This is a genomic window from Thalassobacillus devorans, from assembly GCF_011761345.1.
Classification (GTDB): Bacteria; Bacillota; Bacilli; order Bacillales; family Halobacillaceae; genus Thalassobacillus; species Thalassobacillus devorans.
Genome location: NZ_JAASRY010000001.1, coordinates 1,320,448 through 1,435,790 on the forward strand (window position 1 = coordinate 1,320,448; position 115,343 = coordinate 1,435,790).

124 protein-coding genes and 1 other RNA gene (1 of these 125 running past the window's edge) are annotated in these 115,343 nt (G+C 41.0%); 18 read left to right on the forward strand and 107 right to left on the reverse strand.

All coding sequences use genetic code 11. The features are described from left to right. Positions 1-1,511: 1,511 nt before the first annotated feature. The 4 genes from FHS45_RS06515 to FHS45_RS06530 all read right to left on the reverse strand — a co-directional run bounded on the left by FHS45_RS06515 (position 1,512) and on the right by FHS45_RS06530 (position 5,398). Positions 1,512-3,050, reverse strand: coding sequence for a hypothetical protein (locus tag FHS45_RS06515; protein WP_062446228.1), 1,539 nt, complete (start codon positions 3,048-3,050; stop codon positions 1,512-1,514). A gap of 506 nt (positions 3,051-3,556) precedes the next feature. Beyond that, entirely contained in the window at positions 3,557-4,165 is a 609-nt protein-coding gene (locus FHS45_RS06520) for a hypothetical protein (RefSeq protein WP_062446230.1), read from the reverse strand. Positions 4,166-4,211: 46 nt separating this feature from the next. Next, positions 4,212-4,796, reverse strand: coding sequence for a hypothetical protein (locus FHS45_RS06525; RefSeq protein WP_062446232.1), 585 nt, complete (start codon positions 4,794-4,796; stop codon positions 4,212-4,214). Positions 4,797-4,828: 32 nt separating this feature from the next. Next, positions 4,829-5,398: a hypothetical protein gene (locus FHS45_RS06530; RefSeq protein ID WP_062446234.1), complete on the reverse strand. Its 570-nt coding sequence runs from the start codon at positions 5,396-5,398 to the stop codon at positions 4,829-4,831. A gap of 1,435 nt (positions 5,399-6,833) precedes the next feature. Between FHS45_RS06530 and FHS45_RS06535 the strand changes: the two genes are divergently transcribed. Both FHS45_RS06535 and FHS45_RS06540 read left to right on the forward strand, forming a co-directional pair. Next, positions 6,834-7,001 carry a hypothetical protein gene (locus FHS45_RS06535; RefSeq protein WP_166761375.1) on the forward strand — a complete coding sequence of 56 codons (168 nt, stop codon included), beginning with the start codon at positions 6,834-6,836 and terminating at the stop codon, positions 6,999-7,001. A 4-nt stretch (positions 7,002-7,005) separates the two neighbouring features. Further along, on the forward strand, positions 7,006-8,562 hold the full coding sequence (locus tag FHS45_RS06540) for a recombinase family protein (RefSeq protein WP_166761376.1): 1,557 nt from the start codon (positions 7,006-7,008) through the stop codon (positions 8,560-8,562). Positions 8,563-8,666: 104 nt separating this feature from the next. Here FHS45_RS06540 and msrB read toward each other — a convergent pair whose 3' ends face one another. The 18 genes from msrB to FHS45_RS06630 form a co-directional block, all read right to left on the reverse strand. Continuing rightward, positions 8,667-9,629, reverse strand: a complete 963-nt coding sequence (gene msrB / locus FHS45_RS06545; protein ID WP_062446239.1) for a peptide-methionine (R)-S-oxide reductase MsrB — start codon at positions 9,627-9,629, stop codon at positions 8,667-8,669. 91 nt (positions 9,630-9,720) lie between these two features. Beyond that, on the reverse strand, positions 9,721-10,251 hold the full coding sequence (gene vrrA / locus FHS45_RS06550) for a VrrA/YqfQ family protein (protein ID WP_062446241.1): 531 nt from the start codon (positions 10,249-10,251) through the stop codon (positions 9,721-9,723). Positions 10,252-10,319: 68 nt separating this feature from the next. Beyond that, on the reverse strand, positions 10,320-11,006 hold the full coding sequence (locus tag FHS45_RS06555; protein WP_062446243.1) for a uracil-DNA glycosylase: 687 nt from the start codon (positions 11,004-11,006) through the stop codon (positions 10,320-10,322). Positions 11,007-11,389: 383 nt separating this feature from the next. After that, entirely contained in the window at positions 11,390-11,638 is a 249-nt protein-coding gene (locus FHS45_RS06560) for a DUF2584 family protein (RefSeq protein WP_062446245.1), read from the reverse strand. 61 nt (positions 11,639-11,699) lie between these two features. Then, on the reverse strand, positions 11,700-12,056 hold the full coding sequence (locus FHS45_RS06565) for a DUF5365 family protein (RefSeq protein ID WP_062446247.1): 357 nt from the start codon (positions 12,054-12,056) through the stop codon (positions 11,700-11,702). A gap of 74 nt (positions 12,057-12,130) precedes the next feature. Further along, the gene (locus FHS45_RS06570; RefSeq protein ID WP_062446249.1) at positions 12,131-15,247 is read right to left on the reverse strand and encodes an AAA family ATPase; all 3,117 of its coding nucleotides are present in this window, start codon (positions 15,245-15,247) and stop codon (positions 12,131-12,133) included. A 1-nt stretch (position 15,248) separates the two neighbouring features. Beyond that, positions 15,249-16,400, reverse strand: coding sequence for an exonuclease SbcCD subunit D (locus FHS45_RS06575; protein WP_062446251.1), 1,152 nt, complete (start codon positions 16,398-16,400; stop codon positions 15,249-15,251). 156 nt (positions 16,401-16,556) lie between these two features. Continuing rightward, on the reverse strand, positions 16,557-16,778 hold the full coding sequence (locus FHS45_RS06580) for a YozE family protein (protein ID WP_062446253.1): 222 nt from the start codon (positions 16,776-16,778) through the stop codon (positions 16,557-16,559). Positions 16,779-16,823: 45 nt separating this feature from the next. Beyond that, positions 16,824-17,072, reverse strand: a complete 249-nt coding sequence (locus FHS45_RS06585; RefSeq protein ID WP_148350133.1) for a hypothetical protein — start codon at positions 17,070-17,072, stop codon at positions 16,824-16,826. Further along, positions 17,056-17,799: a twin-arginine translocase subunit TatC gene (gene tatC, locus FHS45_RS06590; RefSeq protein WP_062447969.1), complete on the reverse strand. Its 744-nt coding sequence runs from the start codon at positions 17,797-17,799 to the stop codon at positions 17,056-17,058. The genes FHS45_RS06585 and tatC overlap by 17 nt, the downstream gene beginning before the upstream one ends. A 233-nt stretch (positions 17,800-18,032) precedes the next feature. Then, entirely contained in the window at positions 18,033-18,221 is a 189-nt protein-coding gene (locus FHS45_RS06595) for a twin-arginine translocase TatA/TatE family subunit (protein ID WP_028782974.1), read from the reverse strand. 25 nt (positions 18,222-18,246) lie between these two features. Further along, complete coding sequence (locus FHS45_RS06600) at positions 18,247-18,462, reverse strand: twin-arginine translocase TatA/TatE family subunit (RefSeq protein ID WP_062446257.1); 216 nt, start codon at positions 18,460-18,462, stop codon at positions 18,247-18,249. Positions 18,463-18,638: 176 nt separating this feature from the next. After that, entirely contained in the window at positions 18,639-19,238 is a 600-nt protein-coding gene (gene mobA / locus FHS45_RS06605) for a molybdenum cofactor guanylyltransferase (protein ID WP_062446259.1), read from the reverse strand. Then, positions 19,238-19,732 (reverse strand): dihydrofolate reductase, encoded by a 495-nt coding sequence (locus FHS45_RS06610; RefSeq protein WP_062446261.1) that lies wholly within the window; start codon positions 19,730-19,732, stop codon positions 19,238-19,240. Before FHS45_RS06610 ends, mobA begins: the two co-directional genes overlap by 1 nt. A gap of 14 nt (positions 19,733-19,746) precedes the next feature. Then, positions 19,747-20,706, reverse strand: coding sequence for a thymidylate synthase (locus tag FHS45_RS06615; RefSeq protein ID WP_082412077.1), 960 nt, complete (start codon positions 20,704-20,706; stop codon positions 19,747-19,749). Between the two features lie 35 nt (positions 20,707-20,741). Next, a complete protein-coding gene (locus FHS45_RS06620; RefSeq protein WP_062446263.1) occupies positions 20,742-21,338 on the reverse strand; it encodes an HD domain-containing protein in 597 nt (198 codons plus the stop codon). Between the two features lie 12 nt (positions 21,339-21,350). Then, the gene (locus FHS45_RS06625) at positions 21,351-22,211 is read right to left on the reverse strand and encodes a DUF72 domain-containing protein (protein ID WP_062446265.1); all 861 of its coding nucleotides are present in this window, start codon (positions 22,209-22,211) and stop codon (positions 21,351-21,353) included. Between the two features lie 363 nt (positions 22,212-22,574). Further along, positions 22,575-24,245 (reverse strand): formate--tetrahydrofolate ligase, encoded by a 1,671-nt coding sequence (locus FHS45_RS06630; RefSeq protein ID WP_062446267.1) that lies wholly within the window; start codon positions 24,243-24,245, stop codon positions 22,575-22,577. Positions 24,246-24,520: 275 nt separating this feature from the next. Between FHS45_RS06630 and FHS45_RS06635 the strand changes: the two genes are divergently transcribed. Both FHS45_RS06635 and FHS45_RS06640 read left to right on the forward strand, forming a co-directional pair. Further along, positions 24,521-24,721 (forward strand): cold-shock protein, encoded by a 201-nt coding sequence (locus tag FHS45_RS06635; protein ID WP_062446268.1) that lies wholly within the window; start codon positions 24,521-24,523, stop codon positions 24,719-24,721. Positions 24,722-24,929: 208 nt separating this feature from the next. Next, positions 24,930-25,316, forward strand: coding sequence for a ribonuclease HI family protein (locus FHS45_RS06640; RefSeq protein WP_062446277.1), 387 nt, complete (start codon positions 24,930-24,932; stop codon positions 25,314-25,316). Positions 25,317-25,325: 9 nt separating this feature from the next. Here the strand turns inward: FHS45_RS06640 and FHS45_RS06645 are convergent, their stop codons facing one another. From FHS45_RS06645 to FHS45_RS06665, 5 genes are all read right to left on the reverse strand, one after another. After that, positions 25,326-25,643 (reverse strand): DUF6123 family protein, encoded by a 318-nt coding sequence (locus FHS45_RS06645; RefSeq protein ID WP_062446279.1) that lies wholly within the window; start codon positions 25,641-25,643, stop codon positions 25,326-25,328. A 40-nt stretch (positions 25,644-25,683) separates the two neighbouring features. Continuing rightward, positions 25,684-26,523, reverse strand: coding sequence for a sulfurtransferase (locus FHS45_RS06650; RefSeq protein WP_062446281.1), 840 nt, complete (start codon positions 26,521-26,523; stop codon positions 25,684-25,686). Positions 26,524-26,853: 330 nt separating this feature from the next. Further along, positions 26,854-27,381 (reverse strand): isoprenylcysteine carboxyl methyltransferase family protein, encoded by a 528-nt coding sequence (locus FHS45_RS06655; protein ID WP_062446283.1) that lies wholly within the window; start codon positions 27,379-27,381, stop codon positions 26,854-26,856. Further along, on the reverse strand, positions 27,381-28,466 hold the full coding sequence (locus FHS45_RS06660; RefSeq protein WP_062446284.1) for a type III polyketide synthase: 1,086 nt from the start codon (positions 28,464-28,466) through the stop codon (positions 27,381-27,383). Before FHS45_RS06660 ends, FHS45_RS06655 begins: the two co-directional genes overlap by 1 nt. Positions 28,467-28,611: 145 nt before the next feature. Then, the gene (locus FHS45_RS06665) at positions 28,612-29,379 is read right to left on the reverse strand and encodes an SDR family NAD(P)-dependent oxidoreductase (RefSeq protein ID WP_062446287.1); all 768 of its coding nucleotides are present in this window, start codon (positions 29,377-29,379) and stop codon (positions 28,612-28,614) included. A gap of 388 nt (positions 29,380-29,767) precedes the next feature. On the opposite strand from FHS45_RS06665, the gene FHS45_RS06670 reads away from it, so the two are divergent. The 3 genes from FHS45_RS06670 to FHS45_RS06680 are packed head-to-tail and all read left to right on the forward strand — an operon-like array spanning position 29,768 to position 32,107. After that, positions 29,768-29,917: a cytochrome c oxidase subunit 2A gene (locus FHS45_RS06670; RefSeq protein WP_139823837.1), complete on the forward strand. Its 150-nt coding sequence runs from the start codon at positions 29,768-29,770 to the stop codon at positions 29,915-29,917. A 28-nt stretch (positions 29,918-29,945) separates the two neighbouring features. Beyond that, positions 29,946-30,452: a cytochrome c oxidase subunit II gene (locus FHS45_RS06675; protein ID WP_062446288.1), complete on the forward strand. Its 507-nt coding sequence runs from the start codon at positions 29,946-29,948 to the stop codon at positions 30,450-30,452. Further along, positions 30,449-32,107 (forward strand): b(o/a)3-type cytochrome-c oxidase subunit 1, encoded by a 1,659-nt coding sequence (locus FHS45_RS06680; RefSeq protein WP_062446290.1) that lies wholly within the window; start codon positions 30,449-30,451, stop codon positions 32,105-32,107. The genes FHS45_RS06675 and FHS45_RS06680 overlap by 4 nt, the downstream gene beginning before the upstream one ends. Positions 32,108-32,192: 85 nt before the next feature. Here FHS45_RS06680 and FHS45_RS06685 read toward each other — a convergent pair whose 3' ends face one another. From FHS45_RS06685 to cdd, 7 genes are all read right to left on the reverse strand, one after another. Further along, positions 32,193-33,686, reverse strand: a complete 1,494-nt coding sequence (locus tag FHS45_RS06685; RefSeq protein WP_062446293.1) for a carboxypeptidase M32 — start codon at positions 33,684-33,686, stop codon at positions 32,193-32,195. A 12-nt stretch (positions 33,687-33,698) separates the two neighbouring features. Further along, entirely contained in the window at positions 33,699-34,835 is a 1,137-nt protein-coding gene (locus FHS45_RS06690) for a THUMP domain-containing class I SAM-dependent RNA methyltransferase (RefSeq protein ID WP_062446295.1), read from the reverse strand. A gap of 143 nt (positions 34,836-34,978) precedes the next feature. After that, an RNA gene (gene rnpB / locus FHS45_RS06695) (RNase P RNA component class B) lies at positions 34,979-35,359 on the reverse strand. A gap of 101 nt (positions 35,360-35,460) precedes the next feature. Beyond that, positions 35,461-35,781, reverse strand: a complete 321-nt coding sequence (gpsB, locus tag FHS45_RS06700; protein ID WP_062446297.1) for a cell division regulator GpsB — start codon at positions 35,779-35,781, stop codon at positions 35,461-35,463. A gap of 74 nt (positions 35,782-35,855) precedes the next feature. Then, positions 35,856-36,416, reverse strand: a complete 561-nt coding sequence (locus tag FHS45_RS06705; protein WP_062446299.1) for an SLOG family protein — start codon at positions 36,414-36,416, stop codon at positions 35,856-35,858. Positions 36,417-36,608: 192 nt separating this feature from the next. Beyond that, complete coding sequence (locus FHS45_RS06710) at positions 36,609-37,064, reverse strand: CotD family spore coat protein (protein ID WP_062446301.1); 456 nt, start codon at positions 37,062-37,064, stop codon at positions 36,609-36,611. A gap of 136 nt (positions 37,065-37,200) precedes the next feature. Further along, positions 37,201-37,602, reverse strand: coding sequence for a cytidine deaminase (gene cdd / locus FHS45_RS06715; RefSeq protein ID WP_062446302.1), 402 nt, complete (start codon positions 37,600-37,602; stop codon positions 37,201-37,203). A 177-nt stretch (positions 37,603-37,779) separates the two neighbouring features. Between cdd and FHS45_RS06720 the strand changes: the two genes are divergently transcribed. Together FHS45_RS06720 and FHS45_RS20320 are read left to right on the forward strand one after the other, a co-directional pair. Beyond that, entirely contained in the window at positions 37,780-40,854 is a 3,075-nt protein-coding gene (locus FHS45_RS06720; protein ID WP_062446304.1) for an efflux RND transporter permease subunit, read from the forward strand. A gap of 100 nt (positions 40,855-40,954) precedes the next feature. Next, positions 40,955-41,086, forward strand: a complete 132-nt coding sequence (locus tag FHS45_RS20320; protein ID WP_258953980.1) for a hypothetical protein — start codon at positions 40,955-40,957, stop codon at positions 41,084-41,086. 13 nt (positions 41,087-41,099) lie between these two features. Here the strand turns inward: FHS45_RS20320 and FHS45_RS06725 are convergent, their stop codons facing one another. The 3 genes from FHS45_RS06725 to FHS45_RS06735 form a co-directional block, all read right to left on the reverse strand. Further along, positions 41,100-41,471, reverse strand: coding sequence for a DUF1798 family protein (locus tag FHS45_RS06725; RefSeq protein WP_062446307.1), 372 nt, complete (start codon positions 41,469-41,471; stop codon positions 41,100-41,102). A 60-nt stretch (positions 41,472-41,531) separates the two neighbouring features. Further along, a complete protein-coding gene (locus FHS45_RS06730) occupies positions 41,532-41,816 on the reverse strand; it encodes a hypothetical protein (RefSeq protein ID WP_062446309.1) in 285 nt (94 codons plus the stop codon). Between the two features lie 298 nt (positions 41,817-42,114). Then, complete coding sequence (locus FHS45_RS06735; protein ID WP_243847091.1) at positions 42,115-43,056, reverse strand: DUF2515 family protein; 942 nt, start codon at positions 43,054-43,056, stop codon at positions 42,115-42,117. Positions 43,057-43,191: 135 nt separating this feature from the next. Here FHS45_RS06735 and recU point away from each other — a divergent pair, with 135 nt between their 5' ends. Both recU and FHS45_RS06745 read left to right on the forward strand, forming a co-directional pair. After that, positions 43,192-43,782, forward strand: a complete 591-nt coding sequence (recU, locus tag FHS45_RS06740) for a Holliday junction resolvase RecU (protein ID WP_062446312.1) — start codon at positions 43,192-43,194, stop codon at positions 43,780-43,782. Between the two features lie 18 nt (positions 43,783-43,800). Further along, positions 43,801-46,482, forward strand: a complete 2,682-nt coding sequence (locus tag FHS45_RS06745; protein WP_062446314.1) for a PBP1A family penicillin-binding protein — start codon at positions 43,801-43,803, stop codon at positions 46,480-46,482. Positions 46,483-46,573: 91 nt separating this feature from the next. Here the strand turns inward: FHS45_RS06745 and nth are convergent, their stop codons facing one another. From nth to FHS45_RS06830, 17 genes are all read right to left on the reverse strand, one after another. Then, positions 46,574-47,221 (reverse strand): endonuclease III, encoded by a 648-nt coding sequence (gene nth / locus FHS45_RS06750; protein WP_062446316.1) that lies wholly within the window; start codon positions 47,219-47,221, stop codon positions 46,574-46,576. A 16-nt stretch (positions 47,222-47,237) separates the two neighbouring features. Beyond that, entirely contained in the window at positions 47,238-47,930 is a 693-nt protein-coding gene (locus FHS45_RS06755; protein WP_062446318.1) for a DnaD domain-containing protein, read from the reverse strand. A gap of 151 nt (positions 47,931-48,081) precedes the next feature. Beyond that, on the reverse strand, positions 48,082-49,374 hold the full coding sequence (gene asnS, locus FHS45_RS06760) for an asparagine--tRNA ligase (protein ID WP_062446320.1): 1,293 nt from the start codon (positions 49,372-49,374) through the stop codon (positions 48,082-48,084). A 23-nt stretch (positions 49,375-49,397) separates the two neighbouring features. Beyond that, positions 49,398-50,576: a pyridoxal phosphate-dependent aminotransferase gene (locus FHS45_RS06765; protein WP_062446322.1), complete on the reverse strand. Its 1,179-nt coding sequence runs from the start codon at positions 50,574-50,576 to the stop codon at positions 49,398-49,400. A 14-nt stretch (positions 50,577-50,590) separates the two neighbouring features. Beyond that, the gene (locus tag FHS45_RS06770; RefSeq protein WP_148350135.1) at positions 50,591-51,124 is read right to left on the reverse strand and encodes a cell wall elongation regulator TseB-like domain-containing protein; all 534 of its coding nucleotides are present in this window, start codon (positions 51,122-51,124) and stop codon (positions 50,591-50,593) included. Then, a complete protein-coding gene (locus FHS45_RS06775) occupies positions 51,078-51,248 on the reverse strand; it encodes a YpmA family protein (RefSeq protein ID WP_082412078.1) in 171 nt (56 codons plus the stop codon). Before FHS45_RS06775 ends, FHS45_RS06770 begins: the two co-directional genes overlap by 47 nt. A gap of 286 nt (positions 51,249-51,534) precedes the next feature. Next, positions 51,535-52,323 (reverse strand): ComEC/Rec2 family competence protein, encoded by a 789-nt coding sequence (locus FHS45_RS06780; protein WP_148350137.1) that lies wholly within the window; start codon positions 52,321-52,323, stop codon positions 51,535-51,537. A gap of 57 nt (positions 52,324-52,380) precedes the next feature. Beyond that, entirely contained in the window at positions 52,381-55,167 is a 2,787-nt protein-coding gene (gene dinG, locus FHS45_RS06785; RefSeq protein WP_062446327.1) for an ATP-dependent DNA helicase DinG, read from the reverse strand. A 102-nt stretch (positions 55,168-55,269) separates the two neighbouring features. Next, on the reverse strand, positions 55,270-55,659 hold the full coding sequence (gene panD, locus FHS45_RS06790; RefSeq protein WP_062446329.1) for an aspartate 1-decarboxylase: 390 nt from the start codon (positions 55,657-55,659) through the stop codon (positions 55,270-55,272). A 20-nt stretch (positions 55,660-55,679) separates the two neighbouring features. After that, a complete protein-coding gene (gene panC / locus FHS45_RS06795; RefSeq protein ID WP_062446331.1) occupies positions 55,680-56,546 on the reverse strand; it encodes a pantoate--beta-alanine ligase in 867 nt (288 codons plus the stop codon). Continuing rightward, complete coding sequence (panB, locus tag FHS45_RS06800) at positions 56,543-57,379, reverse strand: 3-methyl-2-oxobutanoate hydroxymethyltransferase (RefSeq protein WP_062446333.1); 837 nt, start codon at positions 57,377-57,379, stop codon at positions 56,543-56,545. The genes panC and panB overlap by 4 nt, the downstream gene beginning before the upstream one ends. Beyond that, positions 57,366-58,367: a biotin--[acetyl-CoA-carboxylase] ligase gene (locus FHS45_RS06805; RefSeq protein WP_062446335.1), complete on the reverse strand. Its 1,002-nt coding sequence runs from the start codon at positions 58,365-58,367 to the stop codon at positions 57,366-57,368. The genes panB and FHS45_RS06805 overlap by 14 nt, the downstream gene beginning before the upstream one ends. Then, the gene (locus tag FHS45_RS06810) at positions 58,343-59,566 is read right to left on the reverse strand and encodes a CCA tRNA nucleotidyltransferase (RefSeq protein ID WP_062446337.1); all 1,224 of its coding nucleotides are present in this window, start codon (positions 59,564-59,566) and stop codon (positions 58,343-58,345) included. The genes FHS45_RS06805 and FHS45_RS06810 overlap by 25 nt, the downstream gene beginning before the upstream one ends. Next, the gene (gene bshA / locus FHS45_RS06815) at positions 59,556-60,686 is read right to left on the reverse strand and encodes an N-acetyl-alpha-D-glucosaminyl L-malate synthase BshA (RefSeq protein WP_062446339.1); all 1,131 of its coding nucleotides are present in this window, start codon (positions 60,684-60,686) and stop codon (positions 59,556-59,558) included. The genes FHS45_RS06810 and bshA overlap by 11 nt, the downstream gene beginning before the upstream one ends. A 4-nt stretch (positions 60,687-60,690) precedes the next feature. Then, positions 60,691-61,104: a methylglyoxal synthase gene (mgsA, locus tag FHS45_RS06820; protein ID WP_062446341.1), complete on the reverse strand. Its 414-nt coding sequence runs from the start codon at positions 61,102-61,104 to the stop codon at positions 60,691-60,693. Positions 61,105-61,115: 11 nt separating this feature from the next. After that, positions 61,116-61,916, reverse strand: coding sequence for a 4-hydroxy-tetrahydrodipicolinate reductase (dapB, locus tag FHS45_RS06825; RefSeq protein ID WP_062446342.1), 801 nt, complete (start codon positions 61,914-61,916; stop codon positions 61,116-61,118). After that, entirely contained in the window at positions 61,909-62,259 is a 351-nt protein-coding gene (locus FHS45_RS06830) for a nucleotide pyrophosphohydrolase (RefSeq protein WP_062446344.1), read from the reverse strand. The genes dapB and FHS45_RS06830 overlap by 8 nt, the downstream gene beginning before the upstream one ends. Before the next feature lie 160 nt (positions 62,260-62,419). Here FHS45_RS06830 and FHS45_RS06835 point away from each other — a divergent pair, with 160 nt between their 5' ends. After that, positions 62,420-63,289, forward strand: a complete 870-nt coding sequence (locus tag FHS45_RS06835) for a YitT family protein (protein ID WP_062447975.1) — start codon at positions 62,420-62,422, stop codon at positions 63,287-63,289. Positions 63,290-63,905: 616 nt separating this feature from the next. On the opposite strand, the gene FHS45_RS06840 is transcribed toward FHS45_RS06835, so the two are convergent. From FHS45_RS06840 to FHS45_RS06990, 31 genes are all read right to left on the reverse strand, one after another. Continuing rightward, positions 63,906-64,589 carry a zinc metallopeptidase gene (locus FHS45_RS06840; protein WP_062446346.1) on the reverse strand — a complete coding sequence of 228 codons (684 nt, stop codon included), beginning with the start codon at positions 64,587-64,589 and terminating at the stop codon, positions 63,906-63,908. A gap of 64 nt (positions 64,590-64,653) precedes the next feature. Further along, positions 64,654-65,397 carry a sporulation protein YpjB gene (locus FHS45_RS06845; RefSeq protein ID WP_062446348.1) on the reverse strand — a complete coding sequence of 248 codons (744 nt, stop codon included), beginning with the start codon at positions 65,395-65,397 and terminating at the stop codon, positions 64,654-64,656. A gap of 67 nt (positions 65,398-65,464) precedes the next feature. Next, positions 65,465-66,049 (reverse strand): lipoprotein heptaprenylglyceryl N-acetyltransferase LhaT, encoded by a 585-nt coding sequence (gene lhaT, locus FHS45_RS06850; protein ID WP_082412079.1) that lies wholly within the window; start codon positions 66,047-66,049, stop codon positions 65,465-65,467. 88 nt (positions 66,050-66,137) lie between these two features. Beyond that, positions 66,138-66,944 carry a menaquinol-cytochrome c reductase cytochrome b/c subunit gene (locus tag FHS45_RS06855; protein WP_062446351.1) on the reverse strand — a complete coding sequence of 269 codons (807 nt, stop codon included), beginning with the start codon at positions 66,942-66,944 and terminating at the stop codon, positions 66,138-66,140. Positions 66,945-66,976: 32 nt separating this feature from the next. Next, positions 66,977-67,651, reverse strand: a complete 675-nt coding sequence (qcrB, locus tag FHS45_RS06860; RefSeq protein ID WP_062446353.1) for a menaquinol-cytochrome c reductase cytochrome b subunit — start codon at positions 67,649-67,651, stop codon at positions 66,977-66,979. A 2-nt stretch (positions 67,652-67,653) separates the two neighbouring features. Continuing rightward, entirely contained in the window at positions 67,654-68,163 is a 510-nt protein-coding gene (locus FHS45_RS06865) for a QcrA and Rieske domain-containing protein (protein ID WP_062446355.1), read from the reverse strand. 130 nt (positions 68,164-68,293) lie between these two features. After that, entirely contained in the window at positions 68,294-68,749 is a 456-nt protein-coding gene (locus FHS45_RS06870) for a YpiF family protein (protein ID WP_062446357.1), read from the reverse strand. A gap of 85 nt (positions 68,750-68,834) precedes the next feature. Further along, entirely contained in the window at positions 68,835-69,401 is a 567-nt protein-coding gene (locus tag FHS45_RS06875) for a ReoY family proteolytic degradation factor (RefSeq protein WP_062446359.1), read from the reverse strand. 21 nt (positions 69,402-69,422) lie between these two features. After that, positions 69,423-70,709 carry a tetratricopeptide repeat protein gene (locus tag FHS45_RS06880; RefSeq protein WP_341829883.1) on the reverse strand — a complete coding sequence of 429 codons (1,287 nt, stop codon included), beginning with the start codon at positions 70,707-70,709 and terminating at the stop codon, positions 69,423-69,425. Further along, positions 70,710-71,585 (reverse strand): hypothetical protein, encoded by an 876-nt coding sequence (locus FHS45_RS06885; RefSeq protein WP_062446362.1) that lies wholly within the window; start codon positions 71,583-71,585, stop codon positions 70,710-70,712. Positions 71,586-71,651: 66 nt separating this feature from the next. Beyond that, positions 71,652-72,941 (reverse strand): 3-phosphoshikimate 1-carboxyvinyltransferase, encoded by a 1,290-nt coding sequence (aroA, locus tag FHS45_RS06890; protein ID WP_062446364.1) that lies wholly within the window; start codon positions 72,939-72,941, stop codon positions 71,652-71,654. An 11-nt stretch (positions 72,942-72,952) separates the two neighbouring features. After that, positions 72,953-74,053: a prephenate dehydrogenase gene (locus tag FHS45_RS06895; protein WP_181949539.1), complete on the reverse strand. Its 1,101-nt coding sequence runs from the start codon at positions 74,051-74,053 to the stop codon at positions 72,953-72,955. Then, on the reverse strand, positions 74,050-75,156 hold the full coding sequence (hisC, locus tag FHS45_RS06900) for a histidinol-phosphate transaminase (protein ID WP_062446366.1): 1,107 nt from the start codon (positions 75,154-75,156) through the stop codon (positions 74,050-74,052). The genes FHS45_RS06895 and hisC overlap by 4 nt, the downstream gene beginning before the upstream one ends. Beyond that, the gene (aroH, locus tag FHS45_RS06905) at positions 75,153-75,533 is read right to left on the reverse strand and encodes a chorismate mutase (protein WP_062446367.1); all 381 of its coding nucleotides are present in this window, start codon (positions 75,531-75,533) and stop codon (positions 75,153-75,155) included. Before aroH ends, hisC begins: the two co-directional genes overlap by 4 nt. Continuing rightward, on the reverse strand, positions 75,530-76,609 hold the full coding sequence (gene aroB / locus FHS45_RS06910) for a 3-dehydroquinate synthase (protein ID WP_062446369.1): 1,080 nt from the start codon (positions 76,607-76,609) through the stop codon (positions 75,530-75,532). Before aroB ends, aroH begins: the two co-directional genes overlap by 4 nt. 1 nt (position 76,610) lies before the next feature. Next, positions 76,611-77,777 carry a chorismate synthase gene (gene aroC, locus FHS45_RS06915; RefSeq protein ID WP_062446371.1) on the reverse strand — a complete coding sequence of 389 codons (1,167 nt, stop codon included), beginning with the start codon at positions 77,775-77,777 and terminating at the stop codon, positions 76,611-76,613. 275 nt (positions 77,778-78,052) lie between these two features. Next, positions 78,053-78,499, reverse strand: coding sequence for a nucleoside-diphosphate kinase (gene ndk / locus FHS45_RS06920; RefSeq protein ID WP_062446374.1), 447 nt, complete (start codon positions 78,497-78,499; stop codon positions 78,053-78,055). Between the two features lie 90 nt (positions 78,500-78,589). Beyond that, the gene (gene hepT / locus FHS45_RS06925; RefSeq protein WP_062446376.1) at positions 78,590-79,564 is read right to left on the reverse strand and encodes a heptaprenyl diphosphate synthase component II; all 975 of its coding nucleotides are present in this window, start codon (positions 79,562-79,564) and stop codon (positions 78,590-78,592) included. Between the two features lie 16 nt (positions 79,565-79,580). Continuing rightward, positions 79,581-80,288, reverse strand: a complete 708-nt coding sequence (locus FHS45_RS06930) for a demethylmenaquinone methyltransferase (protein ID WP_062446378.1) — start codon at positions 80,286-80,288, stop codon at positions 79,581-79,583. A gap of 3 nt (positions 80,289-80,291) precedes the next feature. Continuing rightward, a complete protein-coding gene (locus FHS45_RS06935; RefSeq protein WP_229717860.1) occupies positions 80,292-81,086 on the reverse strand; it encodes a heptaprenyl diphosphate synthase component 1 in 795 nt (264 codons plus the stop codon). Between the two features lie 108 nt (positions 81,087-81,194). Beyond that, complete coding sequence (gene mtrB, locus FHS45_RS06940) at positions 81,195-81,419, reverse strand: trp RNA-binding attenuation protein MtrB (protein ID WP_371872035.1); 225 nt, start codon at positions 81,417-81,419, stop codon at positions 81,195-81,197. Positions 81,420-81,585: 166 nt separating this feature from the next. Continuing rightward, positions 81,586-81,858 carry an HU family DNA-binding protein gene (locus tag FHS45_RS06945; RefSeq protein ID WP_037985717.1) on the reverse strand — a complete coding sequence of 91 codons (273 nt, stop codon included), beginning with the start codon at positions 81,856-81,858 and terminating at the stop codon, positions 81,586-81,588. A 1,159-nt stretch (positions 81,859-83,017) separates the two neighbouring features. Then, positions 83,018-84,496, reverse strand: coding sequence for a stage IV sporulation protein A (spoIVA, locus tag FHS45_RS06950; protein WP_062446385.1), 1,479 nt, complete (start codon positions 84,494-84,496; stop codon positions 83,018-83,020). Between the two features lie 180 nt (positions 84,497-84,676). Further along, positions 84,677-85,396, reverse strand: a complete 720-nt coding sequence (locus tag FHS45_RS06955; RefSeq protein WP_062446387.1) for a hypothetical protein — start codon at positions 85,394-85,396, stop codon at positions 84,677-84,679. Between the two features lie 23 nt (positions 85,397-85,419). After that, positions 85,420-85,617, reverse strand: a complete 198-nt coding sequence (locus FHS45_RS06960; protein ID WP_062446389.1) for a DUF2768 domain-containing protein — start codon at positions 85,615-85,617, stop codon at positions 85,420-85,422. A gap of 284 nt (positions 85,618-85,901) precedes the next feature. Then, complete coding sequence (locus FHS45_RS06965) at positions 85,902-86,162, reverse strand: stage VI sporulation protein F (protein ID WP_062446391.1); 261 nt, start codon at positions 86,160-86,162, stop codon at positions 85,902-85,904. A gap of 77 nt (positions 86,163-86,239) precedes the next feature. Beyond that, positions 86,240-87,274 (reverse strand): NAD(P)H-dependent glycerol-3-phosphate dehydrogenase, encoded by a 1,035-nt coding sequence (locus FHS45_RS06970; protein ID WP_062446393.1) that lies wholly within the window; start codon positions 87,272-87,274, stop codon positions 86,240-86,242. Between the two features lie 19 nt (positions 87,275-87,293). Beyond that, positions 87,294-88,604, reverse strand: a complete 1,311-nt coding sequence (gene der / locus FHS45_RS06975) for a ribosome biogenesis GTPase Der (RefSeq protein ID WP_062446395.1) — start codon at positions 88,602-88,604, stop codon at positions 87,294-87,296. Positions 88,605-88,875: 271 nt separating this feature from the next. After that, entirely contained in the window at positions 88,876-89,067 is a 192-nt protein-coding gene (locus FHS45_RS06980) for a capping complex subunit for YIEGIA (protein WP_062446397.1), read from the reverse strand. Then, positions 89,064-89,957, reverse strand: coding sequence for a YIEGIA family protein (locus tag FHS45_RS06985; protein WP_062446399.1), 894 nt, complete (start codon positions 89,955-89,957; stop codon positions 89,064-89,066). The genes FHS45_RS06980 and FHS45_RS06985 overlap by 4 nt, the downstream gene beginning before the upstream one ends. Then, positions 89,954-90,556 carry a YphA family membrane protein gene (locus FHS45_RS06990; RefSeq protein ID WP_148350145.1) on the reverse strand — a complete coding sequence of 201 codons (603 nt, stop codon included), beginning with the start codon at positions 90,554-90,556 and terminating at the stop codon, positions 89,954-89,956. The genes FHS45_RS06985 and FHS45_RS06990 overlap by 4 nt, the downstream gene beginning before the upstream one ends. 104 nt (positions 90,557-90,660) lie before the next feature. On the opposite strand from FHS45_RS06990, the gene FHS45_RS06995 reads away from it, so the two are divergent. Then, entirely contained in the window at positions 90,661-90,768 is a 108-nt protein-coding gene (locus FHS45_RS06995; protein WP_085508707.1) for a YpzI family protein, read from the forward strand. Between the two features lie 41 nt (positions 90,769-90,809). Here the strand turns inward: FHS45_RS06995 and fni are convergent, their stop codons facing one another. The 8 genes from fni to prsW all read right to left on the reverse strand — a co-directional run bounded on the left by fni (position 90,810) and on the right by prsW (position 99,108). After that, the gene (gene fni, locus FHS45_RS07000) at positions 90,810-91,835 is read right to left on the reverse strand and encodes a type 2 isopentenyl-diphosphate Delta-isomerase (RefSeq protein ID WP_062446403.1); all 1,026 of its coding nucleotides are present in this window, start codon (positions 91,833-91,835) and stop codon (positions 90,810-90,812) included. A 13-nt stretch (positions 91,836-91,848) separates the two neighbouring features. Further along, positions 91,849-92,991: a 30S ribosomal protein S1 gene (gene rpsA, locus FHS45_RS07005; protein ID WP_062446406.1), complete on the reverse strand. Its 1,143-nt coding sequence runs from the start codon at positions 92,989-92,991 to the stop codon at positions 91,849-91,851. A 90-nt stretch (positions 92,992-93,081) separates the two neighbouring features. After that, positions 93,082-93,672 (reverse strand): lysophospholipid acyltransferase family protein, encoded by a 591-nt coding sequence (locus FHS45_RS07010; RefSeq protein WP_062446408.1) that lies wholly within the window; start codon positions 93,670-93,672, stop codon positions 93,082-93,084. Between the two features lie 12 nt (positions 93,673-93,684). Further along, positions 93,685-94,356, reverse strand: a complete 672-nt coding sequence (cmk, locus tag FHS45_RS07015; protein WP_062446409.1) for a (d)CMP kinase — start codon at positions 94,354-94,356, stop codon at positions 93,685-93,687. A gap of 313 nt (positions 94,357-94,669) precedes the next feature. Continuing rightward, positions 94,670-95,326 (reverse strand): flagellar brake protein, encoded by a 657-nt coding sequence (locus tag FHS45_RS20450; RefSeq protein WP_062446411.1) that lies wholly within the window; start codon positions 95,324-95,326, stop codon positions 94,670-94,672. Positions 95,327-95,420: 94 nt separating this feature from the next. Next, positions 95,421-96,764, reverse strand: a complete 1,344-nt coding sequence (gene ypeB, locus FHS45_RS07025) for a germination protein YpeB (RefSeq protein WP_062446412.1) — start codon at positions 96,762-96,764, stop codon at positions 95,421-95,423. Between the two features lie 12 nt (positions 96,765-96,776). Next, positions 96,777-97,568 carry a spore cortex-lytic enzyme gene (gene sleB, locus FHS45_RS07030; RefSeq protein ID WP_229717870.1) on the reverse strand — a complete coding sequence of 264 codons (792 nt, stop codon included), beginning with the start codon at positions 97,566-97,568 and terminating at the stop codon, positions 96,777-96,779. Between the two features lie 871 nt (positions 97,569-98,439). Beyond that, positions 98,440-99,108, reverse strand: a complete 669-nt coding sequence (prsW, locus tag FHS45_RS07035; protein ID WP_062446418.1) for a glutamic-type intramembrane protease PrsW — start codon at positions 99,106-99,108, stop codon at positions 98,440-98,442. An 87-nt stretch (positions 99,109-99,195) separates the two neighbouring features. Here prsW and FHS45_RS07040 point away from each other — a divergent pair, with 87 nt between their 5' ends. Further along, positions 99,196-100,167, forward strand: a complete 972-nt coding sequence (locus FHS45_RS07040; RefSeq protein WP_062446420.1) for an asparaginase — start codon at positions 99,196-99,198, stop codon at positions 100,165-100,167. A gap of 75 nt (positions 100,168-100,242) precedes the next feature. Here the strand turns inward: FHS45_RS07040 and FHS45_RS07045 are convergent, their stop codons facing one another. The 7 genes from FHS45_RS07045 to FHS45_RS07075 all read right to left on the reverse strand — a co-directional run bounded on the left by FHS45_RS07045 (position 100,243) and on the right by FHS45_RS07075 (position 107,577). Further along, a complete protein-coding gene (locus FHS45_RS07045) occupies positions 100,243-101,220 on the reverse strand; it encodes a YpdA family putative bacillithiol disulfide reductase (RefSeq protein WP_062446422.1) in 978 nt (325 codons plus the stop codon). Between the two features lie 166 nt (positions 101,221-101,386). After that, positions 101,387-102,658 carry a Glu/Leu/Phe/Val family dehydrogenase gene (locus FHS45_RS07050; RefSeq protein ID WP_062446424.1) on the reverse strand — a complete coding sequence of 424 codons (1,272 nt, stop codon included), beginning with the start codon at positions 102,656-102,658 and terminating at the stop codon, positions 101,387-101,389. A gap of 144 nt (positions 102,659-102,802) precedes the next feature. Then, a complete protein-coding gene (locus FHS45_RS07055) occupies positions 102,803-103,732 on the reverse strand; it encodes a D-alanine--D-alanine ligase (protein WP_062446426.1) in 930 nt (309 codons plus the stop codon). Between the two features lie 589 nt (positions 103,733-104,321). Next, entirely contained in the window at positions 104,322-104,924 is a 603-nt protein-coding gene (locus FHS45_RS07060) for a genetic competence negative regulator (protein ID WP_062446428.1), read from the reverse strand. A gap of 83 nt (positions 104,925-105,007) precedes the next feature. Continuing rightward, positions 105,008-105,910 (reverse strand): MerR family transcriptional regulator, encoded by a 903-nt coding sequence (locus FHS45_RS07065; RefSeq protein ID WP_062446430.1) that lies wholly within the window; start codon positions 105,908-105,910, stop codon positions 105,008-105,010. A 94-nt stretch (positions 105,911-106,004) separates the two neighbouring features. Beyond that, positions 106,005-106,781 (reverse strand): metallophosphoesterase, encoded by a 777-nt coding sequence (locus FHS45_RS07070; protein WP_062446432.1) that lies wholly within the window; start codon positions 106,779-106,781, stop codon positions 106,005-106,007. Between the two features lie 163 nt (positions 106,782-106,944). After that, entirely contained in the window at positions 106,945-107,577 is a 633-nt protein-coding gene (locus tag FHS45_RS07075) for a CBS domain-containing protein (protein WP_062446433.1), read from the reverse strand. 140 nt (positions 107,578-107,717) lie between these two features. Here FHS45_RS07075 and FHS45_RS07080 point away from each other — a divergent pair, with 140 nt between their 5' ends. Genes FHS45_RS07080 through FHS45_RS07090 form a run of 3 tightly spaced genes read left to right on the forward strand, consistent with a single transcriptional unit; the run spans position 107,718 to position 108,804 of the window. Beyond that, positions 107,718-107,942, forward strand: a complete 225-nt coding sequence (locus FHS45_RS07080) for a spore coat associated protein CotJA (RefSeq protein WP_082412080.1) — start codon at positions 107,718-107,720, stop codon at positions 107,940-107,942. Continuing rightward, positions 107,942-108,202 (forward strand): spore coat protein CotJB, encoded by a 261-nt coding sequence (locus FHS45_RS07085; protein ID WP_062446436.1) that lies wholly within the window; start codon positions 107,942-107,944, stop codon positions 108,200-108,202. Before FHS45_RS07080 ends, FHS45_RS07085 begins: the two co-directional genes overlap by 1 nt. Positions 108,203-108,234: 32 nt before the next feature. Next, entirely contained in the window at positions 108,235-108,804 is a 570-nt protein-coding gene (locus FHS45_RS07090; RefSeq protein WP_062446438.1) for a manganese catalase family protein, read from the forward strand. A gap of 44 nt (positions 108,805-108,848) precedes the next feature. On the opposite strand, the gene FHS45_RS07095 is transcribed toward FHS45_RS07090, so the two are convergent. The 3 genes from FHS45_RS07095 to FHS45_RS20455 are packed head-to-tail and all read right to left on the reverse strand — an operon-like array spanning position 108,849 to position 112,023. Beyond that, positions 108,849-109,439 (reverse strand): CPBP family intramembrane glutamic endopeptidase, encoded by a 591-nt coding sequence (locus FHS45_RS07095; RefSeq protein ID WP_062446440.1) that lies wholly within the window; start codon positions 109,437-109,439, stop codon positions 108,849-108,851. Continuing rightward, entirely contained in the window at positions 109,436-110,965 is a 1,530-nt protein-coding gene (locus FHS45_RS07100; RefSeq protein ID WP_229717858.1) for a RecQ family ATP-dependent DNA helicase, read from the reverse strand. Before FHS45_RS07100 ends, FHS45_RS07095 begins: the two co-directional genes overlap by 4 nt. After that, a complete protein-coding gene (locus tag FHS45_RS20455; RefSeq protein WP_062446444.1) occupies positions 110,965-112,023 on the reverse strand; it encodes a YpbB family protein in 1,059 nt (352 codons plus the stop codon). The genes FHS45_RS07100 and FHS45_RS20455 overlap by 1 nt, the downstream gene beginning before the upstream one ends. A 234-nt stretch (positions 112,024-112,257) precedes the next feature. On the opposite strand from FHS45_RS20455, the gene FHS45_RS07110 reads away from it, so the two are divergent. After that, complete coding sequence (locus FHS45_RS07110; protein ID WP_028783072.1) at positions 112,258-112,506, forward strand: ferredoxin; 249 nt, start codon at positions 112,258-112,260, stop codon at positions 112,504-112,506. 178 nt (positions 112,507-112,684) lie between these two features. Here FHS45_RS07110 and FHS45_RS07115 read toward each other — a convergent pair whose 3' ends face one another. The 4 genes from FHS45_RS07115 to FHS45_RS07130 form a co-directional block, all read right to left on the reverse strand. Next, positions 112,685-113,869: a GerMN domain-containing protein gene (locus FHS45_RS07115; RefSeq protein ID WP_062446446.1), complete on the reverse strand. Its 1,185-nt coding sequence runs from the start codon at positions 113,867-113,869 to the stop codon at positions 112,685-112,687. Beyond that, on the reverse strand, positions 113,856-114,398 hold the full coding sequence (gene sigX / locus FHS45_RS07120; RefSeq protein ID WP_062446448.1) for an RNA polymerase sigma factor SigX: 543 nt from the start codon (positions 114,396-114,398) through the stop codon (positions 113,856-113,858). The genes FHS45_RS07115 and sigX overlap by 14 nt, the downstream gene beginning before the upstream one ends. Before the next feature lie 112 nt (positions 114,399-114,510). Continuing rightward, positions 114,511-115,014 (reverse strand): ECF transporter S component, encoded by a 504-nt coding sequence (locus FHS45_RS07125; RefSeq protein WP_062446450.1) that lies wholly within the window; start codon positions 115,012-115,014, stop codon positions 114,511-114,513. A 5-nt stretch (positions 115,015-115,019) separates the two neighbouring features. Next, positions 115,020-115,343: the 3' portion of a DUF4430 domain-containing protein gene (locus tag FHS45_RS07130; protein WP_062446452.1), read on the reverse strand. 78 nt of this gene lie beyond the right edge of the window; only the last 324 of its 402 coding nucleotides appear in the window; its start codon lies beyond the right edge, outside the window — the gene reads right to left on this strand; it ends in the stop codon at positions 115,020-115,022.

The following is a 115,343-nucleotide window of genomic DNA, read 5'->3' on the forward strand; positions in this document are numbered from 1 at the left end:
ATAAGTAATATTTTGTTCTAGTAACACCTTACTTCTTTTCGTTAGCTTAATAATATTTCCTCCATGTTGTGATGCTTTACTATCGGCAATTTGTTTGTTTAATGAAGGAAATAACGTGTATACAATAATAAAAGTGATGTTATCTTCCACTACGCGTGCATTTGTAACTGCCAAGAATAACGTTAATTTCTTACACAATATTCGATAGTTATTGGATTCCCTAAGTGCTATAAGTCCTATTGTTTTTTTATGACGAAAGAGCACTCATCTTCTTATAAGTACACTCTGAAGCGTCCATACAACTGTCATTTAGTCAATTTTATTGGAGTAATATCACCTTCCATAAAACCATTTATTCACAAATAGAAAAGTGCTGCACGAATAGCTAATTTATGTTCTGTTTAAAGTGTTACAGGGTACTAATTAGCAACAAAAACGACTTCTCATAGGTCAAAAAAGTTTCACCCTCTTAAACCCCTTGCGAGAGTACGATCCTTTATTATAGTAAAGTGGATAATCACTTGGATAATAGTTGGATAATAATTATCCAACTCACTATCCATATTTTTATTTACAAATTATCCATTTTCTCAGCTCTTACAACTACTTAAAACAGTTTCTAACTCAGAGAAAGGGTCGGTGGGTTCAGTCACGTACAAATGAAATAATTAGCGATCTATACAACTTTTTCTTTCGATCAAGAGTTCGATAATTTCTGAATTAAATACTTTGTTTAACCCGTTAAGTTATAAACACTAAAACAAGTACTAAATTTCCCATACCTTTATGTATTGATTATAGTCTATTTTAGACTAGTCTAGATTAAATCATCTATTTTAGACTATAATTTAAAATTTATATTGCACGTCTCTTTTTCATCATATATTTTATTTAAAACATAAAGTTTTTCTTCCTTAATATAACCGTCTTTTCTTACTCTCTATTACTTTTATAAAAATGTTTACATCTTCAATTTAAAGAAATTGTACCGTTTCAGATGATTCCCATACAGACCTTGTTTAGAAAGTTTTCATACTTTTTCAAGTACAGAATGACAAAATTTATAACATAAACAATAACAGATAAAATAACAAACCTAGTAACAAATAATATTGTGAAAACAGAAATGTTTATACTCCCCTCCCCAAAAGCCAAGGTGAGCAAAGACTTTAGCCTATTTTAAAAAATTCAGAAAACCAATGATATTGTTGAGATATTTGTACATTCTACATATAAATTTTATTTTGATATCGGTTAATAGCTAAAGTGGCAGAGCTAATTGCCTCTTGTAAAAGTAAATTGATGTCCACATTTATATAATTGATTTAATCAGTAAAAAAATGGAATTTACAGGTATAAAAATAACCCTGGAGCAAACAAATTACTGTTTATCCAGGGTTTTAGGTTAAAATATTCTTATTTTAAACACGGGAGTATGTGAAAACTTTGGGCGGAAAGTTATTTGTTCAACACGAAAAAGCCGTTTCCCTTTTTCAAAAAAGAGTAACAGCTTACTGTTCTAACCATTTTTTAAAGAGATTTGAGGTGTCAGCTGCCTTCCGGTCTTCACGTTGTGTTAATGGTGCGGGTTCAATCTTTGGAGAAACTGGCACTTGTTTCTTCTTGAAGAACAGCACTATTTGTTTTAGCTTTTCAGCTTCTTCATCGTTTTTCTTCTCTTTTGAAAGAAGTGATTTCTTAGCTAGAGATACTACCAATTCTTTGTGATTTATTTTAGACAATAGACTTGCGGGGTCTTTTACACCATTCTCTCTGCAATTTCCAATGAACATACCCTGGATCTTAGGGATATGTTTTGTGTATACAACGTCAATTGATTCTTGCAAGTCTGACCAAGGTTCTTCTGCGCCTAAACCGGTCATTAATTCGTGGGCCTTTTCAATTTTTTGTATATCTTGATCAATAATCACTTTGTGTTCGTCGCTAGAGTTGGCAATAAAAAATTGCACTAACATAGGGATATCCGTTTTAGACATCGGATATCCTGTAGCTGCCATCGCTCCCCTACTTCCTATGTCTGATTTTAGGGCACCCAAAATAACCTTCTTAACCTCTTCCAATAAATAGAAATCAGTGAAGTGGTTAGCGGCTTTATTTTTAAGATTATAGTAAATGATGTTTTCATGTTTTTCAGCAAAATACTTCTCTAGTGAAGCACGATAAATGTGTAGTCCTGATAGGCTAAACAGTTCCATCATTGTGTTTTTCTGGCCAATAATAAAATTGAACGTTTCTTCTTTTAGATCTTCGTGGAACATATGGTAACGGTTAGAAAGTAAACGAATTTCTTCTGTACCTGCTTGGTTGCTGACTGCTGGTTGGTTGTAAATATCTTCGTTGACTTTTAAGCCAATCGCATGTTTTGACTTGTAGTATTTGCTAGTGCGACGTTTTTTGTTGTTTCTAAAACCGCACATCTCATGGAAAAGCTTTTTGTAATTAGGATCACGACTATCTATTTTCCCCTTTTCTTCGGGAAGGCGTAAGGAAATAAGGCCTTCATCAGAGAGGTGAAAAAGGTCCTTATACATAGTCTTATAGTCATCATAAACAGGCATGCCGTATTTACGGTCATGCAGCTTATTCTTATATAGGTTTTCTACTGCAACCCTCTTCCAGTCATTGTGCACGTTTAGTGTAGCGATATACAAAAACAAACGAGTTTGATTTGTGGATAAGTTTAAAAACTTATAAGTGTTTAAGAAAGGAAAGTTTCTCAAATATGATTCTCTGCCGTTTGTAGACAGGTGAAAATTAGAGATGAAATGACCATCTTTGCAAATTAATAGTTTTTTACCTTTGTAATCTGTCTCACATAATTCTTTTAACGCCTTTTCGAAAGAACGGTTTTCACAAAACATTTGCTTTCTAATAGCTTCTCTATCCAAATGAATGTGACCGTCACGATCAATGTAAGGAGTCAGGCGAATAATTAGATTAATAGCGGTTTTGGATAATTCCAGTTCTCCCAAAGAGAAATCTCTAAGTAGTTCTCTATTTAATTTAGGTGTATGTATGTTAAATTTCATTTTACCCCTACCTTTACAACAGTTGAAAATATCACACAAAAAAGCACCACTAAATAACTCGATGCAGGTACGTAACCCATCAAGATCTTTAGTGGTGCTTCCACGTAATAACTATATTGAATTATACATTCTAAGTATAGAATATGTTTGTTTTTTATGCAATAAAAAGTTTTACCAAAGTTATTAATGGTTACTCCTTTTTTCCAGGAGCTTTTTTGTCTAGTTTTAATGGCGTATTATTGACATAACACGCCACGTTCCCTTTAACCATTTAGTAATCAATCACCTATTTAGTAGCGGGACATCCTCTAGGTGAACCATATTCCCACACCGCTCTGTTATCTTATTCCCATCCCTAAGATATTTTCTGTTATAAGGGGTCTCTTGCTGGTAATGATCTATTAACAATTCGTTACCTCCTTCTCTTATTCATGGAGATAACGTAAGGACTTGAATGATAGAAGTCAATACCTTAAAAAAAGAAAAACCCTCCGCAATGGGAGGGCTTATTCTGCAGGCATGATGACTTCAATACTTTTTACTTTACTTACAATATCAGAAGACAGTTGACCTATTTTCTCGTTGTATGTAACTAAAGACCCGCTTGGTGATATGGCAAGTTCATAGAATTCTTCTGATAAAGTGTACAATTGGACTACCTCGTCATAGACTTTCTCATATTCCTCGGAAGGTGTATTCAGTTCTTTGAGTTTTTCACCTATCCGGTCTGATTCTGCCTCAATCTCTTCAATGCTTCCGTTGGTAGAATAATATGCTTTCAAACTTGCAAGGACAGAATTGAAATCCCCATCAATAGAAAAGCCTCCATAGTTATCACTACTTACTTCAAAATGGTCACGTACTGTCAATACACTGACTCCTAAAACTTCTGCTGCGTCATCCTCCGATAAATCTTGACTGATAGCCCCATCCCACATAATAGCGTAGGCATTTATCATATCCTCCGCTTTTGCACCGTTACTCACAATATCTGTAACAACATTTTCTAACTCTTCTCCGTAATTGATTTCCTCCTTCTCTGTTCCGCTTGCACTTGCACAGCCGACAAGAAAAAGAAAAAATAATGGAATCAATGAGATAAAGACTTTTTTCATGATAAACCCTCCAAATTTTTATTAAAAATTATTTTTAAAATTAATATTAGAAACCTCTATTTGTTCTATAGCTTTTTGCATATTCCAAAGCCATTCCATACAGGACTGCACCCTCATAAAGGTAGGATTCATAAAGAGATAAATCTTCTCTTTTTATATCCCATGCTAAATCAAAAGCATCGTCAAATTTATTCATAGATTTAATATATGTATCATGTATTTCCGCTAACTCATAATCACTTTGGTCGATTTTTGACAACCTTACCTCAGCAGCAAGTTTACCCAGGTGAGTTAATTTATCGGCTAGACCTCTTTTGTCTTCCACGCCAGGCTCGTCAGGGTAATACTGCATAAAAGAATTGAGATCTTCAAAAGCAGAATAGAATTCTTCTGTATGAACATCAAACCAATCGAAGTATTCTTTACCATTCATTTCCGTAAACTTTGATTCAACCGGTTCAGTAAAATCTTCTGAGTTCTCCGTCTTAGCTTTACTGTTATCCTGATTAAAAACATGCCCGACTCCAAGTACCAGTGAGGGGCTAAATAAAATTCCCACCACTACTAACCAAGCTTTGATACGCTGTTTGTTTGTGTATGCTTTCTGCTCTTCTTTACGAATTAGCCTCATATGCACCCCTCACTTTCTTTTTTAATCTTCATCTAGTCTAAGGGAGAGACAATTTCTTTTCCTGTTACTAACTTGTATTCATCAAAAGATTTTTCCATTGTATGCATATATATGACTATTCCAAATTGGTTATAGCTATCAATCGAATCTTCCAGACTTTTACCTCCAAAATAGGAGTCGAGTTCTTCAGCGCCTTCTAAAAGCAGTTCGTGTATTTTTAAAAGGTCTTTATCTTCCGGGGCTTCCTTCAAATAAAGACTCCTACATTTATTTACAAGAGAATATGCGTAATCATTATATGCGTCATAATATTGAGCAGGATCACCCTCTACAGCAGAACCAACGAGAATATTCAATTCTCCTATATCTCCAAGTAGACTAGCTGCGGTATTTTCATACCAACTCAAATAACTTTCTCTTTGAGAAATTTTATCAGCGGCTTCATCAGCAATATTGCTTATTCTCTTATCTTTTACGCTGCTATCATCTACAACCTGGCTAATGGCTTTATCCTCTGGGCCAATATCGATATTCATCCATGAAGTTACTCCAATGGTTAATAAAACACCTAATAAAAATGCTAAAACGAGTTTTATCTTCATAACCTACTCCCCTCTCCCTGTTCTCAATATCGATTCCACAGGCATCACAATACTTAAATATTTTCTTTTTATTGGCAGGAATGCTTCTTACTTGCCGTTCTAACTTTCTTGATCATGTAATCTCCTCTCTTCTTGACTCATGTAATTCAGAAACGTGCATCCTTTTTAATATGTAAAGTTATACCAATTAAACCAAACCCAATAAACAGTAATAGGACATCTATGATTCTACCATTGGAGTTACAGGGGGAAATATATCCTTAAACAAACAGTCGTAGAAGTTACAATAGCCCACCAGCGTAAATTTAATACGAACAATACCAGTTCATATAGACCATATAATTTAGCTTTCATAGCACTGCCCACTTTATTGTTTGAATTAAGATTTAATTAAATGGAAAACTTTACTATAATAATAACACAAAAATACTATGTAATATCTAATAAATTCCATAAAAAAAGAGCCCGCCTAAAATTAGGCGAACCACAAAAGGGGGGGGGAGAATTACTCATCCTCTTTTTCATCTACAATAAAACAGTAAATCCCGGAATTTATATTGATAGCCTCTTCATAGTCTTCAAAGTCTTTATTGCAGTCGCAACAAGTCATGAGCTATCACTGCTATCGCTTACTTCTACTAATTCAACGTCCTCGTGGAATCTCACCCTTGTTTTCATACCTCTTGTCACCATGCATTAAACACAGTCACTACAAAATGGTTGGTTTTTACCCAGTTGCTCACACTTATAATATATTCCTATTGAATAGTCTAGACTAAATATTGTCTTTCAAAAACACTTTCTAATATGTACTCCAACCGTATTAACATAATCGATAATATCACTAATTCAAGTCTTGCAGATAACTGCCCTTAAACGAAATAAAGCTATTAGATAAAAATAAATATACGACTTCATTCAATAGAAAACTCGTTTGTTTATAATGCTCTAATAAACATTTTCCATAACTCACCAAGACTAAATGACCTATGCACTTATTTTTCTGATGCAAAGCTATTGTAGGAAAATAACTAAATAATTTTTTGTACTTATAATATCCATCGTTTATTAATTCATGTAATCTATGTTTAGTGATACATTTGGAAATCTAATAAAAACTGATAGGAGGCATTATAATTTATTAAATGTACTTATTGTAGCCAGATTAATTTGTTTAGTTTAACAGGTATTTGAACACTTTTTCTAATTCATAATTTGGTATTACCCAATTAAATATTATTTGTTGTCGGAAGCACCGAAACATTCTCGATCCTTAAAATAGGGTCGTTTGTTTCGGTGCTTTTTTTAGGGGGATTTTCTTCATAAATAGTTAAAATGATTAACCTATTTCAGATAAAGATAGGCATTAAAACTAAATAGGGATACATCTCATAGAAACGAAAAAGAACTTACTATAACACTAGGGGGAGAACTTATGTCAATAAAAAGATTCTTTAATAATAAAGGCCATCAAACCATAAACGATATTTTTCAGGATTTGGTCCGTTCAAATTTTGACGTTCTTGAAAAGAAAATTTATGATACAAACAAGGCGAATACTGTTGCATCTTTCCACAGAGAAAGGGTTAATAAAGATGAATAGTATTTTGAATGATATTGCACTAGGTGTAAGGTTTGCTCCTTATGTAAGAGTTAGTACCACATTAGAAAGTCAGAAAGATAGCCTAGAGAACCAAACTTCGTTTTTTATCAATTATATAAAAGATAAAAAAGGCGAATTATTTAATATCTATTCGGATGATGGAAAAACTGGTACTAGCCTTACTAAAAGAGATGAAATGAAGAACCTTTTAAAAGACGCTAAAAAAGGCTTGTTTGATGTTGTACTAATAAAGTCCATTACACGATGGGCCCGAGACACGGTAGATTCCATTACTTTAGTACGAGACTTGAAGGGCTCAGGTGTTCGTGTTGTATCCATTGAGGATGGTTATGATTCCTTTGATGATCATGGCGAAATGAAATTAACACTTCTCTCAATGATGGCTCAGCAAGAGAGTGATAACATTTCTAAAAATGTAAGTTTTGGAATCCGTGAAAAGGCTCGCCATGGAATCTTTCATGGCACACCACCTTATGGATATAGTAATGAAAAAGGAAAATTAATACCAAGATATCCCGAGGCTCAAATTGTCCAGGAAATCTTCAAGCTGTACCTTAAGAATGGATGGGGAATGCAGAGAATCGCAAACCATTTAACAGAAAACAAAGTTCCGACTCCTCGAACTGTATTAGGGGCTAAAAACGCAGGGAGTATATGGCATCAATCATCAATAAAAATTATTCTTGCAAATGTCCATTATGTCGGGGACCTACTTCAAGGTAAATCTAAGACAGATCCTTCAGATAAGGCATTTAGTCAGCGACATGGCTATAAAAAGCGAATAATAATGGATGAAGAAGAAGTGATTTTTGTTCCTGAAACACATTCTGGTTTGATAAGTCGCGAAGAATTCCATGAAGTGCAAACAAGGATGAAAAGTAGGGCTAAAATGCGTTTTTGCGGTAGAGGAAAAAAGAGTTTGTTTGCAAGAATAGCTTATTGTGCAGATTGTGGGGCAGGGATGGTTTTCAAAAATAATAGAAATACTTATATCTGCGGTTCCTATCAAAAAAGAGGTGGTAAGGTTTGCACTTCACATAGAATCAAATCTAACATCTTGAAAGAAAAGGTTTTATCAGACATTAGAATATTAGCAGAAGAATCAATTGACACAAATGCTCTACAAAAAGTAGTTCAAAAACAGTCTGGTAATAAAAGTGAGGATCTTAAAGACCAACTTACCGAATTAAACAAAACCTTTAAACAACTTGATAATGAAAAGATACAGTTAGTACGTGCTTTAACAAGAGAAACTGTTGATGATACTACTTTTAAAAAGCAACAACAAGTAATCGATAGTGAAATTAAGGTTGTTAAAGAAAAAAAAGCCGAAATTGAAAAGTCATTGTTTCAACAAAAAGATGATGAAAAAAGGCTAATCTCTTTCCACCATGAAGTTAAAAGGTTTGTTCAACTAAAAATAGATGAGGATGAAGTGCTTCGACAAGCACTTCACTCATTAATTGAAAAAATTGATGTAGCTGAAAATGGAAAAATCGAAGCTATCCATTACAATTTTAAAAAACCAATGGGGACTTAATTGTCCCCATCTTTTAAGGTCATCAATATTACACATTCCACATGTGTCGTCTGAGTGTTACAAAGGTCCACTTTATGATCACCCGTTATCTATGAGGGATTCCATCAATCAAACAAGTAACGGAGATAGCCATACCCTTCTTCTTCCATCTTCTCTTTAGGTACGAATTTGAGTGCTGCGGAGTTGATACAGTAGCGCAGGCCGCCTTTATCTCTCGGACCGTCTTCGAAAACATGTCCCAGATGGGAATCTCCTTCATGACTCCGAACCTCGGTTCGGATCATGCCGTGGGAAGTATCGGTGTTTTCTGCCACTTGCTGTTTTTCGATTGGTTTGGTAAAGCTTGGCCATCCGCAGCCTGCATCGTATTTATCCGTAGAACTAAATAAAGGTTCACCCGATACTATATCTACATAAATGCCCTCTTCCTCGTGATTGTTGTATTCATTCCGGAAAGGTGGTTCTGTACCATTTTCCTGGGTGACAAAATACTGCATATCTGTCAGCTGATGCTTCAGTTCATCCTTGTCCTTTTTATAACCCCAGTTTTCTTTGATGAAATCAGCTCGGCCGGAGCCTTTTTTATACAGGTTATAGTGAAAAGACTGTTTTTTATAGTAGTCCTGATGGGCTTCTTCAGCAGGATAGAAAGGTTTAGCCGGCAATATTTTGGTCACAATCGGATCTTGGAATTTGCCACTTTCCTCAAGATTTCGCTTACTGTTTTCAGCTATTTGCTTCTGTTCTTCATCATGGTAAAATATGGCGGTTGTGTAATGTTCCCCGCGATCATTGAACTGACCGCCTGGATCTGTAGGGTTGATCTGCTGCCAAAATATTTCCACCAACCGCTCGTAAGAAAAAACTTCAGGGTTGTAAGTGATCTCTACCGCTTCCACGTGACCCGTATCTTTGGTAAAAACATCTTCATAGGAAGGGTTCTCTGTATGGCCGCCGGTATACCCGGAAACCACCTTCTCTATACCTGGTCGTTCATCAAATGGCTCGACCATGCACCAGAAACAGCCACCAGCAAAGGTCGCTTTTTTCAAATTCTGTTCAGACATATTTAAAACCTCCAAGAAGAAAGTGTGAATATAACATGTATTTCCCCTATTCTTGCGGTTTTAGGAAAAAAAATCAAGTCACATGCACAGCTCAAATATATAATTTGGGCTGTGATGTGCCTTGATTAGATCGAGAAGCTTTATTAGAGTGTAACTCACTGGAAGATTCCTCGCGTCTCCTATTGCTTTCCCGATTGCTGCTCACTCTTGACTCCATTCTATCCGGAGATCTAAGAGAGCTTTCTGCCTGTGTTTCTGTTTCTTCATCAGGCTCACGCATGATTTTCCATAGATTAATCAACGTTGGTATGTTTTTTACCATCGGTCCATATTGTTGGATCATCGGTGCAGCACTCTGGGCCACTTTCAGTACTTGCTGTGCGTTACCAAGCATGGAAGCAAAATCAGTACCGCCACCCTGTACGGCTCCAAAGCCTCCACGAGCTGCAGCACCTGCTCCTCTATTAGCTAAAAGCCTGGATAGGAATCCTTGCTTTTGCGGCATTCCCCTGAACTGATTGCCAATTCCGAACTGATTCCCATACGATCCGATTTGGAAAGGCGATTGCCCCCCAAACCCTGGTGGTCTTCCTCCCATCGGAGGTCTTGCAGGTGGAAACATATCTATCCCTCCGTACTTATTCTCTCGTCTTAGGATAGTATATGTGAGCCGGCTAAGTTTGCATGGGCTTAAGCCCTTGTTACTTGATGCGGCAGCTGCCAATCAATCGGCGAGTCGCCTATTTCCTCCAGGAATCGATTAGCCTTGGAAAATGGACGACTGCCAAAAAATCCACGATAGGCCGATAATGGACTGGGATGTGGAGATTGAATCACAAAGTGACGGCTGCGATCGACAAACGAAGCCTTTTTCTGGGCATGTTTTCCCCACAGCATGAATACTACTGGCTTTTCTCTATCATTTAACGCATCAATGACTTCATCGGTGAACGTTTCCCAGCCTGCTCCCTGATGGGAATGTGCCTGATGAGCCCTGACAGTCAGTACATTATTCAATAATAATACCCCTTGGTCGGCCCACGGCTTCAAATAGCCGTGATTGGGAATATCGAACCCTACATCGGCTTCCAGTTCTTTATAGATGTTTTTTAAAGACGGAGGTATATCAATCCCCGGATTTACTGAAAAACTGAATCCATGCGCTTGATTTGGACCATGATATGGATCTTGTCCTAAAATGACTACTTTTGTATCTTGATAAGGGGTTGTGTGCAAGGCTTGATAGATCTCATGCATATCAGGATAAATGGTATGATGGTGATATTCTTTTTTCAGAAATTCCCGAAGCTCACGGTAGTATGGTTTTTCAAACTCCTGCTCCAGCAGGGGAGCCCAATCGTTATGTAATATTTTCATATCCTCACCCTTCCTTTCACAGCTCTATAAAAATGATAACAAAACCTATCAAGTTAATAAAAAAAATTCTCCAGGTAAATGTAACCTGGAGAATGGATAGGATTTTCCGCTTAAAAAACTATTATTCTGAAACTAAATCTGCTGTAATGATCAAGCCAATAAAACCACTTAGAATTAAACCAAACAAAACACTGCTGAGCATGTTATCTTCCCCCCATTGAAAATATTCATGTAGCTACTTTAAGTATAAGGGGAATATCTTCCCAAAAAGCGTGGGGAATGTGGCAATTCTTTGAAACTTGCTGGGACATAGGGGAAATAATTCAGCACAGTATTTCCCGGGCAAGCGCAAAAACAGACGCTTTTCGCTAACTAATGATTCGTTAATTGACGCTATATAGCGAAATTAGTTGATATTTGCAAGTAGTCTGCTGATTTTTGAAGATCAATTCGACAACTTTCCCGCTTCCGATCAAATCGGCATCCAGATGACGCTTGATTTCGATCATTTCCTCCATGGGAAATATTTTATAACCATCGAAAGTGATTTCAAAAATATTATCTTCTGCATTGATTCGTTTTTCCCGGCCTTCCGTAATCATTTTCCATTCCATTGAAAAAGGTGTAGACATGGCAATACCTCCGCTCTCTTTACTTTTATCCTATTTAATTAGAAAGAGAATTACAAGCAACTTAGTGGTAGCGGCGATAATTTTTTTCAGGAAGGTCGAATAACCGTGCTTCAAAAGGAAAGGAAACCCCGTGTTTGGTGAGGATTTTTTTATTCGATTCAAACAGATAGCCAGATTTTTCATGCTTGTTTGAGTTAACATCCACCAGATGGATAATCGTCTGGAGCGCAATGGTCATTTCAATGATGTCTGCCTGATCCTTGACATCCAAATCTGGCAAATGAAAAACATCGGTGTTTCCTAACTGTTTTAAATAAGAAGTAGATAGATAACTTGGTAATACTTCTTCTTGAAACTGTCCCCATAGCCCATGTAACTCTTCTACTTGAGCTGTCGTTGGTGCATTAATAACTTTCATGTGGAACGCCCTCTCTGCTTCTAACATGTGCAATTAATAATATAACATGACAGAAACATAGTTTTAAAAAGTAATTAATGGAATACAAACTGTACTGTGGAGCCCTCTGGACTTGGTGAAATATGGAGCTTCGCTTTTATTTCCTCTTTTAATTGGGGAACATGGGATATGATTCCCAGCATTCGGTTGCCGTCCTGCAAATCTTTTAAGCAGCCGATCGCTTGCTCTAATGATAAATCATCAAGCGTGCCGAAGCCTTCATCGATAAACAATGTATCCAGTTGAACGCCTCCTGCGTGAGCCTGCACGACATCAGCCATCCCTAAGGCGAGGCTCAGTGCTGCTTTGAATCCCTCACCGCCTGAAAGTGTACGGACAGAACGCTGCAGCCCTGTGTGATGATCCATAACTTCGAGATCAAGCCCACTCTGAGCTCCACGTTTTGCTACCTGGTCACTTCTTATCAGCTGGTAACGATGATCAGTCATTTGATCGAAGCGGATGTTTGCCTGCATAAGGATCTCATCTAAGAATGCAGACAGAACGTACCGCTCAAAGGATAGACGCAAATGATTCTCCCCTCTGGCTAAATCGGCAAGTTCACCAATATCATAATAATCGTTCAACAATTGTTCTTGCTCCTTATATAAGGACTCCACCGCTGTCTGAACGTCCTGGATCAATTTAAGATGCAGCTCGGCTTCGTTTTTACGGGAAGTAAGTGCTTCTTTCACTTTCTCTTCCTGCTCCAGCTTGGCTTGTAATGATTCTATTTCAGGTTCTTCCTTGCCTTTCAAGTGTGCTTCCAGTTCCGCTGTCTGCTCTTCAATCGTGACCAGCTTCTGCTTGTACTGTTCCAGTTTATGTTTTAATTCTTCCCATTCTGACTTAGGAAGCTTAACCGCCTGGTAGGCTTCTAAACTGGCAAACTGGTGCTTGCTTAGCTGTTCCTCTAACTTCATTTGCCATTTCGAGACCGTCTGCCTGCTTTCTTCGGTAAAATTGGTAAGCTCAGAAACTTCTATTTCAAGCTTTTGTAATTTTTCTTTCATCTTTTCAAATTGTTCTTTGACCTTTTCCCAGTCTGCTACAGCTTGTTGATAATCCCGCTCCAAACGGGCAATCGTTTCTTTCATTTGAGATAAACTGTCCAGTGTGGTGTTCATTCCTTCACTCAATTGTTCGATCCATGTTTCTGTTTTCACCATACTGTTCCCAAGCTGATTGTATTGTTCCCGCTCAGTCTCGAGTTCGCTTTGATAGGCTTCCAGCTGATCATCCAACCGCTTCGCTTTATCGTGTGCAGCAGCTATTTCTTTCAGCCTGGCCTCTATTTCCTTTATTTTTTGTTGATACATATCAATCGTTTCTGCCTGTTTTTGCTGTACTCTCTTAATCGTTTCCTCCTGAAGGTCAGGAACATGCTCAGCGACTTCTTCATGAACCGCTACGAGCAGCTGTTTTTGTGATTGTCCTTCCGCCTTCAGTTGTATATTTTGCTCTTGCTCTTTCTTGACAGCTTCTTCAGCTTGCCGGTACTTTTCTTGTAACTGTTCGACAACCTCCAGGGATGAAGTTCCCTGGCTGGATGCTACAGCCGGAGCAGGATGGTGTTCAGAACCGCACACTGGGCAGGGTTCTCCTGCTTCCAGGGAATGAGCTAACAGGAAAGCGTGCTGCTGATTCAATTCTTTTTGCTTTTCATCCAGCTGGTTCTTAATATGCTCGGCTTCCGTAACCTTTTTATCGTATTGCCGTCTGAAATCCCGGTACGTGTTTCGCATGTTCAAGATGTCTTCATTAACTTTGACTAATTTTTCGATTCTATTTTGAATGGTTTTTTGTTCTTGAAAATCCTGCTTCCACTGATAATACGATTTATTCCATTCGCTTTCCTGCTTAAGCAGCCCCTGAAGATCGGTTCTTTCCCGTTTGTTCGTTTCAATTGCCTGCTTCAGCTTTTGAATGGCTTGAGATTTAACTTCCATCTGCTTTCTGGTCTTTTCTTTGTCTTCGTGAAGGACTTTCAGTTTGTTAAGCTTCTCCAGTTCCTCTTTTTTTCGTGTGATATCTTCCTTTAACCGCTCCCGCTCTGGCTCTTTTTCTAATTCTTGTTCATATGTTTTTTGAAGCTTTGCGAACTGTTCGCGGCTTTCAGCAAGAAAAGTCTGTTTCTGTTCTAACTGAGCTTCCAAGCGTTCATAGTCCTGCTGGCGGCTCTTCCAATGCTCCTCGACCGGTATCACTTCCATCGCATTTTCTGCTTGCAAGAGTCTGTCTTTCACTTTTTCCATTTCAGGCTGTTGCTTCAATAAAGTTTGTTTTTCTTCCTGGTATTTTTTCAACCTCGAAAAATCTTCCTGCAGCTGCTTAGCCTGGTAAAATGATTCCTGCGTCTTCTTTAACTTGACGTTTTGTTTTGTCAATTGCTCTTCCACATGCTGGTGGGAGTTCTGTGCCTGTTTTTCTTTTTGTTCCAGCAAAGTCAAAATCTCTTTCGGATCTTCTAACGTATCAACAACTTCTTCTTCGTCCCAGGCTACTTTAGTTGTCTCCTGTTTGATCTTCCATTGATACTGGCTGATTTCTTCTTTTAATTGCCTGGAGTGCTGTTTAAGTTCCTCGGTGACTCTTTCATAAAAATGGGTACGGAAAATGCGTTGGAGGATCTCCTCCCGTTCCTTACTGTTTTCTGAAATAAGCTTTCGAAATTCTCCCTGTGGAATCATGATCATCTTACGAAATTGCTCATAATCGAGGCTGATCATCTCTTCCAGCGTATCATTCACTTCTTTTATACGAGAAGCTGCCAATATTTCTTTTTCTCCATCAAGAAGGTATAATTCTGCTTTCGCAGGATCTTCGGTAAACCCCTCACCTCTGGCTTTTTTCTTCGGCTGTTTCGGTGTTCGGATAACACGATAGGTTTTCCCTCTCAATTCAAACACAAATTCAACACTTGTCTGTTCATCCGGTTCTGCAAAGTGACTTCTTAATGTATCCTGATCGCGATCGCTGCCACTTGCCTTTCCGTACAAAGCAAAGCACATAGCATCAAATATCGTCGTTTTTCCCGCCCCTGTCGGACCAGTCACTAAGAATATCGATTCTTCCCCGAGCCTGCTGAAATCAATATGCTGTCGTCCCCGATAAGGTCCGAACGCGGTAACAGTTAACGTAATAGCTTTCATATCATTTCACCCGCTCTTCAGTCATTAATTTATTGATGACTTGTTCAATGTGCTGGCTCCGCTTTTCAGGAATAGCATCCCCTTTCATTTCTTCATAAAAGGAAGCAAATAAGTCCGTATGGGACATTTCCTGACGTTCTTTGATTTTTGTGAGATCCTGAAGTTTTTTTTGCGACGAGAGCATATTTCGTTCAAGTCGCAATATATTTGGGTATTTCCTGCGTAACTTCCCCATCGGATCCACTAACTGACCGTCATCCAACAATTTTATATGAAGATAATTTTCTGGGTGAGCTGGCAAATCCTGATTCAAAAAATCATCCAGGTAGCCTTCTACGACCTCAAGGTCCCGTCGCGGCTTTAGAGGGACTTGTCTAATGGTGGCGTCTTCATCGGTAAGCTCTACAATCGTTACACTCTTTCGGTGATTCGCTTCAGAAAAAGAATACTTTAAGATGGACCCGCTGTAACGAATATGTTCAGACCTTACCCGTTGTGGCTGATGCAAGTGCCCTAATGCCACGTAGGAGAAATCCTCGAATAGTTCCGCATCGATATACGGACTCCCGCCTATCATCGATAACCTTTCTTCCGATTCTGTTTCCATTCCACCGGCTAAAAACGAATGACCCACCCACACATGGCGTTCTGACATATCATGATTCGATTTTATATAGTCAATCATCCGTTCCGCAGCCTGATGGTGAGATTGTACGCGATCATCGTCAAAAAACTGTCTTACTTCCGCCGGCTCCAAATAAGGGACCAGATGGAAATGGACAGGACCATGTTCATCCTTTAGCGTGACAGGATGAAATTCACCTTTTAACTTCGTATCTAAATATAATTGCTGGGATCGGAATAACTGACTGCCGAACTCCAGTCTGTCCGGACTATCATGATTTCCCGAAATTGCAAGTACCGGGATTTTTTTATGGATGACCAATTCCGTCAAGACATCATTCAACAATTCAACTGCTTCTCTTGGGGGTATCGAACGGTCATATAAATCACCCGCGATTATAATCGCATCCGGCTGCTCGTCATCTACTACCTTCATAAATTCTTGCAAAATGTAGCGTTGATCCTCCGTCATATGTACACTATTGACGATTTTACCAAGATGCCAGTCTGCGGTATGTAATAGTTTCATAGAATATCCTCACTTTCATGCTTGAATACCAATTTCTCGTTCTGATTATAAGCCTATTATACACGAACGTGGGTTCCGTTACGAACAACAGGGAAATGTTACCTGTGGGTAAAATGAAAAACCGCACAACCAGCCGGCTGCACGATTCCATTTCAACTATTCTTGTTCATCCATTTGATAGGAATCCCATAACCGATCAAAAACGCGAAGTGCTTCAGGGAATGGAGCATTCCATTCCAGATAGTCACTAACCTCATGATAAGATGTAGATTGCTTAGGAAAACTATGATCCTCAAACATCCAGTCTGCCAATTCTTTTTCGTGATCTTGCTGCTTGTTCCCTCTGAATCGCATCATATAATGATAAAATGAACGCACCCAAAGCTCCCCCTTACTTCTTACAAACTATTGTATTAAGTTTTATCATGGTTTTTCGTTAAAATCAATGAAATAGTGATAAATCTCACTTTCAGAGCTGCAGTATCCTGTTATTATATAGGTGTGCAAGTGATGATCCTTTGTTTGTGTCTTGGCCTTGACTGTAAAAACAGTCAAGGTCTTTTTTTTGAATACTTCACCCCACCATTCTAACGTTCTCCATTTGCTATAAACTTCATATAAAAACCCGCTGTCACAAAGGACAGCGGGTTTATGGTCAGCTTCCATACTCATCATCTTCGAAATCCTGCTCCATAAATTCGCGGTGGTGCTTTAATTTTTTACGATACACGACACGAGAGAGAATGATACTCACTTCATATAAAATAATCAAAGGAACGGCTGTCACCAGCTGTAAAATAAAATCAGGCGGTGAAATCATGGTTCCTATGATGATCAAAACAAAATACGCATACTTTCTGATTTTTACTAACATAACAGGGTTGATTACGCCCAGGCTTGTCAAGAACATCGTGATGATAGGTATTTCAAATAAGATAGCAAACGGGATGGTCACCCGGAACAAAAACTTGAAATAACGATCGACCGTGAAAATTTCATTGAACATTCCATCATTCAAGGATAACAAGAATGGAAGTATCAGTTGGACAAAAATTACATAGCCGAAAGTCAATCCAGCTAAAAACAACAAAAATATAGCCGGAATATAAGAGAGAGAAACCTTCGTCTCTTTCGGTGTCAAAGCTGGTTTTACAAATAACCAGATTTGCAGGCTAAGAATTGGCAGTGTACCGATCAAAGCGACGATACTTGCCATAGAGAAATAAATCCATATAATCTCACCTGGACTGGTTACATGTAAGTCGAACGCCAGATCCCTGACAAAGAACTGATAAATATCTTTAATAAAAATGAATCCAGTAATAAAAAAGGCCACAAAGGAGACAAGTGTCCAAATGATCCGCTTTCTAAGCTCCGTTAAATGGTCTGTCAAATTCATTTCGACGTCTTCTATTTGTTTCTTTTTTTTCACCCTCAACACCTCCCGCTGCACCGTCCCAGTTTAAAGCTCAAGCGTTATGTACATATGCCCGTTTGACTAAACCAGCACGTGCCGGTATAACCTGCATCTTGCAGGGCCATTAAGCATATACAACAATCCTATTATAATTTTCCTATCCAACAAGTAAAGAAGATGCAAGGTCGCCCCTTACACCTTCCTGGTATTCATTATTATTTGTTTTCATTTTTATCGTCCGACTTTTTATCATCATCCGACATCATGTCATTGGTAGCTTTCTTGAACTCTTTTAAGGAACTGCCTACAGCCTTACCTATTTCAGGCAGCTTGGACGGTCCGAAAATGACTAATGCAATGACTAGAATCAAAATCAGACCAGGAACACCGATGTTACTGAACATAACTATCACCTCTAAGAGAGATTATTTATTTACCCGATGATTGCTGATCATCCGTGAACGCTTGTTTTACTTCTTTGACATCACCGGCAACATCGCCTGTCATATCTTTCGCTGACTTTTTAAACTCACTTAAAGTCTGGCCAGCAGCTTTACCTATTTCAGGAAGTTTTGATGGGCCGAAAATAACCAATGCAATGACTAAAATCAAAATCAGCCCTGGTACACCGATACTTGTTAACATTCCTTTCACCATCCTTCCCAAAATAGATTACAAAATAGAAATTTATCATAGTCCCATTATAACGGTTCCGTACTTGAAATACTGTAGTTTTTCACTGTTGTCATAAAATGTTCGATTGTTTAGGTAAAGCTTGTCTCAAGCAACTACATTTTATCACGGATTAAGGTCCATGTCTTTTAACTCTTGAGTATTTTTACAATTTCTTGAGCTTTCGCATAGTCATTCGGGTCATTCATATTAAAAAAGTGTCTATGCAGTTCAACCGTATCGATAGATGGAAAATTATTGACGAACACCGTATCCGTTTCGTTGAATAACGCCTTCATGCTTCTCTTGCCTTGTTTTAAAAGCTCCCCGGCTTTCTTATAAACTGCTGCTGAATAAACGCCTGACATCGGGTGGAACTTCCCATTGAAAACGGGAATGGCAATATCATGCCCCGCCACCTGTTGTTTTAAAACTTCATAAACAGCCGGAGAAAGGAAAGGAGTGTCGCAGGCGGATAGCAGATAATAATCAGCGGGAAGATAGTGAATAGCAGCATGCAGTCCCGCCATCGGCCCTTCTCCCTTAAATACATCAGGATAAGAAGGAATATCCACAAAAGCAAAGCGTTCCTTCTGATTGGTGATAATTGCCCTCTGATCTGTTACCATACGAAGTCTCTCGTCCACCCACTGGATTGTCTTAAGCCCTCCGAGCTCAAGCAGCGCTTTATCGGTGCCCATCCTGCTTGACTGCCCGCCGGCTAATAAGACGCCACAATAGGCTGTCATTACCTGGTCACCCGGTCATAGGTGCGAAAATAATAATCATACGGATTTTTCTCATCCTTGACGCCTTTTTCTACATGCGTTAATTCCCACTCATCTTCTTGATATTCCGGGAAATAGGTATCTCCTGGAAAAGTTTCATCGATGTAGGTCATATACATACGATCCGCTTGGTCGAGAATCTGTTCAAACAATACACTACCGCCTATAACGAACCACTCCGTTTCAGGGTTTTCTTCATTCCACCTCAGTATCTCGCTGATATCATGAATGATTTTACACCCTGGCTGCTGATAGGACTCATCTTTTGTGAGGATGACATTCTCTCTTTTCGGTAATGGCCTATTGAAGGATTCATAGGTTTTTCTTCCCATTATAATGGTATGGCCGATTGTTTTTTCTTTAAAGAATTTCAAATCATTCGGTAAATGCCAAGGGAGGTCATTGTCCTTCCCCATAACGCGATTCCGGTCCATTGCAAATAGTAGTGATATCATTTCAGTGCTCCCTTCTAAACAGCAACAGGTGCTTTAATGCCTGGATGTGGGTCATAACCCTCGATTTTCATATCCTCCATTTCAAAATCAAATATGGAGGTCTTTTCTTGATTCAGTTTGAGTGCCGGGAAAGCCCTCGGCTCACGAGCCAATTGGGTTTTTACTTGTTCGATATGGTTGGTGTAAATATGAGCGTCTCCCAAAGTATGGATGAATTCTCCCGGTTCAAGGCCGCACGCATGAGCAATAAGGTGGGTAAGCAGTGCATAGCTGGCAATATTGAACGGAACACCGAGGAAGATATCACCGCTGCGCTGGTATAGCTGACAGGAAAGTCTTCCCTCTGCTACATAAAATTGAAACATGGTATGACACGGCGGCAGAGCCATATTTGAAGGAACATCTTCCGGGTTCCATGCGGTTACGATATGCCTTCTTGAATCAGGATTAGTTTTAATGTTTTCTATTACTTCTTTGAGCTGGTCAATCGTATCTCCCTGGGAAGTTTTCCACGCCCGCCATTGCTTCCCGTATACAGAGCCTAAGTCTCCATAGGCTTTTGCAAAACGATCGTCTTCCAGGATTAACTGTTTGAAGCGGTCCATCTGCTGTTTATAGATAGTATGAAAGTCTTCATCCTGCTGACTGCGGATGCCAAAATCAGTCATATCCGGTCCATCATACTCGTCGCTTTCCACCCATTTTTTGAACGCCCATTCGTTCCAAATATTATTATTGTGCTGTAAAAGGTAACGAATGTTAGTGTCCCCTTTGATGAACCAGAGCAATTCACTCGCAATCAAGCGGAAAGGCACACGCTTAGTCGTCAGTAACGGAAATCCCTCTGACAGATCAAACCGAAGTTGTTTTCCAAAAGTGGAATATGTACCTGTGCCAGTCCGATCTCCTTTTTTCGTCCCATTCTCTAATACTTCCTGACACATTTCTAAGTAAGCTCTTTCTCCAGTCGTCACATTCCGTCACTCCTTGTCGATTTCTACTTTCCATTCTAGCACGTGTGCCACTCCTGATAAAAATGTTTCAGATACGCTTCCATAAATTCATGCCTTTCTAACGCCTCTTGCTTTGCAGACTCGGTATTCATTTTGTCTTTAAGCGTTAATAATTTATCATAAAAATGCTGAATGGATGTATTTCCTTGTTCTTCATCGTGAATCAACTGACCTTTTGCACCACCGAATGCGAAAGTCCTCGCAATTCCTACGGCACCAATCGCATCAAGACGATCCGCATCCTGCACAATTCTGCCTTCCAGTGTATCGGGCACTTTTCCCTTAGAAAACGATACATCCTCTATAGCGGTTTCGATGTCTGTAATCATTTCAGCAGGCACCTTTAATTCCATAAGGAAATCGTTCATCATCTTTCTTGCCTGATTCGAGTCAGCGAATAACTTGGCATCTCCAATATCATGCAGCCAGCCTGCAGCTTCAGTAACAAATAGGTGTGCCCCTTCCTTCTCAGCTATTTGCCTCGCTTTTTTAGCCACACGTTTCATATGAAAATAATCATGGCCAGTTACATCATTTTCAAACAGTCCTTTTACATAGCTTTCGATTCTCTTTAAAAATAAATCTTTATCCATAATTGCTGCTCCTCAAAAGTTGAATAAATCCATTTGTCTTGGATTAAGGTTTTCATAGGTGATCCCAAGCATATCAATCAGCTGCTTAGCATTAGCAGCTGCATCGCCGTCGGAATTATTATTAAAAAAGATTGTAATGTCCTTTGTTTGCTGCTCCAGTTTCATAAGGTTTTCTACCCATTCTTCTAATTCTTTCTCGTTATACCGATAAAGAAAGCGAACAGCACGCCAGTCTTTCCCTTCCCGGCCATTTCGGTTCCAGCCATGCACATTCCTTCCGTGAAAACGGATCAATGTCTTGTCAGGATGTGTCGGCTCCAGGATGGTAGGTACGGAATTCTCACCAGCCTGAGGCTCATCGACGATCGTATGAATCCACTTTTCTTCTTTCATGAAATCAAGCGTCTGCCTTTTATATTGGGGGTCGAACCAGGACTGGTTTCGAAACTCTAAAGCCAAGGGCAAGTCCGGAAGCCATTCTCTTATCGTTTTGAGTTTTTGGATATGTGCTTTTCGAACATCAAACCACGGAGGAAACTGAAACAAAATAGCATTCAACTTTCCTGCATCTATGACAGGCTGAATCGATTCCCTGTATTCCTCCATCAACGCTTTCGCTTCCGGTACCGTCAACTTTGAGCGATCATGACCCGTAAGCTTTTGATAGGCTTTTATGACAAACGAAAAATTTTCAGGAGTCTGACTTAGCCATTTTCGATAGTTTTTTTCTGGTTGAATGGCATAGAAAGCTGTATCTACTTCGACTACCGGGAAATGGGAAGCGTAAGCGGAAAGCTTGTCTCCTGCGGCTATACGATCATCATATAACAGATCGTGGTCCCCCCAGCCAGTTACTCCAATTTTTATAGCCATTATCTTTCACCTCGTACTATCCATGATTCCTTTGATTGTAGCAAAAATCTCCCCGCTTATCAGCTGGGGAGATTCTTTTGTTACATATATTAAACGTTGTTGTTAATTTACCAAAAGAGGCTTATTCAACAAAAGAGCCGAAAAGTCGAAGACTTGATTTCGAGACATTGTTTAAGGAATAGGGGCGTTGGGGAAGGATTCGCTTTCCTGCGGGGGACCTGGCAAGCTTCCTCGGGCGAAGCCTGAGGAAGCTCACCACATGCCCACGGAAAGCGATCCGTTTTCCCAGCCACCATAATTGCTACCTAACGTCTCGAAACTGAGTCTTCAGCAATTGGGAGCTTTACAGGAAATATTACATTTTTAGAACAAACCTGTAATGGTCCCGTCTTCTTTAACGTCCATATGAAGAGCAGCCGGCTTCTTTGGAAGTCCTGGCATTGTCATAATATCGCCGGTAAGAACAACGATAAAGCCAGCACCTGCTGAGGCACGCAACTCTCTGATGTTGACTGTAAAATCTTTTGGCCTGCCAAGCAGACTTGGGTCATCGGATAACGAGTATTGAGTTTTCGCCATACAAACAGGCAAGTTACCGAATCCAAGCTTTTCGTATTGAATTAGCTGTTTTTTGGCCTTTGGAGATAATTCTATATCTGCTGCTCCATATACCTTTTGAGCGATCTTGCGAATTTTAAGCTCTAAGTTGTCGTCAAGTTCATAAGCATACTGGAGGTTCGTTTGTTCTGTTTCACATATGTGGACGACTTTATCAGCCAGATCCAGACCGCCTTCCCCCCCTTGAGCAAACACATCAGCAATGGAGACAAGCGCGTTCCTGGACTCACACCAATGATGGACAAAATTCACTTCTTCCTCTGTATCTGTCGGGAACTTATTGATGGCGATGACATATGGAAGTCCGAAGCCTTCGACCGTTTCCATATGTTTTTTCAGATTTTCCATTCCTTTTTTCAAAGCATTCAAATCTTCTTCCGCCAAATCATTTTTACCTTTGCCTCCATGCATTTTCAGCGCTCTGATTGTAGCTACAATGACAACTGCATCCGGTTCGAATTCGCCTGCGCGTGTTTTGATATCAATGAATTTCTCCGCTCCTAAATCAGCTCCGAAACCAGCTTCCGTCACCACATAATCACCAAGCTTGGCAGCGATTTTCGTCGCTACAACACTATTGCAGCCATGAGCTATATTAGCAAAAGGACCTCCGTGGATAATCGCAGGTGTATTTTCCAGTGTTTGCACCAGGTTAGGTTTAATAGCATTTTTTAAAAGTAATGCCAAAGCACCTTCATACCCTAATTGTCCTACCGTTACAGGTTCTTTATCATACGTATAGCCGATCAGTATTTTTGCAAGGCGCTGCTTCAGGTCAGCCATATTTTTGGCCAGGCACAGAACGGCCATGATTTCAGAGGCGACGGTAATATTAAAACCATCTTCACGCGGCATCCCCTGGGCAGGACCACCAAGACCGACGACCACATTTCTTAACGCCCTGTCATTCAAATCCATAACACGTTTCCATTCAATTCTTCTCGGGTCAATATTAAGCTCATTTCCGCGATGAATGTGATTATCGATAAATGCAGAAAGAGCATTATTGGCAGTTGTTATCGCATGAATATCCCCAGTGAAATGAAGGTTGATGTCCTGCATGGGTACTACCTGAGAATACCCTCCACCCGCAGCTCCACCTTTCAATCCCATTGTCGGACCTAAAGAAGGCTCCCTTAGGGCAATGATAGCCTTTTTATTGATTTTATTCAGTGCCTGGCCCAGTCCTACAGTTATAGTCGACTTCCCTTCTCCCGCCGGTGTAGGATTAATGGAAGTGGTCAGAATGACTTTTCCATCAGGCCGATCGGCGAGCTTATCAAGGAGTTTGTCTGAAAGCTTGGCCTTATAGTGTCCATATGGCTCCCAATCATCTTTCGTAAGCGCTAACATTTTTGTTATTTCTTCAATCGGTTTCATCTCGGCTTGTTGCGCAATCTCTATATCCGTCTTCATTTAATGACCCCCTTTTATTATGTACAGAATCTATTTTACCCCAGACATGAGGTTCTGTTGATACTCCAGTGAGAAGATTAAATTTTCTGATAAGAGCAATCAACCCGCTGGTATGAATATTTATCAATCGATTTCTATTCTCCCTTGACAATAAAGACACTCATAAGCTATATTAGAAACAAGCAAAACGATGAATAGGTATTAAATTTAATATCAGGTTTATTTGTTTTGTAATTAACACGTGTTACGTGCAAGATTTTAGGAGGATTTTTATCATGCAAAACGGTACAGTAAAATGGTTTAACGCAGAAAAAGGTTACGGCTTTATCTCTGTAGAAGGTGGCGACGATGTATTCGTACACTTCTCTGCAATCAACGAAGAAGGCTTTAAATCACTAGAAGAAGGTCAATCTGTTACTTTCGAAATCGTCGAAGGCGACCGTGGCCCTCAAGCTGCCAACGTAGAAAAAAACTAATTTAAACCAATATACCAAGCGGCAATCCTTAGGATTGCCGCTTTTTCATTTGTGTAATGATATGCCCAGCCGTATAATTAAAACATCTTCCCCCACCCATACCCTTTATACAAGTGGGAATGCATTGCACGAGCCTTTCACAGAGACATCATAACGCACTTATGAGCAGAAATTAATTGGAGAGAACTTAAATAAAAGGATGAGATTTATGATTGAAGTTTATACAGATGGAGCAGCAGCAGGAGATCCTGGCCCAAGTGCAGCCGGGGTTTTTATTAAAAATGGCAAAGACCACCGGGAATTTTCCTTTACTTTAGGGGAAATGTCTAATCACGAAGCAGAATTCTGGGCAGTGATCAGAGCTTTGGAAGTCTGCCAGAAGTATTTTCCTGATGAAATTTTATCGTTTCGCAGCGACTCCAAAATTGTGGTAGAAACCATCGAAAAAAATTATACAAAAAACTCTAACTTCATTTCTTTACTAGAAAAAATTAATCAACTGCAATCAGGATTCCCCTATGTCTTTTTCAAATGGATTCCTGAAAAACAAAATGGGAAAGCTGATGCACTTGCCCGGACAGCCTTAAAAAAATGACCCGCAGACTTACGACGATAGGTCTGCGGGTTTATTATTGCTGATTGCTTTCCGTTTGGATAAACCTTTTGCTTCTAAAACTTCCCATGCTTTTCTTTTAGAGTTAATGCCCTCCCCGGAAATGTGTTCCAGTACTCCCATATAAAAACTTCCGTCAAATGTTTGCTGGAATTGTAACGTAGCTTTGAGGGCAATAATCACTTTCCATACAGCGGCATTGGTTGAATTCATTCCAAAATAAATGAATCGAACGTCTTCATCGGATAATTTAAATCCTTTTGCCCATAAATCCTCTAGAAAATAAGCTAAAGTATATTGCTGTTTCATGCACCGCCACCCTCTGGTCTGAATTTATTCCGTTCCCAACTTACTTACTGATGGTTGCCACTTCATTTCCTTGATAAGAGATCCAATCACTAAAACTACCAACATACAATTTCACATTTACAAACCCTGCTTCCCATAACCCTATTACATTGGAAGCAGCGGTGACACCTGAACCACAATAAACGATAATTTCCTTTTTATTTTCCAGATTCCTGAAATGCTCTTTCAATTCTTCCTTTGTTTTCCATAACCCATCTTCTTTATAAACGCCGCTCCAATCGTACTGCAAAGCCCCAGGGATGTGGCCTTTCTTTTTGTCGATAGGTTCTTCCCAGCCTGCATAGCGTGCATAACTGCGGGAATCGATAACGATTGTGTCCCCCTCATCGGTTTTCGTTCGGACATACGACTCTCCGCAAGCCATATCATGTCGCGGGTGGATTGTACCCTCAATAACCGGCTCAGCCGTGGCTGAATTAGCATCAACTGGATAACCTGCTATTTTCCATGCATCCAGCCCACCGTTCAATATATATACCCGTTCATATCCACAAAATTTCATTAACCATAACATCCTGGCAGCCATGACACTTCTATTTTGGTCATAAGCTATAACGATTGTATCTTTATCAATTCCTCTTTCCGCAAGTTTCTTTTGGAGTGAATTTATGTCGGGAAGTGGATGTCTGCCACCGTGTGTTTTAGTTTCTCCACTCAAATCTTTTTCTAAATCAAAATAAACAGCTTCAGGAATGTGTTCCTGCTTATATTTATGCCACCCCTGCTCCGGATTGTTTAAATCAAACCGGCAATCCGCAAACACTACTTTATTCGTCTCTGACCATTCCTTTGCTTTTTCCACAGCAATGATATTCGACATAAGTCCACACCTTTCGACTTTTTTCCATTATAACAAAAATTAAACCAGGTGTCGGTCACCTGGCTGAAAGAAAGTGTTCATATTGTTTTTTTCTCTGTTTCATGCTTGACGTTACCTTGTTTCTCCCTTTTATCTTATGGTCAGGAGATGAGTCAATCTTTCTAAGAATATATACAGCTATTCCACAATAAACAGAAATAGTCAAAACGATCATAACCATCATATGCAGAACCTTCTTTCTACAATTGATAATGATTTTCATTTCTAATTAGAATTATAGCAAATGACCTACCCATTGGCAATCGAGAATCAGAATTGTATGAATTATTGTCAAAATTGATCAGCGGCACTAAATTGATTCAGGGCTTTTTCTTCTATTGGGATTCTGACTCTTAACAGCAGTAAATGCAGAACAGGAAAAATGATCGCTGTCGCATAAGCCTGGAATAGAAGAGAGATAATGATGAATTCCATAAAGACCACCCAGTAATTCGGATGCTTGAAAAATCTGTAAGGACCTTTTGCTACAATTTCATGGCCTGGGATGACAATTACCCTTGTGTTCCAATATTTCCCTAAGGATAAAATGCACCATACCCGAAATAATTGCAAAGCAGTAAAGATAGAAAATAATAAGAGGAAATGACTTGGTTTCCACTCATTAAAATAAATGGAAGATTCTATAGCCAAGCTTATGAAAAAAAGTGTATGGACGATAATAAACCACTTATAGTGAGATTCGCCGTATTCTCTCCCACCCCGTTCGTACGCCCATTTTCGATTCGCATTCGCAACTATCAATTCTACCAACCGTTGTAAAATTATCGCTCCTAACAAGAACATAAAAACAACTGGCATCATACCCACTCCAAACTCATCAACTCGGAACTGAACCCCGGCCCAAGTGCTGCCATCACTGACTTCGTTCCTGTGGAAGGAAAATCTTTCATGTATTCATACAACACATAACAGACAGTAACCGAGGACATATTCCCATGGTCTCTCAACACTTGATAAGATGCTTGAAAAGCCTCTGTATTCTTCTGCAAGACTTCTTGATAGGATTCCAACACTTTTTTTCCTCCAGGGTGGGCAACTATGAAGGGAAGGTCATCGGCCTCCAGGTTGTATGACTGCATGAAATGATCAAGATGGTTTTTCCAGAAGGCTTTTATTAGATGAGGAATACTCTTATTAAAAATCACTTCAAATCCTGTGTCAGTGATGTCCCACCCCATTACATCAATGGAATCTTTTTTTGTTCTAGAGCTTGTACCCTTGATTACCGGAACAGTACCCTTCTGTTTTTCCCTAAGAACAGAATCAGAACCAGTCACCAACGTGGCACTAACGCCATCACCAAACAGTGCTGTTCCCACAAAATTACTTTTCCTGGAGTCGGTCTTTTGAAAAGTCAAACTGCAAAATTCCACGTTAATAACCAGGACATTCTTAGCGGGATACGCTTTCAGAAACTCATATGCCCTTGCAAGACCACTTACTCCACCAGCACACCCCAGACCGAATAAGGGCACGCGCTTAACATCTTCCCGAAAATTCCTGGCATTCATCAATCTTGCTTCGATTGAAGGGGTTGCCAGCCCTGTAGTAGAGACAAATATAATCATATCAATTAAATCGACACCGACCTTTTCAGTAAGAAACAAAGGATTGAATAGACATTCATCAATTGCCGAGAGTGCATGGCGATAAGCCTCATTGACATAGATTTCATTTCTTGCCCGTAATCCATGTGTTTGCTTAAACCATTCTTCTTCTACCACAAATTGTCTTTTCTCTATCAAAGAGTGGTCGAATACAGGTAGCAGCCGTTGCTTTTCACGGTCAGACAACGGAAACAGATTTTCAACCAAGTCTTTGACTTTCTCTTGTTCCATCTCATATTGTGGTTCACTTTTTCCAACAGAGAGAATGTATGCCATAAGTTCTCCTTTTTAGGCTTATGTTGTACCATTCTGCTTGTTCTATGTATAAGGGGCAAAGCTTTCAGAGTTTATAAGAAAAATAAAGAAGACTGCCGAAAATTTTTGGCAGTCTTCTTTATTGATACAGCGAATTTTTCAGCTATTAAAAACCATAGATCGTCATGCCGCCATCTACGAACAAAGTTTGGCCTGTCATGTAGTCGCTGGCTTCAGCAGCCAGAAATACTGCCGTTCCTGCCAGTTCGGACAATTTACCTATTCGCTTAAGCGGGGTTCGGGACAATATATCCTGGACATAGTTTTCATCCTGTAATAGCTTTTCAGTCAACGCAGTAGGGAAATACCAGGGACCAATCGCATTAACATTGATATTATATTTTCCCCATTCCATCGCCAGGTTCTTAGTCATTTGAATCAGCGCGCTCTTGGTCATCGCATAGACAACCCCCGTTCTTAATGCGGTATGACCTCCGACGGAAGATATATTGATGATTTTCCCTTGCTGATTATCTTTCATTTTTTCAGCAGCATACTGAGACAAGAAAAATGCACTCTTCATGTTTGTGGATACAATCTGATCCCACTCTGCCTCTGTAACATCCATAGCCTCGCGTCGTATATTCATGCCTGCGTTATTTACCCAAATGTCCAATGGCCGTTCACCAATTATATTATCTATCTGTTCTTTGATTAATTTATATTCATTTACATCAGCTTGTATAGTAACAGCCTTCCTGCCAAGCTCTTCGATCATTGCCTTCACTTCTTCTAACTGTTCGTTTGAACGGGCAATTAACACAACATCTGCACCTGCCTCTGCAAAAGATACAGCGATTGCTTTACCAATTCCTTTCGTGGCCCCGGTTATAACTGCTAACTTATTTGTTAGTTCAAAACTTGGTAAAAACATTCCATTTCCCCCTGTTGAATCGTTTTCATCATTATATCATTACATTTCAAAGACTATCTAAATCGAAACGGAGAACATGAATAAATTATATCCTCTACTCTATCTCTAATTTGCTCATAAGTAAAAAGTTCTATTTTTTTCACAATAAAGCCCCATTATGTGATTGCTTGCAATTTTGTTTTGTGATAGACCAATTATCAGATTTCACAAACTATACACATTTACCTTCAAATCAATGAAGAATATCACAGGTAAACCCTTTTACTACGGTGTTTTCAGTTGTTATTGAACAATTTGTGAAACATGTGAAATCCAAGTCGAATTTACATTAATTTGCTGTAAGATAGTTAATAACAAAAGCAAATATTTTTGAAAGGGGTGGGCATAAATGCCTAGCACAAACCTGAAACATCAAGTCGAGCAAGAACACAGCTCCAGCGAACCTAATTTAAAAGGAACACTGATTTCTGTTTCAGTAGTTGGAGGATTTTTAGTTTTATCCTGGCTTGCCGTTTTTGGTCTATTTTTAGCACGATAGCACTTTTACTTAGGAAGAGGGGATTACGATGCATATGCATAAATACGAAAAAATATGGATGGCATCCGGAGTGGGGACATTACTTGTTTTTTTAATTGTCCTGGGTATCGGTGCTTTCTATCAAGGCACACAGCCGCCAAGCTGTATGGTTACATTAGATCCGCAAAATGTCCAGGCGCATGAGGCTTTCAAAGAAGAAAATCTAGGATTACAACAACTGGGAGAAAAAGAATACACATTGAATGTGCTTGCTACTGCTTTTAATTATGACTTTGGAAAAGATGAAGACGGAAACAACGTTAAGACCATTAGAATACCTGCAGGATCTAAAGTAATGTTCCAGGCTACCACCGAAGATGTCATTCACGGTTTTCAGCTTGCCGGCACCAATGTCAATATGATGCTCGAGCCAGGATATATTTCTACTCTGGAAACTACATTAGATAACCCGGGAACTTATACTCTCATTTGTAATGAATATTGTGGTACCGGACACCATCTTATGACTGCTACCGTGGAGGTGTATGAAGAATGATTGCAGAAAAAACAGGGCTGGGCAAAGCTGATTCTAAATTGGTCATGTCGTTCATGTGGGTTACCTTCATTTCATTGTTAATAGGCGGTCTGATGGGGCTATTGCAAACATTGGTAAGAACAGGTAACTACACACTCCCTTTCGGTATCGGATATTACCAAATTTTAACTGTTCACGGTGTCATATTAGGTTTGGTACTTACCACATTTTTCATCATTGGCTTTCAGTTCTCGTTAATGGCTAAGACTGTTGGGATGACCCATAAACAACGACAATGGGCATGGGTGTCCTTTTGGGTTATGCTCACGGGCACTATTGCAAGTGCTATAATGATTCTTTTAGGTAAAGCAAGTGTACTTTACACATTCTACGCTCCTTTGAAAGCCCACCCGATTTTTTATTTCGGACTTACTTTTGTCGTGGTAGGATCGTGGATTGCCTGTTTTGTCAATTTCCACCAATTGTACCAATGGAAAAAGAAACATCAGGGTGAACATTCCCCGTTGTTAGCATTCATGGTTGTCATCAATATGCTGATGTGGTTTATATGTACGCTCGGTGTGGCAGCTACTGTATTAATCCAATTTATTCCTTGGTCCTTAGGGTTAGTTGGGGAAATAAATATCCTTGTTAGCCGAACCTTATTCTGGTATTTCGGTCATCCACTAGTTTATTTCTGGCTGCTTCCTGCCTATATGGCATGGTATGCCATCCTGCCAAAAATTATCGGCGGCAAAATATTCAGCGATTCATTAGCGCGTCTTGCGTTTATTCTGTTTTTGATTTTCTCGATTCCAGTTGGTTTTCACCATCAGCTTTTGGAACCGGGAATTGATCCTATGTGGAAATACATTCAAGTTGTACTTACATTCGCTGTTATCATACCTTCCTTGTTGACTGCCTTTTCTATGTTCGCAACATTCGAAATCACGGGAAGACAAAAAGGGTATACAGGATTATTCGGCTGGTTCCGTCATCTTCCTTGGAAAGATGTCCGATTCTTCGCACCATTTATGGGAATGGTTGCATTTATTCCAGCAGGTGCCGGGGGCATTATCAACGCTTCCAACCAGATGAACCAGGTTGTTCACAATACCATCTGGGTGACGGGACATTTCCACCTCACGCTTGCGACCACCGTCATTCTTACTTTCTTCGGGATTACGTACTGGCTTGTACCGGTACTTACGGGCAGGAAAATTGATAAAAAAATTAACACCCTTGGTATGACACAAACAATCGTTTGGCTTGTCGGCATGTTCTTCATGTCAGGCTCTATGCATTTGGCAGGTCTGCTCGGAGCTCCGAGACGTTCTGCATTCTCCGACTACCAGGGCAGCGCACAGGCGGCAGAATGGATCGGATATCAATACGGTCAGGCGATTGGCGGTTCTATCCTTTTCATTGGCATCCTGATCATGCTTTATAACTTCTTTTACATGACATTCAAGGCACCAAAAGGCGTCGAAGAATTCCCAATTGCTGAAGCACCTGATGGTTCAGAGCCGACCCCTTTGGTATTGGAGAATTGGAAGTTATGGATAGGCATAACTGTCGTATTGATTGCATTTGCCTACACTATTCCTTTCGTGGATATTATCCAGAATTCACCTCCTGGATCGCCACCTTTTGAATGGCCGATTGGAAACGGGTGATGTTCGAAGAAAAAAGAGCATGGAATTGAGGATTCCATGCTCTTTTAATATTCTTCTTTCCAACTTTCCAATATTAGCAGAAATATTAAAACTGATATATCTTACTGTATTTCTTACTCAGGTATTGTACTAAATAATCAGGATTAAGCTTCTCCCCTGTAACGTCATTCAAAATTTCCAGGGGCTTTTTCATACTCCCATATTGATGTATATTTTCCGTAAGCCATTCTTTAATCCCAGTGAAGTCTCCTGCTCGAATGACCTTATCAAAATCAATATCCTTTTCCATACGATTGTGGAATTGGGCGGCATACATATACCCTAATGCATAAGAAGGAAAGTAGCCGAAACTTCCACCTGCCCAATGTACGTCCTGCAGTACTCCCTCCGCATTATTGCGTGGTCTTATTCCTACGTATTCCTCCATTTTATCATTCCACAGTTCTGGAAGTTCCTTCACCTTTATGTCCCCGGCAATCAATGCTTTTTCCAGTTCATAACGGACCATAATGTGTAAAGGATACGTAAGTTCATCTGCTTCAATTCGTATATATGAAGGTTTGACTTCATTGATAGCTTTATAAAAAGGATCCAGCGGAAGGTCACTGAAACTGTCCGGTGCATAAGTTTTGAATAACTTATAATGATTTTCCCAGAACGCTTCACTTCTGGCAATGAAATTTTCCCAGAAAAGCGATTGGGACTCATGGATTCCCATGGAGGTCCCATCAGCTAGCGGGGTAAATGCCAGTTCAGGGTTGATATTCTGTTCATATAGCGCATGACCGCCTTCGTGAATGGTTCCAAATACGGCGGTACGAAAATCTTTTACATCATATTTAGTAGTGACACGGACATCATTGACGTTCAATCCGATGGCAAATGGATGGACTGTTTCGTCAAGCCTGCCCGCTTCAAAATCATACCCCATGCGCGAAAGTATTTCGAGACTGAATTTCTCTTGATCAGCTTTTGGAAAATGACCATGAAGCACAGAAGGGTCCGGTTGGATTGGAGACTGCTGTATTTTGTCCAGTAGACCTGACAATGAATTCCTTACCTTAGGAAATACATCATCTAAAACAGCTACCGTTACACCAGGTTCATAGTTATCTAACAGAGCATCATAAATATGATTGTCATAACCCCAATAACCAGCAAACTTCTGATTGTAAGCAACAAGTTTTTCGAGATAAGGCTCGAAACTTTCGAAATCATCCTTGTCTTTCGCTTCCTCCCAAACGGACTCTGCCTTGGATTGCAACATCACATACTCTTTATATTCCTCTGCCGGAATTTTTGCACTCCGATTGTAACTATCTTCTGATTTTTCCACTGCCTTTTTGATAATCTCGTTCTGGGTGTTGTTCTTTAACTCATCAATGTATCCTTTCATTTGATCGGAGGTAGTGATCTGATGAACCTTCTGGGACACCATTCCAATTACTTCTGATCGATTACCGACTGCTTTTTTTGGAGCATTTGTTCTTAAATCCCAAAACATCAACCCAAGTGCTTCTTCATAGGAAGCTTTTTCTTTCAATAAGTTCAAAAAGTCCTGTTCCAACTCTTTACTCACAAATGTCTCCCCCTATTTCGGCCGCGTTCCAAAAAACTGATAATAATCGGTTTTGATGTATCCATTGAATAATTTCCGTTTTTTAGAAGCCTGCCGCCCATAAATTTTTTCAAATCCTGAATGGGAAGTTAGGATATAGACACTCCAGCTCGGATGGTCTCTCATTATCGAGCCAAGATCTCTGTACAGTGTCTCCACTTCTTCCCGCTCCCCGATTCGCTCTCCATAAGGAGGATTAGACACCAAGTACCCATTTTCCTGCTTGGGGCGCAAATCTTTTACCTGCATCTGTTTCCACTGAATCAGATCACCCAGCCCGGCTTCCATGGCGTTTGATTTTGAGATTTCAATCATGCGATGGTCAATATCGTAACCGGTTATTTCCAAAGGCTGGTCGTAGTTTGCATGATCTTCTGCTTCCTGAAAAGCATCATCCCATACTTTCTGAGGGATCCACCCCCACTCTTCTGAGGCAAATTCTCTATTAAAGCCAGGAGCAATATTTTGACCGATCAACGCAGCTTCAATGGCAATGGTACCTGAACCACAGAAAGGATCGACGAATGGCTTATCGGGCGTCCAGTTGGTTAATTGCACGAGTGCGGCAGCCAAAGTTTCTTTTAACGGAGCTTCTCCCTGTCCGGTTCGATAACCTCTTTTATGCAATCCGGAACCAGAGGTATCAATTGTCAATAATGCGGTATCTTTATGCAAGGCAATTTCCACACGGTAGAATGCCCCGTCTTCTTTCAGCCATGAAGCGACCCCATGACGTTGCTTCAGCCGTTCAACGATCGCCTTCTTTACAATCGACTGACAATCAGGAACGCTATATAATTTTGATTTCACTGACTTACCAATAACGGGGAACTCTCCATCTTCTGGTATGTATGATTCCCAAGGAAGGGCTTTGGTCTTTTCAAACAATTCATCAAAGGTGAAAGCTTTGAACTTTCCAACCTGAAGCTTAACGCGGTCAGCTGTCCTAAGCCAAAGGTTTGCCCTAGGGATTGCTGATATATCCGCTTCAAAGGTTACTCTGCCATTTTCCACTTCTACATCTTCATATCCGAGATTTTTTACTTCCTGCGCAACGATGGATTCCAATCCCATTGCTGCGGTAGCGATCAAGGTTACTTTTTGCGGCATAAAATATTCATTCCTTTTCAAATAATGATAGCAGGACAAGATTTCCTTCTAATGACATACCATTTTCTGCAAGTATAAAAAACCCTTTCTAACGCAATAATTGCATTTAGAAAGGGATCATTTCATAATCAGACCTTTGAATACTTTGTAAGCCATGTTCTGTACCATCGTACTGCCAGCGGTGGTCAACCTCGTACTCCGGTGGTAATCATCTATCTGCAAGCATGAATGCTTGCCTCTTATCAGGTTCATTTCCCTTCCAAGAGTGCCCCTACCTTCATTTGGGTTGCTCGCTCATGGGGTTTACCGCGTTCCACTCAAAGCATTTCTGCTTTGACTACGTCACTGTGGCACTTTCAAGGTTGGAATGCCATATCCCTAAGGACTTAGGCATTTTCCCTGCCGTTAGCCAAAAAGGCTACCCTGACTTATGGTTTCGTCAGGCATGAACACTACAGGCATCTCAGCCTGTGCGAGCATGGACTTTCCTCTGCATGTTAAGTATGCAGCGATCACCCAAGTATTCAAAACTGCTTTATAATTGTAACTAGTTGACTGATTACTGTCAATGGAATAACTATTATAGCATACAAGAAAACAGACTGCACACTCCAATTTTTGGCAATTATGAGTCGGCGTATTTCTTCCCAAAAACAGCTTTCTCTAAATTAGAGAGACGCTTCAGTACGTCATAATTCACTTGATGATTGGGCGTCTGATTTTCACTTTGGACTGGGCGACTTCTGGTAGTCTCTCTGGAAGGTGTCCGTTTCAGACGTTCATTTTCCTGCCTTAGCCGTTCTATCTCTTGATTAAGCACATCATAATCCTGAATGATCAGATCTAAAAACTCGTCTACTTCTTCCTGATTATAACCCCTCATGGATGTCTTAAAGTCTTTTTCTAAAATCTGTTTACCATCTAAATTCAATTTGTCATTGAACATCAGTATCACCTCTGTTTACGCACCTTACTCTTATTTTTCCAAAACTTCGAAGGAATGTCAATTTTTATTATGACTCATTGGTTCCAGTAATCAGGGTCTGCCATTTGTATTTGCTCGACCGTTTCCTGGAGATCAAAAGGAGTGATATATAATATTTTATACCCCTTTTCCTCTGCAGCTATAGCCTTTTTTCGTAAAAAGTCAGGACTACCTGGTGTATCCTCGTCGTAAAGCATCAGGACACCCTCCGAATGATCTATCAGAAACTGGTCCTTCGCTTTAAATTGATATGGTCCCTGGTATTCTTTTTCGTAGATAGGCTGATAAAAATCAGCAACCATCGTTAGTTCTTCATATTGGTGCTTCATATCGTCCGGCCATCGTGATTCTTGATTGATAAATGGGGGAAGTAAGCCAAGCTGGATGTCATAGGCTTCTTTTAAATCCATCACTACTTCCCCGGCCCATAACTCTACTCCCATCTGGCCTGAAATCAATACCCATTCGAGTCCTTCTTCAACGAGTCCTGCCAGCTTATTTTTCAGGGTTTGTTTAATATAGAAAATCCTTTGATCGTCATTTTTATATATTCCCAATTCCATCGGCTTGTATCCTGTAACAACTATTGTTTTCATCACATACGGCTCCTTGAGCGATTTCTTTCTTCACTCAGTATATCTCAAACCTGGCTCCTCTTCCACATGACGCTTCCCCATGTTCCTATAAATAAAACTACTAGATTTATCCATTATTCCTTTAAAAAAATGGTGAAAGTTTGGAAACCATAAAAAAAACGAGTATCCGTAGGAAGATACTCGTTTTAACTATTAATCACGCCACCAAGGATGATGGCATCCTTTGCCCATATGATAACCGCCAGGTCCAGGTCCCATTGGTCCGTATGGCATTCCCTGCGGCATCATTCCGTTGTCTTCGACTCCCGCCACCTGAGGTCCCATCCCCTGCGGGGGCATGCCCATCGGCGACATTGGTCCTGTTTGTGCTCCCATCACCTGTGGCCCCATTCCCATCGGTCCTGTCATCTCCGGACCCTGCTGAGGCATGAATATATCTTCCGAATCGAACGTATCCCTTACCGATTGTGTATGCGGGAAGTGGTGGTAGTTTTTTGTTAAATGATGATTCATGACTGTGGTGTGAGTCGGATGGATAACGTCGACTTCATTCAGGAAGTGGTTGTTCTGTACACAATGTCTGGTAGGACAGACAACTTGCTGCCTCGGTCTTGTTTGGCCAGGGCCCATGCATTTTCTGTGATGCATCTTTTATTCCCCTTTCTGTAAGATTCATCTTTCATTATTAGGTTATGTGCCAGGCCAATAACATGTACTGAGGCAAACGACCATTTTAGGCAATAAAAAACACCCAGCTGGACTGGGTGCTTTTATGTATCGATTATTATTCTGCAGCTAAATCACTTTGCGCAAAGGAAAACGGCAGCAATTCTTCCATCGTCATGGTTTTCACATTCCCCGAAAGATTGCTGGTATGGATTTTCATATCGCTCGGAAAGAATTCACTCATTACCTGACGACACGAACCGCATGGCGGGACCGGGCGGGCAGTATCAGCGACTACAGCCATTTCCTGAAATTCTGTTTCCCCGTCAGCGATCGCCTTGAAGATTGCAACTCTTTCTGCACAGCAGGTTACAGGATAAGCTGCATTTTCTATGTTACATCCTTCGTATGTTTTCCCTGACTTAGTTACTAGCGCTGCTCCAACCTTGAACTTCGAATATGGGGTGTAAGCACGCTCACGAATTTCTTTTGCTTTTTCAAGTAGTTGTTGGTTCATCATCTTTTTATCCCTCCCCTTATAATGGGAAGATAATTATAAAATATATGAATATGATTGTAAAGCGTTTACAATTATCGTGCTTTAAATAAATCATTTCTAAAAAGTTACATTAGCAATAAAATGTGGTATAACTATTTGTATAAGTTTTGTTAAAACATTTTAAAAGGGGGGATAACCATGGGGAAAATTTTACATTACCGAAAAATTGTCTGGATTTTTATCTTGCTTCTCCTCTTTACCGGGATATTTACATATTTTCAACTCCCCAAAAGAGAGATTCCTGAAATTAATGTCAACCTTACTTCCCTGTCTACAGTTTATCCAGGGGCGACACCGGAGGAAGTGGAACGTACCATCACAACTCCTCTGGAGGAAGAAATATCCAACATTGCAGGTATTGAGGAAGTCACCTCTGCATCAACAACCGGATTCTCATCTGTTACCGCTTCCTTATCAGATAATGCTGATGGGGATATAGTCAATGCCAAAATACAACAAGCCGTCACAAATGTCTCAAGGGACTTTCCTGATGAAGCAGATTCTCCTGATATAGAAACTGATCTCATGATGTCAGCAGCAGCTTCCTATCATTTATTAGCTGAAGATCATGAGGATTTCTACTCGCTTCATGAAGAATTAAGCATTTGGCGCGAAGAGCTTACGGATATCTCTGGTATTGAAGCAGTAGAAATCAAAGGGCTCCCAGACCGCGAAATTGAACTTTCCCTTTATAATGAAGCGCTCCAAGAAAATCAACTGTCGCCTTTTCAGGTAATAGAAGCTGTAAATGCAGAGTTAGCACCGAATGCAATCGGCTCAACCATGGATAATGGAAAAAGTTATCAATTAGTAGTTGATAATATATCTGAGATTGAAATGCTTGAAGAAATACCAATTGGTCAGAAAAGTGATGGCCCCTTATATTTGCGGGATGTAGGAGAAGTTGGTATGACGGCCACTGATCCAAAAGATCTTATCAACTTCAATGAAAAGCCGGCTCTTTCAGTCACCCTCCTCGCCGAGGAAGGAGTGAACATGTCGGCGCTTCAAGAACAAATCAATAAAAAAGTGGAACAATTATCTTCCAATCTCCCTGATGGGGTGGAAACAGAGCAGTTCTACACGCAAAATACGATAATCGAAGAAGTTTTTACTAACCTGCTTATATCATTTGGAATTTCGTTATTCTCTGTTTTTTTCATAATGATTATCGGACTGCCAATTTCTTCCGCTATTCTGGTAGGCTTGGCCGTACCTTTATCGATAATTATCGGATTAATCCCCCTCCCTTATACTGGGGTTGATTTAAATCAGATTTCAATTATTGGGATGATCATAGCCATAGGAATACTTGTAGATGATGCGATTGTAGTGAATGATAATATCCAACGGAGATTTCAACTGGGCGATAGGCCTTTAGAAGGTACGATAAACGGCGTCAAAGAAGTGGGTATATCGATATTGACATCTACCTTAATGATCATATTCAGCTTTCTTCCACTAACATTTTTATCTGGAAGCAATGGAGATTTTATCCGTGCCCTGCCGATGGTGTTAATATTGACCATCCTCTCCTCTACGTTGATGGCATTCACATTAATACCGACTGTCCAATACGCTCGTCATAAACGCAAAAATTTCAAATCAACCAAGAAGATTGGCCTGCTTGGCGGTCTATTCAATCGTTTAGAGTCCTTATACGGGGACAGAGTACTGCCAAAGGTCACAAAGCGGCCTTGGGTAACAGGATCAATCGGACTCATAGCATGTGTGTTATTAGCTATGCTGGTTATAAAAATTCCGTTTGAATTTTTCCCTAGCGCAGATCGCCCGGAAGTGACGGTGTCCGTCACCTACCCACAAGGGACCCCATTAGAGGAGACGCAGGCTTCGCTTGAAGAGATGGAAACTTACCTTAACCGTGATGAAACTGTTATTACAGAGACAGCAGTTTATGCAGGAAGCGGTCTGCCTAACCTTTTTAGCTCAGCTTTAAACAGGTCGGGAGAAAATACCGGACAAATACTTGTCCGTGTTGATCGTGATAAAACCAGTGCCACTGCTTTTATTAATAAATGGGAAAATGAACTGCGAAATCAATTTAATGAAGCAGAAATATTCATGAATACGATTGAATCAGGTCCTCCTGCCTCTCCACCAATTGAGTTAAAAGTACAGGGACCAGAATTAGATCAGCTTCTGGAGTTATCCAAAGATATACAAAACCGCTTTGACCAGTTGGAAAGCACTGAATTGACAACACTCGATGCTGCAAGTGAGCAGCCGTTCATCCGTTATCAGCTAGATCGAGATTTGCTGGCTGAAAATGGGATTGGATCTGATCAGGTAACCTCTCTTTTGCAGATTGCCAATACCGGGATTCCACTTGGTGTATTCGATAACGGGAACGAACGCTTACCCATCCGGGTATATGTGGATGATGGAGAAGAGAATGGGGTCGATTTGGAAGTACTGCAAATTACCAGTCAGACTCCTTCCAGCTCTATGGGATCTCCGGATGCTCCACAGCAGCCTTCAACATTTACATTAGATGAAATGATCACCCAGGAAGAATACACTCAGGTAGGCGCTATCCCACATTTGAACGGAAAGAGGACTTTCACCCTTGAAGCGTACCCGAAAAAAGGAGAAGAATCGAATTTTGAACAGGAAGCAAACGAACTTATTGAGGAATATCAGCAAGAGACATCTGGAGATTATCAGGTATTCCAAACGGGCGAATCGAATGCCCGCAGTGAATTCTTCGTTGAAGTGGCAAAATTATTTGTTATCGTACTTTTCCTGATTTATCTGACGCTTGCCATACAATTCAATTCATTAAGTATGCCTTTCCTAATAACCAGCTCCGTATTTTTAGCTGTTACAGGAGCAATTATCGGTTTATTCGTCACCGGGCAACCGTTAAGCTTCTTAGCCGTGTTAGGTATTGTGTCTTTATCAGGAATTGTTGTGAGAAATTCCGTTATACTGGTGGAATTTATTGAGCAGAATAAGAAGAAATACGAAACGACTGTCGAGGCAGTCACACAAGCAGGCAAAGCAAGATTACGACCGATCATTTTGACATCTTTGACTTCTATCGCCGCTTTGACGCCTATTATTTTTTCAGGTGACGTCTTGTTCCGTCCGTTAGCGATTTCGATTGTTTCTGGTTTGCTTTTTTCTACTCTGCTTACACTCTTGCTTTTACCGGCTTTTTACCTTATGCTTTATCGGGTCAGAAAGCGATAAAAAAATGTCCTTGTACTTTGGTGCAAGGACATTTTTCATTTTCTTCCTTTAATTAATTATCAGTACAGAGGTGATAATAATTAAAAAGGAGGTTGATTATATGGGACGCGGAAAAGAATTCAAAGCAAAACGTCAGAACCATGAACACGAAAAGCCTAAAACAGCTAAACGCTTTGCGGAGTCTGGAGATCAAGTAAGAAAAATCCCCGAAGGCACCTCTTATAAAGAATAGAAATAGGGACCAGTCATTGGTCCCCTTTCCCTTCATTCCAATCTTTCAATAGCATGTCCATGACATAATGGACAGAGTGATTAAGCTCATTATACCGTTTCTTTTTCACATCAATGTAGTAACTATGCAAAATCAACAGCTCTACATTTTCATGGGTCGATTTCACTTGGTTAGGATGTACATTAACCTGTTTATTCTTAACAAAATTTTCTGCGGCTTCCCGCCATTTATCATTTAACTGAAACATTGGCTCTGTTTCTGTTTTTACTTTTTGAAAAAAATCATGATCATTTTTATCAATAGGTTCCGTGATCCTCTCATACTGCATGCTCAATTCGTCGATCATGTCTTTCACTTTCTCTGTAAGCTCAACTAAGTCTTTCATAATGGTTCACCCCTTCCCCTATAGCCTACCACGCTTAAGGGAAACGGTACATCGAGAAGTTTAAATTAGTCTTGTCTTTCTCCCCGCTAGTGAAAATGATTGATCCATGTGCAAGTCTTTTTGATTCTTTTTCAGCTCTTTTATTTCTTCTCTCATCGTCAATATTTCTTCCTGCAACCGATCGATTTCCTTCCGATGAGCTACTGCCATGGTAAAGACCACTTCATCAGCTTTTAAAGATATCTTCTGCTCCAGGCGCTGCATATCATCCATCATTTCAAGCAAGGAGTGTTCGAATTGTCTTCTGGAGACCCCTTTTTGCTGTAATTTTGATGAAACTCCCATGCATAAAACCTCCTTTATGCTTTCTTATAATATAAACATTCTAGTTAATTCTCCACCCTCCTCTTCAGGTGACAAAACTAGAAGCTATCTTACAAAAATAGCAAAAGATAAAATTATAAAAATCGTAATTCGACAAATAATATGATTGAGGAGGGATGTTTCCATGAGTAAGAAAGAACAGAAACGTACCGAGCAGCAGAATAAAAAGAACAGTAATGAAGCAAGAAGACACACAGGCAATCCTAAATTAGATGGAGAAAACCATCCGGCAACATGAGGCAGGAGGCTGATTGAATGATCAGCCTCTCCCTATTCTATACATCCATTTACTCAGCCGCATCAATGCCTGTTTTTTTACATAATATCGTCTGGGAGCGTTATCTGGCAGAGGTAAACTGTTCTGCCACCACTTTTGTTTCAACCCCCTTAAGCGAAACCAATCTTCACGAATATTGTCTTGATGCTGGACGATAGCGTAAACCTCCTGTAAAGGCGGTGCTGCTACCATCGAATTACGAAAAAATTGTTCGTAATCTTTTCTGCTTCCTGTTGGCTTAACAGTTAACGCAAAATTGAGGAAACCTGGATAAAAATCAGGGTGAAACAGCATATCTGCCAATGTGTTTCCAATCGAGATTCGCTGATCAAGATGGGTAAATCGATAAATAGGAAGACCGTATAATATACCGCTTTCTCCAGGCAGTAATACCACATTCAAACGAAATATAGATTCGAGCATGTACGGCCACTGATGGAACACCTTTTCCTGATACCAAGGTTGCTGGATAACTGGATTTTCAATCACATTTTGTTCATTTATAATAAGTGCTTTCACAAGTCTTGATTTATCTTTTGTTTCCCAAAATCTCAGCCATTCGTTAATCATGAATTGGGATACGTGAAACTTATTTAGAAGATGGAATAAAGGTGTCCTCTTCTCCTTTGAGAGTTGGTAAAGAAGAAGCTGAGGGTAAGCATCTGAAAAAATCAGCCAGTTCGCCCGCTCATAAGTAGAAAATAACATCCACCGCTGCTTATCAGTCAAAAGGGTTATTAATGGCTGTATAGCTAGGTCCGTCATATTCCATCCAGCATTTCTAGATACCATACTTGCAAGAAATGCCCATCGAATCTCTTTATTTTTCAAATAAAAGTTTTGATAAGCATTGGTCCGGGTAATATTATCCGAGTTATAACGTGCTGTTTTGTTTGTAACTTGCTGGAAAATATCGCCCTTCATATCCAAACTCATAGTCAACATCCTTTTTTTGTATATTATGTGTCTATATCACTGGTATATTTAAAGTATGGATAATTTTTGTTCTCATTTTTGCGGAAAATTTGGTATGATACTCTCATGGTGGGAGGTATAATGATGAATTATCCAAATGGGAAACGGGGCTCTGTCGCTAAATCAGCCAACCCCCAAAAAAAGAAGCCCGACTTCAGTAACAGGGGTATGACACTTGAGGAGGACATCAATGTAACCAATGAGTATTATTTATCGTCTAATACTGCGGTGATTCATAAAAAGCCGACCCCCGTACAGATTGTTCGTGTTGATTATCCAAAAAGAAGCGCGGCAGTCATTAAAGAAGGCTATTTCAAGCAAGCATCCACTACAGACTATAATGGCATTTACCGAGGCAGTTATATAGATTTTGAAGCGAAGGAAACGAGAAATAAGACTTCTTTTCCCTTAAGCAATATCCATCAACATCAAATCGATCATATGAAATCAGTGCATGAACACGGGGGCATTTGTTTTATGATCATCCGTTTCACACCACATGATGAAACATTCTTTTTATCTGCTGTGAAACTTTTTTACTGGTGGGAGGAACAATATCAAGGAGGAAGAAAGTCCATTCCTTATTCTTTTATTAAAAGGCATGGTAAGCTGATTCCTTTTCACTACCAGGCACGAGTAGATTACATCAAAGTTCTTGACAAGCTTTTTTTCTAGAAATGGAGGAAATGAGTTATGGCAAATGACAGCCAATCTCGTACAGCAAGACGAAATCAAAAAAATAATAAAGGAAACAGAAAACCGGTATTTAAAAAGGTACTTCTTGCCCTTTTAATCACCGGTATTGTTCTAATGATAGCTACCGGGAGCTTAATGGCTTATTATGTTTCCAGTGCACCAGAGTTAAATAAAGCGCAATTATCTGATCCTATTCCATCACGCGTATATGACATGAATGGTGAGCTATTTGCGGAATTAGGCAGTGAAAACAGAACCAAGATCAGTTACAGTGAACTGCCGGACGTTATGAGAGATGCAGTGCTGGCTACCGAGGATGTCCGTTTTTTCGAACACTCAGGTATTGATATCCGAAGAATTGGCGGAGCTGTAATCAGCAATATAACATCTGGCTTTGGCTCCCAGGGAGCGAGCACTATAACGCAGCAGGTAGTCAAACGCTCCTTCTTAAGTCCTGACAAAACGTTAAAACGAAAAGTACAGGAGCAATGGCTGGCGATTAAATTGGAACAGCAATATTCTAAAGAAGAAATTTTTGAAATGTATATGAATAAAATTTATTACGACAGCGGTGCCTATGGGGTAGCTGAAGCGGCAGAGACATACTATGGAATTACCGACCTTAAAGAACTTACGCTGCCACAGGCTGCATTGCTGGCCGGTCTTCCTCAACGCCCGGCAGCTTATAACCCTATTAAAAATCCAGAATATGCAAAAGAACGCCGTGACAGGGTATTAGATCTGATGGTCCACCATGACAAGATATCAGAACAAGAGGCGGAAGAAGCAAAAAGTGTAGAGATTGAAGAAATGCTTAACCCTGCGGAAAAACGCACGAACAAGTATCAAGCATTCTTAGATCAAGTCCAAAGAGAAGTAGAAGCAAAACTCGACGGGGCTGATATTTACGAGGATGGCCTTCGTATTTATACCACTGTGGAGCCGAAGGCGCAGGAGAAAGTCGAAGAATTGTTAAGTAAAGACAGCCCGCTTCCATTCCCGGATGATGAGCTGCAAACAGCGACTACAGTCGTCGATACTCAAACAGGAGCTATACGAGCAATAGGTGGAAGCAGATCCGAAGAGGCTGGCGGGTATAATTATGCCATCCAGGGGGGCCGTCAGGCAGGTTCTACATTCAAACCTATCATGGCTTATGGACCTGTGATAGAAAATAAAAAATGGTCTACTTATCATCAGTATGATGATGATGGTCCAGTAGAATTCCCGAATGGGGATGTTATCGGCAACTATAATGATAAATATTACGGATGGGTTTCTATGCGTGAAGCACTTTATCGTTCTCTCAATAATCCGGCAGTCAATACAATGCAGGAAGTGGGTATGGATGAAGCCAAATCATTTGCAGAAGGGCTTGGTATTGAGTTCAAAGATGATGAAATCTATCCTGCTGATGCTATTGGCGGCGCCAAAACGACTGCTACTCCAAAAGAACTGGCCGGTGCTTATGCAGCATTTGGGAATGAAGGTGTCTTTAATGAACCATATGCGGTAGAAAAGGTTGTCCTGCCGGACGATGAAGAATTAGATTTGAAGCCAGAACCTCAAGCCGCTATGAGCAAATACACTGCTTATATGATTACAGATATGCTTAAAAGCGTAGTGAACAATGACAGCGGTACAGGGCGTGATGCAAATATCCCTGACCTTCCGTTGGCAGGTAAGACCGGTACAACAAACTCTTATAACGAGGGTGAAGATGTCACTCCTGATGCCTGGTTCAATGGTTATACGACGAACTACTCGATTTCTACCTGGACCGGTTACGGTGAAGGTAATGCCCGTGATATTCCAGGAGCAGGTAAAGATATTCCGAAACAATTGTTCAAATCATTGATGACCAGCCTCTCAGAAGGTAAAGATACTAAAGATTTTACCATGCCTGAAACAGTCAAAGAAGTTGAAGTGGAGAAAGGTTCGAATCCAGCAAAACTTCCAAGTGACTATACACCGGATTCAGAAATCGTAACGGAATTATTCCATGTCGACAACATGCCATCTGAAACATCTGAGGAGTATGACCGCCTGGATCCTGTAAAAGATCTTAAGGCCAAATATAACAAAGGTAAGCATGTCATAGATATGTCTTGGAATCACGACGATGATGTCTCGTTTGAAGTTTCTGTATCCGTAGATGGGTCCGATGAGAGAACCATTACTACAACGGATAAAAAGTCACTGGAAGTAACTCAAATCAATGAAGGTTCGACTTATAAGTTTACGATAAGAGCGGTCGGTGATGACAGCAAAAGTGAAGGAAAATCTGTTGAAGTCACTGTCCCTGGCGGTGATGAAGAACAAGAAGAAGACACAGACGAAGAAAATCAGGATGAAGAAGAAAACGAAAATGAAGATCAAGGCCAAGGAAACAATGGCAATGGTAATGGTAATGGCAACAATGGCAATGGCAGAGGAAATGGTAATGATGATGGTGATGGTGACACTGGCAGCGACGGTGATGACGGCGGTGGTGACACTGACGGCGACGGCACTGATGGCGGTGACACTGGTGATGACGACGCTGACGGCGGTGATACTGGCGGCGACGGCACTGATGGCGGTGACACTGGTGATGACGACGCTGACGGCGGTGACACTGGCGGCGACACTGACGACAGTGACTCTAACGAAGATAGTAGCAATAGCCTGTTGCCATAGCATTTCACAAATTACCCCTATAGAAAAGCCAGTAGCTGGTTCAATCCAGCTACTGGCTTTTTTCCGTAAAATTAAGACTAGAAGTTAAAATTTATCTTTTTCGCATACGTTTCTTTCCTTCTCTGCATAAATCAAGCAGCTTACATTCCTCACAATTAGGCCGTTGTGCTTTACAGTGATACCTGCCAAAGAAAATCATACGGTGATGGGTTTCGCTCCATCTTTCCTTCGGTATTTTTCTCATCAAGGTCTTCTCTACCTCTAATACAGAGTCTTTCCACCTGCAAATACCCAACCGTTTTGATACTCTTTCTACATGGGTATCTACAGCAATAGCTGGTTCCTCAAAGGCAACAGAAGCTACCACATTGGCTGTTTTTCTTCCCACACCCGCAAGACTTTCCAATTCTTGTTTGGTCCGAGGTACCTCCCCACCAAATTTATCAAGCAGCGTCTGTGAAAGCTTCCGGATGTTTTTCGCTTTATTCCTATATAGACCGATGGAACGAATATCTTGTTCCAATTCTTCTAACGGTACTGCCAGGTAGTCCTCAGGGGTACGATATTTTTCGAATAAATCTTTTGTTATTTTATTTACTAATGCATCCGTACATTGGGCAGAAAGTACGACGGCAATCAATAAGTCAAATGGATTGGAATGGTTTAACTCACATTCGGCGTGTGGAAACATTTCTTCGAAAACATCCAGGCAATACTCGATTTGTTTTTTATTGAGCAACTGTCCATCTCTCCCTCTATTCTTCCTCCAGCCAATTATAATATAAAGAAATATCTTTTTTTGAACTTTGGCTTACGGTTTCTCCAGACTTCTGTTGACCCCTGAATTGTTTACCGGCTTGTCGTGCTTGATCAACACTGCGGATTCCCTTCTTCTTCCATTCCCTAAGGATGCGATCTATATATTTGAAGTTTAGTTTCCCCATCAAAACAGCTTCACGCAACGCTGCCTTTATTAAGGAAGGCGGCTGTTCATCCTGATCGAGCCATATATTAATCGTTTCTATTTCAAAAGGAGATAATAAACGGCCAAATTCCTGTTCGAACAATACAAATAAGTTCTCCTGTGAAGCAGCTTCCGTCGTGGATGGGAACTCTTCACCTGCTGTGTATAGTTTTTCCCATAGTGGTTCAAAAGAGTAATATTCATTCAGGATACCATCTTCGTTCCTTTTTTGTTCAATTACCAGAATATTTTTTTTGATCAAACTTTGAAGTAGACGAGAGCAGTCCTGGTCTGTGCCTGTGAGATATTTTGAAATTTCCGCAGGAGTAGGAAAAGGATTGCCATCATAATAAAACCTCTGGATTTGGAGTATGGTTATCAATTCTGAATCTGTAAGACCTAACGATTGATAATTCATCAATAATTTTTTGGAGAGCGTCATTTGATCATTCAATATATCCTGATATTGCTGATAATTACTCATATTTTTCACACCTTAAATGTATATATACTGGATGTCTTTTCTAGTAATAGAGCTAACTGCGCTCCATAAAACAATAACTAAGCTGGTCACAACATAGACCATGCACGGGGTCCGTAAGCATGGTCTATGGATTAGATATTAGCGACTTGCATTATGGATATAAACGATTGAGCAGACGCGGGAATGGTATGGTTTCACGTACATGCTCGACACCTGCAATCCAGGCGACGGTACGCTCTAATCCTAACCCGAACCCAGAATGCGGGACACTGCCATACTGACGAAGCTGAAGATACCATTCATATGCTGGGCCAGTCAGCCCGTGTTCTTCATAACGTTGTTTCATCAGCTCCATATCATCGATGCGCTGAGATCCTCCAATTATCTCTCCATATCCTTCTGGAGCAATCAAGTCCGCGCATAAAACGACATCTGGACGTTTTGGATCTGGCTTCATATAAAAGGCTTTGATTTCGGCCGGCCAGTTTGTAATAAAGACAGGCTTGTCGAAACTCTCAGCAATTGCAGTTTCATGAGGGGCACCAAAATCATCTCCCCATTCCACGTCATCAAATCCCTTTTCTTTTACTAACTGAATTGCCTCATCGTAGGTAATACGTGGGAATGGTGCTTGGATGTTTTCAAGTTTTGATGTGTCTCTATCAAGTATCGACAACTCAATCTTACAGTTTTTCAAAACAGATTGAACGACATGTGAAACATACTGCTCTTGTACTTGAAGGCTATCCTCATGATCCATGAACGCCATTTCCGGTTCAATCATCCAAAATTCAATCAGGTGGCGTCTTGTCTTGGATTTTTCTGCACGGAAGGTAGGACCGAAACTGAAAACTTTACCAAGTGCCATTGCTGCCGCTTCCATATATAATTGGCCTGATTGAGACAGATAGGCATCTTCATCAAAGTATTTCGTATGGAAAAGCTCCGTCGTACCCTCTGCAGAAGCACCTGTAAGAATCGGAGGATCCACTTTGACATATCCCTGTTCATTAAAAAATTCATAAGTCGCCCGAATGATTTCATTACGAACCTTCATCACGGCATGTTGTTTTTTCGAACGCAGCCATAAATGACGGTGATCCATTAAGAATTCGGTTCCATGATCTTTTGGGGTAATGGGATAATCCACAGCTTCATGAATCAGTTCAAAGTCAGACACCTGCATCTCGAACCCAAGTGGCGAACGAGTATCTTCTACAATTTTTCCGGTCACATAGAGAGAAGATTCCTGGGTAAGACTCTTCGCTTCCTGAAACTTTTCCTCCCCTATTTCTGCTTTCACAGCCACTCCCTGCATAAATCCCGTTCCATCCCTCAGCTGCAGGAATGCAATTTTCCCACTGGATCGCTTATTTGCAAGCCACGCTCCAATCGTCACTTCTTCACCTACATGTTTGTATACTTCAGCTATCGTCGTTTTCACAATGTTCCCTCCAACTAACATGATTAATGATTTTCTACGAAACGTTTGATTCGTTTAGCCGCTTCTTCCAACTGATCTAGTGAAGTAGCATAAGAAAGGCGAATATTATCTGGGGAACCAAAGCCTGAGCCAGGTACTACGGCAACTTTCTCTTCTTCTAAGAGTGCTTCCACCCATGCATCTACTGATTCAAACCCGTTCTTTTCGCTTGCTTTTTTCACATTCGGAAATAGGTAGAATGCTCCTTTTGGTTTCACACATTCTATTCCTGGAATTTCCACCAGCCATTCATACAATTTCTCCAAACGTTCACGGAAGGCTTCTTTCATTTTGTTTACTTCATGCTCATCTGTCGTATAAGCTGCTAATGCAGCGTACTGTGCAATTGACGTAGGGTTGGAGGTGGAATGTGAAGCCATGCTGGTCATCGCTTTTATGATTTCCGGATCACCTGCTGCATAACCGATTCTCCAGCCTGTCATGGAATGTGATTTGGAAACACCATTGATGACAACCGTTTGTTTGTACAAGTCATCTGATAAGGAAGCGATAGAGACATGCTTTTCCTCTGAATAGATCAGCTTTTCATAAATCTCATCCGATACAATCAAAAGATCGTGTTTCAAGCAAATTTCTCCTAGTTCCTGCAATTCCTCTTTAGAGTACATCATGCCAGTTGGATTACTTGGTGAATTGATGATGACCGCCTTTGTCTTAGGAGTAATAGCAGCTTCCAGCTGGTCTGGAGTAATTTTGAAGCCGTTCTCTTCCTTTGCCTCGGCGAATACAGGCTTACCTTCTGCTAATTTCACTTGTTCAGGATAGCTCACCCAATAAGGAGTAGGCACAATCACTTCATCACCCGGGTTAAGTACGACCTGGAACAACGTAAACAAAGCATGCTTTGCACCGGTGGTGACTACTATTTGTGTATCTTTATAGTTTAAGTTCTGGTCTTTTGAGAATTTCTCACTAATCGCCTGTTTAAGATCTGGTATTCCGCCAGAAGGCGTATATTTAGTTAAGCCTTGTTTCATGGCATATGATGCTGCATCCAAAATATATTCTGGGGTGTTGAAATCAGGCTCTCCTGCTCCTAAGCCGATGACATCATGTCCATCTGCTTTCAATGCCTTCGCTTTTGCGGTAATTGCTAACGTACTGGATGGTGTCAATGCTTGTACTCGGTTTGCTAGTTTCATGTTCTCCACTCCTCTTAAAATCGTTTGAATGCAAATTGCTGATAACGTTCTCCGGACTTCGCGTCATAATGAGCAAGTACATACCGGCCCTGCTCATCTATGTAGGTCATTTCCCATATTGCCCTTTTTTCTTCCAAGCCTAATTTGATATCCAACCACTCACATGAACGGCAAGACTCCTGCCAACTTTTTTTCAGCTTGGCTGACTCAACAAGTGCTTCTGATTGCAAATAAGTTTCCAATTGCTTTTTGTCTGTACTGATAAATGCGTATCCTTTTTCACCAGTTTCCTCTGTGCCGGATACTATGTGAAAGACCTCGTTACCGTTATACCTTTCAACAGCAGTGATGTCAATTAACTCTGTTTCATTCAATGCTATTTGTCTGGAATTTTCAAAACCCTCTCGCTTTTGGTCCATAATAGATGAATAAAATGTAAAAGCCGAGATAACCAATACTATTCCAAGTATAAAGGTGCCCAGCAGCGTCCATTTTAACCAATCAGGTACGGTAGATCGTGAAGACTGCGGTGTCTTGATCATCTTCATCCAACGCCAATCCAAACATTAAATTTTCTTCTTTCAACGTACGGTTCAATGTATCCACTATTTTGTATAGATCATCGCTATTCTTTATTTTTACCGTTGACAACGTTTCAATTTTGTTCCCCATTTTAATTCCTCCAAAAAAATCAGTTCATCTCAATATTTACTACTCATAATACCATGTTTCTAACTGATACTAATATTGTAACGTCAAGTCATCACCTTAATCATTATAACAGTTTGCCGATCAGAAATTGATGGTGAATTCAAGATAAAATAAAAAACCTAACCCACAACCATCCTGTGCCCGACTTCGGGCACAGTTTTTTTAATGTAAACTTTACGCGTTTAAGGAGAAAAGTAAAACAAAAACAAAGGCTCTCGCCAACAAATTGGCGATAAAGCCAGTTTTTCTAGTCAGAGGGTATATGGTATTGATCCTTACCTATTTCAATGGTAGTTGTTCCAGTCTGCTGCAATCGGTAAACGTCCATCCAAAAACCGTGCATCCGTTCAATCAGCCCATCATTAACTGATGTCCCTTTTCTTGTAAATAAAACAGCAAGGTGTGGATCTGTTTTTTCCAGAAATTGTTCTGTAGGAGAGGTTCCTGTACCGTAGTTTCCAATCTTCAATATTTGGAAAGGTGGTAACGACTTATTGGAAATGTGAACTTCTTCTTCCAGATCTCCTTTCGTAAAAAATATGATTCCAGTTTCATGAAAGGAAAGGTGTAAGGACATCTGTTCATTCTCTGTATAAATGACCTGTAAGGACACACCGTCTAATTGGGTACGATCACCTTCTTTCCAATTGACCGTTGATACGCCATCCGGTACATTGCAATTATCGGAGAGTGAACCAGTATAAAAAATTTCCTCGACATCATAATCGGTTACTACTTCTTTCAGATTCCCGCAAAAATCACTGGTCTGCCCTGTCAGGACAATCCCTTTGATTTTTTTTACTTCCAGTCTTTCCAATTCCTTTTTAAGGAATTTAAGACTGGAAGTTTCACCGGTATTAAAAAGGTAATTTCGTCTTCGGTCGGATTGGAGCAGTGTAGCCTCCCCATCAGGGATATTGAAAAATGTAATCTCCGCCTGGCTTTGCTCTTTCGGTTTATACTGTGGCTGTTCCGGCCCACTTGCACCAGCAAGAATGAACCATACCGTCAGTAAAAGAAACAAAAATCTTTTCATCTGCATCCCTGCTATCTTTCAAAAGTTTAACACCATTAGCATATGCAGAGGAAAAAATCATAACCATTCTGTCGCTTTTTGCATCAGTCTGGAAGTACTGTCAACTTCCAGTGGTACTTCTGGTATCGATTCGATGAAATACTTGCCATATCTGGCATTGACCAAACGCTGATCACACACAAAAACGATACCTCTATCTGTACTGGAGCGGATCAACCTGCCAAACCCTTGCTTGAATCGGATGACTGCATGTGGTAAAGACTGTTCCATAAAAGCATTTTTGCCGTCTCTTTTCAAACGTTCAGCCCTTGCTTGATACACAGGATGATTCGGCGGCTGGAATGGAAGCCGTACAATCATGAGACAGGATAAATCATCTCCTGGGATATCAACACCCTCCCAGAAAGAACTGGTTCCTAACAGTATGGATTGATCAAACGCCTGGAAATTCTTTTTTAAACGTTCCCTGCTCCCACTTGTTACACCTTGGGCAAATAACATGAATTCTTCCGGCATAATGATTTCTCGTAATAATTCGTACGTTTTTTTTAACATATCATAGGAAGTGAATAACACCAGCATCCGACCTTCCGTTATTTGAGCCATGGAGTATATGGCTTCACATGTAGCCGAAATAAAATCATCCTGATCCCTTTTTATATCAGGAAAATCATCCGGCACCATCAACCGTACTTGCTCATGGAATGGATAAGGGGAAGGTATTTTCTTTTGTACTGGATTTAATTCTGTTATCCCAAGCCTGTCGGTAATATACCGGAAAGAATGCTTCATCGTAAGGGTGGCACTAGTCAGGATGACACTTGCTTTTACATCGAACAAGGATTGTTTTAGACGGGAAGCTATATTTACAGGTTCGCTGTATAAATAAACAGCATTGTGAGCCCCCATAGCGTCAATTTCCAGCCATTTGACCTCCTCTTCATCCTCGTTTAATAAATAATGGTTCAGCTCATCCTTCATCTGTATTAGTTTCTGAATAAAAGCAGCCATTTCTACAAAGTCTGAATTACTGGAATCAGTCAATACGTTTTCAGCTGCCAGATGGTCCGTCAATGTGTCCATCCCTCGCCCCAAATGATTAACATCAGCCGTCAGCCTTGCCAGCATCTCTTTGATGGTTGATAATTGCTTCGCCTTCACGTTCTTTTGTTGATAGGTGAATTGCATTCTGCCAACGTCACTATGGTCTTTGTTTTTTTTGTTATTAGACCTGACCAGATGGAATATAAAACGAAACAGAGCATCTACTTCTTCCTTCAAGCTTTTATAAAATGGAATCTCTTCTGTTATTATTTCTTGCATTTTTTCGGACCAGGTAGAATTCTTAGTCGTATACAAGGCTTCTAATTGATTAAAGTAACTTTGCCATAAGCCATAATCCATATGAAGCCCAAAATATTTGCTGGCCGTCGTTTCCAAGTGATGGGCCTCGTCGATGATCAGATGATCGAATTCAGGCATAAATGCATGTTCCAGGGTTAAATCCGTACATAACAAGGAGTGGTTGGAAATGATAATGTCCGCTTCTTCCGCACGCCTTCTTGCTTTACGATAAAAGGAGTCTTTATTGGTCTTTGACCAAGTCTCTTCCGCTTCTTCCTGGTCGGTCGAAATACGATTCCATAAATATCTTCCACTCGAAGGCAGTTGGATTTCGTCGATATCTCCTGTGGTCGTCTCTGTAAGCCAGACAAGCAGCATTGCTTTGGATAATACAATATCGTAATTGTCCCGGCTTCCTTCCCTCAGCTCCTTGCTGAACCTGAGCGTACTGATATAATGTTCTTTCCCTTTTAAAAGGGCGATTTCGAAGGTTTTTCCAAATAACAATTGAACTTGAGGGATTTCCTTTTCCAATAATTGACGCTGCAATTGTGTCGTGTAGGTGCTGATTACTACTTTCTTCTGTTGAGATAAAGCGTAATATACTGCAGGAATCAAATAAGCCAAAGATTTCCCTGTTCCGGTTTCCGCTTCAATCAAGGCGTGTTTTTCCGATGTAAATGCATCATAAACCGTTTCAGCCATCGTTCTCTGACCTTCTCGATACTCATAACCGGAGACACTGGAAGAGAGGCCTTCTTTCGAATGAAAAAGATGCTCCAAATAGTCTCCAAAAGATGAGGCTGCTTCAAATTCACCGGCTGGTTTTTTGTCGATTCTTTTGACAGCCAGTCCATGAATGATATCTATTTCATCGCTTTCTTCATCGGAGTACAGCTTTCTGGAAATTTCATCGTTCAATAATTGGCGTAAATCACTTTTAAACCCACTTTCCATTCTTAAAAGCTGCTCTAAGGTGAGGAGTGGAAGCTCTGAAAACTTTTGAAATAACTGAGCTAATAAGTCTACTGTAACCTTTGTGTCAGATAAAGCCCGGTGAGGGTCTTCATGTTGTATGTTCAGTTGGTCTGCCAGCTGCCCCAGCTTGAACCCTGGAGACTGAGGCAGTAATATGCGGGCTAGCTCCACAGTGTCTATCACTGGGTTATCTAGCGCTTTCAAACCACAATCAGCAAATTCCTTATTTAAAAAGCCAAGATCGAACTGAATATTATGAGCCACAATATAGGCGTCTGAGAACTTTTCATACATCTCCTCTGCTATTTCAGAAAAAAGAGGGGCATGTGCCACCTGTTCATTCGTTATACCAGTAAGGTTCGTTATGAAAGGCGGTATGTCCTGTTCAGGATATACCAGGGAAGAAAATTCCTCCACTATCTCTCCATCTTCCCATATAACCACACCTACTTCGATGATCCGGTCGTTTTTGGCTGGAGTATTTCCGGTAGTCTCTAAATCGACCACCACGAACTTAGCCATAAACCACCCCTCCTTTCACTTGTTCAAACAATAATAAAGGATTCCGCTTTGTGATGAAGCGAGAATCCCCATGTTAAGCATATATGAATTGCCTGGCCTTCGTCAGTTGGTGACTGCCGTTAAAGGAGGCTCTTCCTCAATGACTCGCAATACTTGATTATCCTCATTCATTAAAGCTATCTTCGGCTTAAAATCCACTAACTCTTCTTCCGATAACATCGCATAGGCAACAATGATAATGATATCGTCCGGCTGTACCAGACGGGCCGCTGCCCCATTCAGACAGACGACACCACTCCCTCTAGCGCCTGCAATCACATAGGTTTCCAGACGGGCGCCATTATTGTTATTTACAATTTGCACCTTTTCGTGAGGGAGGATGCCTACTTGGTCGATGATATCCTGATCTATTGTAATGCTGCCGACATAATTCAAGTTTGCTTCCGTGACACGGGCACGGTGTATTTTAGCTTTCATCATGGTCTGAAACATTATGTTCTCCTCCTAAAGAGTCATCCTATAGTTACCGCTCCATGGCTGTCGAATACCTGGTTGTCGATAAGCCTTGCTTTTTCAAATTGGACAGCTGCGGCTATAATCATTTGTCCTTTGGGACGATCGATATTTTCCAGCTCCGGATAGGATAGTAATTCAACATAATCTATTTTACCATGAGTATGTGTTTCAATAAATGTATTTACAGCAGTCTTAACATTATTCAAATCCTGTTCACCATTCCGAATCATTTCGCGACCTTGTTGCAGGGCAGCATAAATTACTGGTGCATCCTTGCGCTCCTGATCGTTTAAATTAACATTCCGGCTGCTTTTCGCTAATCCATCGGGCTCTCTCACTGTAGCTACAGGCACAATTTCTACCGGGAAATTCAAATCATCCACCAAGGCTTTTACGACTGCCACCTGCTGGGCATCTTTCATACCGAAATAAGCCTTCGCGGGCTGGCATAAATGAAAAAGCTTGGCCACTACCGTCACAACACCGTCAAAATGACCTGGACGGCTCTTTCCACATAATACATTCGTTCTTTTATTGACGCTTAATTGGATGGCGGATTCGGTAGGATACATACTTTCTTTTGTAGGAAAAAATAGCAAATCCACTCCGAGTTTTTGTGCAACTGTTTGGTCATGGACCTCATCCCTTGGATATCGATCCAAATCCTCTCCTTCACCAAATTGAAGCGGGTTGATAAAAATGCTCAGAATTACTATGTCATTTTCTTCTTTCGCTTCTTTTATTAGCTGTTCATGCCCTTCATGCAAATAACCCATCGTTGGTACAAAGCCTATTTGCTTCCCTTGGGCTTTAAATTCACTAGCTTTCTTTTGTATTATTTCTGGTGAGTCGATAATTTTCATTTTTCATCACCATTAACAGACGGCAAATAGGTTGGATCCATGGTGAACGTATGCGCTTCGGCCGGAAAATTGTGAGCCTTAACCTCTTTCACATAATTTCCAAGCGCCTCTGTAAATTGTTGGTTTGCATCACCATACGTTTGGACAAATTTAGGCAGCCTGTCCACTCCATAGTTCAGGATGTCATGATAAACCAGCACTTGACCGTCACACCCGGCGCCAGCTCCTATACCGATGGTAGGAATGGAGAGCTGTTCACTGATCAATGCTGCCAGTTCCTTTGGTACACATTCCAGTACAAGTGCAATGGCACCGCTTCTTTCTACAGCGAGGGAATCCTCCAGCAACTGTGCTGCTGCTTCTTTTTGTTTTCCTTGCACTTTATAACCACCTAGCACATTGACGGATTGAGGGGTCAAACCCAGGTGACCAACTACAGGTATCCCGCCTTCTGTAAGCCGTTCGATTGTAGGTAACACATTTCCGGCACCTTCCACCTTTAATGCCTGGGCCTGCGTTTCCTGGTAGATCTTCATAGCATTCTTCAACGATTCTTCTAAGGAAATATGATAAGACATGAACGGCATATCAACTACGACATAAGTTTTGCCAGCCCCACGCACTACGGCTTTGCCGTGATGAATCATATCATCCACCGTCACAGGAATGGTTGAATCATAACCGAGCACAACCATCCCTAAAGAATCCCCTACTAAAATCATATCCACGCCTGCATTTTCTGCAAATTTGGCAGAAGGATAATCATAAGCAGTTACCATCGCAATTTTTTCCTTGCTATTTTTCATATCAAGCATTTGTTTACGGGTTAGCATTGTAGCCATCATCTCCCCAATGTATTTCGGCAGAATAAAGTTTCTTCTGCTTGCCATCGTTTGTCCGAGTCAATAATGCACCATCACTTTCAATGCCGACCAATGTAGCCGGCCATGTTTTTCGCATCGTGGATATCGTGACTTCCTCCCCGATTTTATATCCATACTTTTCCCATTTTTCCTTAACAGATTGGAAACCTTTATCGAGAAACTGCTCGTATGTATTTTCAAAGGTCTCGAGAATGAGCTGGATCAGCCAATTGATTTCCCACGATTTTTGGGACTCTATCTTCAATGAGGTGGCTTTGTGTCTGATATCTTCCGGTATACTCTGCTGATCATGATTAACATTAATCCCGATTCCGAGCACAATATATTGAATCTGATCTTGTTCCGCTTGCATTTCTGTCAATATTCCGGCTATTTTTTTATGATTAATCAATATATCATTCGGCCATTTAATTTGGGGTGTTAGCTCTGTTGCAGAAGCGAACACCTCTGCCAGTACCACGGCTGTGAGCAAGGTTATTTGGGGAGCCTGAACTGGCGGCAATTCCGGTTTCAATAATAAACTCATCCAGATTCCCTGGTTTTTGCCGGAATGCCATGGTCTTGACATACGCCCTTTCCCTTTTACTTGTTCATCCGCGACCACTACTGTGCCATGCCCGTATCCTTCCTGGACTAACTGGTGAATGATTTCCTGTGTTGAACCTACTTGCTCATAATGAAAGATTTCCTTGCCTATGCGTATTGTATTTAATCCCCATCTTAAGGTATTCTTGGTCACTTTATCAGGAAAAGCGACAATTCGATACCCTTTACGCGGGGCAGCTTCAATCTTGTAACCATCCTTCTCCAGTTCTTTCATATGTTTCCATACGGCAGTTCTGGATACATCCAAACGCCTGGAAAGTTCCTGCCCTGAAAGGTAAGCATTTTTATTGCTTTCCAGGATTTTAATCAATCTTTGCCGGGTGGATTCCATGCCTGTACCCACTCCTTTATTTCATTATAATCGTTCGCCAGTTCCATGGAAACTACCTTCTTCTCCAGGGAAACAAGCAGTTCACCTATCCAAGGCCCCTTTGGAACGTCCGGAAACATTTCCATTAAGTGAGCGGCCGATAACTCAATTTCACTACGATCCGTAATCACTAAATTCTTTCTGATGGATGTTAACTTATTGGCATATCCGCTGGACATATCTGGGAAAAGCAGACCGACAAGCCGGATAAAGCCCTTATCCAAATGAGGAGGCATGTTATAAACCAGCCATTCATCCAGACCACGAAGTTTGTATTGTTCCAGAGCCTCAACATAAGCTTTTGCATTATACTTAAGCCGCCTGGAAAGCTTCCATTGTTTCACCCAGTCATCCACGGTGACTTCCGGGTGATAGAAAACAAAGAAGCTGATAAGTTCCGCAAAATCATCGAGAGGATAAGTGATTCCTTTTGCGTAATCAAATAGAAACGGGTACTGCTTGAACACAGGGAAAAATCGGTGGATGCCTGATTGTTTACATGCTTCTACAGCCTGAATCAGATATTCGCCTCGAAATAACTTTTCAAATTCCACAGCAATTCGCTCAACAGCTATCTCCTTTAACCATTCTCCCTGTTTAAGAATAGCTGCAGAAGTGTTTTTTTCAATATGAAAGCCTAATTGGCTGCTAAACCGGATAGCACGCATGATACGAAGTGGATCCTCTTCGAATCGTTCCAAAGGGTCGCCAACCGCCTGTATCTTTTTGTCCTTGATTGCTTGCAACCCCTCAAACGGGTCCATGACTCTTCCGTCTCTGTTCAATGCCATGGCATTGATAGTAAAGTCTCTACGGGCCAGGTCCAGTTCGATATCGGTCACGAACTCCACCTTATCTGGATGGCGGTGGTCTTCATAACCAGATTCAGAACGAAAAGTAGTTACTTCATAGGATTGTCCTTCGTATCTGATAATTACAGTTCCATGCTCAATGCCCACAGGGATTACTTTTTTAAATAGTGTCTTAATATCCTGGGGAGTAGCAGAACTTGCTATGTCAACATCCACAATATCCTTGCCGATCAAGGCGTCACGTACAGAACCGCCAACAAAAAAAGCTTGAAAGCCATGTTTCTCGATACGCTCCAGAACTGGGAGTGCTTGTTGGAATGCTGGAATCTGAGTGATATTAACGTTCATTATTCAACACCTTATCATAAAGAGCCTCGTATTGTTTCAATATCTCTTGCGAATGGAACTCTACTTTCACGCGTTTTTCGCTTTGTTTAGAGAATTTCTCCCATATATCTTTATTTGAGAGGATTTCTATACTTTTTTTACTGATATCTTCGATGTCTCCGATATCAGTAATATAACCAGTTTCTCCATGTAAAATAACTTCTGGTATTCCACCCGCATTCGTTCCGATACAAGGAACTCCACAAGCCATTGCTTCCAGCAGGACAAGGCCAAAGCTTTCTTTTTCTGAAAGCAGCAGTTTAAGGTCGGAAATTGAAAGTAGCTCCGAGACGTTCTCTTGCTTTCCTAAAAATAGGACATGGTCCTGCAGGCCAAGATCCTGGACTAATTGATACGTATTAGAAAATTCGGGACCATCTCCGACAAGCAACAGTTTTGAAGGTATTTCCGCTGCTATTCGATGAAAGGCATGAACGACATCTGCGACCCTTTTTACTCTCCTGAAATTTGAAATATGGATAATAACCTTTTCTTCTTGGCCAATATGGTACTGTTTTTTGAGGTCTTGATCAGAATGGCGAAAATATTCCCTTTCATCCACGAAGTTATATAGTACGTCCATTCCCCTCGTTATCGACAACATCTCTTTGGTTTGTTCTGCCAGACTTTTTGAAACAGTAGTCACCCGGTCTGACTGCTCAATCCCAAATTTAATAATATTTTTCATACTTGAATCTATTCCCAGAACGGTAATATCCGTTCCATGCAAGGTTGTAATTATTTTTACATCATGATTTGCCATCTGTTTAGCAAGAATCGCACAAATAGCATGAGGCATCGCATAATGAACATGAAGGATATCGAGCTTTTCACGATTGATGACTTCAGCCATTTTGTTGGCAAGTGCCAGGTCATATGGAGGATGGCTGAAGACCGGATAATTGGTCACTTCTACTTCATGGTAAAAAATATTGGAGTAAATCCGGTTCAACCGAAACGGGACTTGAGAGGTGATGAAATGTATCTCGTGTCCTTCCTCTGCTAGTAATTTTCCTAATTCTGTCGCTATTACCCCAGAGCCCCCCACCGTAGGGTAACAGGTAATCCCTATCTTTTTCACACTATCACCCTTGCTTATCTCTGTCTTTAATGATTTCCCGCCAATTCAAATCTCCCCGTTCCAGCGCTCTAATTAAAATTTCGGCTCCGGCCAAATTTGTCGCCAAGGGAATTCTGTGTACATCACATAAACGCAACAGCGCACTGACATCGGGTTCATGAGGCTGGGCGGTTAATGGATCCCGAAAGAAAATAACCATATCCATGTCATTTTCTGCAATTTTAGCACCTATTTGCTGATCGCCTCCCAGTGGTCCTGACTGAAAACGAAAAACATCGAGGGGAGTAGCTTCAGCTATCCGTTTTCCTGTAGTTCCTGTAGCAAATAGTTTATGATTCTTTAAAATATGTTTATAAGCGAATACAAACTGAAGGATTTCTGGTTTTTTCTCATCGTGTGCTATTAAGGCTATATTCATTAGTCTCTCCCCTAATCTAATAAATTTTCCAGACCGTAAGCTAACACATCCATCTCCATGACACGTTCAACGGAAAGCTTCACACCTGTCATGAATGAATCACGATTGATAGAGTCATGCTTGATAGTCAAGGTTTCACCCAAACCGCCAAACATAACTTCCTGATGAGCTACAAGGCCTGGGAGTCGCACACTATGGATTTTCAGCCCCTCACTATCTGCTCCACGTGCACCTTCCATTGTTTCTTTCTCATTCGGGTGTCCCTGCTGTTTTGCCTCTCGCTCTTCCTGGATCAATTCTGCCGTTTTGACTGCTGTCCCTGAAGGAGCATCAAGTTTCTGATCATGATGGCGTTCTATGATCTCGACATCAGGGAAATGTTTGGCCGCCCATTTGGAAAATTGCATCATTAATACAGCACCAATCGCAAAATTAGGTGCAATAACAGCACCAAGCTGTTTGCGCTCCGCCATTTCTGTAAGTTCTTCCAGCTGATCTTTTGTAAAACCTGTAGTACCTACTACTGGACGCACCCCGTGATCTAAAGATAACTTTGTATGCTTATAACCGTACTCAGGTGTGGTCAAATCTATAAAGACATCCGCTTCCACTTCATTCAAGCATACTTCCGGATCCTCATAAATTTTAGCTTCAAAGGCAGGGAGCCCTTCAATATCTTTGATCTGTGAGCCACCATACTTACGATCCACACAGGCAGCGAGTTGAAGATTATCCGAGCGTTCTATCATTCTTAAAGCTGCAGAGCCCATTTTTCCTCTTGGTCCGGCTACAATCACTTTAATATTATTCATTTTCCTTACCCCTTTCAGATTTCCTTGTCCATCTATTTTTATCACGTGTTTCTATTTTCGTCATTGAACGGTCAAACGCTTCGGAAAGGTCAATATCTAACGAATTAGCAAAGCTGCTTAATACAAAAAGGACATCTCCTAATTCCTCTTCTAAGGACTTGTCGTCTTCGGAACCCTTTTTAGGCTTTTCCCCATAATGGTGGTTGACCTCCCTAGCCAGTTCTCCCACCTCTTCTGACATTCTAGCCATCATACTTAATGGCGAAAAATAACCTTCTTTAAATTGGGATATGTAACGATCTACCCTTTCCTGCATTTGCACGGTTGTAAACGAATTACTCATGGTGATACCTCCCCACATTAGTGTCTATCTCTAAATGTTAGCCAAAACAGAAGGCTTTGACAAATTATTTAATCGAATTACCACCTTTATTGTCGCTATCAGGATATTTGATTATAATGGTAGACGTGCAAACGACTGCTGAAAGGGGGCTGCAAAATTGATTTTAGGATTAAAATATAAAAATATTTTCTTCATTTTACTTGGATCTGCTATCTTTTCATTCGGACTAGTACACTTCAATATTCAGAACAACTTAGGTGAAGGTGGTTTTACAGGTATCACACTCCTCTTGCTATTCTTATTTAATTGGGACCCCGGGGTAATGAATATCGTACTGAATGTCCCTGTATTAATTATTGGGTGGAGAATACTTGGTAGGAATACATTCTTTTATTCCTTGATTGGTATCATTGCTGTTTCCGTCTTTATCTGGCTTTTTCAAATATATACCATTCATATTAATCTTCAATCAGATATGACACTGGCCGCACTTTTTGCAGGTGTATTCGTCGGGGTCGGTCTGGGAATCATCTTCAAATTCGGTGGCACAACCGGAGGAGTCGATATCATCGCCAGGCTGATACATAAATATTGGGGCTGGTCGATGGGACGTGCGATGTTTGTTTTTGATACTGCCGTTATTTTCACATCTATTATCACCTATTTGAATATGATCCAGGGGATGTATACGTTAGTGGCTGTCTATATAGCAGCCCGGGTCATTGATTTGATTCAGGAAGGAGCCTATGCAGCAAGAGGCGCCACCATCATTTCCTCGAAAAGTGAAGCGATAGCTGCAAAGATATTGAAAGAAATGGACCGGGGAGTCACTGTACTGGAAGGACGTGGGTCTTTTACCGGAGAACGTCGAGACGTGTTATATTGTGTTGTCGGAAAGAATGAAATTGTTCGCCTGAAGAATGTCATTGATTCGATTGATCCTCATGCTTTTGTGGCAGTTACATCCGTACATGATGTGTTAGGTGAGGGGTTTACATTGGATGAAAATAAGAAGCCGATTGAATATTAAACGCAATTTTAAAGCTTGTTTAATTAAATGGCCGAAAAGTCGAAGACTCAGTTTCAAGATAGTGAGGGTTCTTTACAAGAATAGCGTCAGGGGTAGCTGGGGAAACTACTCGCTTTCCTGCGGGGGAACCGGCAAGCCTCCTCAGTCGTTTTCACTCCCTGTGGGGTCTCGCCTGGCTCCTTCTCCCGCGGGAGTCTCGCAGTTTCCCAACCAACCCATCCGAAGGATGGGAGAAAAGAACCCCCTGACATATTGTAGATGTCTTCTTTAAATGGATAATTGAACAAAGACGCGACTTTTAAGCTCACATTTCATGCGTAGCTCACTCTTTGTTTGCAGAACGATATACCAATGTTTCCGTTTCTCTTATAAACGCAAGGAGTCCGGGAAATTGCGAGACTCCTATGGGATGAACATGCTCGGTGAGATCCCGCAAGGCGAAGCCTGAGGAAGCTCACCACCTGCCCATGGAAAGCGAGTGATTTCCCGGACCTCCCAATTCCCAACACTATAACGGAAACAGTTTCTCTCGAAACTGAGTCTTCAAGAAAAGGGAGCTTTACTGTGTGAATAAAAAAATCAGGATGCCCAGATTTGTGGACATCCTGATTTTTATTTAATCTTCGTTCATCGCGAAAAACATTAGGAGGAAACGAATCAATTCTGCTAGAGCTACCAGTGCGGCCGCGACATATGTCAACGCAGCAGCATTCAAAACCTTCTTCGTTGGACGCTCTTCGTTGTTAGTGATGACTCCAGTTGAAACCATTTGCTCCATTGCTCTGTTGGAAGCATCAAATTCGACTGGCAACGTAATCAGCTGGAACAAAACAGCTGCAGCGAAGAAAATGATACCCAATAGCAACAGACCGCTCATCCCCAATAATGCTCCCCCAATAATGAGGAAAATAGAAATATTTGAACCAAAACTTGCAACAGGTACTAAAGCAGATCTTAAACGAAGAAAAGCATAATCCTGTGCATCCTGGATAGCATGACCAACTTCGTGTGCTGCTACAGCAGAAGCAGCCATCGAATGACCGTGAAAATTGTCAGTAGACAAACGGACTATTTTTTTCCTGGGGTCATAATGGTCAGAGAGCATTCCTCTTGTTTCCTCTATTGCCACATTATTCAACCCATTATCATCTAAAATTTTCCTTGCGACTTGCGCTCCTGTCATGGAAGAGGAAGTTGCAACCTTTGAATATTTCTTATACGTACTCTTCACTCTCGACTGTGCCCACAACGGTATAATCATCAAAATGGCCACATAAATCAAATATGATCCTAAGCCCATGTTCATTCCTCCATCAAAGTTGTATATCTCTATAGGTTAATATTAGTCAATTGACAGAAAAAGGTCAACTATTTGAATTGCGTTTATACAGCCTTTCTTTCACCGTTTTTTTCTCGGCCTGATACTTACGGTAACCCACGTACAACAGCGTCAGGATGATGCATCCTCCCACAATAATGATTGTCCATACCAGAGCATCAAGACTCATTCCGTCCCCTGGTTTTTCCTGCATCATTTCTATAGATAAGCTGAGTATGCGGTCAATTTCTTCAGCTTCATCAGCCTCGGTTAATAGGTTGTAGTGATGATGGAATTGTTGAAAGAAAGCTTCATCAAACGTTAGAGCAGCTGCAGGGAGAACACTACTCCAATACGATTTGATATCTTCTAATGAGGTGGTATTATCTATTCCAATTTGATTATGATATTGTTCGATGTTTTCCAGCAGCTTTCCTTTTTCTTTCACAATTAAACGCGGTTCCTTATTTACTATTGCATCCAGCCATAACACCAATCCCAAGTGCTCATAAAGCAGGGAGTCGATATCCCTTTGTGCTCCCATGGCTTTTTTCTTTATCTCGTTATACTCACTATAATGACTTGGATGATTTTCTCGCATATAGTTTTCCAATCTTTCTTCATTGTAGCGCAGTAAATTATGGGAAAGCGATAAATCGCCTTCTTTGACAGCTTCATAATACTCGTCCAAAAAATGCGGAATTGTATTAGGCGCGGCAGCTTGAACGTGTATAGACAAAATCCCTATAAATAGTAGTAACAGCCCAACAGTCGATGATATACGCAGCATTGTGCCCACCTCTTCTTCTAGGGTTCTCTAACCAGTTTATGAGAAGAGGGACAAGATTAGACCAGCTTTACAAATAGGTTTTCTTCAGCCTTGGCCGCACAGCTAATACATAGGCTATACCAATACTCGCCATACTTAGCCAAAATGTAAAATAACCAATAGGATTGATAAATTCCATCAATGGGCCATAGATTGGCATTTGTTCAAAGACATAATCAATAATGTCATTATGAACGGTCCACACAGCAGCGACAGCTAAATGTCTGATTTTCATTTGGTAATACGGAGCATATAACAAACCCTGGATAGCCATGGCACCATGCGAAATAATCAACATATACCCAGTCCAGTGCAGTGATCCCTCCACCAATAAAGTTAAAATGTTCATGACCACTGCCCAAATTCCATATTTAAACAGGGTAACCATAGCAACCGCACCGATATAAGGTGCTTGTTTTCCAAAATACATCACCAGCAAGAAAATCGTGAAGAACAGACTGGCTGTTGGGCTGTCAGGAACAAATAATAGAAATATCGGTTCCGTCTGCTCCAGTTGATAGCCATACCATATGTAGCCGTATACGGAGCCAGCTAAATTAATTAAAAATAGGAGAAATATAAATGTCCGATTGGCTAATATGTTATAAAACAAGAAAGCCACCTCCGCCTTATGTAATCGAAAATAACAAATATAAGAGAAGCCGCGCTAATGAATAGCGCGGCTTTCATCTTTGTTTTAATTAATGACCTTCTCCCCCGCTGTCTTCTCCACCTTCGCCTTCACCAGCGTTAGCAATGAATTCAGCAAGCTGCTGTAATTCCTCATCAGAACCATTGAACATATCAGCAGGCATACCGCCGATACCATTGACAGCGATATCTTTGATTTCATCTACTGATTTCTCAGTTTCAATTAAAGATGGGTTACTGCCTTGTCCTTGCAGCTGTTCACCGTGACAGCTCAAGCAATTTTGCTCGTAAAGAGCGTAACCAGGGTCTTCGGTATCAATCTCAGGACCTTCTCCCTCTTCTTGAACACCGTACTGTTCAGAGCGTTGTTCATAATCAACTTCAGACACTGATTCATAAGTAAGCCAGAATGTTGCGATGAAACCCAGCAACATCAAACCAGTAGCAATCGGTCGCTTTGTCGGTTTACGTTCCGGTCCGTTATCCAGGAACGGAGCCAGCAACAATGCACCAAATGCCAGTCCTGGCATAACAATCGCACCAAGTACAATATAGTTACCGCCAGCAAATTCATATTTCAGGAATTGATATAAGAATAAGAAATACCAGTCTGGTAACGGAATATACGACGCATTAGTCGGATCAGCCTGCTGTTCCAAAGGTGATGGATGTGCTGCCGTAACAATAAGAAACCCGATTAAAAACACCGCACCTACCAGCCACTCTTTTAATAAGAAATTGGGCCAGAAAGCTTCCGTACGACCCGGATATTCTGAATAATCTTTTGGTATGTTCGGTTTACGTTCTGCCGGAATACGTGAGTCTCCGACGAACTTCATGCCTTTACCCCTATGCACTGCGTTCCCTCCTTTTCACAAAAACTGACATCTTATAGTGGTCCAGAAATACCTTGTTTACGTATCATAATGAAGTGCGCTGCCATTAAACCAAATAGTGCTGCAGGCAGGAAGAACACGTGAATAGCGAAGAACCGTGTCAACGTCTGGGCCCCTACAATACTTGGATCACCCGCAAGTAATGTACGCAAATCTTCACCGATGAAAGGTGTTGCCGCAGCGATTTCCAAACCAACCTGAGTCGCAAAATAAGCTTTGTTGTCCCACGGTAGCAGGTAACCTGTGAAACCAAGACCAAGCATTACGAAGAATAACAACACTCCGACAATCCAGTTCAATTCACGAGGCTTCTTATAGGCACCCTGGAAAAACACCCGTAAAGTATGTAGGAACAACATTACGATAACCAAACTCGCACCCCAGTGGTGCATCCCACGGACGATTTGTCCATGTGCGACTTCCTTTTGCAAGTAATAAACAGACTCCCATGCATTCTCAATGTCTGGGACATAGTACATCGTCAAAAACATTCCGGATAAAACCTGGATGACTGTCACAAAAAATGTCAAACCGCCAAAGCAATATACAAATGCTGAAAAATGATGGGCAGGATTGACATGTTCAGGAACTTCATGGTCGGCAATATCACGCCACAATGGGGTGATGTCCATCCGCTCGTCGACCCAGTCATAAATCTTCTGCAACATGATTAAATCCCACTCCCTCTTGATATGGCTTGTCCAAGGTAAAGCATACCTTCTTCCACTTTATGCTCGTATACAGGTAACGGAGCAGTTGGTGGAGTATTCGGTACGTTTACCCCATCTTTGGTGTAACGGCCGCCATGGCATGGACAATAGAATTCATCTGGAAACTGCTCTTGAGAGTTCCAGTCCACGGTGCAGCCCAAGTGCGTACAAATGGGAGAAAGGGCTACGATTTCGCCGTTCTCATCTTTGTATACCCAGGCATTTTTTTCAACCTCTGATTCATACCAGCCATCTTTCTGGTCGACTTTCCAGTTGAATCGCTGTGGTTCATTGGTTATTTCGCTCTCCTCCACAACAGCAGCAAATTCACCTGCAGCTGACGGCTTCAATACTGGATCAATAGCAAAACGAACCATTGGAGCAAGCATTCCTGCCGCCATGAAACCGCCTACACCAGTTAATGTGTAGTTCAGGAACTGACGTCTGGATACTTGTTTTTTATCGCTCATATTTTTCCCCCCTCTATGCTGTAATCCATTATTCATGGATATTTTACACACAGTTTACTAGGACATTACCATGATAGCGCAAACTTATGTGCCGGTCAATAAATTATCGGTGAAACGAGAAAATTTGTCATCACCAATAAGATCTTATCATTTCGGCAATTTGACTTACTTGCTCTTTAATGAAAGACTGTGCTTCTGAGCTTTGCAGGTTACCAGATTGTAACCCAGGCAGCCAGATGACCTCACCATCAACATCCTTGCTCGCCTTACGCCAATTGACATCAAATGTAAAAAGAAATACATGCTCGAATGGAAGTTCTGTAAATTCCTCAACCCAATGGTTAAGCCTAGCTGTCTCCTCATTAACTTTACCAGATAGGTAATAATACTCAGGTAGCAATACAATCCTGCCTTTATATTCTTTTTCAATCTCGTTGACGAACATAGTCAATAGTTCCTTTTGAAAAGCCTGTGTTTTCATTTGCTCGTCTTTTTTAGCCCCAAATGGAATTAAGGGTACAATCAGGGTGTCGATGTACTCTTTCGCCTCTACATATTGCGAAATATCATGCTGGTTCCATTTCATCAGTCATCACTATCCTTTCCAATCTCCCTATATTTTACTAAAAATCTGCAAAAATAAAAAACTGAATCGGAAAAGATCCAGTTTTTTATTGCTCTGAAATTTCAGCTAATTCTTGCTTTACCTTTTTCAAAAGGGCCGATACGTTATTGAATGCAGCTCTATCCCCATTATCAAGAGCTTCATCTATTTCACGTTCCAGCTGCTGCTTTTGGTGCTCCAAAAGGCTGATGTCCAACAGCCTGCCTGCCAGTTTCTTATCCTTTGCAGTCAAATAATGATTGAGTGGTACGTATGGATTTTCTTCTAATACCGCTGCGTATCGTGCAGACTGGTTCGCTTGATCGAAATTTAATTGAATATAGAGTGGTTCCTCCTGGTTCAAGCGGATATCATGGAAAGACTTTTCGGCATCGGTCGTCATGACTTTATCTTTATAAAATCGGAACGGTGGTGCTTTTACTCCCTGGGCACTAATAAGAATGCCTCTCGGACAGAACTCGACTTCGTCGACAAAGTGTGCATGCTGCAGAATCGCTTCATGATTGATCAAGTAGTTCAAGATCCATACGCTTTCTCTTTTCTTCAATTGATAATGATTCAAAAACCACCGGACAAAATCTTTTTTATCTTGAACGGATATAGGTGTTTCCATTTACACCCCTCCCACATCGTATTACGTGATATCCTCTTCACGATTCTCCAAACGATGAACGAAATCCTCTATGTCACTGTCAGTAGGTTCAATTTTCATATACTCTCGGAAAATACGGACGGCTTCTCCCATCCTCCCTTCTTCGACTAAGAAATAGCCATATTCTTTCAAAAAGACACTATCTTCTTTAAAGGAATTATATGCAACTTCATAATGATTTATAGCCTCGGAATATTGTTCTTCTGTTTCATAAGCTTTTGCCAGCTCCCAGTGGTAGTTCGGGTCAGCTTCACCAAGGTCAAGCAGATGCTCCAATAAATCAATGACCGCTTCGTAGTCTTCATCAGTTTTATAATTTTCTATTAAAAACAGAATGGCTTCTTTATATCCCGGATCTAAGCTTACTGCTTCTTTCATGGATTGATAGGCTTCTTCCTTCTTACCTTGTCGGTGGGCAAGCGTACCTGCCAGATGATAGAGCTCTTTATTGAATTCGTCTTTCGCAAGGCCGCTTTGTGCCATTTGATAAGCTTCTTCAATCATACCCTCACTCTCGTACGCCTGCGCCAGTAAAGGGTATACGGATTGGTAATAAGGGTCTCTTTCTACAAGATCTTCCCACACCTTGATGGCAATATCTGTACGATTGGCCTGGAATGCTACAAAGCCATAACGGAATTTAACATCGGCATTTTCTTCTTCTACTTTTTGGAAGTGGGCCAGGGATTGTTCAAAGTCACCTGTTGCTGCATAAGCCTCGGCAAGTCTTGCCGCCACCTCAATGTCTCCAATGACCGGCTCACGGCTGCGTGCATTTTCATAAAACGGTATGCTCTTATTGTATTCCCCATTAGAAAAGGAGAGTTCTCCTAATGCGAAATCAATGACAGCTTCATTAGGTGCCGCCTCCTTGGCAGCAAGCAGTTTTTGTTCCGCTACTTCAAAAAGCCCTTGTGATTGATACAGATCGGCAAGCTGCATCAAAGACGGCAAATAATCTTCATCTTCCGGGCCAAACTGATTCAAAAGTTCTATCGCTTCTTCATCTTCTTCTAGGTCGATATGAATTTCTGACAACATAATCTTCAGTTCATTTTCTTTGGGGTACCGCTGACTCAACTCTTTAAGAATCATTTTCGCTTCTTCTAACATCCCCCATTGGATATACAACTCTGCGATTGTAAAACGTTCTTCTTCATCTGCTTCTGGCAAATAGGATTGTAATGTCTTTAATGCTTCATCTGTCCGGTTCGCTTCCATAAGCCGGACGGCTTGTTGTATTTCCTCCATATGGACATCCTTTCTCATCTATGCAAAATGCATCGGTATCGAAACCTTCTTGTGTTTTCCAATCATCTTATCATTTATAATCTCCTGATTCGCTTGAACTACTTCTCCATTCATAATGGTCACGTCAGGAACAGACCCATGGTACCTGATTTCAGCCGGATCATCAATTACAGTGCATCCGTCATGTAAATGCAAATTGTAATCAGCCTGTCCGCCTGGCATTAAATCCCCCTTATATGGATATATTCCTGTCCTTCTAAGGTTATTGCTTGTCAAGGGGTGTTCTGTTATAGGATCTTTCAACGTAATCATATCACAATGTTCAACTGTTTTTTTCCATGCATCATATAATTTTTGTGAATCTTCCCCCTTCACCTTTATTAAAGGAGCAATGGGGATTCTTGTATAACTCTGCGCTTGTGCCAACCATTCCCAAGCGACATTTTTCATGTCTTTTTCTGTGTGTAACTCAACTAAGATAAAGGGCGCTTTTTGCATACCGAAGAATCGAACCATAGCTGGAGTCAGTAGTCTAGGGGCAACGACAGGGGATATCATATAATCCATAGGTAATCCTGCAAGCATCTGGCGATACGAATGATATTTTTGTTTGAATAGATGAGTAGTCGTGATTGGCAGCTGCACAAGTAATAAGGTACATCCACGGATAAGATAGTCCAAACTGAGCTTCTTCTTGTCAACAGATGAATATAATGGTGCAGAGTGATCGACCATGACATATCCTGGTGTAACGTGGTAGGCATCCACATTTAACTCAATCGGATGGGAAGAAGAAAGGAACTTCCTTACGAAGCAATCATCCTCAACAAGCACTTCTTTATTAACCCATTGTTCTTTATGCCAGGTCCGCTGATAAAAATAGTAAGCTCCCATACTTGTCCACCTCCGACAGGCTTTCTATAAGGTATGAGAGCTTGAGCTATTGTATGATTAGCTTCGCTATTTTTTCAAAGAATCTAAATCTTTAAAAAATCCAGGGTAAGAAATGTCGATGCATTGGCCATTTGACAACACAGTTTCTCCTTCCGCTATCAGTGACGCTACTGCAATCATCATACCGATACGATGGTCCATATAGGAATCAACCTCAGCCGCTTTTAAAGAAGCTTTTCCGTAAATAGTTAAACCATCCTCTTCTTCTGTCACCTCTGCACCAAAACTGCTCAGTACCTGTGCTACTGCCGCAATTCTATCGGTTTCTTTCACACGCAGTTCACCAGCATCTTTAATTTTTGTAACCCCACTTGCCTGAGTTGCTGCCAGCGCCAGGATTGGAAGTTCGTCTATCAAAGAAGGAATCATCTCCCCTTCAATCACTGCTCCTGTCAGCTCCTGGTATTTTATTTCCACATTACCGACCGCTTCTCCTCCTATTTTACGTGTTTCTTTTACAGTAATATCTGCTCCCATCATCTCCAGGGCTTTTATTAATCCAGTTCTTGTAGGATTGATTCCTACATCTTCTACTAGAATAGAACTTCCTGGTATGATCGCTGCTGCCACCAGGAAAAAAGCTGCAGAGGAAATATCCCCGGGAACAGCCAAGTCCGCAGGTTGTAATTGCTGACTGCCCCGAATGGTGATTTCTTTGTCCTGGATGGAAATTTCCCCACCAAATTGTGGGAGCATTTGCTCTGTATGGTCCCTCGTTCTTACTTGTTCTATAATGGTTGTCTCTCCTGCAGCAACCATTCCAGCTAACAGTAAAGCAGATTTAACCTGGGCACTTTTTACCGGCATTTCATATGTAATGCCTTGCAAGTTATTACCTTTAATCGCTAGAGGCAGTAATCGACCATTACTTCTTCCCTCTATGTTAGCGCCCATTTTCTTCAATGGACCTACCACTCGATCCATTGGCCTTTTCGATAAGGAAGGGTCCCCATAACAGGTAGTGAATAAAGGAAGGCCCGACAGCAAACCTGTAACTAACCTTGCAGTAGTACCGGAGTTTCCAAAGTATACTGGTCGTTCCGCTTCTTTCAACGATTCCAGTCCATTACTCCTGATTGTCAGGTTTGACCCGGATTGTTCAATATCCACTCCCAAGTCTCTAAAGACCTGAATAGTTCGCATACAGTCCTCACCTGATAAAAAATTCGAAATGTGGGAGGTCCCTTCTGCCAATGAAGAAAATATCACAGCACGGTGGGAAATGGATTTATCACCGGGCACTGATAGTTTACCGTCAATAGCATGTTCAATTGGTTTTAATGTGATTTTACTCATGGCTTGCCCTCCTACTGCTCTATAGTAACCTCGTAATTATGGGATTCAAGTATCCTTCTGCTTTCTTTCTGTTCTTTACTGCTTTGAAAACTAATTCGAAGCACACCCGTTATCCCTTCTCTGACTTCTAAAATTTCTATATTTTTAATGGAAATATCCTTATCTGCCAAGTGTTCAATTACATGAAGCAGCGCCCCTGGCTGGTCATGGATATCAACATAGATATCATAAAAGGATGGAATCGCTCCCTTTCTCCTTGCAGGCAAACCATCACGATAATGTTTAGCTTCCAGGAGATAATTTTCTGTGGCTGCACCATCACTGTTTGCTAATAGAGTTCTCACTTGCTCCATTTCTGTGAGCCAGTCATCAAGCATGGAAATCAAGACCGTTTTGTTCTGCAGGAAAATATCTCTCCACAAAACTGGATTGCTGGAGGCGATTCTTGTAATATCGCGAAACCCGCCTGCTGCCAAATCTTCTAAAAAAGGGTGAGTCTTTTGCCAATTACGTGCCTGATGGACAAGAGAAGAAGCGATCAAATGAGGAAAGTGTGAAATGACCGCCGTCATCTCGTCATGTTCTTCCGTTGTGAAAACTAAGAATCTTGCTTTAGCCGGCGACAACACTTCTTTGATCCTGGCGACATCTTGTTCATCTGCAGTTGAAGCGGGGGTAAGTACATAGATAGCATTTTCAAACAGGTGCCCTTTGGCTGCCTGTATCCCTTGCTTATGTGACCCCGCCATCGGATGTCCACCGATAAATGTCACAGCAGGATTTGTTATTTTTTCAGCCTGATTCATCACTTTTCCTTTTACCGACGAAACATCGGTCACCAATAATTTCTTTTCCAGATGTACTTCGTTTAATTGAGCCATATATCCTAGTGTCATTGGAATTGGGGTAGCAATAATTAGTATATCCGCCTTTTGAACGCCTGAGATGAAATCATCGCATATTTCATCAACGGCACCTTTTTCGAGGGCTAATCGGCACGTTTCATCTTGAGCATCCATGCCAAGCACATGAAAATGGCCGCGGGACCGGATACTCATGGCAAGTGATCCGCCAATTAACCCAAGTCCCGCGATCATTACCGTTTCTTTCACTTTTGCGCACCTGTCTTCTTAGAAGAAAGGTAGTGACTGATTTCATCCTGGATCTGTTCCATGATTTCCTTGCTGCCAATAGTCAGACGGATGCTATTAGGTATGCCAAGTGCTTCACCGGAACGGACAATAAACCCTTTACTTAATAAATGCTCAAATATGACATCCCCACTTACAGGCAGATTGATCAAAAGGAAATTGGCCTGGGAATCAAAATACCCTAGTTCATGCTCATCACAAAACTTCATCATCACTTCTCTATTGGTCTTATTACGTGCAACCGATTCGTTTAAGAATTTTTGATCATCCAAGGCTATCATGGCAGCAGCTTGTGCGATTGTGGAAGTATTGAAAGGTTCGCGAGCTGGATCCAGCTGCTGAATGACCTCTGTTTGAGCTACACCATACCCGATCCTTAACCCTGCCAATCCGTATGCTTTTGAAAAAGTACGTAATACAATCATATTAGGGTGATTTGCTACACCGGAGATGGCATCGTAATAGTCAGAAGCGTCCATGTATTCGTAATAGGCTTCATCCACTACCACCAGTACATTGTCAGGACACCGGCCTAAAAAGCTTTCCATATCCGGTTGTGAAATATGGGAACCTGTTGGATTGTTCGGCGTGCACAGCCATACCGCACGTGTATGCTCATCGATTTCGTTAATCATACGATCTAAATCATGATAACCATCTACGACTGGTACTTCCCGTATTTCAGCACCTTCAATTAAAGCGTTATGCTTATATTGCGGGAAGGTTGGGGTGGCCATAACTGTATTAGTCCCTTGCTCCAGATAAGTTCTGCAAATGATTTGGACAATTTCATCCGATCCGTTTCCAAATATCAGTTGAGCAGGATCTACACTCAACTTCTCACCTAGCTTTTTCCGCAATTCAGCGGCATAACCGTCGGGATATTTTTCTAACCCGGCAATCAGATCAGGAAGCTCTTTTTTAACCTGGGGAGAAAAGCCAAAGGGATTTTCATTCGATGCTAATTTGACAATTTCCTTAAGACCATATTCCTTTTTAACTTCTTCAATTTGTTTCCCCGGTTTATAAGGCTTCATGGTTTTTAAAATTTCTTTTGCTTTCATGACAATTCTCCTTTCGGCTTTCGCAAATCAGGTCGTAACTTACGGGCATCATAATGGTAGATATGTTCAATCTGATCCTGATGCACCTCGGTTTCTGCCGTGACCATCACTCGAACACATTTGGGAAGTGCATCAGGGACTTTTATTTCCTGCATACACATAACAGGTACATAAGTCCATCCCTCTATCTTCCGGAGTGATTTAGCTGGAAATGCCGCGTTCAAATCAGCTGTCGCTGAAAATAAAACAGAAACGACATTTTTAGCTTCCACTTTATTTTTGTCTATCAGATCCATCATCATTTCATATGCTCGTTCAACGATTTCTTCTCCATCATTAATCTGTACTGTGGTTGCTCCTCTGATCCCCCTGATCAACAGCTCATCACCTCTTCTTTAAAACGATTTAATAATTCAGTCAGTTCTGTTTCTTTTACTTCCATCATGACTGGCTTTCCCAGTTCCTCTAATAACACCATATTCACTTTACCCGATGTTGATTTTTTATCTTTTTTCATACGGTCTACCAAAGAACTGGTATCTAAATGTGTTAAAACATTTAACGGATACCCTTGTTTCCCAAGCCATGCATATAAGTTTGCAATAGGCATGGATGCCTCCAACTTTTCTTTGCTGACGTACATAGCAAACAATAAACCTATCGCTACTGCTTCCCCATGCGTGACATGGCCATAGCCTGCTTCCGATTCTATTGCATGCCCGAGTGTATGACCCAGGTTCAGATATTTTCGGATTCCAGTCTCTTTTTCATCTTGTTCGACAACGGAAGCTTTGATCGCTATCCCTTTTAATAGGTGGTCTTCAAGTACCTCTGTTATAGCCTCATCCGCTAATGATCTAGAAGTTGCATCATGAAATAAATCCGGATCATCCAGACATCCGTGTTTAATTATTTCTGCATAGCCTGAACGTAATTCATGATAAGGTAAGGTTTGCAATGTCTCGACATCATATAAAACCTGAACAGGACTATGGAAACTTCCAATCAAATTCTTTCCAAGTGGATGATTGATGGCAACCTTGCCGCCGACACTGCTGTCATGGGCAAGTACTGTGGTGGGCATTTGAATATAGTCAATGCCCCGCATATAAGTAGCAGCAACAAATCCAGCTAAGTCGCCAACAACTCCTCCTCCGAGAGCAATGATCAATGACTTTCGATCAAGACTGTTTTCTATACATGCAGTCAATAATTCTTCATATTGACTCATTGACTTGGCTTGTTCACCTGCAGGGAAAATAACTGTATCTATAGGCGTTCCAGTCAAAGAATGTTTAACATCTTCCAAGTAAAGTGGCGCCACCTGACTGTCCGTAATAATCATTACGTGGGAATAGTCTTTTGCGATCATACTGCCGACTGTATGGCGAAGCCCTTTACCAATCTGTACCTTATAGGAATGGTTACTGGCGTGTATGGATAGCTCCTTCATGTTAAAAACTCCTGACCTCTTCCCTGTATGCTTCAACCGCCTGTTTCATTCTAGGAAAATAATCCCCTGGGAACTGTTCCATCATCGCGCGAGCCAATTCAAAGGCTACCACATGTTCCATAACAACCCCCGCCGCTGGTACGGCACAGGAATCAGACCTTTCAATGCTGGCAGCAAAAGGCTCCTTCGTGTCGATATCGACACTTTGCAGAGGTTTGTATAGAGTAGGAATTGGCTTCATCACGCCCTTTATTACCAGTGGCATGCCGGTTGTCATTCCACCTTCGAAACCGCCTAGACGGTTTGTCTTACGGTAATAACCATGTGATTCTTCCCATGCAATTTCATCATGGACCTTACTGCCATTTCTCCTGGCTGCTTCAAAACCGATTCCGAACTCTACACCTTTGAAGGCATTGATACTTACGACACTTCCAGCAATACGGCTGTCCAGTTTGCGATCATATTGAACATAGGAACCGACTCCCGGAGGCATACCTTCCACATATACCTCTACAACTCCACCAATCGAGTCTCCTTCTTTCTTCGCCTGATCGATCGCATCCATCATCTCTTTTTCCGCTTTTTTATCCAGTGTTCTAACAGGTGAAGCTTCTGCGATTTCAACACGCTCTTCCAATGTCATAGATTCATCAAAGCTGCTCACTATCCCTGCGATTTCTCTGACATAGGCTCCAACCTTAATGCCCAGTTCACTTAGCAAAACTTTAGCCACAGCTCCTGCAGCCACCCGGGCAGCTGTTTCCCTGGCTGAAGAACGCTCCAGAACGTTTCGTAAATCTCTATGCCCGTATTTCATGCCACCGTTAAGATCGGCATGCCCCGGGCGCGGGCGTGAAATTGTCCGGCGAACTTCTTCATCATCAGGGATCGGATTTTCACCCATGATGTTTCTCCAATGTTTGAAATCATCATTATTGATAACGAGTGAAATTGGAGAACCCAAGGTGTAGCCATGGCGTACCCCCGCTGTAATTTCTACTAAATCTTTTTCTATTTGCATACGACGTCCACGACCGTAGCCTCCCTGGCGCCGCAACAAGGATTCATTTATTTGGTCATTTAAAATTGGTAAATGGGATGGTATTCCTTCAATAATGGTAGTTAGTTGTTTTCCGTGTGATTCTCCAGCAGTCAAATAGCGCATGGACGTCCCTCCATAGTATAAATTTTATGTTCTACTATATCATATCTTAGCAAACTTGTGTGCAATAAATTTTTTAATAGGTTAAAACATAAAAGCGATAAAGTGCACAAGTATTGTTATAAACATAATAAAGCGGGTTTTATACCAGGCGCTCAGGAGGAAAATCTCAAGTATTTAAAAATCCTTTTTCCGTCGGTACGAATAAAAAAAGCTTGCAGAGAAATCGATTTCTCTGCAAGCTGGTCGTTCTTCCAAAAGAACGTTTTTAGTTTGGTTTAGTAAACCCAGTCATTATCATTTTTATCATAAGTCACCACTTGTTCTTCATCAAAGAAAAGGGAAATTTCACGTTCTGCACTTTCCGGTGAATCAGATCCATGAATGACGTTTTTCCCTACAGTGACACCAAAGTCTCCGCGAATAGTTCCAGGCATAGCATCTTGAGGATTTGTTTTGCCCATCATTTGACGTGCTGCAGCGATTACATTTTCCCCTTCCCATACCATTGCAAATACAGGACCGGAAGTAATGAAGCCAACTAATTCCCCAAAGAAAGGCTTTTCCTTATGCTCCCCGTAATGCTTTTCCGCAAGCTCGGAAGGAATGTTCATCAACTTTGCGCCAGCAAGTTTGAAACCTTTGTTCTCGAAGCGGGAAACAATTTCTCCTATTAAATTACGTTGCACACCATCAGGTTTAACCATTAAAAAAGTTTTTTCCATCCTAAACACCTCATCATTATGTATTTGTGTAAGCGCTTAAAAACGTCACCGAAGAAAATTTTAACAGATTCCAACGATGGTGGCAATCTGTTAAGACTTTCTTTTACCAATATATTTTGCGATCCCGCGTAATGTTTGTTTTGCTCGACCTGCCGGCAGCACATCAAGCGCTTGATAAGCTTTTTGTAAATAACGGTCACTGAGCTCCAGCGAACGATCCAGGGCGTCCCCTGCCTTAATCTTACTTATGATAGGAGCGATGTCTTCAGGGGTCAGTTTTTCCGTATCTTCCTGGAATAGCAGGTGCAGCTCTGAGGCTATCTCTTCATCTTCCATTGCATAGAGTACAGGCAGGGTAATATTTCCTTGTAACAGGTCACTTCCGGCAGGTTTGCCCAACTCTTCTTCCGAAGCAGTGAAGTCCAATACATCGTCAATGATTTGATAAGACATACCCACAAAGTAGCCATAGCGATAGAGAGCCCGTTCATATTGGCGCGACGCCTCCGAAGCAATGGCTCCCAGCTGGCAACTGGCCGCGATCAAGAGAGCCGTCTTTCGTTTGATTCGAAGCAGATAGTCCCTTAAATTCTGATCCAGTCGGTATTTATCTTTTACCTGTTCAATTTCACCAAGACACAACTCTACCATTGTCTTTGCGAGTACTTGATGGGCATGTGGGTCTTCAAGAGCAGATAAGGACTCTAATGAACGTGCAAATATGTAATCCCCCGTATACATGGCTATCCTGTTATCCCATCTCGCTTTGATCGTCGGCTCCCCTCTTCTCAACCGGGCATTGTCAACGACGTCATCATGGACAAGCGAGGCCATGTGAATAAGTTCCAAAGATACGGCCACTGCCTCCATACGCTCTAAGCGATAATCTCCGAATTTTCCTCCCAATAATACAAAAACAGGACGGATCCGTTTCCCTCCTGCGGCTAATAACTGGGTAGAAGCTTCACGTAATACAGGGTGCTGGGCTTGTATGGTGTTATTGATAGACTCTTCAATTTTCGCTAAATCTTGTTTTAAAAAAGAATAGATCATAGCTAACTTCATGGTGCCCACCCTTGTGTTATGATAATTTTTCTCCCATATGCATTGCTGCGACTCCACCGGTAAAAGATTTAACTTTTACATTACTTAACCCGGCTTCCTTAAACATCTGTTTCAATTCCTCTTTCCCTGGAAAATCTCTTGCAGATTCGTGAAGCCAGCTATATTCCTGATAGCTTCGAGCAAACAATTTACCGAATACAGGCATGATGTACTTGAAATAAAAATAATAGGCTTGCCTGAAACCAGGCATGGTGGGCTGGGAGGTTTCCAGACAAATCACTTTACCTCCTGGTTTGACGACCCTTGTCATCTCCTTTAAAACTTGAAGATAATCCGGCACATTGCGCAGCCCGAACCCAATTGTCACATAGTCAAAACTATTATCTTCAAATGGTAGATCCATCGCATTACCGTGTTCAAATTCGATTTGACTCAAACCATACTCCAATTTCTTTTTAATGCCGACTGATAACATATTATGACTGAAATCAAGTCCGATCACTTTTCCATCTTTACTTACTTTATCAGCCAGAGCCACTGTCCAATCCCCTGTGCCACAACAGACATCCAGGGCTTTTTCCCCCTTCTTGACGTCCATTTTATTCATGACATCTTTACGCCAGGCTTTATGCCGCTGAAAGGATATGACTGAGTTCATCACATCGTAGCGCTGATAGATTTTTTCAAATACATGATGCACGCGTTCTTCTTTGGTCTGTGGCATGCTTTATCCCTCTTCTGCAAATTGTTTCGTGTAATTATGGTCGTCCAAGGTTGAATGAACGTATGATTTCAGCTGATTAAAATGTAAAGGAAGCTGTGAAATAGTCATTTCCAGCCGTGACATATTCTTTTGGATGATATTTTCTACCGTATTCATCATTTGAGAATAGCTAGTATTTGTCCTTGGACTTTTCAACAATAAATCAAATAACGGAGAGAATCCGTTATTTTGAATGTTTTTCTTCTCATTCAACAGCTTTTTAGTAAGGAGCCATTCACCAGCTACATCATTTATGGTGGTCCGTTGAACATAGGAAGCGACACGCTGAATCAACAAGGATTCAATATCTCTCAAACCGTTCATGAACTCCTGGAACGATCCTACATCTTTATAGTAAAGCTCCATTTTTTGCTCATTAATATCTTTTATAGCAGAGGCCAGCGTATGGATCATTGGAATATCGTCTAACTGAGATAGTAAATAATAATACATCCCACTATAATAATCTCCGGCTAACACTGTCAGCTGACGGCTGCGGACCGTCTCCTGTTCTTCGTCTTCATCCGTCAAAGTGACAAGGTCATGGGTATCCAACGCTACTTGAACGAGCATGGTTGTTATAATGTATTGCTCTTTTTTTACTTCAGGTAATGCCGTATCATCCATAATAGAGGATAAGAGCATCAGCTTGTCCTCATCTATCACCGGTTCAGGAATGAATTTCGATAAAAAAGGATGGCGAACTTTAGCAATTATTTTTTGTTTTAGCGTTTGGATTTCATGTTCAACATTGCTCACCTGGATCACCTGAGTCCTTTCTGAAAGGCGTTTACAACACAAGTATTATAGCATATTTCGTTGTAGAATGCCTCCGTTATGTATGAAACATCTAAGTAAACACATCCATTAATCAGCTTCGTTTGTCACTTCACCATGACTGGTCTGGATTAATGCTTTGCCTCTGATCTTTACAGCTGAAGTATGCTCGGTGAACTGAGCAATCATCACTTCATTCTTATCGAGTTTCTCTGAGTGATGAAATCTGGTGTCGGTACCCCTGGTCAATCCAATTACGTTGACTCCGTCCTCTAAAGCTTTGATAACAAAGAAATCGTTTCCTTTCAAATCCACTTCAAACCACTCCCCTTATTCTGTAAATTTAATATCGCTTACATTGAATAGAATGTCAATTTTTCCGTTTCCTATTGTCTATATTCTGGCTAGTAATTCACAATTGATACCATGAAAAAAAGGGTGCGCAAATGGCACCCTTTTTCCACTTGCCCTATGTAGGAAATTACTTAACAGCATCCTTAAGGGCTTTACCTGGTTTAAACGCAGGGACTTTGCTGGCAGAAATTTCGATTTCTTCACCAGTTTGAGGGTTGCGGCCTTTACGGGCAGCACGCTCACGTACTTCAAAGTTCCCGAAACCAATCAATTGTACTTTGTCACCATCTTTAAGTGAATCCATGATTGATTCAAATACGGAATCAACTGCTTTTGTAGCATCCTTTTTAGAAAGATCAGCTTTTTCAGAAACAGTGTTGATTAGATCTGTCTTGTTCATGACATTCACCTCCTCTCGGGCGATAATCCATTCTCAGGGCTCTCCTTAGCGGATGTCCTGGAACATTCAATTTGAACAAGCGGTCATCATTGTTTTGATGACATGCCTTATATTAAACGAGATTTCAGTGAAATTCAATAGAGAGTTGCACCAAAACCGCTTAATACCGCAATTTCTACCGGTTAAGCACCCTTGCGGTACATGAAGCGTACCATATTAATTTTCAGGATGCAAGAAACCTGCAGGCCTTGGTATGACAGCGTTTATGAAGATTTCAAGATAGGCTCTCTACGATATTACGACACCCTGCTTTCAATCTCCTGCTAATTCGAAAAAAAATTTTCAAAGACACTGAAAAACTAAGGCTTTTCGCCGCGTACATACGGCGAAAACCTTAGTATATTATACGTCAACAATATAGTCTGTTAAACGTTGTTATTGATTTTTTATAAGAAAGCCATTCAAAAACATAGCCTAAAAAGTCGAAGACTTGATTTCGAGAATTTTGAGGTCCGTTGCTGAATCCGGAGTAAGGGCGGCTGGGAAACGGTTCGCTTTCTAGCTTCATCGCCTAGACACTCGCGACATAAGCTGTCCATCAACGGGAAGAAAGAGCCCTTCCCTTTTGCTGTTCTGCTTATGCGTGTCGTGTCTCCCAAGGCGATTACGCATTCATTTCTTTCCTGTGGGGAGCCGCCGATCCTCCTCCGTCGTTTCACTCCCCGCGGGGTCTCGTCTGGTTCCTTCTCCCACGGGAGTCTCACCGTTTCAGCTGTTATGAAAGTTAACGGGCCCCAAAATAGCCGAAAACAAGGTTCTTGCATTGTAATTTGCATAGAATCCGCTTTTCCCCCATTTTATAACTTTCAATACTGACGTATAGCGTTTCAGTTACCCATACAAACGCTAGGAGGTCCGGGAAATTGCGAGACTCCTATGGGAGCATAGTACATGGTGAGATCCCGCAGGGCTTCTGCCCGAGGAAGCTCACCGTACGCCCATGGAAAGCGAGTAATTTCCCGGACCTCCCTACCGTTACTAACGTGACGGAAACAACTTATCTTGAAACTGAGTCTTCCACTAAAGGGAGCTTAACTGTAATATCAATCCTGCGATTTAACAGTGTCAAAAAATAAAAAAACGGCCCTCTCAAGAGCCGTTATAGTATAATTGCAATCATTCCGCCTTGACCTTCGTTAATGATTCTTTCCAGTGTTTCTTTTAATTTATAGCGGGCATTTTCAGGCATGAGTGACAATTTTGCCTGAATTCCTTCACGTACGATTGAGCTGAGTGAACGACCGAAGATGTCAGAATTCCATATCGATAATGGATCCTCTTCAAAGTCCTGCATTAAATACCGGACTAGTTCCTCACTCTGCTTCTCTGTTCCGATTATCGGTGAAAATTCTGAATGGACATCAACTTTCACCATATGGATGGAAGGAGCAACTGCCTTCAAACGTACGCCGAACCTTGAACCCTGCCTGATTATTTCAGGTTCTTCCAATACCATATCATGGAGCGTTGGAGCAGCAATTCCATACCCTGTTTGCTTTACCATGTTAAGTGCATCTGCCACTTGATCATATTCTCTTTTTGCATGTGAGAAGTCCTGCATAATTTGCAGCAGATGATCTTTCCCCCTGATTTCTTCCCCGACAATCTCTTTTAGTACAACATCGTATAATTGATCCGGGGCCTGGAGGTCGATTTCAGCTACACCTTCTCCTAATTCCATACCAGAAAGGTTTGCTCTTGAGATATATTCATAATCATCGAAATGACCAACTACCCGACTGACATCACGCAGACGTTTGATATCCTGTACTGTTTCTTCAATGGCAGATTGGAAGTTGTTCCTTAGCCAGTGTCCCTCCTCCAATACCATCACCCAGCTTGGGAGGTTGACGTTTACTTCCAGGACAGGGAATTCATATAACGCCTCTCTCAACACATTGTTTACATCGTCTTCCCGCATGGCTTCCACGGACAAAGCAATGACAGGGATATCATATTTCTCACTCAGTTCCTCACGGAGTAATTCTGTATCCTTGTGATAAGGCTGAACAGAGTTGACTACCATAATGAAAGGCTTTCCAACCTCTTTCATTTCCTCGACAATTCGTTCTTCCGCTTCAACATATTCACTGCGTTCAATTTCCCCGATAGTACCATCGGTGGTTACTACTACTCCAATGGTCGAATGATCCTGAATGACTTTTCTTGTACCAATTTCTGCAGCCTCGTGGAACGGAATAGCCTCTTCATACCAAGGGGTGTTGATCATTCGAGGCCCGTTTTCATCTTCATATCCTACCGCCCCTTTAACTGCGTACCCTACACAATCTACCAGCCTGATATTCACGTCCAGACCTTCATCCACAGCAACAGAAACAGCCTGATTCGGGACAAACTTAGGTTCCGTAGTCATGATCGTTTTCCCGGCAGCACTTTGCGGCAGCTCATCCATTGCCCGTTCTCGATCAGATTCATCTGCCATTTGCGGCAAAACCACCAGTTCCATGAATTTCTTGATGAATGTGGATTTACCTGTACGGACCGCCCCGACAACACCCAGATAAATATCTCCATTCGTCCGTTTGGAAATATCTTTGAAAATATCGACTTTTTCCAAAAGATCCCCTCCTGATCTGCCTCGACTCATAAAACTTATACGAGCTATGACATTATGATTCTATGTTGTTGTCCTAATAGAATATGACTGTTTTTTCACCTTTTTCTCCAACAAAAAAAGCATAAGGAACCGGCCAGTTGATCTGTCCAGTCTCTTATGCTTATGATATATTTATTTCCTCTATGCCTCCGACATAAAAACCGGCTCCCCATCTTCTATCGTATATGGGGGAGAATATACCGGCACAAATGGTGAATGATCCAACAATAAATATCGGATATCATCTCCTGGCTGATAATCATGGTCTTTATTTTGGATATAATTATATAAATCCTTTCGATAGTCCACCACTAACTCTCCGCCTCCCGTAATATAGACGGGTAATGGTTCCTGAGAGTAGGGACTGGTAACCGTCAACGGCGCATCCAGACCGAGCTTTTCATAATCCAAATCAAATATCCCCTTGGAAACTTGAGATTTATATGGAGGATATTGGTTGTTTTGCTCATAACGATTAATCTGTAATCTGATCGAACGAAGCTCCTCCGTAATACGCAAATCTATCAATTTGACGGTAGGATTGTCCTCCGGGTCCACTAAAACATATTGGTAGACGCCTCCATTTTCAAAGGCATTACCTGGTGTCTCAGAAATAAGACTCTTTTCTTTCAATTTATTAAAATCGATGACATACTTCTGGAAGATTGGAGTGTCTTGTTCTTTGGTTTTAATCGGTAATAGCCCATGTTCTTGTTCTCTGTAGGAATCGATCGCTCTTTGAATATTCTCAAGCTGAACCTCATTAGGAACGTTATTTTTGGAAAGACGATCATCCGGATATAAACACCCTGTCAAAAGGAATAATGTCAATAAAGCTACAACGATACCTTTGATTTTCATATATAAGCCTCCCTTGCCAGCTACTAACCGGTTGGTCCGCTGAAAACGATATAAAAGATAATAAGCCCGGATAAAATCATAAATATGTAAGCCAGAACCGCTACAATCCCCGCCAGAATCCCTTTCAATTTGTACCTGCTCAGCATAATGAGCCCAATGGCCAGAAACATAAAGATGATGCCAGCAAAAGATATATACATATTCAACATGGAAGTAGACATTCGTATTCCCCCAATCGATTAACTCTATATTCACCTCAGGTATTATACCATAGTGGTTGTCCAAATCCACAATGAATGCATAAGAAATGAGACTGCAGCAAGATCTAATTGGAAAATTTCTATCTATTTAGGTCGGTATATTTTCCACCCGCCTATTTTCCAACAATGAGCCTGTTGCAGCCCCTTGACTAAATAATCCCCACGGCAGCTCAAATAGAATGGTTGCTGCGAGTTATCTTATGCAGTTGATGGGATGCCCGTATAATCACATGCCCAACCACCGTTTATTTTTTAAATAGTTGGTTCAAACTGTTCATATCAAGCGGCATATTTTGGTTAATGATCGCCTTAACGATTTTGTCTTCCTTTTCCTTGGAAACTGGTTTATTAGCCATCCTTGATAATTGTCTCACTAATTGACGGATTGTCTTTTCATCTGAAAAATCAGCGTTTTTTACTGAATCGGCTACTTTGAATATTTCATCAGGCGATACATTTGATTTCTTTTGAATTTGATCAAAAAGATTCCTTTGAAAATCACTCACTCAATGTCCCTCCTCGTGCATAACATTCAACATATCATATGCATTAGAGGGTGTATTGTGAGAGATCGAGAAGATATTTATGGCTGTTCGCCTAATAAATTACTCAAGGCCTCCATTTCATGTCGTCTACCCCTGGTCATCAGTTGATCAACGACATCTTTTGGTTTTGCATCTTCAAACAGTATACGATAAAGGCCATTAGTAATTGGCATCTCTACCTGCTGCTCTTCGGCAAACTGGTAGGCAGCTTTGGTGGTTCGTACTCCTTCAACGACCATCCCCATCTTTTCAAGCACCTCTTCTAAATCGTTCCCCTTGCCTAATAAGTTGCCAGCCCGCCAGTTCCTGCTGTGAGGACTGGTACAGGTGACAATCAAATCACCAACTCCTGATAAACCAGAGAACGTCAATGGATTGGCGCCCATCGCCACTCCGAGTCTCGTGATTTCCGCAAGACCCCTTGTAATCAGTGCTGCCTTTGCATTATCGCCGTACCCTAGACCATCCGATATCCCGGCACCAAGCGCAATGATGTTTTTCAGAGCCCCGCCCAACTCCACACCTACCAAATCAGGAGAGGTATAGACACGGAACCTTTCGTTGATGAATAGCTCCTGGACGGCCTCGGCTTTTTCCAGATTTTCCGAAGAGACGGTCACCGTGGTAGGCTGTCGACGACTGACCTCTTCAGCATGACTCGGACCGGAAAGGACAACAATTGCCTCGTACAGCTTATCAGGCATTTCCTCTGCAATCACTTCCGAAACCCGCTTGTAAGTAGAAGGCTCAATGCCCTTTGATGCATGGGTAATCGTCACAGGATGATCGATTACCTCTGCTAATTGCTGACACACTTCCCGCATTACTTTGGTGGGTACTACTAGTAAAATATGCGATGCACCATAGACCGCTTCAGCCAAGTCATAATGGGCTTTAATTGATGAAGGGATGGTAACCCCTTCTAAATATTTCGGGTTTGAGTGTGTGCGGTTTATCTCTTCTGCCTGCTCTTTTCGATGTGTCCATAAACTGACATCATGCTTGTTATCTGCAAGTACAAGAGCTAAAGCTGTGCCCCAACTTCCGGCACCAATTACTGCTACTTTTTCCATCTTCCTTCCGCCCCTTTCTTTAATTACGTCTTCTGGCAAATATTTTAATAGGCGTACCTTCGAATCCAAAGGCTTCCCTGATACGGTTTTCTAAAAAACGTTCATAGGAAAAATGCATCAATTCAGGAGCATTGACAAAAACGACAAAGCTTGGCGGCTTTACAGAAACCTGAGCCGCATAAAACACTTTCAGCTTTTGACCCTTTACCGTTGGAGCAGGATTCATAGCCAATGCATCCATAATCACTTCATTTAATATATTGGTCTGTACTCGTTTGGCATGATTTTCACTAGCCTTCAGCACTTGAGGAAGCAGTGTATGCATGCGTTTTTTCGTTTTTGCTGATAAAAACACGATAGGGGCGTAATCAAGGTACTGAAAGTGTGCCCGCACTTTTTGTTCAAACTCTTTCATGGCTTTTTCGTTTGTTTCGACAGTATCCCACTTGTTCACAACAATGACGACTGCTTTCCCTGCTTCATGCGCATAGCCCGCTATCTTTTTATCCTGTTCAATTATCCCCTCTTCAGCATCGATCAATGTCAAAACAACATCAGATCGTTCTATTGCTTTCAGGGCACGGAGGATGCTGTACTTTTCCGTGGTTTCGTAAATTTTCCCTTTCTTCCGCATTCCTGCTGTATCGATGATCACAAAGTCTCTTCCTTCTTTTTCAAAAGGGGTGTCGATAGCATCCCTGGTAGTACCAGCTATATCACTGACAATTACTCGTTCCTGACCAAGCAATGCATTGACTAAGGAAGACTTACCTACATTCGGTCTGCCTATCAAGCTAAAACGAATCGTATCATCATCTTCCGCTTCTATAACCTTTTCGGGGAAATGGTCCACAACTGCATCCAGCATATCTCCTAATCCAAGTCCATGAGTACCTGATATTGGATAAGGTTCACCAAAACCAAGAGAGTAGAACTCATAAATATTTTCTCTCATCTCCGGGTTGTCAACTTTGTTTACCGCAAGTACTACAGGTTTGTTAGACTTGTAAAGTATTTTCGCGACTTCCTCATCCGCTCCCGTAATACCGTCCCGGCCATTGACCATAAAAATGATGACATCTGCCTCATCAATGGCCACCTGAGCCTGTTCTCTCATTTGCACCAGCAATGGCTCATCACCAATTTCTATCCCACCGGTATCAATGATGTTGAAAGTGGTGTTCAGCCATTCTCCTTGAGCGTAAATACGATCTCTTGTTACTCCTGGAATATCTTCTACAATGGATATTCTTTCGCCAACAAGGCGGTTGAATATCGTTGATTTACCTACATTCGGTCTGCCTACGATGGCTACGACTGATTTTCTCATGAAAGGTAACATCCTTTCTGCCTGACATTATTTCTTTATTTTTTGAAATCAAAGCAGTTTATCAGCATGCGGTATCTGCAATATACGGCATTAAAAAAAGGAGGGCACTTCAAGAGATGATTGCCGGCGCATGATCATCATGCCGGTATCACCCTTCTCTTAGAGTCAACCCCCCTGACTGACTATCCACTTTATTTTGTAGGAAAAGTCTGCTTTTCCATACTTTGTACGTAACTATTCTAGCAAACAAGTTGTCAAGAGACAATCTTTTTCAATGTTTTACGATGACATATAAATCTTTGCTTAATGCATGGGCAATGCCATCGATAATGGCTTCCAAATTAGCAGCTACCATTTCTAATTCCTCCTGGGTCTCACAGTAGAATATCGGCATGCCGCCGCCCACCCTATCTCTTGAATGGTCCGTCGTGATTGCGGCTAAAATAGACTTTTCGATATTCATTGATTTTTACCCTCCATTTCCGGTCGGGATTCTGATGGCATACGGATTGCATTCTCTAAGACTGGCACAGCTCCAATCGCTTTAATGGCACGGTCAATATCCTGATACTGAGGCAAAATGAAGACACCGATTCTTCCATCGTCTAAATCCCTTTTGATCAATGGTACAAGTGCAGGTGTACCGGAGTCCCTGAACACTCCTAAGGTAACTGATACATCATGAAGAATAGCTTGTCTCTGGCCAAGATTTGCGATGGTTGAACGAATATTGAAGTTTTTTGGTTCCAATACAAAGCCCATGCCATATTTTAAAACCTCTTCCTGCCTGTCCGGAAGTCCGATATTCATGATATAAATATTATCTACATATAAGCCTGCTCCATCAAAATGCGGCTTTACATATTTGATATTTACAATGTCCTTTAAAGTGGAACCGGTCATTAATTTTTTCGATATTAAGTATAGTACCACTGCTGTACCGGCAGCAGCCCAAATATTTACAGATAAATAAACCAAAGTGGTCAGTAATGAAGTGATAATAACCAGATAATTTCGACCTTCAAAAGCTACGGCTATACCTTCGATATACGTTTTGCCTCGAGGTACCAGTTCAAATTCATCCAATTCATTCATCGTATTCCTTTCCATGTTACGCACTTCTCGGAATTGAGATGCAGCCAGGGTGAGAAATGTAACTGCCGTAAATTCTTTTTCCATAATGGAAGGCACAGCAAATGTGCCCAGGGAAGCCGCAATGAACCCTAAAGATATATGAATCACTTTACCATGCAGGTAGGTAGGATATTGGCGATAATCCGTCCGCAACATGAGGAGTCTCATACTTGTACCAACAATGATTCCGAATAAAATAGGATAAGTATACTCATTCATTGACCAAAACGCTCCGTTCTCCATTTTATTTTATATGCCGCTTCCATAATCTTTTGTTTAAGATGTTGCAAGGCAAGCAGCACAAGCGAGAGAAATACCCCTTTTATCAGAAACAGCAGATCACTAATATGGCCTATGGAATGTATCAGCCCATAAGAAGTCAGGATATAGCCACTCAATAAATTGCCGGTGGATGCAACAAAAACGTACATCATTATACGCTGCCACGGATGTCTGGTCATTACCGTGAGCAGCATCAGGAAAAGAATCATCACAATTGTCCGGGCAGGGAATATTAACCATACAGGATTTATAAAAAGAAACAAATGGATACCGGCAAGCATGATACCGAATGTCACCAGATAACTCATCTGCCATAAGGTGGCCTTAATTTTAAGAAGAAACAAAAGTGCGCTTGTCCATATAAACACTAAAGCCCAGGAGAGGGTCATTTCTGTCAGGGATAGATAACGCTCGGAAAGCAGGAGAAAAATCAGAAGTCCAGTGGCAAATCTTGTACGCCAATACTCATCCTCATAAAAAAAGACCACAGCTATCCATACCATCCAGCTGAACCAATAAAATAATGCTGTTTCCACTTGTCCTACTCCCTTTCTTTTTAACATTATGGATGTAAGCATTGATATTTAAACCTCATAGTTTAAATTTGCCCGGGGACAATAACAAGCAAGGAGGGATAACTTTGGGAAAAGATCGTCAAGAATCAAAGTTAAAGAAAGAAAGAAGAGTAGAATCAGACCGTGATGTCAAAAAAGCAAAAAAAGGTACTACTTCTGTTGAATCGAAATGAAAAAAGCTGCCTCTAAAGTAATACTCTAGAGGCAGCTTTTTTTATTGGCTGCGTTGGTCCATCCATTCTTTTGTTTTACCTGTCAGAATATAAGCTTTTCCAGCTAGCGCATGCGGTTCATCCGCATTAAGGAGCATCATTGTCACTTTCAGTTCATGATGAATGGATTCAATGCGCTCAATCAGTGCTTCCTGCCCCGAAGTGACTAATACCTTCAACAACCCTCCGGCCATTCCGAACATTTCAGCTCCTAAGATAAGTGCCTTTGCACCATCAAGCCCATGCCTGATTCCTCCGGAAGCAAAAATGTGGGCCCCAGTATTAGTACGCTGAACTTCCAGGAGAGAAACCGGGGTAGGTATGCCCCAGTCTTCGAAGACATGTAAGGGGTTCTCCCTTCTCTGGTTTTCCACTTTAGAAAAGTTAGTGCCACCTCGCCCTGCCACATCAATATAACGGACACCAGCTTCTTTCAATAAAGCGGCAGTTTCCATAGACATACCGTAGCCAACCTCTTTGACAATAACTGGTACAGGGAGTCGAGAAGCAATCTTCTCTATGTTATTCAACCGTGTCGAAAAATTTCTGTCTCCTTCTGGCATGATCAGCTCCTGCAGTGTGTTGAGATGGATCTGTAAGGCATCTGCTTCTAACATATCGACCGCCTGATTTGCGTGCTCAAGGTCAGCTTCACTGCCTAAATTAGCGAAGATATTACCCTTTGGATTAGATTTACGAACAACTTCGTAACTTCTTTTTTCTTCAGGGTTTTTCAAGGCGGACATTTGGGAACCGACAGCCATCGCAATTCCTGTCTCGGCGGCAACCTCAGCTAACTGCCGATTGATATCTTCTGTTTTCTTTCCACCGCCACCCGTCATAGCATTGACAAAAAGAGGCGAACTTAGTGAAAGTTCGCCTACTTTTATATCCAATCTCAGGCCATCCCATGATAAACCAGAAACGCTCTGATGAACAACTTCAATATCATCAAAGTGGTTCTGTAGTTCTCTGGAATGACTTAATGCATGACGGATATGGTCGATTTTACGTTTTTCTCTCGACATATCTTTTCACCAATCAGTTTTTATATTTGTCTAGTTTGTCTCCAATCATGTCACCCAATTGAAAACCAGAATGATCGTCTTCTTTCTCATACTGCTTCAATTCCTGACGATCTTCCTCACGTTCTAATTCCTTGATACTCAATGACAGGCGCTTGGCATGCTCATCAACATCTAAGACCTTGACCTTCACCTGCTGACCGACTTCCAACTCTTCGTCAGGTGTACCAATATGACGGGTTGCGATTTGAGAAATATGAACAAGGCCTTCCACACCTGGCAATACTTCAACAAAGGCACCGAAGTTGACCAGACGCTTAACAGTTCCTTCAAGCACTGCTCCACGTTCTACACGCTGTTCCAAGTCGTGCCAAGGTCCAGGCTGTGTTTCTTTGTAAGATAATGAGATACGTTCATTATCTCTATCCACCGAAAGAACCTTCACTTTAATTTGCTGGCCTTCTTCTACGACGTCAGAAGCCTTTTCCACATGTTCATGGGAAAGCTGGGAAATATGAACCAGGCCATCAATTCCGCCAAGGTTTACGAATGCACCAAAATCCGTAATTCGTTGCACGGTACCATCTACTACTTGTCCTTCTTCTAAAGAATTCAGCACTTCCTGCTTCTTGCTGGATTCCTCTTCCTCAACGACTGCACGGTGGGAGAGAATTACGCGGTTTTGCTCGCGATCAAGCTCTACTACTTTTAGTGTCAAAGGTTTTCCTTTATATTCATCAAAGTTTTCTACATAGTATGTTTCAACTAAGGAAGCGGGAATAAATCCGCGCAGGCCGACATCTACTACAAGTCCACCTTTAACGATATCTTTGACTTCTGCTTCAAAGACTTCTCCGCTTTCATATTTCGCTTCCAATTCTTCCCATGCTTTATCAGCATCTACTGCACGTTTGGAAAGAACGATTTCGTCGTCTTCTACTTTTTTGACTTGAAGCTTGATTTCATCGCCTTCACTGACGACATCAGAAGCCTTTTCTACATGAAGACTGGATAGTTCACTAATTGGAACAATCCCCTCCACTTTATAGCCAACATCGACAAGAACCTGTTTTTCTTCCACTTTAACTACTTTTCCTGTCACGATGTCACCAGTAGAAAATTCCTGCATTCCTGTTACTTCTTGATTCATTTCATCCATACCAAGCTACCTCCTTCAAAATCCGACACTACTTCACTTCAGAATGTCCTTTTGTCTAACTTCTAATATTTATAAGAATTTGTCAAGTAATTAACCATGTATTTTTGGGTTTTTTGCTAATTTTTCGATTTCTTTCATAATCATATCTGTCGTCTCTCTGGCTGTAGCTTTATTTTCCCGATAGCTTGACATGTCTATCGGCTTTCCATATACGACCCACAGGCGTTTGAACGGTTTATAAGGCCCGATAATCGCACAAGGTACAATCCACGCTTCTGATCGGAGGGCAAAAAATCCTGCGCCTGCCAATCCTTGACCGACCTCTCCGTTTTTACTTCTTGTTCCTTCTGGAAAAAGGCCTAATGTTTCATTCTGCTCCAAAATCTTAAGACCGCCTCTTAAGGCATTACGATCTTTCATTCCTCTCTTAACCGGAAAAGCATGCACATTTCTAAGGATCTTCCCGAAAAATTTATTTTTGAAAAGTTCTTCTTTAGCCATAAAATGAATATTACGTCCACTTGTAATTCCCACGACAGGAGGATCAAGGTTAGAAATATGATTAGAGCAAATGATAACAGGACCTTCTTTAGGAATATTTTTTTTGCCCACTACCTTAATACGATAAAGCGGATATAAAAGGACCGTAAATAAAAATTTCCCCACTTTATAGAGATTCATAGCCTATACTCCTTACTCTTTATTTTTGACAACCTGGATGATTCGCTCCACCACTTCATCAATGCTTAATGAAGTGGTGTCGATTTCAACTGCATCATCTGCTTTTACTAATGGTGCCACCTCACGTTGCGAGTCGATTTCATCTCGTCGTCTGATTTCATCTTTTAATTCTTCTAAATCAGAAGAAAAACCTTTTTCAAGATTCTCCTGATGTCTTCTCTCTGCCCGTTCTTCTACGGTAGCTATCATAAAAATCTTCACTTCAGCATCCGGAATTACATGGGTGCCAATGTCCCTGCCGTCCATAACTACTCCACGCTTCGCTGCCAGCTGCTGCTGCCTCCTGACCATCACGTCCCGTACTTTTCTATGTTTAGCCACAATCGAAACTTGATTCGTGACTTCTTGTGTACGAATCGACTGGGTAACATCTTGTCCATTTACATAAACGTGTTGCCCCTCTTTCTCCATTTGCAGCTGTATTTCACACGCCTGGAGCAATTTATGAATATTTTCTTCTTCTTCCAGGTTCAAACCTTTTTTTAGTGCGCACCATGTTAAAGCTCGGTACATTGCTCCGGTATCAATATAAACATACCCTAGTTGATGAGCAACCCTTTTGGCTACCGTACTTTTTCCAGCGGCAGCTGGTCCATCGATTGCAATTGCAAGTTGTTTCACCAAAATCTTTCACCACTTTCCTGCCTTAATGCTTTCTGTCTAATAGTACATCTGTTTTGTTCAATTTTGTACTTTCTTATCACCGCGTTAACCTTTCCTGAAGTATAAGAAAAAAACGCCTTTCCCATAGTAAGAAAGCGCGCTTTTTTCAAATTCTTTCACAGGTTTTATTAGATTTATATCCCTACGCGTCTTTTAGCTAATATTCAATTCGTACTTCAAAATCATAACATAATGTCTGCTTAAAAATCCATTACATCTACCCGCTTCTATGGGAACAATGTTTGCCTAGTCAAAAGTTCAGTTCATTATTTTCTCAACGTACTCTCTTACCTTTCATATATAGCTGTCGTTCAAAACAGAATTGAATGATTGTCTGCCTGCTGCCATCAGTAATATCATGAAACTCAACAGAAGCTGACTCACGTTCCATTCCTTTGCTTTTGAAAACCCGTACAATTTCAGCTTTTGCATCTATGTAGTGTATATCCCCTGCTTTCATATGGAAAACAAACAACATTTCCACCAAGGTTCCTGGTGCGCATCCATGCCTATACGGTAATACTATTGCCGCCCCTCCGCCACTGATATCGGTGGTAATAGAAGTGAAAGAATGTTCTCCCCGGCTTTTAATGGCAACATCTACAGCGGTTTCGATGCGGACAAACTTTCTTCTTTGTATCCGTTTAAATTTGTTTTCATCAGGCAAATGAAAAATTAATACAGGGATCTTAAATTTTTTCTTTGCAATCATGGAGGTCTCAAACATATAGACGCTTTTATCTTTTCCTACAAAACGAAGCTTGAATGGTGTACCTTCGTGAAAAAAACCTGTCTTTCCTGATTTTTCACCACTTGGCAAAGATAAAAATAAATAACCTCCTCTTATATCAACCACTTTGCATTTATATAATTCATGAAAAGTATGATCTCTATGTAACAGTTCAAGTGTAACAGGTGTTCCTATATCCACTTCAAGACCACTTCTTTCTGACTAGGAATTTTGGCTGTTTCCATTATCTCAGAAAACTAAAAAAAGAGAAAGATGGTAAGCCCATCTTTCCTCTTTATACAGCGCTGGAGAACTTAATTTCAGTAGCTTTTAGACGTTCCACTTTTTCTTCGGTACCGTCCTCTGCATTAATGAAAATCCGATAGGTATTATCACCCAGTGTGCCGAGAAATTCATAGGTCAATACTTCTTCTGCCAAATCATTCTCTATAATGGCCATGTGCTGTTCCTGGATTTTTACATCTGGATTAACACTTGACCTGGCTTCTTCTTCAGAGATACCTGTTTCAGGTATGTCGCGTTTGGTGTGATTCATAAAATAATCCTTTGCAGACATCCCTAACATGTCTCCATTATCCAATGCGACTTTCACCTGGATAGCGTCAGGATAGATTCTTACACCACCCTGGCTTGCTACAAAAGAATATACCCCTTCTTTTTCATATTGACTACTTTGAATCAGCTCCCTATCCGGGAATTCAAAGGATTTAAGATAATCATTAGCCTTTAATGCACCTTCATGAAGACTGATTTTTGTATCCTTCACCGGGCGCTCTACCATTACCGTCAAAGGATGTCCTCCTTTTACTGACATATCTATATAACCGTTTTTATCTCCATCTTGATAAGAGGCCATCCAAGTCTGTACATCCGCCCCATCGCCTGTTTTGGTCATATTTATTTTTTGTTCGTCTTTAATATTAAATATTTTCTTTGCTGTTTCCTTTGCTTCTTGCTCACTGATCTCCTTGCCATTTAATCCTTTGAATTCATGATTTTCATCAGCTATCCCGATGATATTACTGCCATTGTTCTCTTCGCCAAAACCAGCAACACTTTTTTCTACGGTTTCAAAACCATCAATAATGGTATTATCCCCCTGTGCATCATTGGTTGCTAAAGCAAGCTGCACGTCCATCCAGCGCAGATTCTCCTCCAGCACCGTATGCTGGACCTTTCTTAGCTCATCCTTAATTGTACCGCTTTGCTTATAAAGGTCTTCCAGCATTGTTACTTCTTCATCAGATAACGGTTCATCACTCAAATTACGGATAGCAGTTTTATAACTGAAATCACCGATATCATGAAGAAACTCTTCTGTTTTATTGAACGGAAGCAATGTCAATGGAAGCTGGCCGACATCCGCCTGAGCTTCAGAAGTTAATCGCCATATTTGAGCAAGTTCTGGAGAAAGCCTCTTTTGGGAATTCATGGCGAGTACATTACCGATCTTGTCATGTAATAGATCGGTATGATAAGTCAAATCGTGAAAAGCTCGCTGATACGTATTTTCTGCCTGTATCAGGATTGCATTTTTATCCTGGTGTTCCTTGTATCCCCAGACACCTGTACCCACTACAACAATAGCCAGTAAAGAAATTAATATCCATCTTTTCATCCGTCTCACCACCTATTTCGCAAAAATGTGTTTTCCTATCTTTTTAATTTGGGGTCTGCTCCAAATCCAACCTGAAGTTGCCGTGTCCGGGTTAAAATAATAAATGGCTTCGCTGGAAGGATCCCAGCCATTAATCGCATCCATAACGGCTCTTTTTGCTGTTTCATTCGGAGTCAGCCAGATTTGTCCATCTGCCACTGCAGTAAAAGCCCTCGGCTCAAAGATTACACCCGCAACTGTATTGGGGAAAGTAGTACTGTTTACACGATTTAAAATAACTGCGGCAACTGCTACTTGCCCAACATAAGGCTCGCCCCTGGCCTCTCCATATACCGCATTAGCCATTAACTGGATATCATTTTGAGAATAACCGTTCGGGATATTTACCGCAGTATTGCTCGGTTCTTCCGCTTGTTGCTGTTCTCCCTGCTGTTGTTTTTTAGGTGCCGGGTTTTTTACTTGTTGATCTTTAGGCACACCGCCATAATAAGAGAAATCCTTACCTTGTCTAATTTGTTCCTTAACAAAACCTTCATCGTATTGACTGGCATTCACCAATTTCTGCTTGGTTGACTGGCCGGCCAGACCATCGATTTCCATACCGAACTCATATTGAAAGTTCCTTAACGCCCAGTAGGTCCCCCAGCCAAAGACACCATCGATTTTCCCATTGTAAAAACCTAAATATTGCAGTCTGGCTTGCAATTCGATAACATCATCACCAACCGCACCTTGTTGGATCACTTGATTCGAAAAAGCATCCGCCTGTTCAGTTGGGTAGGAAACTACGATGACTCCTGCCATCAATACTGATAAAGCTGTATAAAAAATCGAACGCTTTATGCTCATTTCTCGTTCTCGCCTCCTGGATACTATAGTCACTAATGCTAATGATAGCTTTTGAAACTCCACAGGTTTTATACATAAAATTGACGACGATGCTATCTTCTTACAAATATGTCATAAAACAAAAAGGAGCTTATTCAACAAAAAGTCCGAAAAGTCGAAGACTTAATTTCGAGATGATTTTGGGGAGTTTAGGGGCGTTGGGGAAGGATTCGCTTTCCAGCTTCATCGCCTAGACACTCGCGACATAAGCAGTCCATCAACGGGAAGAAAGACCACTTCCCTTTTGCTGTTCTGCTTATGCGTGTCGTGTCTACCAAGGCGATTACGCATTAATTTCTTTCCTGCGGGGAACATGGCAAGCTTCCTCGGGCTGCGCCCTGCGGGATCATGCCTTGCTCCTTCTCCCGCGGGAGTCTCACCCTTCCCCCACGCCCCTTGCCATAAAAGATACTCGAAATCATGTTTGGAAAGTCCAGCCCTATTTTGTGATGAATATCCTATTACAATGGTAAGTTGACCGTATTTTCTGCTCCAAAAGCACTCTATTTCTGATGGAAGTTTCGAGAAACTAACGAACGTATGGTGGCTGGGAAAACGGTGAGACTCCAGTGGGATGAACATGATCGGTGAGATCCCGCAAGGCGAAGCCTGAGGAAGCTCACCACATGCCCACGGAAAGCGATCCGTTTTCCCAGCCAACATAATCGATACCTAAAGTCTCGAAACTGAGTATTCAGCAATTGGGAGCTTTAATTGAAGCTCAAGGCTGAGATTTAATAGGGACAAAAATAAAACCATGTCATTATAGACATGGTTGATATAGAACTTATTCAGCTTTCGAGTGAAGGTTAGCAGAATGATGATTGGCCAATCGGATTTTACGAATTCCGATAACCCATAGACCTGCCATAAAAGGGATCATAAGATAAAGCCAGGCATTAGAAGTGGTGGTAAGAATCATATCATATAAACCGTGTAAAGCAACGGGAATAAATAAAGCTAAAGTTAAACACATTTTTGTTCGAGTCGTATTGAACTTAGCTTTTCCAATATAATACCCCATCAAAATACCAAACAAGGCATGAGAGGATACTGGAAAGATCGCTCTTCCCCATGCATACTGGGTCCCATTTGCAAGAAGATAAATGATGTTCTCCACGGTTGCGAACCCCAGACTTATAGCGACCCCATAAATGATGCCGTCATAATGGTGATCAAATTCTCTATGTTGATAAACAGCGAATAAAAATATAAACCATTTAACAAACTCTTCAAGCAACCCCGCTAATAAAAATGAGTGGAGGTATGGCGATTGTAATAATCCTTCGATATTAAAAGCATATTGGATAAACATGGTTGGAAAAACAAGCAGTGCTCCAAGTATGAAAGTACGGATGATCAAAGGGAGCGGCTCTAATTCTATTCGTTTATTAAAATAGATGAACGTCATGATAGCTGCAACCGGGGCGAGCGCTAACGTCAAAATGGATACCATTGTCTGCTCCTCACTTTCCATCCAGGTAATTTAATCGTATCATGGAAAAGAAGGAAACGGAACAATAGAAAAAGAAGGTGATAAATTATGAAACGTATTATGATCCTCCATACCGGGGGAACTATATCTATGAAAGAAAACAAGGTTACAGGAGAAGTTAATACAGAGGGACGACACCCCTTACAGGAAATCAATGACATACTCAAAGACGAGGCAGAAATTGAAGACGAGGTGCTTTTCTATATACCATCTCCTCATATGACACCTTTCCATATGCTCCAATTAGGGAGAAGGATCCATGAAGTACTTGCTTCAGGAAAATTTGATGGGGTCGTTATCACTCACGGTACAGACACACTAGAAGAGACTGCCTATTTTTTAGACCTTTTCTTGCAAACGAGAAAACCGGTAGTAATGACTGGAGCTATGCGATCCAGTAACGAAATTGGATCTGATGGGTTATATAACCTGCTTACAGCTATCCGTGTAGCGACTTGTGATGAAGCCCAGGATAAAGGCGTACTGGTGGTAATGAATGATGAAATTCATACAGCGAAAAATGTTACAAAAACATCGACAAGCAATGTAGCTACATTCCAAAGCCCCCAGTATGGGCCAATAGGAATCACTACAAAAAAAGATGTGTTTTTTCACCATAAATTAACCAGGCATGATTCCTATCCGATTCAAAAAATTGATAAAAACGTGTCGCTGGTGAAGGCCTTTGCCGGCATGGACGGTTCAATCTTCGATGCGCTTAGGAGCACAGAGATTGACGGACTTGTCATCGAGGCACTTGGCCAAGGAAACTTACCCCCGGCCACGGTAGCTTCTATAAAAAAACTGCTGGATTTGAATATTCCAATTGTACTTGTTTCCCGCTGCTATCAAGGAATAGTCCAGGATACCTACGGTTATGAAGGCGGCGGACGAAAATTACGAGAAGCTGGAATCATTTTTGCAAATGGACTGACGGGACCTAAAGCAAGAATTAAGCTGATGGTGGCGTTGGAAATGACTAACAATCCGACAGAGCTGGCACCGATGTTCGATTATTAGAAAAGATAATAGCCTGATCCTTAACATACAAGCTCAGAGTTTATACTCTGAGCTTGTAGAAATTCATATAGATAATTATTTTTTTGCAGCTATTGCATTTGCAATTTGTTCACCATGATGGCGCCCGTTTTCGATAAAAATTTCATTATTATTATAACCGGCAGCAATCACACCTGCGATATAGATCCCCGGAACATTGGTTTCCATGGTTGTTTCATTAAAGGATGGTCTGCCTGTTTTTTCATCCATATCCACGCCCATCTTGGTCAGAAAACTATGGTCTGGACGATAGCCAGTCATCGCAAAGACAAAATCGTTAGTAATTTGCTCTTCCTTACCATTACACGTGAAGACAACGTGGGTTTCGCTAATCTTTTTTACTTCTGTACAAAATCTCATCTCAACGATACCTTTGTTGACCAATGCTTCAAATTCCGGAAGTATCCAAGGCTTAATGCTTTTCGAGTAATCTTCACCACGATAGAGAACCGTCACGTACGCTCCTGCCTTCACTAATTCCAGTGCAGCATCTACAGCGGAGTTTTTCCCGCCAATAACTACTACATTCTTTTTAAAATAGGGATGAGCTTCTTTGAAATAATGCTTCACCTTATCCAGTTCTTCACCTTCAATATTCATCAGATTCGGTTGATCATAATAGCCTGTGGCTATGATGATATCCTTGGCCTGATAGTTATCAGTTTCCCCACTGTTTTTCTTTGTATGGACGGTGAAGGTTGTTTCTTCTTTTACCACTTGTGTCACCCGCTCATAGGCGTTCACCCGTAATTCCTTACGCTCAGCTACTGCTCTATAGTAAGCTAAAGCCTGATTCCTGACAGGCTTCTGTCGTTCAGTTATGAAAGGAACTCCTCCAATCTCCAGTTTTTCACTGGAACTGAAAAAAGTCTGGTGTGTGGGATAATTATAGATGGAATTGACAACGTTCCCTTTTTCTATCAAAAGTGGTTCAATCCCTCGTTCCTGCAGCTCTATGGCAACACTCATTCCACATGGTCCTGCCCCGACAATAATTACATCTTCCTGTTGCACTCATGCTCACTCCTTAACACAAAGAAACCCGAAGAGATCTATCCGAACTCTCCAGTCCTTTCATCTTCAAGCTTTCACTCGTTATACAGTATATTAAACACGCTTTACCAAAATAAAATATCTCCTACCATACTACATGATAGGAGATATCAAGCTTATAATCAACTTAAACCCATCCACGGAAACGAGAGGCTTCTGCCATTTTACGCACGCCTACCATATAGGCGGCGAGACGCATATCCACCCTTCTAGTCTGGGCAGTGTTATAAACGTTATTAAAACCTTTGATCATCACTTTATAGAGTTTCTCTTCTACTTCTTCTTCTGTCCAATAATAACCTTGATTATTCTGTACCCATTCAAAATAAGAAACCGTGACACCACCAGCTGAAGCCAGCACATCAGGTACTAACAGAATACCACGGTCTGACAGAATCTTCGTTGCTTCTAGGGTTGTCGGGCCATTAGCAGCTTCTACAACAATCGGTGTCTTGATGTTATAAGCATTGTCTTCTGTAATCTGATTTTCAATTGCTGCCGGTACAAGAATATCACCTTCAAGTTCCAACAGCTCCTGATTCGTAATCTTATTTTTAAATAAATTAGTTACCGTTCCGAAACTGTCACGGCGATCCAATAAGTAGTCAATATCCAGCCCATCCGGGTCATGGAGAGCACCATAAGCATCGGAGATACCGATCACTTTTGCTCCTTTATCATGCATGAATTTCGCCAGAAAACTTCCTGCATTTCCGAACCCTTGAACTATAACACGGGCACCTTTCAATTCGATGCCTTTCTTCTTACAAGCCTCTTCAATACATATGGTTACACCCTTAGCCGTAGCGGATTCCCTGCCGTGGGAACCTCCCAGCACAATCGGTTTACCTGTTATGAACCCAGGATTGTTGAATTCATCAATACGACTATATTCATCCATCATCCATGCCATAATTTGTGAGTTAGTGAAAACATCAGGAGCCGGAATATCCTTTGTCGGTCCTACTATTTGACTGATTGAACGTACATATCCTCTACTTATCCCTTCCAACTCACGGAACGACATTTCACGTGGATCACAGACGATCCCGCCTTTACCTCCACCATATGGGAGATCAACAATACCAGCTTTCAGACTCATCCAGATAGAAAGTGCTTTTACTTCCTTTTCACTTACATTCGGGTGGAAGCGGACTCCGCCTTTTGTCGGGCCTACGGCATCATTGTGCTGCGCCCTGTAACCCGTGAAAATCTTGATGGACCCATCGTCCATCCTCACAGGAATCCGGACGGTCATCATTCGCACAGGTTCTTTCATCAGCTCATACACTTCCCCTGGATAACCCAGTTTATCCAGTGCTTTCTTGATTACAGACTGTGTCGACTTTAAAACATCCAACTTATCGTTTACAGAATCTGCTGGCTTATCGGCTACCATCAGTTTACCTCCTATATGTCCATTCACTATCATTATCAACTATGCTTTCAGTGATTAGTATACACTTTCAAATCGAATATGCAAGCAACAAAATCGCATTAAAAAATGGCTATCTTTTAGCAATGAAAACGATTTCGGCTCATGTTATCCTTTTACAACAGAAAGCTCAACAAATTTTTCGACCATCTCTTCATAACTCCAGCCGATTTTCTTAGCAGAATCCGGGAAGAGACTTGTTGGTGTCATGCCAGGAAGTGTGTTAACTTCTAAGATTATTGCTTCATCTTCATCCGTTACAATAAAGTCTACCCGGGAGTATACGTCACATCCCAATAATTGATGAGCCAGCACTGAGTGCTTTTGTAGTTTTTCAGTCATCTCTTCTGGCAATTGTGCAGGCACGATATGTTCACTTCCGCCTGGTTTATATTTGGAATCAAAATCGTAATAATCGCTTTTAGGAATGATTTCAATGACAGGAAGCGCTTTTTCTGCCCCTTGTTTTCCTACCACGGGTACTGTAACTTCTCTGCCTGCTATATAGTCTTCCACCAGGATCGTATCATCTGATTCGCCTGCTTTTTTGACACCTTCCTCAATCTCGGTAGTATCTTTAACGATCGTCAGCCCTAAGGTGGACCCTTCCTGGTTCGGTTTAATAACGAAAGGAGGCTTGAAATCTTGCTTAATCGCTTCTTCTATGGCCCTCAGATTATCGTTTTCTACTCGATATGTTTTGCTTCTTGCAGTCGCAATGCCATATTGACTGAATATTTGCTTCGATTTTGCTTTATCCATGGCAAGTGCTGAGGCAAGTACACCTGAGCCCACATATGGGATACCAAGCATATCAAGTAACCCTTGAATCTTTCCATCTTCACCAAAACGGCCGTGTAGACCGATGAAGACAAGGTCTACATCCAATTCAAGGATTTCATTCAATCTATCAGGGTGGAAATCGATATCCACTACCTCATGTCCATTTTTTTTCAATGCATTTATGATCCCTTTTCCAGTCGATAAGGATACTTCTCTTTCTCCGGAAGTACCCCCATATAAAACAGCTATCTTCAACGCATACACTCCCTCAACTTAGACCTTCTTAACATACTTATTCCCTACAATAGTAACATGTTCACTAAAAACCTTCTATCTAATCTTAATAAATTGTCTCTGTTAAAGATTGTAGTTGATTTTTCTTTAAAGGCATATTCAATTAAAAGGCCGAAAAGTCGAAGACTTGATTTCGAGATATTGGTTGGAGGAGCGGGGCGTGGGGGCACGAGTCGCTTTCCCCGGGAGTTCGTTGAGCCTCCTCGAGCTAACGCTCTGCGGGGTCTCACCTGGAACTCTTTTCCCGTAGGAGTCTCCCCGTGCCCCCACGTCCCTTGCCATATAAGATACTCGAAATCGTGTTTGGAAAGTCCAAACCCTATTTTGTGATGAGTGTCCTATCACGGACCTCCAAACCGTTACTATCGTAACGGAAACAACATATCTTGAAACTGAGTCTTCAGTAAAAGGGAGCTTATCTGGAACATCAACATTGAGATTCAACAAAGCCTATAAATTAAAAAACAACTTATATCTTTAGGAATTAATTTATGGAATGAGAGAACTAACCTTGTATGAACACAAAAAAATGAACGGTACTGTTATCCGTTCATTTATTGTAGGAATGTGGCTTTATGAAATAATCAAAGACCTGCTTCGCTGCATCATTTTCCATCACGATTTCCCCATATTCTTTAAGCCTGTGGGAAGTCACAATGCTTGGTGTTCCGAATTCTGACATTAAAGCAATAACCTGTTCCCTGTTTAAGTCTTCTATGTCTTCTTCTTCTAATTTCATATAATAATAATCACCGTAGTGGATAATACTTCCACCTTCAACACCAAGATTATATAATCGGCGGGAGACTTGTATGATATCTTCAAATTCTAGGAATGAAAAGATTAATTCCTTACTCTCATCCAAAGTTACTTTCATTTCGATATAGTCTTCATCCTCATCCTGGTAGTCACGTTCTGTCTGGGTAACTACGATGAACATCCCTTGCGCTTGAAGAAGATAGACCTGTACAAGCAAGGTACCATCCAGTTCAAAACCAAGTTCATCACTTGCTTCATACATCATATCACTAAATAATTGATGCACGCGGGGTAAATCATGCCATAAATCTTCCTTAGTCAACCCTCTCTCAATCAAATCATCGAAGGTAAGGAATATTTTAAACTTGTCGTTTGACATTCGTTCCAAACGCATTCCCATCGCCCCCTGAAAGCTATCGGTTTATCTTTATCTTATGCTATTATTCAACTTTTGGTGCTCTTTTATCCCGGTATTACTTATCTTTGGTCATCCAACCATTTTAGCCACTCTTCCCTTGTGGTACCGACTAAGAATCGGTCTGCTTTGGCTTTTTCATCGGGGTCCAATTGATCAAAAGCATAACCCCCAAGGCCAACCCGCATTCCAGGATAATTTTTTTGGATAGTTTCCGCTAACATAATGGTAGCTGGTACATTTTTCTTTAAGGTAGTGGATAAAAAGACATATGCAGCGTCCACTTCCTTTAATATTGGCTGGATATCCCCATCTGCAATGCTTTGACCAAGGTAAATGACTTCATAACCCTTTCGTTTCAAAAACAGAGCGAATATCAAAAGCCCAAGTTCATGTTTTTCATTTGGCCCGCATACTAATACGGCCTTTGGAAGATAAGGTGCTGCCGGTATCGATAATAATAACATACCAATTCGGGACCTAAGAAAGCTACTGGCAAAGTGTTCATGAGCACTCGTTATTTTGTTCTCTTCCCAAAGCACTCCTACCTTGATTAAAAGCGGGGATATGATTTCAATAGCTACCTTTTCAGGAGTATATAAACTAAATGCATAATCAAGGTGTTGCTGCGCTGTCCTTTCATCGAAAGATAGTAACGCTTCCAACAATTCAGAGGACTTTTTTTCCAATTCATTATCCTGACCGGTCTCTGGCTCGTTTAAAGTTTCCCCTTGATTATTTTCATATAGTGAAACGGCCTGCGAAATAGTAAAACCGTGATCGACTTTAGCAATCAACCATTTCAGTATCCGTACATGATGGTCTGTATAGAGTCGATGACCGGCATTATTTCTTACAGGCCGGATGATTTGATAACGCCGTTCCCATGCTCGTAATGTACCAGGCTGGATCCCTAACATATTTGAAACAGCTTTAATGTTGTATTTTCCCTTTTCCGTTGCCATGTGCCTACCCCCACTGTGTTGTTTGTATCAATTATATCCAACAGAAGGAGGCTGTGCAAAGAATGTATATCAACTATATAAGTTTTGCATAAAATCAACCTGTGATTGTTAAGATATGACATTCTGCTCTTGTTCCCAGCCGAAAAGGAATCAATCGTGTGCCGTAACCTTCACTGATAAAAACAGGAATGCCATTTACAGTTTTCAACCCGCCGCGTTCACTTAATCCTAACCCCATAAAACGTATCTGACCACCGTGAGTATGACCACTTAGGACAAGGTCGACTTGCTCCTGCTGCTCCTGGGGTAATTGTTCAAAAATCGAGGGATCATGAATCACCATTATTTTGCATTTGCTATTTGCACCTTCAAACGCAAATCCGCTGTTTCCTTCATGATGCAAGTAAGGATCAATACCAAGTACGTTGAACGTATCTCCAGTTTCTGATTCAAATTCTACAGCACTATTACCGAGTATATGGACGCCTTCATCCAGTAGCAGCGCATCCAGGTCATGATAATCCCCTTCATAGTCATTGTTACCCCAAATAAAATAAAGCGGGGCATTCAATTGCTTCAGCCGGGTAATGTTTTCTCGAACATTTTCCATTGGGACACCGCGTTCCATTAAATCTCCTGCGATTATAACTAAATCTATAGAAGAAATAGCGTGGATGGTATGGTTATCGAGGATACGTCGGTGAATATCGGAAATGAAAAAGATACGAACTCCATCAAAAGAAGAAGGGAAATTTTGTATCGGAAGTACCCGTTCGTCAATGAAATCTGTGTGAGCTTTGCGATACATATTAAAAACAAGTAATGCAGCTACTACTGTAATTAAAAGTGTTGTGGTATATACAAAAGTCATGCTTACTTCCACGCTCCTGCTATATCGACTCGAACTAAATGATTGGTTAAATGGATGTTACCATCATACCAGGCAAGGAATTTTTCTTCCATTATCACCTTTTCTTTTCATAAAAAAACCCCTTCCCGACCAACATATGTCAGAAAGAGGAGAAAAAGAAGGGTTAAACTTCTTTTATATCAAGCACCCGGAACCCTGTCTTTTCAAGCTTTTCAGTGAACTTTTCAATATTGTCATTGGGATCCACTTTTAAAACAATTCGACGGGCCAGTTTGTCCGTTTCATCAAATGTAGCTAAAGAAATAACATTTTCATGATATTGTTTCAATATATCCCCCAGTCGCTCGATTCTACCGGCTGATTCCTCAGATGTGAATGCAATCCTAATTCCTTTTCTTTTCACACCAAAAGCACTCTCGAACTGCTCCAGTACATCAGCCCGAGTCACCAGTCCTAAGAACTTCTTACTTGAATCGACAACGGCAATTACAGGGAAGCCAGCAAAAACAGGCAATGTCCTTTCAAATACTTCCACTTCTTTAATATATAAATCTTTTTTTTCAACTAAGTCACCAGCTAACGTTTTTTCCAGGTATCTATCTCTTATTTGACCGCTTTCAAAGAAGCCTTTATAAATCGTTTCCTTAGATAACATTCCTACAAAAGTGGTTTCATCAAGAACTGGAACAGCCTGTATATCATGCTCTTCCAGTATCGCGATGACAGACTTCAAGCTGTCATGTTTTTGTGCACACTTACATTCATGGGGAAGCTTCATGATACTTTTGACAAACATTCTCATCACTCCAACAGTTCAAATAACTTCAATTATTAATATTCGACTAAGGGAGACAAATTTCCTTCTTTAATTAAGGTATTGGACTACCTTTCGTGTACATACAATTGCAATAGTCTTCGTTAAGGAAGGTGATGATTATGTACACCCAGCAGAAATGCTATCGACCTTTCCATAGTCCGATGGATCCCTGCCCTCCAAGGGAAATCAAATGTTATTCGACCCCGCCGCAATTATACATGCCTTACCAGCCGCCGGGATTACAACAGTTCGATCCCCGAGTTGCATTAAGAAAAGGGACATTATGGCCAGCTCTATTTGATCCTTATCCGAAAAAGAAGCCCTACAGAGAGGAGGGGGAATAATGGCGACCATCCCTCCTGAATATTACCATCAGATGGAGGCAATTCAGGCCGTAGACTTCGTATTAGTGGAATTAACCTTATATCTCGATACCCATCCAAATGATCAGGATGCAATCGAACAATTCAATGCATGCGCCCGGGAAAGTCGCAGGCTGAAAAAGAATTTTGAACAGCAGTTCGGGCCGTTGATGCAGTATGGAAAAAGCTATTCCGGTGTACCGTGGCAATGGAAAGATAGCCCATGGCCATGGCAAGTATAAATAAGACTTTTAAGCGGAGGTGATTCTTTGTCATGTGGTATTACGAGAAAAAGCTACAATACCCTGTAAAGGTCAGCAACTGTAATCCTCGTCTAGCCAAATATTTGATCGAGCAGTATGGAGGTGCCGATGGGGAATTGGCCGCTGCTTTACGTTACCTGAACCAGCGTTATTCCATCCCTGACAAGGTTATTGGGTTATTGACAGATATAGGGACAGAAGAGTTCGCGCATTTAGAAATGATTGCAACCATGGTCTATAAATTAACGAAAGACGCAACACCTGAACAGATGAAAGAAGCTGGTTTAGGAGCTCATTACGCCAATCATGATAATGCTTTATTCTATCAGAATGCAGCTGGTGATCCATGGACAGCAACTTATATTCAGGCAAAAGGTGACCCGATAGCAGATCTGTATGAGGATATCGCGGCAGAAGAAAAGGCGCGTGCTACTTACCAGTGGATCATCAATATGTCTGATGATCCTGATTTGAATGATGGTCTAGCATTTTTAAGAGAACGGGAGATTGTCCACTCCCTGCGTTTCCGGGAAGCCGTAGAGATACTTAAAGAAGAACGGGATAAGAAACAATTCTTCTAAGCAATAAGCCTACCAAAAAAAGGTAGGCTTTTATGTTTTTATTCCTATAAAAGTTGCCTCATTCGGTAGCGGATATATAGCGCCAATAATAAATCGATAACGAAATGAGCGGTAATTGTCGTTAATAAGTTTCCTGTGATTTCATACATATACCCGATAAAGAAACTTACAAATAACACGGAAATAAGCAGCACAAACTTTTTTAAATAGCGGATGTGCATCACAGCAAATAGTGTACTTGCAATTATATAGCCGAATTGTGCATGAAGCACACCCCGGAACAATAATTCTTCACTGACGGCAACTAATAATGTGATGCCAATAATACCTCTAAGTGATCGGTCTTTAAACACCTTCACATTAATACCGCCATCATCATAATACTTTTCAGGAACAAATCTCATTAAAATCAAATCAATGGAAACTACAATAACTCCTGGTACTATACCATAGACAAAAATTTCAAACAGAGACAAAGTGAATTGATTTCTCCAGCCCTCCCAGAAGCTAGTAAAAAGGAGCCAGCTGCCTATCCCACTTAAGGCCAGAATGATTGCTTGTGTCAACATAAGATGTAATGTGATTTCTTTGTCTGACATTGTTTTTATTAGATCTGACTGGCTTGGCCTCTTCATGCTTGTCCCCCTGCGAGAAATATCTTATTCAGCCTCTCTTCCCAACTCTCCTGTTCGGTATTATTTTTACTCTCACCAAATGAAAAATCATGCTGGTGGAACCCACATTGATCACAACATGGGACCACCGGCGGCTTTACTGTATCTTGAAAAGTCTGGTATAACTTTTCTCTTCTGCAATTTCGGTGATGAACCCATGTCAACAATTCAGAGAATCTGGCCATTTTATAGTAGTACCTATGTTCAATCTTCTCTTTTAACAACATATAGAATTCTTTCCATTTCATTTCATTGAATACTACTTTCTTATTATCAAGTAATCCTTTTCGATAAAAATGATACTTAAAAAAACGCCATTGGTTCTCTGACAACTCCAATTGCTCTTGGACAGCTTCGTCTGACGGAAGAACAGCATTGGTCTGGTAGAGGGAGAGCAAATAATCCAGTACAGCCTTTAAATGTGCAGGCTCTGGGAGCTCGCTTTGGATCAACTTTTTAGGTAAGTAATCATCAGTGGGAGAATAGTACACGATACTGATACTGTGATTGCCATCACGCCCTGCTCTCCCTACCTCCTGGATAAATGATTCTGTTTGGGTAGGGAGATGAAAATGGATGATATATCTAATATTCTTTTTATTAATCCCCATTCCAAACGCGCTTGTACAACAAATGATATCCAACTGATCATTCATAAATTGCTGTTGAATTAACAAACGGTCCGATTGTTCCATACCCCCGTGATAATAGGCGATTCTTTTTTCAGGCATTTTTGAAGAAAGTTCTAATGATGCCCGTTCCGCCCAATTTCTACTTGAAAAATAGATCATTGCAGGCGCATCTTGAAGCTGTAATGTTTTGGAGATCTTTCTCAATTTTTCATCAGGATTTTCTACACGTTCCACGACAAAACTTATATTCTCTTTGTCCATCGGGTAAATGTGCTGCTTCATTCTTTTTAGCCCTAACTGTTTTATGATATCCTCCTGGACTTCCGGGGTTGCTGTACCGCTTAAAGCCAAAACCGTGGGATGATTTAACTCTGCAATCACTGCTGATAATTTTAAATAATCCGTTCGAAACTCGTGTCCCCATTGGGAAATGCAGTGTGCTTCATCTACCACGAAAAATGAAACCTTCAACATCTTCAATCGACGAATTACCATTTCATTTTGAAGCATTTCAGGTGATAAATAGATAAGTTTGTATCGACTAAGCTGATCGAACACCTGCTTCTTCTGACTGACTGATAAAAAACTGTTAATGGCTGTCACTTGTTTATAGCCGTTGGCCTTTAGTTCTTTTACTTGATCAATCATCAATGAGACCAATGGCGAGACTACAATAGTAATCCCGTCTGTAATCATCGCAGGAAGCTGGTAACAGACAGATTTCCCTGAACCAGTCGGAAGAATACCGAGCGTATCTTCGCCTGCCATTACGTCTCTTATAATTTCTTTTTGACCTTGATTAAAAGTATCGAAGCCAAAATACCTTTTCAACTTATTTTCCAATTTGTCGCTCATCATGTTTCCCCGCTTTGATTGTGCTGTCTATTCGCTTGCACTAGTCTTATTTGAAAATAATCAAATTTTGCTTCTAGTGCATCATAAATTTCCTTGAGCTTATTTGTATTAAGTGTTTGTAGGGTGTTATTAATTTCATTTACTTCTTTATCGTTGATAAAGTAAAACATAGGAAAATCCGGCATTACTAATGCCATCTCTACTACGTGATCCTGTATCGTACTCATTTTCAAGCCACGGATGTGAACAATTGATTCCAAATCCAACCCTTGTTTGATAAGTTTATAGGTTTTTTGTGCTGAGTTTGTAATCAAGCCACCTGTGTCATCTACAGTTTTAACAAATAAAGCCAGCGCAGGCCATTGTTCCGGTTTCGTTGCTGCCATTTGGTAGAAACGATGTAAGCTATGCTGGAGAAGAAGGTGTACATCATGGACAGATAAACCGAATTGAACGGCCAGTTGCTGTTTACTAAAACCAATACGCCCCGCACCAGTTATACGGTGACTGAATACATCTGCTTCCTCCTCATGAGCGGCTTTCAACAAGGCGTGGAGTTCTTTATACATATCAATCGTGTGGCTTTCAAGGTTCATTTTGTTACGCTTATATGTTTTCTTCACCCAATTCAAGATATCCGGACGCTCAGAAACTGGGAGGAAGTGATGATTTCCAGCTTTCACATTCGTGATAGTCTGGATATATAAAAATAGACGCTCTTCAAAAACAGAAATATGTTCTTGTATATGTATGCCAGCGAAAAAGAGCGGCTCCCACTTTTCTTCCAACCGTTTAAGTTCTTCTTCTCCATAACTAGTAATTTCCGGCCGGTCATTTTTGATTTTAATTTTATAGGATTGGCTCATACCTTCAAGGAAGGGAATTAATTCTGTACGATGTAACGTTTTATAGATAGCAAAAAATCCAGTCAGCTGATAGGCATAGGCATCTTGCAGTGTCTGAGATGACCGCTTACCCGCAAGCAGGTTATAAATTCCCGCTAGTGACCTCTCGCCCTTCAAGTTATTAATACAGCGAAGTATAATGTATTCAAACACGTTAATTCTCCTTTATGTTTGCTCCTTTTTAAACTTACTACATATGCTTGAGAATGAATAGTGATACAAGTCACACCAAACCGCATAGCTGCAAGGGTTTCGGGCATTTTTTATGGTTGAAAAAAATATGGGATAGCAGTACAATAAATTTAAGGCGAATGTTCTCAGAGAGAAAATAATCTTCACTTGTATAATTTATTTTTAGGGATCTGTATTATTAGGAGGGAATGTGTTATGGCGAAATACACAATTGTTGACAAAGAAACTTGTATTGCGTGCGGTGCTTGTGGTGCTGCAGCTCCAGATATTTACGATTATGATGATGAAGGAATCGCGTATGTAGTCCTTGATGATAACGAAGGTATCGTTGAAATTCCAGAAGTGCTGGAAGAAGACATGGAAGATGCTTTTGAAGGCTGCCCAACCGACTCCATTAAAGTAGCGGATGAACCATTTGAAGGCGATCCGGTTAAATTTGAATAATTAGCACCAAAGCCCCCTATACGAGGGGGCTTTTTTAATTTACTCTCCTGACTTTACCCCCATCCTGCCTTTTATTTTAACACGGAACTCTCGCATTGCGGCACTTCACCTTAGTTTATTCCACTGCCTAAATCACCCAATCCAGCAGGCAAGCTAAACTGTATATATCGTCTGCTTTTTAGTCTGTATCCATAAGGAGAGGATTCACTGCTTCAGGAGTTTCCAAAGGGCTGGATAGATCATACCTGTGGATACTCCTGAATGGGAGACCTTGCAATTGTACGTGTTCATAACCAAAGGAAGCAGCCGTAGCCAACACAGCTTCAATCATCATCATCGAGCGTTGGTCCGCTTCCAATTCTTTTGAGGCGTTTATGGTGACGGAAAGCAGTTCATCCCGAGGTTCTTCCCCTTCAATCGAAACACCAGCCGGTATTGGTGAATCGATGTACTCTCCTCCTCCATTATCGATCAGCGTTTGAAATGCCTCTTCGATTGTGGCGTTTTCATTTATCTTTATAGGAACTAAGAAATTTGATTCCGTTGCCGGATAGTTATAAAGTTTATAACTCACTTTCACAGAGGAGGGGATTTTCAGGGACTCAACCGTTCCAAAGTTACCCATTTCAAAAGGACGTCCATCCTGATATTTCAGGTTCACTTGTGATATTTGACTATTTTGAAAGGTCTGCTCAATACTATTATGAAGCATAACATCAGAGCTTGAACCTCCAGCCGTTTGAAAATCATCCGGAAAAATTATTTCTGCTTCTGTTCCCTTCATGTTTATTACTGTTCCTTGTAATGGAAAACCGGCCACGCCAAGATCTTCTGCTTGTTTAGCCACTAAAGTGGTAGTAGTGGTATAATCCAGTTGTCCATCCTTTGCTGTAATGGCAAATGGGATGATTTGCTCCCCATTCATTCCTGCGGCAACCGCAACTATAAAAGGGCTTTCCTTAAATTTTTCAAACACCAAATAACTTTGCAGGTCGCTGTCATCCACGTCTCGCTCTGTTACTTCCATTTCAGATGGGTTCTGGGAAATCTCCGCTGACTGCTCATCATGCAAGGTTTCTGAGTGATCTTCAGCGTCCTCATTGGATTCTGTCGCTATATCCATCGACTCTTCGCCAGACTGTTCTATTAAAATGGGCGGGAGGATGATGGCTGTTAGAAAGAGCACCGCAACCAGAGCGAAAACTGGCATGATTACCCGTTTTCTTTTTTTGGGCTCTTCTTCCATCATTTGAAGGGAAATTTTGTTATAAAGCTCATCTTTATCCTGGTGATCCTGGATAAAGGGGAACTTTTCAAACTCCTTTTCCAGTTCCTTACGCCTGTCGTTTTTATTTTGGTTCATAACTATCTCCCTCCTTTCGTTGATCTGCCATCAAATCCTGCAATACTTTCATCCCCCGATGCTGGGTTGTTTTCACTTTACTGATGGACCACCCTAAAATATCAGCCGTTTCCTGGATTGACATTAATTGTATGAATCTCAAAATAATGACACTTCTCTGATCTACTGTCAGCCTATCCAAATACTCATATAGAATTTGTATTTGCTCATTTTTTTCAGCTATCTCCTCTGGTAAAGGCTGCTGATCTTTTAGTTGTTCGCCCTTTTTCTCCCAGTCAAAAAATTCGAGCAGGCGTTTTCTCTTTCTTTCCTGCTTACGAAAGAAATCAATCGTGACATGCCTGGCAATAGAAAACAACCATGTTTTTTCACTACTGTCCCCTTTAAATTTCTCGTAAGATTTTAAGACTTTTATATAAACCTCTTGGACAAGGTCTTCTGTTTGCTCCCGGTTCTTCACCATATAAAAAATAAACTGAAATATATCCTGGTGATATTTTTCATAAAGAGATTCAAATATCGACCTCACAGTGGAGAGACCTCCCGTTCATTAAATTAGTCGTATTATGTATTAAAAAGTTACATCCCCCTTAATAATAGGCATAATATAGAAAAAATACCAACCCTAATTGGCTGGTATTTCAAGCTGGAATCCATTGGTTATAATAACGTTGAAACAGACGGCTGAATACAGGATAAAGCATGGTGATGAACACTGCATTGCCTGCTGCATGGTAAAGATCAAATGGCAGACCGGCCAGATAATATCCCCAAAATGACCCTGCAAAGCTATACATGGTTACAGACAATACAAGACCATAAAATATGCCGCTCAACGCTCCGAAGGCAGCCAATAATAGCAGCGGAATATTTGACCAATATTTGCCGATTAATCCGCTAGCCAAACCAATGACAGCCCAGGCAGCCACTTGCCATATCGTCCAGATTCCCATCCCTAACATGATATTGGAAAGGAAGGTGACCAAAACTGCCAGCACAACTGCTGCTAGTGGACCGAGCCAAAATCCCGCAATGATGATGATAGCGGTAACCGGCTGAACGTTTGGTAAAAACGCAAATACATACCTGCCAACTACCGCCAGGGACGCCAGCAATGCTATTAAAGTTATTTTATAGGTGTTCATCCTTATCAGTCCCATGCATGGAAATCAAAAGTGAATGAATCGTTTTCTTCTACTTTGTATTCTTTTGCCCCCACAGACGCATCCTCTCCATTGATCGTAAAGAACCAGGCTTTCTGTTCTCCTTCTTTTGCCTCTATTCCTTCAATCTTGGTTACGAAGCCATCTTTTTCCTCTACATCTTCGAAATTATTTTTTAAAACTTCCATCAAACTTGTACCTTCCTCAACTTCCAGCTCTTTTTCTGCCACCATTTCTTTACCTTCCTCTTGAGAAATAGTAACCTTCACAGGCACCTGTTCCTGCTGTTCTTGTTGAGCCTGGCTTGACTC

Bases quoted from the DNA above. Each gene is read 5' to 3' on its own strand.
- mobA (WP_062446259.1), bottom strand. From the start codon at position 19,238: ATGACAGCCTATTGTGGCGTCTTATTAGCCGGCGGGCAGTCAAGCAGG.
- FHS45_RS06645 (WP_062446279.1), bottom strand. From the start codon at position 25,643: ATGAAACAGCAATATACTTTAGCTTATTTTCTAGAGGATTTATGGGCA.
- FHS45_RS06745 (WP_062446314.1), top strand. From the start codon at position 43,801: ATGGCAAATGACAGCCAATCTCGTACAGCAAGACGAAATCAAAAAAAT.
- FHS45_RS06970 (WP_062446393.1), bottom strand. From the start codon at position 87,274: ATGGAAAAAGTAGCAGTAATTGGTGCCGGAAGTTGGGGCACAGCTTTA.
- FHS45_RS06955 (WP_062446387.1), bottom strand. From the start codon at position 85,396: ATGAAAATCAAAGGTATCGTTGTAGCTTTATTGACATTATTCCTTTTG.
- FHS45_RS06875 (WP_062446359.1), bottom strand. From the start codon at position 69,401: ATGGAAACACCTATATCCGTTCAAGATAAAAAAGATTTTGTCCGGTGG.
- FHS45_RS07060 (WP_062446428.1), bottom strand. From the start codon at position 104,924: ATGCGTTTGGAACGAATGTCAAACGACAAGTTTAAAATATTCCTTACC.
- FHS45_RS06515 (WP_062446228.1), bottom strand. From the start codon at position 3,050: ATGAAATTTAACATACATACACCTAAATTAAATAGAGAACTACTTAGA.
- FHS45_RS06670 (WP_139823837.1), top strand. From the start codon at position 29,768: ATGCCTAGCACAAACCTGAAACATCAAGTCGAGCAAGAACACAGCTCC.
- hepT (WP_062446376.1), bottom strand. From the start codon at position 79,564: ATGAAGTTAGCTATGATCTATTCTTTTTTAAAACAAGATTTAGCGAAA.
- hisC (WP_062446366.1), bottom strand. From the start codon at position 75,156: ATGAAAGCAAAAGAAATTTTAAAAACCATGAAGCCTTATAAACCGGGG.
- prsW (WP_062446418.1), bottom strand. From the start codon at position 99,108: ATGGTATCCATTTTGACGTTAGCGCTCGCCCCGGTTGCAGCTATCATG.
- FHS45_RS06640 (WP_062446277.1), top strand. From the start codon at position 24,930: ATGATTGAAGTTTATACAGATGGAGCAGCAGCAGGAGATCCTGGCCCA.
- FHS45_RS06770 (WP_148350135.1), bottom strand. From the start codon at position 51,124: ATGAAGATGATCAAGACACCGCAGTCTTCACGATCTACCGTACCTGAT.
- panD (WP_062446329.1), bottom strand. From the start codon at position 55,659: ATGTTTCAGACCATGATGAAAGCTAAAATACACCGTGCCCGTGTCACG.
- rpsA (WP_062446406.1), bottom strand. From the start codon at position 92,991: ATGGATGAAATGAATCAAGAAGTAACAGGAATGCAGGAATTTTCTACT.
- FHS45_RS07090 (WP_062446438.1), top strand. From the start codon at position 108,235: ATGTGGTATTACGAGAAAAAGCTACAATACCCTGTAAAGGTCAGCAAC.
- FHS45_RS06840 (WP_062446346.1), bottom strand. From the start codon at position 64,589: ATGGGCTTAGGATCATATTTGATTTATGTGGCCATTTTGATGATTATA.
- gpsB (WP_062446297.1), bottom strand. From the start codon at position 35,781: ATGTTCAATGACAAATTGAATTTAGATGGTAAACAGATTTTAGAAAAA.
- FHS45_RS06585 (WP_148350133.1), bottom strand. From the start codon at position 17,072: ATGAGTATGGAAGCTGACCATAAACCCGCTGTCCTTTGTGACAGCGGG.
- FHS45_RS06525 (WP_062446232.1), bottom strand. From the start codon at position 4,796: ATGAGGCTAATTCGTAAAGAAGAGCAGAAAGCATACACAAACAAACAG.
- FHS45_RS06560 (WP_062446245.1), bottom strand. From the start codon at position 11,638: ATGTCTACACCTTTTTCAATGGAATGGAAAATGATTACGGAAGGCCGG.
- panB (WP_062446333.1), bottom strand. From the start codon at position 57,379: ATGCTAACCCGTAAACAAATGCTTGATATGAAAAATAGCAAGGAAAAA.
- FHS45_RS06680 (WP_062446290.1), top strand. From the start codon at position 30,449: ATGATTGCAGAAAAAACAGGGCTGGGCAAAGCTGATTCTAAATTGGTC.
- FHS45_RS06985 (WP_062446399.1), bottom strand. From the start codon at position 89,957: ATGAATGAGTATACTTATCCTATTTTATTCGGAATCATTGTTGGTACA.
- FHS45_RS06720 (WP_062446304.1), top strand. From the start codon at position 37,780: ATGGGGAAAATTTTACATTACCGAAAAATTGTCTGGATTTTTATCTTG.
- FHS45_RS07085 (WP_062446436.1), top strand. From the start codon at position 107,942: ATGGCGACCATCCCTCCTGAATATTACCATCAGATGGAGGCAATTCAG.
- FHS45_RS07100 (WP_229717858.1), bottom strand. From the start codon at position 110,965: ATGAGCGACAAATTGGAAAATAAGTTGAAAAGGTATTTTGGCTTCGAT.
- FHS45_RS06980 (WP_062446397.1), bottom strand. From the start codon at position 89,067: ATGAATATCGAAAAGTCTATTTTAGCCGCAATCACGACGGACCATTCA.
- FHS45_RS06780 (WP_148350137.1), bottom strand. From the start codon at position 52,323: ATGAAAAGATTTTTGTTTCTTTTACTGACGGTATGGTTCATTCTTGCT.
- mgsA (WP_062446341.1), bottom strand. From the start codon at position 61,104: ATGAATATAGCCTTAATAGCACACGATGAGAAAAAACCAGAAATCCTT.
- FHS45_RS07080 (WP_082412080.1), top strand. From the start codon at position 107,718: ATGTACACCCAGCAGAAATGCTATCGACCTTTCCATAGTCCGATGGAT.
- FHS45_RS06565 (WP_062446247.1), bottom strand. From the start codon at position 12,056: ATGAAAGTTATTAATGCACCAACGACAGCTCAAGTAGAAGAGTTACAT.
- FHS45_RS06810 (WP_062446337.1), bottom strand. From the start codon at position 59,566: ATGAACGTTAATATCACTCAGATTCCAGCATTCCAACAAGCACTCCCA.
- FHS45_RS06775 (WP_082412078.1), bottom strand. From the start codon at position 51,248: ATGGGGAACAAAATTGAAACGTTGTCAACGGTAAAAATAAAGAATAGC.
- fni (WP_062446403.1), bottom strand. From the start codon at position 91,835: ATGTCGAGAGAAAAACGTAAAATCGACCATATCCGTCATGCATTAAGT.
- FHS45_RS06730 (WP_062446309.1), bottom strand. From the start codon at position 41,816: ATGGGAGTTTCATCAAAATTACAGCAAAAAGGGGTCTCCAGAAGACAA.
- FHS45_RS06655 (WP_062446283.1), bottom strand. From the start codon at position 27,381: ATGCCAGTTGTTTTTATGTTCTTGTTAGGAGCGATAATTTTACAACGG.
- FHS45_RS07040 (WP_062446420.1), top strand. From the start codon at position 99,196: ATGAAACGTATTATGATCCTCCATACCGGGGGAACTATATCTATGAAA.
- FHS45_RS07125 (WP_062446450.1), bottom strand. From the start codon at position 115,014: ATGAACACCTATAAAATAACTTTAATAGCATTGCTGGCGTCCCTGGCG.
- FHS45_RS06675 (WP_062446288.1), top strand. From the start codon at position 29,946: ATGCATATGCATAAATACGAAAAAATATGGATGGCATCCGGAGTGGGG.
- FHS45_RS06520 (WP_062446230.1), bottom strand. From the start codon at position 4,165: ATGAAAAAAGTCTTTATCTCATTGATTCCATTATTTTTTCTTTTTCTT.
- msrB (WP_062446239.1), bottom strand. From the start codon at position 9,629: ATGTCTGAACAGAATTTGAAAAAAGCGACCTTTGCTGGTGGCTGTTTC.
- tatC (WP_062447969.1), bottom strand. From the start codon at position 17,799: ATGAATTTGACAGACCATTTAACGGAGCTTAGAAAGCGGATCATTTGG.
- dinG (WP_062446327.1), bottom strand. From the start codon at position 55,167: ATGGCTAAGTTCGTGGTGGTCGATTTAGAGACTACCGGAAATACTCCA.
- dapB (WP_062446342.1), bottom strand. From the start codon at position 61,916: ATGAATAATATTAAAGTGATTGTAGCCGGACCAAGAGGAAAAATGGGC.
- FHS45_RS06765 (WP_062446322.1), bottom strand. From the start codon at position 50,576: ATGAAACTAGCAAACCGAGTACAAGCATTGACACCATCCAGTACGTTA.
- aroC (WP_062446371.1), bottom strand. From the start codon at position 77,777: ATGCGCTATTTGACTGCTGGAGAATCACACGGAAAACAACTAACTACC.
- recU (WP_062446312.1), top strand. From the start codon at position 43,192: ATGAATTATCCAAATGGGAAACGGGGCTCTGTCGCTAAATCAGCCAAC.
- FHS45_RS06865 (WP_062446355.1), bottom strand. From the start codon at position 68,163: ATGAGCGATAAAAAACAAGTATCCAGACGTCAGTTCCTGAACTACACA.
- FHS45_RS07110 (WP_028783072.1), top strand. From the start codon at position 112,258: ATGGCGAAATACACAATTGTTGACAAAGAAACTTGTATTGCGTGCGGT.
- FHS45_RS06555 (WP_062446243.1), bottom strand. From the start codon at position 11,006: ATGAAAATATTACATAACGATTGGGCTCCCCTGCTGGAGCAGGAGTTT.
- FHS45_RS06635 (WP_062446268.1), top strand. From the start codon at position 24,521: ATGCAAAACGGTACAGTAAAATGGTTTAACGCAGAAAAAGGTTACGGC.
- FHS45_RS06630 (WP_062446267.1), bottom strand. From the start codon at position 24,245: ATGAAGACGGATATAGAGATTGCGCAACAAGCCGAGATGAAACCGATT.
- FHS45_RS06725 (WP_062446307.1), bottom strand. From the start codon at position 41,471: ATGAAAGACTTAGTTGAGCTTACAGAGAAAGTGAAAGACATGATCGAC.
- FHS45_RS06830 (WP_062446344.1), bottom strand. From the start codon at position 62,259: ATGAGTAATTCGTTTACAACCGTGCAAATGCAGGAAAGGGTAGATCGT.
- FHS45_RS06570 (WP_062446249.1), bottom strand. From the start codon at position 15,247: ATGAAAGCTATTACGTTAACTGTTACCGCGTTCGGACCTTATCGGGGA.
- FHS45_RS07075 (WP_062446433.1), bottom strand. From the start codon at position 107,577: ATGTTTGTCAAAAGTATCATGAAGCTTCCCCATGAATGTAAGTGTGCA.
- FHS45_RS06625 (WP_062446265.1), bottom strand. From the start codon at position 22,211: ATGGCTATAAAAATTGGAGTAACTGGCTGGGGGGACCACGATCTGTTA.
- FHS45_RS06535 (WP_166761375.1), top strand. From the start codon at position 6,834: ATGTCAATAAAAAGATTCTTTAATAATAAAGGCCATCAAACCATAAAC.
- FHS45_RS07050 (WP_062446424.1), bottom strand. From the start codon at position 102,658: ATGGTAGCCGATAAGCCAGCAGATTCTGTAAACGATAAGTTGGATGTT.
- FHS45_RS06690 (WP_062446295.1), bottom strand. From the start codon at position 34,835: ATGCCGCAAAAAGTAACCTTGATCGCTACCGCAGCAATGGGATTGGAA.
- FHS45_RS07070 (WP_062446432.1), bottom strand. From the start codon at position 106,781: ATGACTTTTGTATATACCACAACACTTTTAATTACAGTAGTAGCTGCA.
- FHS45_RS06870 (WP_062446357.1), bottom strand. From the start codon at position 68,749: ATGAAATGGAACCAGCATGATATTTCGCAATATGTAGAGGCGAAAGAG.
- panC (WP_062446331.1), bottom strand. From the start codon at position 56,546: ATGAAAATTATCGACTCACCAGAAATAATACAAAAGAAAGCTAGTGAA.
- FHS45_RS06755 (WP_062446318.1), bottom strand. From the start codon at position 47,930: ATGAGTAATTATCAGCAATATCAGGATATATTGAATGATCAAATGACG.
- FHS45_RS06805 (WP_062446335.1), bottom strand. From the start codon at position 58,367: ATGGAATCCACCCGGCAAAGATTGATTAAAATCCTGGAAAGCAATAAA.
- FHS45_RS06600 (WP_062446257.1), bottom strand. From the start codon at position 18,462: ATGTTAACAAGTATCGGTGTACCAGGGCTGATTTTGATTTTAGTCATT.
- aroB (WP_062446369.1), bottom strand. From the start codon at position 76,609: ATGAAGGAGCTATCCATACACGCCAGTAACCATTCCTATAAGGTACAG.
- FHS45_RS06960 (WP_062446389.1), bottom strand. From the start codon at position 85,617: ATGTCTACTTCCATGTTGAATATGTATATATCTTTTGCTGGCATCATC.
- qcrB (WP_062446353.1), bottom strand. From the start codon at position 67,651: ATGTTGCAGAAGATTTATGACTGGGTCGACGAGCGGATGGACATCACC.
- FHS45_RS06620 (WP_062446263.1), bottom strand. From the start codon at position 21,338: ATGGATAAAGATTTATTTTTAAAGAGAATCGAAAGCTATGTAAAAGGA.
- sleB (WP_229717870.1), bottom strand. From the start codon at position 97,568: ATGGCAGGAGTCATCGTAGTTTCCTACCCAACTGAACAGGCGGATGCT.
- FHS45_RS06880 (WP_341829883.1), bottom strand. From the start codon at position 70,709: ATGAGAAAGGATGTCCATATGGAGGAAATACAACAAGCCGTCCGGCTT.
- FHS45_RS06660 (WP_062446284.1), bottom strand. From the start codon at position 28,466: ATGGCATACATTCTCTCTGTTGGAAAAAGTGAACCACAATATGAGATG.
- ypeB (WP_062446412.1), bottom strand. From the start codon at position 96,764: ATGAAAAGATGGATATTAATTTCTTTACTGGCTATTGTTGTAGTGGGT.
- FHS45_RS06665 (WP_062446287.1), bottom strand. From the start codon at position 29,379: ATGTTTTTACCAAGTTTTGAACTAACAAATAAGTTAGCAGTTATAACC.
- FHS45_RS07010 (WP_062446408.1), bottom strand. From the start codon at position 93,672: ATGAATCTCTATAAAGTGGGGAAATTTTTATTTACGGTCCTTTTATAT.
- FHS45_RS07095 (WP_062446440.1), bottom strand. From the start codon at position 109,439: ATGAAGAGGCCAAGCCAGTCAGATCTAATAAAAACAATGTCAGACAAA.
- FHS45_RS20320 (WP_258953980.1), top strand. From the start codon at position 40,955: ATGGGACGCGGAAAAGAATTCAAAGCAAAACGTCAGAACCATGAACAC.
- FHS45_RS06595 (WP_028782974.1), bottom strand. From the start codon at position 18,221: ATGTTCAGTAACATCGGTGTTCCTGGTCTGATTTTGATTCTAGTCATT.
- FHS45_RS06650 (WP_062446281.1), bottom strand. From the start codon at position 26,523: ATGTCGAATATCATTGCTGTGGAAAAAGCAAAGGAATGGTCAGAGACG.
- FHS45_RS06530 (WP_062446234.1), bottom strand. From the start codon at position 5,398: ATGAAGATAAAACTCGTTTTAGCATTTTTATTAGGTGTTTTATTAACC.
- FHS45_RS07065 (WP_062446430.1), bottom strand. From the start codon at position 105,910: ATGGCAACGGAAAAGGGAAAATACAACATTAAAGCTGTTTCAAATATG.
- FHS45_RS06705 (WP_062446299.1), bottom strand. From the start codon at position 36,416: ATGAAAACAATAGTTGTTACAGGATACAAGCCGATGGAATTGGGAATA.
- FHS45_RS06735 (WP_243847091.1), bottom strand. From the start codon at position 43,056: ATGAAGGGCGATATTTTCCAGCAAGTTACAAACAAAACAGCACGTTAT.
- FHS45_RS06710 (WP_062446301.1), bottom strand. From the start codon at position 37,064: ATGCATCACAGAAAATGCATGGGCCCTGGCCAAACAAGACCGAGGCAG.
- FHS45_RS07115 (WP_062446446.1), bottom strand. From the start codon at position 113,869: ATGAACCAAAATAAAAACGACAGGCGTAAGGAACTGGAAAAGGAGTTT.
- FHS45_RS06945 (WP_037985717.1), bottom strand. From the start codon at position 81,858: ATGAACAAGACAGATCTAATCAACACTGTTTCTGAAAAAGCTGATCTT.
- aroA (WP_062446364.1), bottom strand. From the start codon at position 72,941: ATGAGTAAAATCACATTAAAACCAATTGAACATGCTATTGACGGTAAA.
- FHS45_RS06885 (WP_062446362.1), bottom strand. From the start codon at position 71,585: ATGGGAGCTTACTATTTTTATCAGCGGACCTGGCATAAAGAACAATGG.
- ndk (WP_062446374.1), bottom strand. From the start codon at position 78,499: ATGGAAAAAACTTTTTTAATGGTTAAACCTGATGGTGTGCAACGTAAT.
- der (WP_062446395.1), bottom strand. From the start codon at position 88,604: ATGAGAAAATCAGTCGTAGCCATCGTAGGCAGACCGAATGTAGGTAAA.
- cdd (WP_062446302.1), bottom strand. From the start codon at position 37,602: ATGATGAACCAACAACTACTTGAAAAAGCAAAAGAAATTCGTGAGCGT.
- FHS45_RS06845 (WP_062446348.1), bottom strand. From the start codon at position 65,397: ATGCTGCGTATATCATCGACTGTTGGGCTGTTACTACTATTTATAGGG.
- FHS45_RS06575 (WP_062446251.1), bottom strand. From the start codon at position 16,400: ATGAAACTATTACATACCGCAGACTGGCATCTTGGTAAAATCGTCAAT.
- FHS45_RS06930 (WP_062446378.1), bottom strand. From the start codon at position 80,288: ATGCCACAGACCAAAGAAGAACGCGTGCATCATGTATTTGAAAAAATC.
- FHS45_RS06610 (WP_062446261.1), bottom strand. From the start codon at position 19,732: ATGATATCACTACTATTTGCAATGGACCGGAATCGCGTTATGGGGAAG.
- vrrA (WP_062446241.1), bottom strand. From the start codon at position 10,251: ATGTTTCCACCTGCAAGACCTCCGATGGGAGGAAGACCACCAGGGTTT.